Origin of the sequence: Algoriphagus confluentis (assembly GCF_036245625.1) — a bacterium.
Classification (GTDB): Bacteria; Bacteroidota; Bacteroidia; order Cytophagales; family Cyclobacteriaceae; genus Algoriphagus; species Algoriphagus confluentis.
In genome coordinates this window covers 172605-287947 of the sequence record NZ_BTPD01000004.1, presented here as the reverse complement: position 1 = coordinate 287947, position 115343 = coordinate 172605, and the positions used below count along the sequence as shown (strand labels likewise).

Annotated in this window: 109 protein-coding genes and 1 tRNA gene (2 of these 110 cut by a window edge); 59 read left to right on the top strand and 51 right to left on the bottom strand. The window is 45.3% G+C overall.

What is annotated here, in order from left to right:
* Positions 1-579 carry the final stretch of an amylosucrase gene (locus AAA943_RS07770; RefSeq protein WP_338223663.1) on the top strand. Its footprint begins 1377 nt before the window's first position, so only the last 579 of its 1956 coding nucleotides appear in the window; the start codon falls outside the window, past its left edge; the stop codon is at positions 577-579.
* A gap of 293 nt (positions 580-872) precedes the next feature.
* On the opposite strand, the gene AAA943_RS07765 is transcribed toward AAA943_RS07770, so the two are convergent.
* The gene (locus AAA943_RS07765) at positions 873-1898 is read right to left on the bottom strand and encodes a LacI family DNA-binding transcriptional regulator (protein ID WP_338223662.1); all 1026 of its coding nucleotides are present in this window, start codon (positions 1896-1898) and stop codon (positions 873-875) included.
* A gap of 145 nt (positions 1899-2043) precedes the next feature.
* On the opposite strand from AAA943_RS07765, the gene AAA943_RS07760 reads away from it, so the two are divergent.
* The 7 genes from AAA943_RS07760 (at position 2044) to AAA943_RS07730 (ending at position 7266) form a co-directional block, all read left to right on the top strand.
* Positions 2044-2751: an orotidine 5'-phosphate decarboxylase / HUMPS family protein gene (locus AAA943_RS07760; protein WP_338223661.1), complete on the top strand. Its 708-nt coding sequence runs from the start codon at positions 2044-2046 to the stop codon at positions 2749-2751.
* 3 nt (positions 2752-2754) lie between these two features.
* Complete coding sequence (locus AAA943_RS07755) at positions 2755-3798, top strand: zinc-binding dehydrogenase (RefSeq protein ID WP_338223660.1); 1044 nt, start codon at positions 2755-2757, stop codon at positions 3796-3798.
* Position 3799: 1 nt separating this feature from the next.
* Positions 3800-4591 carry an SDR family NAD(P)-dependent oxidoreductase gene (locus AAA943_RS07750; RefSeq protein WP_338223659.1) on the top strand — a complete coding sequence of 264 codons (792 nt, stop codon included), beginning with the start codon at positions 3800-3802 and terminating at the stop codon, positions 4589-4591.
* A gap of 158 nt (positions 4592-4749) precedes the next feature.
* A complete protein-coding gene (locus AAA943_RS07745) occupies positions 4750-5637 on the top strand; it encodes a sugar phosphate isomerase/epimerase family protein (protein WP_338223658.1) in 888 nt (295 codons plus the stop codon).
* 149 nt (positions 5638-5786) lie between these two features.
* Positions 5787-6650 carry an SMP-30/gluconolactonase/LRE family protein gene (locus AAA943_RS07740; RefSeq protein WP_338223657.1) on the top strand — a complete coding sequence of 288 codons (864 nt, stop codon included), beginning with the start codon at positions 5787-5789 and terminating at the stop codon, positions 6648-6650.
* A gap of 182 nt (positions 6651-6832) precedes the next feature.
* Complete coding sequence (locus tag AAA943_RS07735) at positions 6833-6958, top strand: hypothetical protein (RefSeq protein ID WP_338223656.1); 126 nt, start codon at positions 6833-6835, stop codon at positions 6956-6958.
* A 182-nt stretch (positions 6959-7140) separates the two neighbouring features.
* Positions 7141-7266, top strand: a complete 126-nt coding sequence (locus AAA943_RS07730) for a hypothetical protein (RefSeq protein WP_338223656.1) — start codon at positions 7141-7143, stop codon at positions 7264-7266.
* 121 nt (positions 7267-7387) lie between these two features.
* On the opposite strand, the gene AAA943_RS07725 is transcribed toward AAA943_RS07730, so the two are convergent.
* Positions 7388-8416, bottom strand: a complete 1029-nt coding sequence (locus tag AAA943_RS07725) for a phenylalanine--tRNA ligase subunit alpha (protein WP_338223655.1) — start codon at positions 8414-8416, stop codon at positions 7388-7390.
* Between the two features lie 177 nt (positions 8417-8593).
* Here AAA943_RS07725 and AAA943_RS07720 point away from each other — a divergent pair, with 177 nt between their 5' ends.
* Positions 8594-9154, top strand: a complete 561-nt coding sequence (locus AAA943_RS07720) for a fasciclin domain-containing protein (RefSeq protein ID WP_338223654.1) — start codon at positions 8594-8596, stop codon at positions 9152-9154.
* An 82-nt stretch (positions 9155-9236) separates the two neighbouring features.
* On the opposite strand, the gene AAA943_RS07715 is transcribed toward AAA943_RS07720, so the two are convergent.
* Positions 9237-12113 (bottom strand): outer membrane beta-barrel protein, encoded by a 2877-nt coding sequence (locus AAA943_RS07715; RefSeq protein ID WP_338223653.1) that lies wholly within the window; start codon positions 12111-12113, stop codon positions 9237-9239.
* A 122-nt stretch (positions 12114-12235) separates the two neighbouring features.
* Positions 12236-12580, bottom strand: a complete 345-nt coding sequence (ytxJ, locus tag AAA943_RS07710; RefSeq protein WP_338223652.1) for a bacillithiol system redox-active protein YtxJ — start codon at positions 12578-12580, stop codon at positions 12236-12238.
* Positions 12581-12638: 58 nt separating this feature from the next.
* On the opposite strand from ytxJ, the gene AAA943_RS07705 reads away from it, so the two are divergent.
* Positions 12639-14042, top strand: a complete 1404-nt coding sequence (locus AAA943_RS07705) for a DUF4403 family protein (protein WP_338223651.1) — start codon at positions 12639-12641, stop codon at positions 14040-14042.
* Here AAA943_RS07705 and AAA943_RS07700 read toward each other — a convergent pair whose 3' ends face one another.
* The 7 genes from AAA943_RS07700 to AAA943_RS07670 all read right to left on the bottom strand — a co-directional run bounded on the left by AAA943_RS07700 (position 14043) and on the right by AAA943_RS07670 (position 22860).
* On the bottom strand, positions 14043-14606 hold the full coding sequence (locus tag AAA943_RS07700) for a 3'-5' exonuclease (protein WP_338223650.1): 564 nt from the start codon (positions 14604-14606) through the stop codon (positions 14043-14045). It abuts the gene before it with no gap.
* A 104-nt stretch (positions 14607-14710) separates the two neighbouring features.
* The gene (locus AAA943_RS07695) at positions 14711-16654 is read right to left on the bottom strand and encodes a DUF294 nucleotidyltransferase-like domain-containing protein (protein WP_338223649.1); all 1944 of its coding nucleotides are present in this window, start codon (positions 16652-16654) and stop codon (positions 14711-14713) included.
* 243 nt (positions 16655-16897) lie between these two features.
* A complete protein-coding gene (acs, locus tag AAA943_RS07690) occupies positions 16898-18790 on the bottom strand; it encodes an acetate--CoA ligase (RefSeq protein WP_338223648.1) in 1893 nt (630 codons plus the stop codon).
* Between the two features lie 30 nt (positions 18791-18820).
* Positions 18821-20506, bottom strand: a complete 1686-nt coding sequence (locus AAA943_RS07685; RefSeq protein ID WP_338223647.1) for a sodium:solute symporter family protein — start codon at positions 20504-20506, stop codon at positions 18821-18823.
* Between the two features lies 1 nt (position 20507).
* On the bottom strand, positions 20508-20771 hold the full coding sequence (locus AAA943_RS07680; RefSeq protein WP_338223646.1) for a DUF4212 domain-containing protein: 264 nt from the start codon (positions 20769-20771) through the stop codon (positions 20508-20510).
* A gap of 181 nt (positions 20772-20952) precedes the next feature.
* Positions 20953-21708 carry a ZIP family metal transporter gene (locus AAA943_RS07675; protein ID WP_338223645.1) on the bottom strand — a complete coding sequence of 252 codons (756 nt, stop codon included), beginning with the start codon at positions 21706-21708 and terminating at the stop codon, positions 20953-20955.
* 90 nt (positions 21709-21798) lie between these two features.
* Positions 21799-22860, bottom strand: a complete 1062-nt coding sequence (locus tag AAA943_RS07670) for an FAD:protein FMN transferase (protein WP_338223644.1) — start codon at positions 22858-22860, stop codon at positions 21799-21801.
* A 108-nt stretch (positions 22861-22968) separates the two neighbouring features.
* Here AAA943_RS07670 and ruvB point away from each other — a divergent pair, with 108 nt between their 5' ends.
* Positions 22969-24000: a Holliday junction branch migration DNA helicase RuvB gene (ruvB, locus tag AAA943_RS07665; protein WP_338223643.1), complete on the top strand. Its 1032-nt coding sequence runs from the start codon at positions 22969-22971 to the stop codon at positions 23998-24000.
* 15 nt (positions 24001-24015) lie between these two features.
* On the opposite strand, the gene AAA943_RS07660 is transcribed toward ruvB, so the two are convergent.
* From AAA943_RS07660 to AAA943_RS07650, 3 genes are all read right to left on the bottom strand, one after another.
* Entirely contained in the window at positions 24016-25368 is a 1353-nt protein-coding gene (locus AAA943_RS07660) for an FAD-dependent oxidoreductase (RefSeq protein ID WP_338223642.1), read from the bottom strand.
* Positions 25369-25392: 24 nt separating this feature from the next.
* Entirely contained in the window at positions 25393-26679 is a 1287-nt protein-coding gene (gene kynU / locus AAA943_RS07655) for a kynureninase (RefSeq protein ID WP_338223641.1), read from the bottom strand.
* 112 nt (positions 26680-26791) lie between these two features.
* On the bottom strand, positions 26792-27304 hold the full coding sequence (locus tag AAA943_RS07650) for a 3-hydroxyanthranilate 3,4-dioxygenase (protein ID WP_338223640.1): 513 nt from the start codon (positions 27302-27304) through the stop codon (positions 26792-26794).
* Between the two features lie 174 nt (positions 27305-27478).
* Here AAA943_RS07650 and AAA943_RS07645 point away from each other — a divergent pair, with 174 nt between their 5' ends.
* The 4 genes from AAA943_RS07645 to AAA943_RS07630 are packed head-to-tail and all read left to right on the top strand — an operon-like array spanning position 27479 to position 29523.
* Positions 27479-28465 carry a dipeptidase gene (locus AAA943_RS07645; RefSeq protein ID WP_338223639.1) on the top strand — a complete coding sequence of 329 codons (987 nt, stop codon included), beginning with the start codon at positions 27479-27481 and terminating at the stop codon, positions 28463-28465.
* A complete protein-coding gene (locus AAA943_RS07640; RefSeq protein WP_338223638.1) occupies positions 28465-29085 on the top strand; it encodes a thiamine pyrophosphokinase in 621 nt (206 codons plus the stop codon). The genes AAA943_RS07645 and AAA943_RS07640 overlap by 1 nt, the downstream gene beginning before the upstream one ends.
* Before the next feature lie 57 nt (positions 29086-29142).
* A complete protein-coding gene (locus AAA943_RS07635) occupies positions 29143-29298 on the top strand; it encodes a hypothetical protein (RefSeq protein WP_338223637.1) in 156 nt (51 codons plus the stop codon).
* A 12-nt stretch (positions 29299-29310) separates the two neighbouring features.
* Positions 29311-29523, top strand: coding sequence for a hypothetical protein (locus AAA943_RS07630; protein WP_338223636.1), 213 nt, complete (start codon positions 29311-29313; stop codon positions 29521-29523).
* 71 nt (positions 29524-29594) lie between these two features.
* Here AAA943_RS07630 and AAA943_RS07625 read toward each other — a convergent pair whose 3' ends face one another.
* From AAA943_RS07625 to AAA943_RS07605, 5 genes are all read right to left on the bottom strand, one after another.
* Positions 29595-30203 (bottom strand): nitroreductase family protein, encoded by a 609-nt coding sequence (locus AAA943_RS07625; protein WP_338223635.1) that lies wholly within the window; start codon positions 30201-30203, stop codon positions 29595-29597.
* Positions 30204-30238: 35 nt separating this feature from the next.
* A complete protein-coding gene (locus AAA943_RS07620) occupies positions 30239-30562 on the bottom strand; it encodes a type II toxin-antitoxin system PemK/MazF family toxin (protein ID WP_338223634.1) in 324 nt (107 codons plus the stop codon).
* Complete coding sequence (locus AAA943_RS07615; protein WP_338223633.1) at positions 30553-30798, bottom strand: AbrB/MazE/SpoVT family DNA-binding domain-containing protein; 246 nt, start codon at positions 30796-30798, stop codon at positions 30553-30555. The genes AAA943_RS07620 and AAA943_RS07615 overlap by 10 nt, the downstream gene beginning before the upstream one ends.
* A gap of 192 nt (positions 30799-30990) precedes the next feature.
* Entirely contained in the window at positions 30991-32505 is a 1515-nt protein-coding gene (locus AAA943_RS07610) for a S10 family peptidase (RefSeq protein WP_338223632.1), read from the bottom strand.
* Between the two features lie 211 nt (positions 32506-32716).
* Positions 32717-34948 (bottom strand): TonB-dependent receptor family protein, encoded by a 2232-nt coding sequence (locus AAA943_RS07605; protein WP_338223631.1) that lies wholly within the window; start codon positions 34946-34948, stop codon positions 32717-32719.
* 133 nt (positions 34949-35081) lie between these two features.
* Between AAA943_RS07605 and AAA943_RS07600 the strand changes: the two genes are divergently transcribed.
* From AAA943_RS07600 to AAA943_RS07580, 5 genes are all read left to right on the top strand, one after another.
* Positions 35082-37133, top strand: coding sequence for an alpha-L-fucosidase (locus AAA943_RS07600; protein WP_338223630.1), 2052 nt, complete (start codon positions 35082-35084; stop codon positions 37131-37133).
* Positions 37134-37225: 92 nt separating this feature from the next.
* A complete protein-coding gene (locus tag AAA943_RS07595; protein ID WP_338223629.1) occupies positions 37226-37798 on the top strand; it encodes a gluconate 2-dehydrogenase subunit 3 family protein in 573 nt (190 codons plus the stop codon).
* On the top strand, positions 37791-39500 hold the full coding sequence (locus AAA943_RS07590; protein ID WP_338223628.1) for a GMC oxidoreductase: 1710 nt from the start codon (positions 37791-37793) through the stop codon (positions 39498-39500). Before AAA943_RS07595 ends, AAA943_RS07590 begins: the two co-directional genes overlap by 8 nt.
* A 230-nt stretch (positions 39501-39730) precedes the next feature.
* Complete coding sequence (locus AAA943_RS07585; RefSeq protein WP_338223627.1) at positions 39731-41260, top strand: hypothetical protein; 1530 nt, start codon at positions 39731-39733, stop codon at positions 41258-41260.
* Positions 41238-41771, top strand: a complete 534-nt coding sequence (locus AAA943_RS07580) for a hypothetical protein (RefSeq protein ID WP_338223626.1) — start codon at positions 41238-41240, stop codon at positions 41769-41771. The genes AAA943_RS07585 and AAA943_RS07580 overlap by 23 nt, the downstream gene beginning before the upstream one ends.
* A 136-nt stretch (positions 41772-41907) precedes the next feature.
* On the opposite strand, the gene AAA943_RS07575 is transcribed toward AAA943_RS07580, so the two are convergent.
* On the bottom strand, positions 41908-42858 hold the full coding sequence (locus tag AAA943_RS07575; RefSeq protein ID WP_338223625.1) for a pyridoxal-phosphate dependent enzyme: 951 nt from the start codon (positions 42856-42858) through the stop codon (positions 41908-41910).
* A 177-nt stretch (positions 42859-43035) separates the two neighbouring features.
* Here AAA943_RS07575 and AAA943_RS07570 point away from each other — a divergent pair, with 177 nt between their 5' ends.
* A complete protein-coding gene (locus AAA943_RS07570; protein ID WP_338223624.1) occupies positions 43036-44070 on the top strand; it encodes a Fic family protein in 1035 nt (344 codons plus the stop codon).
* A gap of 157 nt (positions 44071-44227) precedes the next feature.
* Here AAA943_RS07570 and AAA943_RS07565 read toward each other — a convergent pair whose 3' ends face one another.
* Complete coding sequence (locus AAA943_RS07565) at positions 44228-44710, bottom strand: peptide deformylase (RefSeq protein WP_338223623.1); 483 nt, start codon at positions 44708-44710, stop codon at positions 44228-44230.
* 273 nt (positions 44711-44983) lie between these two features.
* Here AAA943_RS07565 and AAA943_RS07560 point away from each other — a divergent pair, with 273 nt between their 5' ends.
* Positions 44984-46897, top strand: coding sequence for an ABC-F family ATP-binding cassette domain-containing protein (locus tag AAA943_RS07560; protein WP_338223622.1), 1914 nt, complete (start codon positions 44984-44986; stop codon positions 46895-46897).
* A gap of 67 nt (positions 46898-46964) precedes the next feature.
* Here AAA943_RS07560 and AAA943_RS07555 read toward each other — a convergent pair whose 3' ends face one another.
* Positions 46965-47687, bottom strand: a complete 723-nt coding sequence (locus tag AAA943_RS07555) for a DNA alkylation repair protein (RefSeq protein ID WP_338223621.1) — start codon at positions 47685-47687, stop codon at positions 46965-46967.
* Between the two features lie 131 nt (positions 47688-47818).
* Between AAA943_RS07555 and AAA943_RS07550 the strand changes: the two genes are divergently transcribed.
* The 3 genes from AAA943_RS07550 (at position 47819) to AAA943_RS07540 (ending at position 50844) form a co-directional block, all read left to right on the top strand.
* Positions 47819-49837, top strand: a complete 2019-nt coding sequence (locus tag AAA943_RS07550) for a tetratricopeptide repeat-containing sensor histidine kinase (protein ID WP_338223620.1) — start codon at positions 47819-47821, stop codon at positions 49835-49837.
* A complete protein-coding gene (locus AAA943_RS07545) occupies positions 49830-50465 on the top strand; it encodes a response regulator (protein WP_338223619.1) in 636 nt (211 codons plus the stop codon). The genes AAA943_RS07550 and AAA943_RS07545 overlap by 8 nt, the downstream gene beginning before the upstream one ends.
* 103 nt (positions 50466-50568) lie before the next feature.
* Positions 50569-50844, top strand: a complete 276-nt coding sequence (locus AAA943_RS07540) for a hypothetical protein (protein WP_338223618.1) — start codon at positions 50569-50571, stop codon at positions 50842-50844.
* A 12-nt stretch (positions 50845-50856) separates the two neighbouring features.
* Here AAA943_RS07540 and AAA943_RS07535 read toward each other — a convergent pair whose 3' ends face one another.
* From AAA943_RS07535 to AAA943_RS07520, 4 genes are all read right to left on the bottom strand, one after another.
* Complete coding sequence (locus AAA943_RS07535) at positions 50857-51717, bottom strand: nucleoside phosphorylase (RefSeq protein ID WP_338223617.1); 861 nt, start codon at positions 51715-51717, stop codon at positions 50857-50859.
* Positions 51689-52699, bottom strand: a complete 1011-nt coding sequence (gene trhO, locus AAA943_RS07530; protein WP_338223616.1) for an oxygen-dependent tRNA uridine(34) hydroxylase TrhO — start codon at positions 52697-52699, stop codon at positions 51689-51691. The genes AAA943_RS07535 and trhO overlap by 29 nt, the downstream gene beginning before the upstream one ends.
* A 135-nt stretch (positions 52700-52834) precedes the next feature.
* Complete coding sequence (locus tag AAA943_RS07525; protein WP_338223615.1) at positions 52835-53470, bottom strand: acetyltransferase; 636 nt, start codon at positions 53468-53470, stop codon at positions 52835-52837.
* Positions 53471-53527: 57 nt separating this feature from the next.
* Positions 53528-54823 (bottom strand): DUF2851 family protein, encoded by a 1296-nt coding sequence (locus AAA943_RS07520; protein WP_338223614.1) that lies wholly within the window; start codon positions 54821-54823, stop codon positions 53528-53530.
* 179 nt (positions 54824-55002) lie between these two features.
* On the opposite strand from AAA943_RS07520, the gene AAA943_RS07515 reads away from it, so the two are divergent.
* Together AAA943_RS07515 and AAA943_RS07510 are read left to right on the top strand one after the other, a co-directional pair.
* Positions 55003-55254 carry a type II toxin-antitoxin system Phd/YefM family antitoxin gene (locus AAA943_RS07515; RefSeq protein ID WP_338223613.1) on the top strand — a complete coding sequence of 84 codons (252 nt, stop codon included), beginning with the start codon at positions 55003-55005 and terminating at the stop codon, positions 55252-55254.
* Complete coding sequence (locus AAA943_RS07510) at positions 55251-55523, top strand: Txe/YoeB family addiction module toxin (RefSeq protein ID WP_338223612.1); 273 nt, start codon at positions 55251-55253, stop codon at positions 55521-55523. Before AAA943_RS07515 ends, AAA943_RS07510 begins: the two co-directional genes overlap by 4 nt.
* Here the strand turns inward: AAA943_RS07510 and pyrF are convergent, their stop codons facing one another.
* The 7 genes from pyrF to rpsU all read right to left on the bottom strand — a co-directional run bounded on the left by pyrF (position 55524) and on the right by rpsU (position 61565).
* The gene (pyrF, locus tag AAA943_RS07505; RefSeq protein ID WP_338223611.1) at positions 55524-56339 is read right to left on the bottom strand and encodes an orotidine-5'-phosphate decarboxylase; all 816 of its coding nucleotides are present in this window, start codon (positions 56337-56339) and stop codon (positions 55524-55526) included.
* Between the two features lie 122 nt (positions 56340-56461).
* Positions 56462-57325, bottom strand: coding sequence for a lysylphosphatidylglycerol synthase transmembrane domain-containing protein (locus AAA943_RS07500; RefSeq protein ID WP_338223610.1), 864 nt, complete (start codon positions 57323-57325; stop codon positions 56462-56464).
* A 31-nt stretch (positions 57326-57356) separates the two neighbouring features.
* On the bottom strand, positions 57357-58349 hold the full coding sequence (locus AAA943_RS07495; protein WP_338223609.1) for a glycosyltransferase family 2 protein: 993 nt from the start codon (positions 58347-58349) through the stop codon (positions 57357-57359).
* A 97-nt stretch (positions 58350-58446) separates the two neighbouring features.
* Positions 58447-59964, bottom strand: a complete 1518-nt coding sequence (locus AAA943_RS07490; protein ID WP_338223608.1) for an ArnT family glycosyltransferase — start codon at positions 59962-59964, stop codon at positions 58447-58449.
* 61 nt (positions 59965-60025) lie between these two features.
* Positions 60026-60331: a ribosome hibernation-promoting factor, HPF/YfiA family gene (gene hpf / locus AAA943_RS07485; RefSeq protein WP_338220682.1), complete on the bottom strand. Its 306-nt coding sequence runs from the start codon at positions 60329-60331 to the stop codon at positions 60026-60028.
* Positions 60332-60367: 36 nt separating this feature from the next.
* Positions 60368-61252 carry a tyrosine-type recombinase/integrase gene (locus AAA943_RS07480; protein WP_338223606.1) on the bottom strand — a complete coding sequence of 295 codons (885 nt, stop codon included), beginning with the start codon at positions 61250-61252 and terminating at the stop codon, positions 60368-60370.
* Positions 61253-61370: 118 nt separating this feature from the next.
* Entirely contained in the window at positions 61371-61565 is a 195-nt protein-coding gene (gene rpsU / locus AAA943_RS07475; protein ID WP_338220684.1) for a 30S ribosomal protein S21, read from the bottom strand.
* 598 nt (positions 61566-62163) lie between these two features.
* On the opposite strand from rpsU, the gene AAA943_RS07470 reads away from it, so the two are divergent.
* Positions 62164-63276: a hypothetical protein gene (locus AAA943_RS07470; RefSeq protein WP_338223605.1), complete on the top strand. Its 1113-nt coding sequence runs from the start codon at positions 62164-62166 to the stop codon at positions 63274-63276.
* 100 nt (positions 63277-63376) lie between these two features.
* On the opposite strand, the gene atpC is transcribed toward AAA943_RS07470, so the two are convergent.
* On the bottom strand, positions 63377-63625 hold the full coding sequence (gene atpC, locus AAA943_RS07465; RefSeq protein ID WP_338223604.1) for an ATP synthase F1 subunit epsilon: 249 nt from the start codon (positions 63623-63625) through the stop codon (positions 63377-63379).
* Between the two features lie 84 nt (positions 63626-63709).
* Complete coding sequence (atpD, locus tag AAA943_RS07460) at positions 63710-65212, bottom strand: F0F1 ATP synthase subunit beta (RefSeq protein WP_338220686.1); 1503 nt, start codon at positions 65210-65212, stop codon at positions 63710-63712.
* A gap of 274 nt (positions 65213-65486) precedes the next feature.
* Between atpD and AAA943_RS07455 the strand changes: the two genes are divergently transcribed.
* Genes AAA943_RS07455 through AAA943_RS07430 form a run of 6 tightly spaced genes read left to right on the top strand, consistent with a single transcriptional unit; the run spans position 65487 to position 72230 of the window.
* Entirely contained in the window at positions 65487-66350 is an 864-nt protein-coding gene (locus AAA943_RS07455; protein ID WP_338223603.1) for a heme/hemin ABC transporter substrate-binding protein, read from the top strand.
* 3 nt (positions 66351-66353) lie between these two features.
* Positions 66354-67406 (top strand): FecCD family ABC transporter permease, encoded by a 1053-nt coding sequence (locus tag AAA943_RS07450; protein ID WP_338223602.1) that lies wholly within the window; start codon positions 66354-66356, stop codon positions 67404-67406.
* A complete protein-coding gene (locus AAA943_RS07445; protein ID WP_420915597.1) occupies positions 67394-68209 on the top strand; it encodes a heme ABC transporter ATP-binding protein in 816 nt (271 codons plus the stop codon). The genes AAA943_RS07450 and AAA943_RS07445 overlap by 13 nt, the downstream gene beginning before the upstream one ends.
* 2 nt (positions 68210-68211) lie before the next feature.
* The gene (locus tag AAA943_RS07440; RefSeq protein WP_338223600.1) at positions 68212-69261 is read left to right on the top strand and encodes a hemin-degrading factor; all 1050 of its coding nucleotides are present in this window, start codon (positions 68212-68214) and stop codon (positions 69259-69261) included.
* A 41-nt stretch (positions 69262-69302) separates the two neighbouring features.
* Positions 69303-71606 (top strand): TonB-dependent receptor, encoded by a 2304-nt coding sequence (locus AAA943_RS07435; RefSeq protein WP_338223599.1) that lies wholly within the window; start codon positions 69303-69305, stop codon positions 71604-71606.
* An 18-nt stretch (positions 71607-71624) separates the two neighbouring features.
* On the top strand, positions 71625-72230 hold the full coding sequence (locus AAA943_RS07430; protein WP_338223598.1) for an HmuY family protein: 606 nt from the start codon (positions 71625-71627) through the stop codon (positions 72228-72230).
* 53 nt (positions 72231-72283) lie between these two features.
* Here the strand turns inward: AAA943_RS07430 and AAA943_RS07425 are convergent, their stop codons facing one another.
* Positions 72284-72772 (bottom strand): C40 family peptidase, encoded by a 489-nt coding sequence (locus AAA943_RS07425; RefSeq protein ID WP_338223597.1) that lies wholly within the window; start codon positions 72770-72772, stop codon positions 72284-72286.
* A gap of 158 nt (positions 72773-72930) precedes the next feature.
* Between AAA943_RS07425 and AAA943_RS07420 the strand changes: the two genes are divergently transcribed.
* Together AAA943_RS07420 and AAA943_RS07415 are read left to right on the top strand one after the other, a co-directional pair.
* A complete protein-coding gene (locus AAA943_RS07420) occupies positions 72931-74280 on the top strand; it encodes an MBL fold metallo-hydrolase (protein ID WP_338223596.1) in 1350 nt (449 codons plus the stop codon).
* A gap of 271 nt (positions 74281-74551) precedes the next feature.
* Positions 74552-74791 carry a hypothetical protein gene (locus tag AAA943_RS07415; RefSeq protein WP_338220695.1) on the top strand — a complete coding sequence of 80 codons (240 nt, stop codon included), beginning with the start codon at positions 74552-74554 and terminating at the stop codon, positions 74789-74791.
* Here AAA943_RS07415 and AAA943_RS07410 read toward each other — a convergent pair.
* Positions 74788-75492, bottom strand: coding sequence for a hypothetical protein (locus AAA943_RS07410; protein WP_338223595.1), 705 nt, complete (start codon positions 75490-75492; stop codon positions 74788-74790). The genes AAA943_RS07415 and AAA943_RS07410 overlap by 4 nt on opposite strands.
* Before the next feature lie 120 nt (positions 75493-75612).
* Positions 75613-77748, bottom strand: coding sequence for a S9 family peptidase (locus AAA943_RS07405; protein ID WP_338223759.1), 2136 nt, complete (start codon positions 77746-77748; stop codon positions 75613-75615).
* Between the two features lie 177 nt (positions 77749-77925).
* Between AAA943_RS07405 and AAA943_RS07400 the strand changes: the two genes are divergently transcribed.
* Positions 77926-78915: a D-alanine--D-alanine ligase gene (locus tag AAA943_RS07400; RefSeq protein WP_338223594.1), complete on the top strand. Its 990-nt coding sequence runs from the start codon at positions 77926-77928 to the stop codon at positions 78913-78915.
* Between the two features lie 130 nt (positions 78916-79045).
* Here AAA943_RS07400 and AAA943_RS07395 read toward each other — a convergent pair whose 3' ends face one another.
* The 4 genes from AAA943_RS07395 to AAA943_RS07380 are packed head-to-tail and all read right to left on the bottom strand — an operon-like array spanning position 79046 to position 83018.
* Positions 79046-79984 carry a rhomboid family intramembrane serine protease gene (locus AAA943_RS07395; protein ID WP_338220698.1) on the bottom strand — a complete coding sequence of 313 codons (939 nt, stop codon included), beginning with the start codon at positions 79982-79984 and terminating at the stop codon, positions 79046-79048.
* A 1-nt stretch (position 79985) separates the two neighbouring features.
* Positions 79986-80777: a rhomboid family intramembrane serine protease gene (locus AAA943_RS07390; RefSeq protein WP_338223593.1), complete on the bottom strand. Its 792-nt coding sequence runs from the start codon at positions 80775-80777 to the stop codon at positions 79986-79988.
* Between the two features lies 1 nt (position 80778).
* On the bottom strand, positions 80779-82623 hold the full coding sequence (gene mutL, locus AAA943_RS07385) for a DNA mismatch repair endonuclease MutL (RefSeq protein WP_338223592.1): 1845 nt from the start codon (positions 82621-82623) through the stop codon (positions 80779-80781).
* Positions 82620-83018, bottom strand: coding sequence for a hypothetical protein (locus tag AAA943_RS07380; RefSeq protein WP_338223591.1), 399 nt, complete (start codon positions 83016-83018; stop codon positions 82620-82622). The genes mutL and AAA943_RS07380 overlap by 4 nt, the downstream gene beginning before the upstream one ends.
* 346 nt (positions 83019-83364) lie before the next feature.
* On the opposite strand from AAA943_RS07380, the gene AAA943_RS07375 reads away from it, so the two are divergent.
* A complete protein-coding gene (locus AAA943_RS07375; RefSeq protein ID WP_338223590.1) occupies positions 83365-86307 on the top strand; it encodes a serine hydrolase domain-containing protein in 2943 nt (980 codons plus the stop codon).
* 40 nt (positions 86308-86347) lie between these two features.
* Here the strand turns inward: AAA943_RS07375 and AAA943_RS07370 are convergent, their stop codons facing one another.
* From AAA943_RS07370 to AAA943_RS07350, 5 genes are all read right to left on the bottom strand, one after another.
* Positions 86348-86818: a hypothetical protein gene (locus AAA943_RS07370; protein WP_338223589.1), complete on the bottom strand. Its 471-nt coding sequence runs from the start codon at positions 86816-86818 to the stop codon at positions 86348-86350.
* A gap of 208 nt (positions 86819-87026) precedes the next feature.
* Positions 87027-88958 carry a CHU_0125 family OmpA-like outer membrane integrity protein gene (locus AAA943_RS07365; protein ID WP_338223588.1) on the bottom strand — a complete coding sequence of 644 codons (1932 nt, stop codon included), beginning with the start codon at positions 88956-88958 and terminating at the stop codon, positions 87027-87029.
* 39 nt (positions 88959-88997) lie between these two features.
* Entirely contained in the window at positions 88998-89486 is a 489-nt protein-coding gene (locus AAA943_RS07360; RefSeq protein WP_338223587.1) for a hypothetical protein, read from the bottom strand.
* Positions 89487-89562: 76 nt separating this feature from the next.
* Positions 89563-90354 (bottom strand): (Fe-S)-binding protein, encoded by a 792-nt coding sequence (locus AAA943_RS07355; protein WP_338223586.1) that lies wholly within the window; start codon positions 90352-90354, stop codon positions 89563-89565.
* Between the two features lie 93 nt (positions 90355-90447).
* Positions 90448-91782, bottom strand: a complete 1335-nt coding sequence (locus AAA943_RS07350; RefSeq protein WP_338223585.1) for a 4Fe-4S dicluster domain-containing protein — start codon at positions 91780-91782, stop codon at positions 90448-90450.
* A gap of 103 nt (positions 91783-91885) precedes the next feature.
* Between AAA943_RS07350 and AAA943_RS07345 the strand changes: the two genes are divergently transcribed.
* The 7 genes from AAA943_RS07345 to AAA943_RS07315 all read left to right on the top strand — a co-directional run bounded on the left by AAA943_RS07345 (position 91886) and on the right by AAA943_RS07315 (position 95773).
* A tRNA-Phe gene (locus AAA943_RS07345) sits at positions 91886-91958 on the top strand.
* 261 nt (positions 91959-92219) lie between these two features.
* A complete protein-coding gene (locus AAA943_RS07340; RefSeq protein WP_338223584.1) occupies positions 92220-92711 on the top strand; it encodes an RNA polymerase sigma factor in 492 nt (163 codons plus the stop codon).
* Entirely contained in the window at positions 92708-93136 is a 429-nt protein-coding gene (locus AAA943_RS07335; RefSeq protein WP_338223583.1) for a hypothetical protein, read from the top strand. The genes AAA943_RS07340 and AAA943_RS07335 overlap by 4 nt, the downstream gene beginning before the upstream one ends.
* A 2-nt stretch (positions 93137-93138) precedes the next feature.
* Positions 93139-93684: a DUF4252 domain-containing protein gene (locus AAA943_RS07330; protein WP_338223582.1), complete on the top strand. Its 546-nt coding sequence runs from the start codon at positions 93139-93141 to the stop codon at positions 93682-93684.
* Positions 93685-93701: 17 nt separating this feature from the next.
* On the top strand, positions 93702-94211 hold the full coding sequence (locus AAA943_RS07325; RefSeq protein WP_338223581.1) for a hypothetical protein: 510 nt from the start codon (positions 93702-93704) through the stop codon (positions 94209-94211).
* Between the two features lie 6 nt (positions 94212-94217).
* On the top strand, positions 94218-94697 hold the full coding sequence (locus AAA943_RS07320) for a DUF4252 domain-containing protein (RefSeq protein WP_338223580.1): 480 nt from the start codon (positions 94218-94220) through the stop codon (positions 94695-94697).
* Between the two features lie 506 nt (positions 94698-95203).
* Entirely contained in the window at positions 95204-95773 is a 570-nt protein-coding gene (locus tag AAA943_RS07315; RefSeq protein ID WP_338223579.1) for a NanQ anomerase/TabA/YiaL family protein, read from the top strand.
* 59 nt (positions 95774-95832) lie between these two features.
* On the opposite strand, the gene AAA943_RS07310 is transcribed toward AAA943_RS07315, so the two are convergent.
* The 3 genes from AAA943_RS07310 to AAA943_RS07300 all read right to left on the bottom strand — a co-directional run bounded on the left by AAA943_RS07310 (position 95833) and on the right by AAA943_RS07300 (position 99829).
* Positions 95833-96402 carry a flavodoxin family protein gene (locus AAA943_RS07310; protein WP_338223578.1) on the bottom strand — a complete coding sequence of 190 codons (570 nt, stop codon included), beginning with the start codon at positions 96400-96402 and terminating at the stop codon, positions 95833-95835.
* Positions 96403-96493: 91 nt separating this feature from the next.
* A complete protein-coding gene (locus AAA943_RS07305) occupies positions 96494-98230 on the bottom strand; it encodes a M14 family metallopeptidase (RefSeq protein ID WP_338223758.1) in 1737 nt (578 codons plus the stop codon).
* A 12-nt stretch (positions 98231-98242) separates the two neighbouring features.
* Entirely contained in the window at positions 98243-99829 is a 1587-nt protein-coding gene (locus AAA943_RS07300; protein WP_338223577.1) for a M14 family metallopeptidase, read from the bottom strand.
* A 203-nt stretch (positions 99830-100032) separates the two neighbouring features.
* On the opposite strand from AAA943_RS07300, the gene AAA943_RS07295 reads away from it, so the two are divergent.
* The 10 genes from AAA943_RS07295 to AAA943_RS07250 all read left to right on the top strand — a co-directional run bounded on the left by AAA943_RS07295 (position 100033) and on the right by AAA943_RS07250 (position 112126).
* On the top strand, positions 100033-100863 hold the full coding sequence (locus AAA943_RS07295; RefSeq protein WP_338223576.1) for a universal stress protein: 831 nt from the start codon (positions 100033-100035) through the stop codon (positions 100861-100863).
* An 8-nt stretch (positions 100864-100871) separates the two neighbouring features.
* Positions 100872-102122 (top strand): cation:proton antiporter, encoded by a 1251-nt coding sequence (locus AAA943_RS07290; RefSeq protein WP_338223575.1) that lies wholly within the window; start codon positions 100872-100874, stop codon positions 102120-102122.
* 80 nt (positions 102123-102202) lie between these two features.
* Positions 102203-103234 carry a ferrochelatase gene (gene hemH / locus AAA943_RS07285; RefSeq protein ID WP_338223574.1) on the top strand — a complete coding sequence of 344 codons (1032 nt, stop codon included), beginning with the start codon at positions 102203-102205 and terminating at the stop codon, positions 103232-103234.
* A 233-nt stretch (positions 103235-103467) separates the two neighbouring features.
* A complete protein-coding gene (locus tag AAA943_RS07280) occupies positions 103468-104631 on the top strand; it encodes a CynX/NimT family MFS transporter (protein ID WP_338223573.1) in 1164 nt (387 codons plus the stop codon).
* A 76-nt stretch (positions 104632-104707) separates the two neighbouring features.
* Positions 104708-105310: a DUF2179 domain-containing protein gene (locus tag AAA943_RS07275; protein WP_338223572.1), complete on the top strand. Its 603-nt coding sequence runs from the start codon at positions 104708-104710 to the stop codon at positions 105308-105310.
* A complete protein-coding gene (locus AAA943_RS07270; RefSeq protein ID WP_338223571.1) occupies positions 105310-106017 on the top strand; it encodes a tRNA1(Val) (adenine(37)-N6)-methyltransferase in 708 nt (235 codons plus the stop codon). The genes AAA943_RS07275 and AAA943_RS07270 overlap by 1 nt, the downstream gene beginning before the upstream one ends.
* Before the next feature lie 114 nt (positions 106018-106131).
* The gene (locus AAA943_RS07265; protein ID WP_338223570.1) at positions 106132-107592 is read left to right on the top strand and encodes an IPT/TIG domain-containing protein; all 1461 of its coding nucleotides are present in this window, start codon (positions 106132-106134) and stop codon (positions 107590-107592) included.
* An 11-nt stretch (positions 107593-107603) separates the two neighbouring features.
* Entirely contained in the window at positions 107604-110006 is a 2403-nt protein-coding gene (locus AAA943_RS07260; RefSeq protein ID WP_338223569.1) for a TonB-dependent receptor, read from the top strand.
* A 4-nt stretch (positions 110007-110010) separates the two neighbouring features.
* Complete coding sequence (locus tag AAA943_RS07255) at positions 110011-111066, top strand: DUF4249 domain-containing protein (protein ID WP_338223568.1); 1056 nt, start codon at positions 110011-110013, stop codon at positions 111064-111066.
* The gene (locus AAA943_RS07250) at positions 111059-112126 is read left to right on the top strand and encodes a DUF4249 domain-containing protein (RefSeq protein WP_338223567.1); all 1068 of its coding nucleotides are present in this window, start codon (positions 111059-111061) and stop codon (positions 112124-112126) included. The genes AAA943_RS07255 and AAA943_RS07250 overlap by 8 nt, the downstream gene beginning before the upstream one ends.
* A 26-nt stretch (positions 112127-112152) precedes the next feature.
* Here AAA943_RS07250 and AAA943_RS07245 read toward each other — a convergent pair whose 3' ends face one another.
* A complete protein-coding gene (locus tag AAA943_RS07245) occupies positions 112153-113487 on the bottom strand; it encodes a saccharopine dehydrogenase family protein (protein WP_338223566.1) in 1335 nt (444 codons plus the stop codon).
* Between the two features lie 121 nt (positions 113488-113608).
* Between AAA943_RS07245 and AAA943_RS07240 the strand changes: the two genes are divergently transcribed.
* The 4 genes from AAA943_RS07240 to AAA943_RS07225 all read left to right on the top strand — a co-directional run.
* Entirely contained in the window at positions 113609-114088 is a 480-nt protein-coding gene (locus AAA943_RS07240) for a cytidine deaminase (protein ID WP_338223565.1), read from the top strand.
* Position 114089: 1 nt separating this feature from the next.
* A complete protein-coding gene (locus AAA943_RS07235; protein WP_338223564.1) occupies positions 114090-114740 on the top strand; it encodes an alpha/beta hydrolase in 651 nt (216 codons plus the stop codon).
* Between the two features lie 88 nt (positions 114741-114828).
* Positions 114829-115266, top strand: coding sequence for a UPF0158 family protein (locus AAA943_RS07230; RefSeq protein WP_338220730.1), 438 nt, complete (start codon positions 114829-114831; stop codon positions 115264-115266).
* A 46-nt stretch (positions 115267-115312) separates the two neighbouring features.
* Positions 115313-115343 carry the 5' portion of a GNAT family N-acetyltransferase gene (locus tag AAA943_RS07225; protein ID WP_338223563.1) on the top strand. The gene runs 461 nt beyond the window's last position, so 31 of the gene's 492 nt are visible here — the first part of the coding sequence; it begins with the start codon at positions 115313-115315; its stop codon lies beyond the right edge, outside the window.

Below are 115343 nucleotides of genomic sequence, written 5' to 3'. Positions count from 1 at the left end.
GGATTGGAAAAAGCCCTGATCGAAGGCAATGAACCTGCCATAGACCAAAGCATCCAAAAAATTCTGATGATGCAGGCGCATTCCATTTTCCTGGGAGGCTTACCTATGCTTTTCTATGGGGACGAAGTCGGCTACACCAATGACTACAGCTACCAAAATGATCCAGGGAAAAGCTACGACAACCGCTGGATGCACCGTCCGGTAATTGACTGGGAAAAAGTCAGCCGAAAAAACGAAAATGGAACGGTGGAGAATCGGATTTTTTCCGGAACCAAAAGATTGCTTCAAATCCGAAAAAGCCATGAACTATTCAGCGATCTGAGCAATATCTCCTGGATGAGCCCGCACAATATTCATGTAGCGGGCTTTGTCCGGCGAATGGGGAATGCGCGGATGTATTGTCTGTTCAACTTTTCCGACAAGGCTGCCTATTTGACTTGGTATGCTTTCCGTGAGCTGGGAGAGGGGTCGGCTAGACTTTGGGATCATTGGACTGAATCCGAGGTGGAGGTGGGGCCTGATCACGAATACTTGATCTTAGAGCCGTATGGGTTTAGGGTTTTGGAACCGAAAGCCTAAAAAGAGGATGACATTCCCCCATTTAGCATTTTGCGGTTCTCTTTCTCTTCGTTCTTTTGGCTTGACCCAAAAGAACCAAAAGGTCAAGACGCAGCAAAGCTCCCACCGCACAAGGCCGAACGCTGGCCCGCTGCTGCGTCAGCCCCCGCGCCCATCTAAACTGAGTCTTGTACTCAAAAAAGTCATCAAATACCAAATGCAAAAACAATGTTGTGATATTAGAAAAAACTCTGTGGGGTCCTTTTTGAATGTTTATTACTCGAGCTGACACTGATATGAATCATTCTTAATTTTCAGCTTTTCATCGAAGAACCACGGATGACCAATTCAGTTTTCACTTCCATGGTTTCATTGGTGCCCAATTCTTGCTTTTTCAGGAGATCAATAAGGATTTCTGCAGCTTTACTGCCCATTTGGGTTCCAAACTGATCTACTGAGCTCAGTGAAGGACTGGTATACTCAGAAAGCATCCAATTGCTGAAGCCCATCAAGCCGATTTGCTGAGGGATTTGATAGTCGGAGGATTTTAGGTAATTCATCGCTCCCAATGCGACCAAGTCCGTAATGCAAAAAATGGCATCTGGCTTTTCTTCCGATTCCATCAACTCTTGGGTAAAATCAAAACCTTCCTTTTCGGAAATATCAAAGCAGTTTTTCACCCAAGCTTCATTGAATTCCAGTCCATGGTCTTTGAGGGCTTTTTTATAGCCTAGAAATCGCTCATGGGCATTTTTTACTTCCATCCGTCCGCTCAGATGGGCAATTTTGCGATAGCCCTGCCGGATCAGATGGCTGACTGCCTGATAGGCTCCCTGAAAATCATCTACCTCAATTTTCGGCCCTTCCAGTTGGTCAGTGATTTTGTCAAACTGAACCACAGGTTTGCCCTCATCCAAAAAGGCCTGAAGATGCTCTGCTTCTTTGGTTTCATTGGAAACCGAGATCAACAATCCGTCCACGCCCATACCCAAAAGGTGCTGACTCGCCAAAATTTCGTCCTTCAATAGATCATATGACTGAGCCAATAAAATACTGTAGCCATTTTTTTTGGCAGTTTCCATGGCCCCGCTGATCGTGGTGGAGAAAAAATGATGGACAATATGAGGGACAATCATACCGATGATGGAGGTCCGGTTTTTCCGAAAGTTGACAGCGATGGGATTAGGGACATAATTGTGCCTTTCCGCGTAGTCTTTCACCAGCTGTATGGTTTCTTCGGAAAGAGAAGGATATCCGTTCAATGCTCTGGAAACTGTAGACGGGGAAAGATTCAATGCTTTGGCAATGTCTTTCAGGGTAGTTCGGCGTTTGTCGGACATGGGGAGGTTAGTTTGGGTTAGGGAATTTATCAGAATCTGCGATTAAATCGATAAACTTTATGGAAATGGTCTTCTGACCGGCTTATCGGGATGCTTCTGGGGGCAAAAAATTTTATATTGAGATTCAACTCCAAACCCAAAACCTATGCGACCCATTGTCCAGATCTCTTTGGACTTAACCAATATCGATGAAGCACTAGAAACGGCAGAAATGGCGCTCCGAGCTGGGGTGGACTGGCTGGAAGCTGGCACTCCACTCATTCTCGCCGAAGGCCTTCACGGTGTCCGAAAACTCAGAGAAGCCTTTCCTAGGATTCCCATCGTTGCTGATTTGAAAACTATGGATGGGGGCTATCTCGAGGCCGAAATGATGGCCAAAGCCGGTGCTACCCATGTGGTAGTCATGGCTCGAGCCCATGCGGAAACGATAAAATGTGTGGTCAAAGCAGGAAAAGACTTTGGCGTACAAGTCATGGGCGACAATATGGTCTGTCCGGATATGGTGGAGGGAGCCAAATTTTTGGAAGATCTGGGTTGTGATTATGTGATTCACCATATCGGCTACGATGAGCGGCGGGGAATTGCTGCCGCAGGACACCGCATGCCAAGTCCACTCGATCAACTTCGCGAAGTGGTAGCTGCAGTCAATATCCCTGTGCAGGCGGTGGGAGGACTTTCCCTTGAGCAGGCGATCCAATGCCCGCAATATGGAGCACCACTGGTAGTATTAGGCGCTCCGCTGACCATCGATGCCGATTCTTTCAAGACTGCAGACGGAGACCTTGAAGCTTCCCTTCGAATGATCTGCGAAGCTATCCATGCCCAAACCCCTGTTTTCCCCTCTAAATCCTAAACCATGTCCAGCACCAAAATACCCGCAGTAGTCAACTATTCCGAGCAAAAGCATTCGGTAGAAATCCGTGAAATCCCGGTGCCTGAAATCGGGGAGGAAGATATCCTTTTGGAAGTCGAAAATGTCGGTGTCTGTGGATCTGACCTTCATCAGTGGACATCCGACCACAGTTGGCCGGTGAATTATCCCGTCGTTTTGGGCCATGAATTTGGCGGAAAAATCGCCAAGTTGGGGTCTAGGGTTTCTGGTTGGAAACTCGGTGATCGGGTCGTGTCGGAGACTGCAGCCGTGATCGATTCACTCAATCCCATGAGCAAAGTCGGACTCTACAATTTAGACCCAACCCGAAAAGGCTTCGGCTATGGAGTCAACGGGGCCATGACCCGATTTGTACGGGTGCCGTCAAGATGCTTACATAGCGTTCCCGAGAATCTATCCTTTGAAGAAGCCTGCCTGACCGAACCCTGTTGTGTCGCTTTCAATGCCTTGGTGGGTAATTCCCACATCAAACCCGGAGATCGGGTAGTCGTAATCGGTCCCGGGACGATCGGGATTCTATGTGCCGCAGTGGCCAGACTTTGCGGAGCGGAAGTAGCTGTTTTGGGATTGGAAGCGGACCGTGGGAGACTGGAAATTGCAAAAAATGCCTACGGTTGTGATCCTCTTATCGGAGATGATGCTGCTGAGGCTTGGGCACGAAAGCGTGATGGATTGGGTGCCGACCTGATCGTGGATGCGGCAGGACATAGTATTACTCTCAAGACAGCAATGAAGCTGGTGAGACCAAACGGGCAGATCACCAAAGTAGGTTGGGGGCCACAGCCTTTGAATTTTTCCATTGATCCTATTGTGCAGAAAAATGTGCGTCTGCAGGGCAGCTTCAGTCATAACTGGCCGATTTGGGAGCGGGTGATTGCTTTGCTGGCAAGCGGGGCCTTGAATGTCAAACCGATCATTGGAGGCGTTTGGTCAATCACCGAATGGCATGAAGCTTTTGAAAAAATGCATACCGGACAAATTGTAAAAGCGGTTTTAAAACCTGTTTAATATGCGACTCAAAGACAAAGTCATTATCGTCACTGGAAGTACCACGGGAATAGGAAAAGCCATCGCCAAACGTTGTGCGGCCGAGGGAGCAAAAGTCGTCCTTCATGGATTGGAACAGTACTTAGGAGAAGAAGTAGAAGAAGAGATTGGATCCGACCAAGCGGTATTCCACTGTGAAGACATCACCACCGAAACTTGCCCAGAAAATCTTGTGAATCTCGCTGTGAAAAGGTTTGGAAAACTCGATGCCGTCGTCAATAATGCAGCTTGGGTCATCGCTTCAGATATCCACAATACAGATCGGGCCTTTTTCCAAAAAGTATTGGATATCAATACTATTTCGCCTTTTCTGCTGATCCAAAAGGCACTGCCCGAACTGATCAAAACCCGTGGATCCGTACTCAATATCGGCTCAATCAACGCCTGGAGCGGAGAACCCAATCTGCTTGCCTATTCTGTTTCCAAAGGTGCCATCATGACCTTGACCGGAAATCTGGGAGATTCCCTGATGCGGGAATACGGGATACGGGTCAACCAAATCAATCCGGGTTGGGTGCTGACGGAGCGTGAAAAAGAACGCAAAAAGGAGCATGGACTTTCTGAAACTTGGTACGAGGATTTGCCTGCCATCATTGCTCCATCGGGGAGGATTCTTTCGCCAGAAGAGATTGCAGCGGCTTGTATTTTCTTCCTTTCGGACGAAAGCGGCCCCGTATCAGGACAAGTGCTCACCTTGGAGCAGCATCCGATGATCGGACGAAACCTACCCAAAGACAACAAGACCTTTAAATAAAAATGCAAATTCCTTTCTTTTCAAGCGGGAGAACTCAAGAGGTGAATTTAGTCCTGAAATCTAATTTGATCCCCTCTTCCGTCTCCGGTCTTCCATCGGGTTTAGAAAGAAAATCCAACTTCTGAAAGAATAGCTAAAATTCAAACAAATAACCCACCATGCCCAAATTAGCCGCCTTTCCCAAGGCCTTTATGCAGCAGCTCTGCAAGGATGGGAGTATGAAAATCGCCGATTGGGTGAAATTGGCTGCCCCACTTCAGCTCGATGGGCTGGAGTGGTATGCCGGATTTTTGGAAATGGCCGATGAAAAAAACTGGCCCAAATTCCGCCGGATGGTTGAAAACGAGGGTATGGTCATCCCCATGATGTGCTGCTCGCCGGATTTTACCCATCGGGATAAAGCTTTTCGTGATAAGGAAATCCAAAAACAGCGACGCTGGATCGATATGACTGATGAACTTGGCGGGAAATATTGCCGAGTGCTTTCCGGTCAGTATCGACCGGAGCTTTCCGTGGAGGAAGGGATCCAACTGGCAAAGGAATGTATCGAAGCCTGTCTTCCTTATGCCCAAAGTCTTGGAATCACCCTGATTATCGAAAATCACTACAAAGACGATTTCTGGGAATATCAGGAATTTGCGCAGAAGCGTTCCATTTTCACCCGATTGGTCAAGTCGATTCACCATCCCAATTTTGGAGTGAATTACGATCCGAGCAATGCGTTTCTGGCGGGGGAAGATCCTTTGGATTTGCTCTACGATGTATCTGAAAGAGTGCTAACCATGCATGCCAGTGATCGATTTTTAAAATACGGCACAATTGAAGATTTGCGAAAAGTAGAAGGTGGTGCCGTTGGGTATGCGAAAATGCTCAGCCATGGAGAAATCGGCAAGGGAATGAATGATTACGATGCGATCTTCACTGAGCTCAAGCGAGTCGGCTTTGACAACTGGATCAGCATCGAAGATGGCGTGGACGGAATGGATCAACTGGAGCGCAGCGTGGCGTTTTTGAAGAAGAAGATTGGGCAGTACTGGCATAAATGATTTACGAGGAACGATGCTTCGACTTCGCTCAGCACAAGTTTACGATTTACGATATCTTTTCTTCAAGTTGACCTTGTCTTAAGCTGGAATCCTTAGTGTTCTATAAATTTTCAAATCTTTCAATTTTCCAATATTTCAATCCAAACACCATGAAATCCATCACGAGTCAATGTTTTTTGGGCGAAGGCCCGCTTTGGATTGCCAATCTCGGCTGTTTCTTTTGGGTAGATATCGAAATGGGCAACCTGCATTGCTATCATTTAGCCTCTGAAAAGCTGGAAATCCGGCATTTTCCAAACCGCCTGGCGGTGGTCTTGGAAGGACAAAATGGAAAGCTGATTTTGGGTTTGGATCGGAGGCTGGTTCGGTACGATTGGGATAAGGAGGTGATCGAAGAGCTTTGTGAAGTTGAATCAGACCTGGCTTTGAATCGCTTCAATGATGGCAAAGTCGATCCTCAAGGTAGAATCTGGATCGGGACGCTGAGTAGGCTTTTTACCGAAGGTGCGGGTTCCTTGTATCGAATTGGAACGGATCTAAAACCTCAAATCCAATTGCAAAACCTGACCATTTCCAATGGAATGGCCTGGACCGTTGATCAAAGGACGTATTACTTTATCGACACCCCAACCAAGAATATCCATGAGTTTGCCTTTGATCCGGAGTCGGGAGCCATTGAATTTCGACGAATTGCCGTCGAGATTCCGGAGGGATTGGGCTTCCCGGATGGGATGTGCATTGATCGGGAAGGAATGCTTTGGGTGGCGCATTATGCGGGTTCGGGCGTGTACCGATGGAATCCAAAAACAGGGAAACTTTTGGACAAAATCGAACTTCCAGCTCCCCATGTCACCTCCTGCTGCTTTGGGGGAGAAAATCTGGATCTGATGCTGATTACCACTGCTCAGGAAAATCTGACAGGGGATGATTTGGAAAAGTATCCGCAGAGCGGAGATGTGTTTTTGGTAAACGTAGAGGTCGGGGGATTGGAGTCAAATCGGGCAGAGATTTAATTTTTCTCACGGATAGCACAGATTTTCACAGATGAAAAATTTGAAATAAATCATCTGTGTTCATCCGTGTAATCTGTGAGCAATAAAAAAAGCCAATCTTTCGACTGGCTTCTCGTTTGGTCCAAATCAGGAGACTTGAACCAATTCGGTCCTGCTGCTTTGGGGGAGAAAATCTGGATCTGATGCTGATCACCACTGCTCAGGAAAACCTGTCAGGGGATGATTTGGAAAAGTATCCGCAGAGCGGAGATGTGTTTTTGGTAAACGTAGAGGTCGGGGGATTGGAGTCAAATCGGGCAGAGATTTAATTTTTCTCACGGATAGCACAGATTTTCACAGATGAAAAATTTGAAATAAATCATCTGTGTTCATCCGTGTAATCTGTGAGCAATAAAAAAAGCCAATCTTTCAACTGGCTTCTCGTTTGGTCCAAATCAGGAGACTTGAACCAATTCGGTCCTGCTGCTTTGGGGGAGAAAATCTGGATCTGATGCTGATCACCACTGCTCAGGAAAACCTGTCAGGGGATGATTTGGAAAAGTATCCGCAGAGCGGAGATGTGTTTTTGGTAAACGTAGAGGTCGGGGGATTGGAGTCAAATCGGGCAGAGATTTAATTTTTCTCACGGATAGCACAGATTTTCACAGATGAAAAATTTGAAATAAATCATCTGTGTTCATCCGTGTAATCTGTGAGCAATAAAAAAAGCCAATCTTTCGACTGGCTTCTCAACTTTTCTATAACAATGGCCTAAACTGCCTCAGGAATCGTACATCATTTTCCGTGAAGAGCCGCAAGTCCTTGATCTGATACTTCAGCATCGCAATCCGTTCGATTCCCATCCCAAAGGCAAAGCCGGTGTATTTCTTGGAGTCAATTCCGCAGTTTTCCAATACGTTGGGATCCACCATTCCCGATCCTCCGATCTCTACCCAACCGCTTCCTTTGCAGACATTGCAGCCTTTTCCTCCGCAGATCAGGCAGGAAATATCGATCTCTGCGCTTGGTTCTGTAAAAGGGAAGAAAGAAGGACGGAATCGCACTTTGGTCTCCTTGCCAAACATCTCCTTGGCAAAGTGGTACAAGGTATTTTTCAAATCGGCGAAACCCACATTTTCATCCACATAGAGTCCTTCTACCTGATGGAAGATGCAGTGCGCACGTGCAGAAATCGCTTCGTTTCGGTAAACTCTCCCTGGTGAAAGTGTGCGGATTGGCGGTTTTTGGTTTTCCATCACGCGAACCTGTACCGAAGAAGTATGCGTTCTCAGCGCGATGTCAGGATTCTTTTCTATAAAAAAGGTATCCTGCATTTCCCGAGCCGGATGGTTTTCAGGAAAATTCAACGCGGTGAAGTTGTGCCAGTCATCCTCGATCTCCGGTCCTTCGGATAGGTTGAACCCGATGCGCTCAAAGATATCGATGATGCGCTGACGTGTCGCTGTAAGCGGATGAATACCTCCCAAAGACTGATTGGACGGGGGCAAAGTCAAGTCCAAATCCGCACTTTTCGCCTTTTTGTTTGCAGAATTGACTTTTTCAATCAACTCTTGAAACTTAGCTTCAGCAAGCTGCTTGACACCATTGATCAGCTGTCCATAGGCTCGCTTTTCCTCATTGGGGATTTGTCCCATGGCAGCAAAGAGCTCTCCCACCACACTTTTCTTGGAAATATATTCCATTCGGTAGGCTTCCAGTTCATCCGGGGTAGTAGCATCCGCAGCAGCAATGGCGGCTTTGATCGCGTCGATTCTTTCCTGACTCATGCGTTGATAATCTTGAAGGCACAAAGCTACCATTTTTGAGCTTTTTTGGGCAAAGGTCCCTGTGGGATGTCCAAGCTATCCCGGCAATTCTTTCAATTTTTTTTATAAAGCGTAAAATCCAAGTTCGTTTTCGGCTGCGTAAGTGCTTCCAAATTCGAAACCAAAACAAATCAAATCATGAACAAACTATTTAAAATGGCTTTTGCAGCCTTCGTTTTTCTTTCAGCAAATGTGGCTTTTGCCCAAATGGAAAAAACCGTGGAAGTAGGCGGTGCTCCGATGTATCCTTCCAAAAACATTGTGGAGAACGCAGTGAACTCTGCTGACCACACCACTTTGGTTGCGGCTGTAAAAGCAGCAGGATTGGTGGAAACGCTTCAGGGAAAAGGTCCTTTCACTGTTTTTGCTCCTGAAAACTCTGCCTTTGCCAAGCTTCCTGCGGGGACGGTGGAAACCCTTCTAAAGCCTGAAAACAAAGGTCAATTGACTGCAGTGCTGACTTACCATGTAGTAGCGGGAAAAATGGGTTCTAAGGACATCGCTGACGCGATCAAAAAAGGAAACGGAAAAGCTGTCCTGACCACGGTACAGGGCGGAAAACTGACTGCTTGGATGAAGGGCAAAGATCTTTATATCACCGATGAAAACGGTGGTCAGTCCAAAGTAACCATCGCAGATGTATGGCAGTCTAATGGGGTGATCCATTCGGTGGACACGGTGGTGCTTCCTAAGATGTAAACTAAATATTAAGGAGTAAAAAAGCCGCTTGATATTTCTTTCAGGCGGCTTTTAAGCTTTCTCACTTTTGCTTTCTAAATTTTTACCAAGTCCTTCCTCCTGAGGGTCTGCTCATCTGCCAAGGCTGCTGAGGAGTCTCGGGTTCCTTGAAATTGCCGATAATGTAGGTGAAAGTCAGCATCCCGTATCGGGTCAGTACGTTGGTGAAGACATCGGTTACTGCCACGTCGGAGACCGTTCGGCTGATGCTGTTGTTCTGATTGAGCAAGTCAAAGATGACCACTTTCAGCTCGGCTTTGTTGTTTTTGGCAAAGCGGTATCCCCCTTCGATATTCCATAGCCAAAAGCTTTGATTGAATCCATCAGAAAGCCCTCGGAAAAAGGTGTGACCGATGTTGTTACCGACAAAAAGCTTTCCGTTGTTAGGCGAATAGTAGAGTCGGAGGCTGGATTCCTGCTGATAGAAGTTGTTGTCCAAGTCCTGCTGCAGGCTTGAATTCACGATGTTGTAGGTACCGGTGACCTGCAGGGTAAAGTCAAAATTCTTGCTGATGTTTGAGCTGAAAGTCACCCCTTCGCTCAGGGAAAGGTTGTCATTCAAGTTGAGTTCCCCATTGATAATCCCCGGAATCCTGTTGAAAGTCACTCGGGTGTTGGTGTTGAAATTGGTTTTGACCTTTTTGATTGGAGCCCCATAGGTCAGGAAGAAGGTAGTTCTCCAGTTGCCGTCCAGATTGACCGGCTGGGAAATCTGTCCTCCCGGTCTTAGCAAAACTTCCCCGTTGATCAGCGTGTCCTGAGCGGTGATAAAGGTGTTGTTGCCGATGAAATCACTCGTAGCGGAGTAATTCAAGAACATAAACAAGGTTTGGGATTTTTCCAGATTGATCTTGCTGATGTTGGCGAAGATGTTGTGATTGAAGCTTTGTCCGAGTTCAGGATTACCTACTCTCAGGTTGAGCGGATTTTGGTTATTGACCACATTCTGAAGCTCAGTTACACTGGGTTCATCGGTATCGGTCCGGTAACGGACTCTCCAGGAAAATCCGGTCTCCCGGTTTCTGAAATTAATGTTTGCGCTGGGCAGGAAGTTGTTGAAATCCCGCTTGAATACCCCGGATTCAGGGAAAAAGGCCTGATTGTCCAAGCGTGCATTTTGGTAGTCCAGATTCAGATTGACACTGTATCCGCCTTTGTTGTAGGCATAGCCGGATCTCAGTCTTTGGGTGATGAATTTGTTGTCAAATTCATTGGAAAGGGCTGTATCCAGCACCGGTCTTCGCTCATCATCCAGGACGAAAGTCTTTTGGTCGGCCCGGGTTTTGTTGTTGCCAATTTGGTAGCCGAAGGTTCCGATGGAGTTTTCTCCCAGTTTTTCCGTAAAGGTCAGATTGATACGATAGTTGAAACCGTCGTTGAGCGCAAATGTCTCCTGTAGTGTGGTATCCAGCCTGTTTCTCTGGAAGTCCCTACTTGCTGCCAAGAGATCGGAAGTTTGGTCCCGATCGTTCCAGGCAGTGAAAATTTCCGTCGAAAGGGTTCTTCCCGGCTTGTCAAACTTGTATCGATAGGTCAGGTTATTGGAAATATTCAAGGCCTGGGTTTCCGCATTGCTGATCGACCGCAGTGCAGACAGGGAATCTCCCGTGCTAGCTGTAGTCAAGGCATCCCGGTCGCTGAAGGTTTGGTTGTTTTGGAAAGAAATGCTGGGAGTCAGGATGATTGAATTTTTCTCATTGATATCTGCTTCAATCCGTGCATTGGCCCGATGGTTGAAATTATCCACGGTATTGATCAGACTTTCCTGATAAAACTGCCGAATATCCTCATTCACTACCGTTTCCCGGTTGGTGATTTGCTGTAGGGCATTGGTGGTATTGTTGAAGAAATAGCTTCCGGTGAAGTTGACTTTTTTGCCCCATTTGTCGGAGTAGTTGAGTCCCAGAGAATTGGTGGATACAATTCCATTCTCATTCCCCACAAAGAAGTTATTGTTTCCTCCTCCGCCCCAACGGCCACCACCTCCACCACCACCTCCGGGTCTCCTTCCTCCACCTCCGGAGGCATTGGCATTGACTCCCGCCAGGTCTTGACTGGAGAAGTTTTGCTGGTTGATGTTGTTAAACAAGCCCAAGATAGATAGGCGCTGATCTCCTTTGAACAGGTTGATGCTTCCTCCTGCAGAGTACCGATCATCTGTACCATAGCCTCCATAGACTCGGCCGAAGGATCCGTTTTTCCGGTCTTCTCTCAGAATGATATTGATTGTTTTGGTGTAGTTCCCGTCATCAAATCCCGTCAGTCGGCTTTGGTCGGATCGTTGATCAAGCACTTCCACCCGGTCGATGGCGTCTGCGGGTAGGTTTCTGAGGGCAATACTGGGATCATTCCCGAAAAACTCCCGTCCGTCTACCAGAATCCGCTGCACATTTTCGCCTTGAGCCTGCAGTTGTCCTCCCTGCATGGTGATGCCTGGCATTTTGCGGATCAGATCTTCGGCTTGGGCGTTTTCCTGGGTTTTGAATGCATTGGCATTGAAAGAGGTCGTGTCCCCTCTTTGTTCTCCCACTACACTTACTCCCTCAATGACCACCTCGCCAAGCACCTTGGCGTCTTCCAGAAGGACGAGTTCTCCCAAATCCATCGGATCTCTGAAGGTATTGACTTGGGAAATGGTTTTGTATCCCAAAAAGGAGATCTCGACCTTTACCTGGGGTACTCTTGGTCTTTCGATCTCGAAGCCCCCATCTGCTCCGGACACTGTCCCGCGAAGCAAGGAGTCAGTCATTGTTTTGATCAGGACATTGGCCCCGATCATCGGGGTTTTGGCCACACCGTCAATGACTTTTCCGGTCAGTTTCCGTACTTGCTGAGGCTGATCCGCAGGCCGTTGCGCGTTGGCTGAAAAATTCAGCAAAAAGCTTAGAATCAGGACACTAAATAAGTATTGTTTTTTCATAGATATGCAAAGTTCCTACTTTGACCTATCTGATGAATGAAAGGTTTAACCCCTTTTTTGACAAAAAATTGGAACGGAAAATCTAGGGGATAAATGGTTGAATACGGCTATTGAACTGCTGATTAGGACCTGGAGATTTCAGCCATAATTTCCGGATAGGAGATTCCAAAATGGCTGTTGTCATACACCGCCTCTCCTTTTCGGATTAGAACTACCTGCGGGCTTTGGTGGGGAACACCAAAAACAACTTCGATCTGATCTGATAGGTCCCGATATGCGATCAAGTCCAAATAGAAAGGCTCTACCTTTTCTTTGTCCTCCTCTTTCCAATTGCGTAGCAAACGATCCAAAGACATACTGCTAATCGAGCAGCGGGTGCTGTGCTTGAAAATCAACACCGGCTTTTCATAGCTCAGCGCTTTGATTTGCTCAATTTGCGAAGGGTGGGTAAGTTTATTCCAATTCATTTTCTCTCAATCCTTACTTTTGGGGCAATTCTTGTAGGGTGAAATTAGTTCCATTTGGATGAAACAGATGATTAGATTGAGCAAAACGCGTGAATTTTTGGGATTTTTTCTGGGGATACTATGGGTAATTTCCGGCTGCAAAAGTTTGGACCCCACTGCTACCCCTCCATCTCCGGCAGTACCCAATGCGTATTCCCGGGTCAATGTCCCCTTGGAGATTCCTTTTGAGACGCTGAGTCAGTTGGTCAATCAACGGATTCCTCCGGTTTTGTTTGCCGAAGAAGGCTTGGATTTGGGTAGCGGTGTTCGGGGAGATTTGAGTTTTTCCCGGGATGGGTGGATTCAGGTCAGAGGGGTGGATTCTTCCCAATTGGAGTTGACCGTGCCGCTAAATGTCACCGGAGAGGTGGGCCTTAAGCCGGGAGGACTTAGGAACCTTTTTCAGAATAAAATACCGATCAATCAATCTCTGAGTCCTGTTTTTCTGGTTGATCCCCAAGTCTATCCCAATTGGGCTTTGGGCGTATCTGATTTTCACTTGCTTGATTTGGGTGGGAAAATGGGACTCAGTATCATGGGTTTGGAAGTGGATTTGAGTCCCCTCATCCAAAAGGAAGTCAGTGCTTTTGCTACTGAGAAGCTGGTGGGGAAGAAGGATCTTTTGCAGCTTAAACCGATCGTGGATCAAGCGTGGACTGAGGCTGGGAAGCCCGTCTTTGTGGATTTGCTGGGAAAGGAAATGGCCTTTTCAATTCAACCCGATTCTGTCAAAATCCACGAGAAAGTCGATGTAGAGCGGGGTTATCAGCTATTCCTTGGGCTAAGCGGGAAGGTCAATCCTCATCCGGCCGCAGCAGCGCCTTCCAGGGCATTTCCTCTGCCTCCTCTTTCGGAAAATTCGAGGCAGGACAATTTCCTTGAAATTAGGGTTCCTTTCTTCTTAAGCTATCCTGAACTCAATGAGTTACTGGACAGTAATTTTGAAAATCAGCGCATCCGGATCAGCAAGTCAGCCTACTTTATCCCAAGTGATTTCCAGACTCAAGCCTTTGGTGAGAAGTTGGGGATTTGGATGGATTTTGTGGCGGTGGGAAAAGGGGATAAAGAAATCACAGGTAGCCTCTTTTTGGTAGGGAAGCCGGATTTTGACCCAGGGGAAAAGGCGTTGATCTTCCGGGATGTGGACTTCTATCTGGAAAGTGACAGCGGCAAGGCAAAGCTGGGAGCGAAGCTAAAAAGAGGAAAAATAATCCGTCAGCTTAATTCCAAAATGAGATTCCCCTTGGAAGAAACCTTTGCCATGGGTCTCGCAGGAATCGAGAATCGACTGGGATTGCAAACTCCGATAGCGGACTTGAAAGTGGTGGGCTTGGAAATGGCTCCTGAGGGATTTTATCCCGGAAAGCTTGGGTTGAGCATTCACCTCACTGCCAAGGGAGAGGTAGACGTCCGCTGGAAGTAGCTAGCGGATGAGTTTGGAAAAGGTGTCAATCCCCTTTTTTTCTGCCAAAATCAATAATTTCTGAAGTAATTGAGCGGTCAAAAATGCATCTCCCGAAGCCGTATGTCTATCGTCGGTCTCAATTCCAAACCGTTGACAAAGGCTGTCCAGGCTGTAATCTTCAGCTTTGATCCGCGAATAGTCTGCCAAGGGACCATGGTCGAGGCGCATGCATAGGCTCAGCGTATCCAGCACAGGATTGGGGACATGGCCAAGTCCAAAAGGGCGATACACCTGCAGAAGTATTTCCAAGTCAAATTGGATGTGGTGGCCGACCAAAATGGAATTCCCCAGAATGGAGAGGGTTTTTTCTGCAAATTCCTCCTGGCTTAGTGCTTGTCCGGCGCTCAGGATCCCGTGAATCCTTATCGCCGGGCCTATGGGAAAGTCTTGTTTAAGGCGGAGTTCTAAGCTTTCCGATACCTGTATTTTCCTGTTTTTGATTCTTATTGCCCCAAAAGAAATCAGTTGATCCTTTTTTGGGTCTAAGCCGGTCGTTTCGGTATCCAGGACCAGGAACTCCATTTGGTCCAAAGAACGTATTCCTGGGATCTTTTGGGTATTTTTCTCCAGGAACTCTTGAACGAAATGGGGTTTTTTCGGTTCACTTTTCCAAAATTTCCACCAGCTCATCTTCTGAAATAGTCTAGCTGAAAACGGATTTCTACGATCTGTTGAAGTTCAGCAATGGGAGAAAAGGTGTTTTTCAGCAATTGCCGCTGTAGTTTGCCAAGAGATTTAGGGTTCAAAAACCGTCCACTGTTGCCTTGCTGCAGTCCTTCCAGAGCGCGCATGCGCATTAGGATTTCGTAGGCGGTTCCTGCCTGAGTGAAGAGATCGGTGTAGTTGGGCTCTAACTCAGCTAGCTTTTCGAATCGATGAAAAGTATTGTTGATCCCGACTACTTCATGACTGAGGATGAGTAGTCTGGCCAGATCAGTCAGGGGCATCATGGCGCGCGCTTTGATGTCAAATCGATCCCGATGTTCGCCAGATTTTTCCACTACAAAATCCTTGAAGAATCCTAGTGGCGGAGGGGTGTTGAGTGCATTTTGACCCAGGAAACCCAGGAAAGATTTGTGCTTTCGGATTTCTTGGAAGATATGCTGAGAAAGCTCTTCTGCCAGCGATGGATTCCCTGTGACAGCGCGGAAATCAAAGAAAATGGAGGATTTGAGCAGGGCTTCCGGGGTAGGGGTCACGATCCACTGACTGAAGTAGGACTTCCAAACCGAAAGGGGCTGAACCCAATCAGGATTGTTGGCCATGATTTTGGCAGGGCAGGATTCAAATCCACAGGCCAGCAAGGCTTCGATCACCGATTCGCCCAATCGAAAGAAGTAAGATTTTGCTTTTTCCTGAAGCTCTTTTGGGACGTCCTCGAAGACGATGGCATTGTCCAAGTCTGTTCTGAGGAGCTGCTCTTCTCTTCCTTCGCTTCCCAGAGAAAGGAAGGTGAATTTGATTTCTGGCAAATCCGGAAACTCAATTTTCAGCTGTAGTTGAGACCATTTCACCGCCTTTTTGATGATCACATCGTTGATCTCGGTCATCACAGAAGCCACGAAGTCCATCGCCACTTCATTTTCCAGATAATACTTCAGCATGGCTTCAGCCCTATCACGAATCCCACGCATCTCTGAAACTTCCTTGGCATTGATCAGTGCGTGGATGAGGATAGCGGGGCTGTTGCCCATGGACAGGAAGATATCATGGTCAGAAATCAATCCTTTCACCTCAGATTGGTCCGTCCCATCTTCGGTGAGGACGAGATGGTGGAGTTGATTTCGGATCATGGTCAGGTAGAGGTTGGAGAAATGCTCTCTCCTTTTCCGAGTAATTACCGGGCTGGTCATTATTTTTTGGACTGGGCTTGATGGGTCTAAATTTTTGGCCAAAACCCGGGTTCTCAAGTCCTTGTCTGTTACTATTCCCAATGGAAAGTGGTTTGAATCACAGACTACAATACTGCTCACCTGGACCTCTGTCATCAGACCGGCCGCTTGCTGTATAGACCATTCAGGCGAACAAGTCAAAACCTTTTCGGTGATTTTAAGGGAAGATTCATCGGTAAAGATCAGTAAGGAATGGTCATTGGAAGGAGAGCGAAGTTCATTTCTGGCCTTTTGACCCTGAGAGAGATCTTGCCTTACTACAACCTGACCTGCTGCAAATCCAGCAGCAAAGAAAAGAGCAACTCTGCTGTTCTTTTCGAGAATTTTTTCAAAAATGGCTACAGGAATGGCATAGATTAGGCTGTTTTCGATGATCTTGGCAGTGAGCAGATACGGCCTTTTTCCCAAAAGAGCCAAAACTCCAAACACATCCCCTTCATCGCAAACTTCCCTGATTTCCTCACCTTTTGGAGAAGTCTCCACCAAGTGTACCGTTCCCTCTTTTAAAACATAAAAATTGGGTCGGGCAGGTTCTCCTTGATGGAAGAAAATCCGATCCTTTTCCAGGTAATGAATTTCAACCTGTCCAGCCACAAGAAAAAGCTCCTCCTTTTCCAAAAATGAAAAAGGAGGGAATCTTTTGAGAAATTCGGCGACTCGGTTGACAATGACATTCATAGTAGAGGCAAGAGGCTAGATGCGAGAATCACGAGGTAAGATGCTAGACAAAAGACATTATATTGAAGATTAAAGTATTAGGTTCAGCTTTTACTTGGCACTTTTTGTCTTTTTCATTTAATCCTTTTGAGCACAACCGAAATCTGCTGTTTGAGCTTTTCCAAAGTTCGAAACTTTGGAAAAGCTTCGGCAGTCAGTTCTTCCAAGGTCTAGCGTCTTGTGTCTTGAGTCTAAAATCTATTTTTACTTTCTTCCTTCAATGATTTTCTCAACCACCTCTGGATCAAGCAGCGTAGAGGTATCTCCCATGGAATCAAGCGCGCCTTCGGCTACTTTTCTCAGGATTCGACGCATGATTTTTCCGGATCGGGTTTTTGGTAGTCCAGGCACAATCTGAATTTTGTCCGGCTTGGCAATAGGCCCGATGATTTTGGATACCGTGTCTTTGATTTCATTGATCAGGTTATCCTCCGTCCTGTTGCTCATATCGCAGATCACATAGGCATAGATGCCTTGGCCTTTGACTTCGTGAGGAAAACCCACCACTGCTGATTCGATGACTTTTGGGTGCTCGTTGATTGCGTTTTCCACTTCGGCAGTACCCATGCGATGTCCTGAGACGTTGATTACGTCGTCGACTCGGCCCAGAATACGGTAATATCCATCGTGGTCCCTTTTGACTCCGTCTCCGGTGAAGTACATGTTTTTGTAGGTAGAAAAATAGGTCTGTCGGCATCGCTCATGATCCCCATAGGTGGTTCTGATCATGGATGGCCAGGGGAATTTGATGCAAAGATTGCCCTCCACGCCGTTGCCAGTAAGTTCATTTCCTTCGCTGTCTACGATACAGAGCTGAATCCCGGGCAGAGGAAGTGTGGCGTAAGCAGGCTTGGTCGGAGTGATTCCCGCCAGGGGAGAGACCATAATCCCGCCCGTTTCAGTCTGCCACCAAGTATCTACAATCGGGCATTTTCCCTTCCCGATATGGGTATGATACCAGTGCCAAGCCTCCTCGTTGATTGGCTCCCCTACGGAGCCTAAGACTTTCAGTGAGCTCAGATCATAACCTTCAATCGGTTCGGTACCAAAGGCCTGCAGCGCCCGGATGGCAGTCGGGGCAGTGTAAAACTGATTCACCTTATGCTTTTCCACAATAGCCCAGAAGCGTCCCGCATCCGGATAGGTAGGCACTCCCTCAAACATTACCGTGGTAGCCCCAGCCAAAAGCGGTCCATAGACGATGTAGGAGTGTCCTGTAATCCAGCCGATATCAGCCGTGCACCAATACACATCTCCAGGAGAGTATTGGAAGACATTTTCGAAAGAGTATTTGGTATAGACCATATAGCCTGCAGTAGTGTGGACCACGCCTTTAGGCTTACCGGTGGATCCTGAGGTATAAAGGATAAAGAGCATGTCCTCGGCATCCATTACTTCGGCTTTGTTGGTAGAAGAAACTCCCTCGATGACCTCGTGCCACCAGAAGTCTCTTTTTGGAGTTATGAAGACTTCCTGTCCTGTGCGTTTGTATACAATGACTGTTTCCACGGGTGCTTTTTCCAAAGCCTCATCCACGACAGCTTTGACTCCGATCTTTTTATTCCCGCGGAAATTTCCATCGGAGGTTAAGATCACTTTTGCCTTACAGTCCAAGATTCGATCAGCCAGAGAAGTGCTGGAAAATCCTGCAAAAACCACAGAATGGACTGCTCCAATTCGTGCGCAGGCGAGCATGGCAATAGCAGCCTCAGGGATCATGGGCATATAGATAATTACCCGGTCGCCCTTTTGAACTCCTTTGGCCTTGAGAGCATTGGCAAATCTTCCCACTTCCTCAAAAAGCTCGCGATAGGTAATCGTCCGGCTGGCTTCATGGGGATCATTGGGTTCCCAGATGATTGCAGGCGTTTCTCCTAAGGTAAATAGCTGTTTTTCGAAGATATTTTCGGTGATATTCAGTTTGCCCCCTTCAAACCACCGGACATCGGGTTCCTGAAAGTTCCATTTCAGCGTTTTGGTCCAGCGTTTTCTCCAGAAAAATGAGTCAGCAATCCGAGACCAGAATTCTTCCGGCTGGGCAATGCTTTTTTGGTATTCGTATAGATACCCGCTCAGGGTGTGCAGTCTGTCGCTCATGGCAAATTGGGTTTTGGAATAGGGATAAAGTTAATGATCATGGGCCTGTCCGGCACCTTTTGGGATTCTTATTTCCTGAATCAAGTCCTGTACATGGCCTGGAGGTGGAGGGGTAAGCTTGGAAATCAAATAGCAACAGCTAAAGTTGATCAGCATACCAATCGTTCCGATACCCTCGGGTGAAATTCCCCACCACCAATAGCTAGGATTGTTTTGATCGGGAGATATAAACTTAAAATAACTGATATAAATCAAGGTGAAAACCAGCCCTGCAATCATACCTGTAATGGCACCTTCTTTATTGGTTCGAGTGGAAAAAATCCCCAAAATGATCACCGGAAAAAAAGAAGCAGCGGCTAGGCCAAAGGCAAAGGCGACCACTTCAGCCACAAAGCCAGGAGGATTTACCCCAAAATACCCAGCCAAAATCACCGCCCCGGCTGCTGCCAATCTTGCTATTCTCAATTCTTTTTTTTCTGAAATCTCAGGTTTGAAGGTCTTCACCAAATCCCTGGAAACAGAGGTAGAAATCACCAAAAGCAATCCTGCGGCCGTGGAAAGCGCAGCTGCCATTGCTCCTGCTGCTACCAATCCTACTACCCAATTGGGCAATTCGGCTATTTCCGGACTAGCCAATACCATGATGTCTTTATCTATGCTGAGTTCGTTGGATTCTTGGTTGGCGCTGTATTGAACCCGTCCGTCTTTGTTTTTGTCTTCGATCGTGATCAGATTGGTTTTTTGCCAAGTTTGAACCCAGGCTGGCAGATCCTCAATCTTTTTTTCCGAGGTGGACTGTATGGTATTGAAAATTCCGAATGCGGCTACAGCAGGAGCAGTAGTGTAAAGAATGGCAATAAAGGCCAAGGCATAGCCCGCCGAAAGTCGGGCATCCTTTACTTTGGGGACGGTGAAAAATCGAACGATCACGTGAGGCAGTCCGGCAGTTCCTACCATCAGGGCCAAGGTGATCATGAAAATATCAGTTATACTTTTTCTCCCGGAAGTGTATTCAGCAAAACCCAAATCAGCTAGAATTCCGTCTAATTTTTGCAAAAGAGGAACCCCGTCTTCTAAAGTTCCTCCCAATCCGAGCTGTGGGATTGGATTGCCGGTCAGTTGAATGGAAATAAAAATTGCAGGGACCATGTAGGCAAAAATCAAAACACAATACTGGGCGACTTGGGTATAAGTAATCCCTTTCATCCCTCCCAAAACAGCATAAAAAAAGACGATACACATGCCGATCACTACCCCCCATTCGATCGGCACCTCCAAATATCGGGAGAATACAATGCCCACCCCGCGCATCTGTCCGGCTACATAAGTGAAGGAGATAAAAAGAGCACAGATCACAGCCACTACCCGAGCTTTGTGGGAATAATAGCGGTCTCCAACGAAGTCGGGAACGGTAAACTTTCCGAATTTTCGGAGATAGGGAGCCAAAAGGAGAGCAAGAAGCACATAGCCTCCTGTCCATCCCATCAGGTATACCGATCCATCATAGCCGGCAAAGGAAATCAACCCTGCCATCGATATGAAAGAGGCAGCGGACATCCAGTCTGCGGCCGTGGCCATGCCGTTGGCTAAGGGTGATACTCCTCCTCCTGCTATGTAAAATTCTTTGGTAGACCCTGCTCGGGTCCAAATCGCAATTCCTATATACAAGGCAAAACTTAGCCCCACAAGAAGATAGGTCCAGGTCAATATCTCCATGTCAATCTTCGTTTACGCCAAATTCCCGATCTAGTTTATTCATTCGGATCACGTAGAGGAAAATCAGAAGAATGAAGGTGAATAAGGAACCTTGCTGCGCAAACCAAAAGCCTAGGGGATAACCTCCCAACTTAAATTGGTTTAGGAAGTCTGTAAGGAATATTCCGCACCCGAATGAGACAGCGAACCAGACGGAGAGTAGCAGCACTAAGGTTTGCAGGTTTTTTTTCCAATAGGCTGAATTTTTTGATTGAATTTTGTTCATTTTTTCAAGCATTTAGGATAAAAAATGCCGTTGGACCTGAGTTTCGCCGGATTTTCTATCAAGGCATTTCAAAAATGAAATACTTCATTCTCTCGACGGAATCCAAACTCTTTTACAGGAAAAACCCAAAAAATTTAAAAAAGGCAGGCTTTGATCTCCTAAATAATCAAAAAAGAACACCTTACATCAGGTATTCCGAAATTAATGCCAATCCCGCTGCGAGGAAAGTCACTAAAAGCTTATTCAATTGAAATTTGTGATGAGGACTGCTTTCAAAAAAGATGGTAGTGGATATATGTAAAAATCCGCCGGTTACCAGTCCATAAAGGATGGAGATGCCTTCCTTGGATAGCAGGCCATTGTGGATAAACCAAGAGCTGAAAAACATGCCTAGGGGGGATGCCAAAGCAAATAGGGTAAGCAGAATAATCGTCCAACGCTTGCTCAAAGAAGCAGAAAGAACCGCTGCCAAAGCAAATGCAGCCGGCCCTTTGTGCATGATGATTCCGAGGAGCACGGATTGATTGCTGTGATTATGTCCCACCATATCCTGACTCTCGGCACCTACCACCGCTCCATGGGATAGAAGAGTACCTTCCAAAAACGCATGGATAAACAAGCCGAGCATCAGGGTAAGTACTCCTTTGGACGTCTCAGAGGAATGTTTGTGAATATGGCCATGCTCAACTCCCGAAGACCAAAACTCCAACACTTGCTGCAACAAAAACCCGATCAGGATGAATAGGCCCATTCTGGCATGGGAAAAGCCTTCGGAAAAGAGCTCAGGAAGGATATGCAATACAGTGATCGAAAAAAGATAAGAACCGGCAAACACTAAAACCAGCTTGAAATATCGCTCTCTGAAAACTGGAGAAAAGAACACCACCAAGCCGGAAGCCATGGCAGTAAGGAAGAGAAGCAGAAAATTTAAAATCATGCAGTGGTCTTATATGCCCTTTTTTCAGAGTGTCTTGCCGGTCTTAACGAGCACAAAGGTAAAAAAATTCAATAATGTTGCATTTATTGTTTATTGGATTGGGAAGGAGAGGAAAGGTTGGATTTCAGGACTTGCATAGATTTTTAGAGAACTTCCTTTTTCGTTATGGATCAAAATCATTTCCAATTCAGTATCCAAAGAGTCCATTTTAATCGCTTCCCGTGTTCCTAAGATCAGAAGTACTTCTGCCAGGGCATCCGCTTTTTTGCTATCCGCAGTAATGGCCCAGGCCGCTAAGAGACCATGTCGTACGGGCATGCCTGTCCTTGGATCCAGGGTAAAACTGATTCGGGTGGAATCTCTGACATAAAAATCCTCCCAATTACCCGCAGGTGAGATGGTTTTGTTTTCCAAAGCCAAGACTCCTTCTTTAGCTTCTCCTGTAGACAGGTCAGGATATCGGATTCCTGCCTTCCACAATTCTCCACGTTCATTCTGTCCATTGGCGCGGATTTGCCCCCCGATTTGAATCCAATAATCTGCAATCCCAAGTTTTTCCAAGTAGGTGGCGACTTCATCTATTGCCCAACCTAGGGCTGAGGGATTAAAGTCAAGAAGGGTTCCCGGGTTTGACTTTTGGATTATACTATCGGAAACCATCAGTTTTTGTATACCTACCGAAGGCATTACATACATTAGTTCAATGCTGTCTTTCTGGTAAGGTCCAGTTCTGCTGAATCCCCAAAGGTTTTCCAAGGGTTTTTGGGTGGGTTCGAATGCCCCTAGGGTTTGGGTGTTGAGGTCTTTTGCAAAGGCCAACATATCTTTGAAATCAGGTGAAGGACTTGCCAAAGAATCATCAAGATTAAACCGATTGACTTCAGAATTTACCTCATAGGATGAAAAAGCATTGGTAACTCTGCTAAAAATAGAATCTACCCCGGATTGGAAGTCTTCATTTCGATTAGTCTTGAATTTGATTTGGTAGGAGGTGCCCATAGTCTGCCCGGACAAGTTGACCCAACCTGCAAGAGGGGAGTTATTTTGGCCATCGATCTGGCTGACTTCCCTGTTTCGATAGAGATATACCGCTCCTATCAAAACTAAAAGGACCAAGGAGTAGATTAGATTTTTTCTGGAATTGGATACCATAGCTGGCCATGTTTGGCTCAAATTTAGCCCAATTTTTAGCAATGGCCTGATTTCTTTGGCCATTTGAGCGGGTCCTTTTGTCTATATTTGCTGAGGATCCACCACACCATGAGAGAAGATTACCTGAGAGGAGACGAAGAGAATTTGAGTCCCAAGGACCGGGAGTTTGAGCGTGCTTTGCGGCCGCTGAGCTTCGAGGATTTTACCGGGCAGGCCAAAATAGTGGAGAATCTCCGGGTCTTTGTCCATGCTGCCAAAAAGCGGAATGAGCCTTTGGATCATGTGCTTTTGCATGGCCCTCCCGGCTTGGGCAAAACTACCTTGAGTAACATCATTGCCAATGAGTTGCAGGCAGGAATCAAGATTACCTCGGGACCGGTATTGGACAAGCCTTCCGACTTGGCGGGTTTGCTGACCAATCTGGAAGAGGGTGATGTACTTTTTATCGATGAGATTCACCGGCTCAATCCCGTGGTGGAGGAATACCTCTATTCGGCCATGGAGGATTTCCGGATCGACATCATGCTGGATAGCGGGCCCAATGCCCGGTCTGTGCAGATTTCCCTCAGTCCATTTACATTGATCGGTGCTACTACCCGCTCCGGATTACTTACTTCGCCTCTTCGGGCAAGATTTGGGATCAATTCCAGGCTTGAGTACTACGATGCCAAGCTGCTTACGGATATTGTGACTCGTTCGGCCAGTATTCTGCAAACACCTATTGATGAGGTGGCGGCCTTTGAAATTGCCCGCAGAAGTAGAGGTACTCCAAGAATCGCCAATATGTTGCTACGACGTACGCGTGACTTTGCAGAAGTCAAAGGCAATGGGACGATCACTCTGGATATTGCCAAGTTTGCCTTGAATGCCTTGGACGTGGATGAAAACGGGCTTGACGAAATGGACAACCGGATCCTTTTGACCATCATCGAAAAGTTTAAAGGAGGTCCTGTAGGCTTGAGTACCATCGCTACAGCATGCGGAGAGGAAGCCGAGACCATTGAGGAAGTGTATGAGCCGTTTCTGATTCAGGAAGGATATATGAAGCGAACCTCCCGGGGAAGGATGGCTACGGAATTGGCTTATAAACATTTGAAAATCAAGCCGAATGGTGCCAGCGGGACTTTGTTTGATCTATAAAGAAAAAGGCGGTGATTACACCGCCTTTGCTGTTTCCATCTGATTGATGATGTCTTCGTAGTCGAGTTTATTCCAGTTTTCGGTGATCAGCGGGTCTGCCATCACCTTGTCCATGATAGCTTCCTGCAGCTTCCCCTGTGCATACGCTTCTGAATAACTCATGTCGGAGAAAGTCACCATAGTGTAAAGAGGGATCCACTCTTTCGGATACAGTTCGTGAAGCTTGGCTTCTATTTTTTTGCGAAGCAAAAACTTAGGATCGGCCACGCTATCCCGCATTTCGATAAAGTTCTCCATTGCCAGCTGGCAAATGGCATCGGTATCCGGCTTGCGCTTTTTCTGGAATTTTTCAAAAACCAGGTTCCAGGCACTGTCTCCGTACTTTTCGATCAGTTCATTGAGAATAAAACAGTCTTCAAATCCACAATTCATACCTTGTCCATAGAATGGCACCATCGCATGGGAAGCATCTCCGATAAGCAGGGAATTGCCCTGTACCCAAGGATAGCATTCAATATTGATCAAAGCCGAGGTTGGATTGCGGAAAAACTCCTGCTTCAGATCCGGCATCAGGTGGTAGGCATCGTCAAAATAGTTTCGGAAGATGCTTTCCAAATCCCGATCGTCCTGAATTTTGTCGAAACAGACCTTAGTCCCCTCAAAAGGAAGGAAAAGTGTGCAGGTAAAAGACTTGTCCGGATTGGGTAGGGCAATCAGCATGAATTTGCCTCGTGGCCAGATATGCAAGGCATTGGGATCCATGGCAAATTCTCCATCAGCAGTCGCCGGTATGGTCAATTCCTTGTAGCCATGGGAAATATACTCCTGCTTGTAATTGAATCGAATCTGACGAATCATAGACATCCTCAGGGCGGAATAGGCTCCATCAGCACCAAAAATTACCTGCGGCTCCAGTTTCTTTTCTCCCTCCGGAGATTCGAAAGTAATCTGACCGCTTCGGAAATCGACATGCTGGCAGAGATGCTCAAAGTGCAGATTGGCTCCGAGGCGCTCAGCTTCTTCGACTAAAAGTTGATTGAATTTTCCTCTGGAAATGGAATAAATGGCCTGATCTGCTTTTCCGTAGGGGATAAAGGTCGTGCCTCCGTGTTCGTCATGGATTTTCCGTCCATACATGGGGATGGCCAAAGGAAGAACCTGGTCTTTAAGTCCTACTTTTTCAAGACTTTTCCAGCCTCGGTAGCTCAGCGCCATATTGATACTCCGTCCGCCTTCAAAGTACTTGGTCTTGCGGGTATCCGGCCTTTTATCGTATACAGACACATCCAGGCCTTGACGCTTCAGGTATATCGCCAAAAGGCTACCGATCAGTCCGGCGCCCAGAATGGTCACATTGTTGTTTTTCATGAATTTGGTATTGAACCGCTTCTATTAAGCGAATTTCTCCAAGGATTGTTCCAAAATCTTTGCGAAGCGGTACACATCCAAGAAGCTGTTATACAGAGGGGTAGGTGCCAGTCGGATTACATTTGGGTTTCTCCAGTCTCCTACCACACCGTGTTTGTAAAACTCATCGAAGACGGCTTTTCCACCCCGATGAATCAGCAAAGATAGCTGGCAACCTCTTTCTGCAGGATTTTTGGGAGTAATTATTTCCAAAACTCCTGATTTTCCGCTGATTTGCTCGATCAGGAATTCCAGATAGCCCGTGAGCTTTTCACTCTTTTTACGGAGATTTTCTATGCCTGCTTCCTGGAAAATATCCAAGGAAGCCTGATGAGCTGCCATAGCCAAGACATTTGAATTCGCGAGCTGCCAGCCATCTGCCCCATACATGGGGACGAAGCCTTTTTCCATTTTGAAGCGTTCACCCTCATTGTGTCCCCACCAGCCGGCAAATCGGGGCAAGTCAGGCCGTTCGGCATATTTTTCATGGACAAAAATTCCGGAGACATTACCCGGGCCGGAGTTGAGATACTTGTAGCTACACCAGGTCGCAAAGTCCACTTCCCATTCGTGCAGCTTCAAGACCGCATTTCCAGCCGCATGGGCCAAGTCAAACCCCGCTACCGCTCCTACTTCATGAGCCGCTTGGGTGATGGCCTTCATGTCAAAAAGCTGTCCGGTGTAGTATTGAATTCCGGCCATATTGACCATGGCTAGAGAGTTTCCCAGCTTTCGGATTTCTTCTAAAATATCAGCTGTCCTCAGTGTATGCTCTCCCGGTCTAGGGTTGATTTCTACCAACGTGTCAGCAGGATCCAATCCATGAAATTTGATCTGGGTTTCCAGCATGTATTGGTCAGAAGGGAAGGCTCCAGCTTCGACGATGATTTTGAACCGCTCTTTTGTCGGACGATAAAAAGAAACCATGAGGAGATGAAGATTCACCGATAGGTTGTTCATCGCCACGACCTCATGCTCCTGGGCGCCGAGGATTTCAGCTAAAGCCGGTTTTGACTTTTTTCGAACGTGATACCAAGCGTCCTCCCCGTGAAAATGCCCATCCACGGCCAAATCTGCCCAGTTGCTCAATTCTTTTCCCAAATAATCCTGAACCGATTTGGGTTGAAGGCCAAGAGAGTTGCCACAGAAATAGATGGCCTCTTTTCCGTTTACTTTCGGAAAGTGGAATCGAGACCTAAAAGGCGCCAACGGGTCCTTGGCGTCTTGTTCACGGGCAAAGGTTTCGGTGTATTGGTATGGAGTGTCAGTCATAGTCGGTTGATTAAGTTGCAAGGTGGGAAGGTTGTAAAGTGGCGAAGTGGAGGATTCCAAAAAGGCAAACTTTACCACCTTCCTACTTTACCACTTTTCAACTTTTCAACTTTTATTTTTCCATCACAGTCCCGCAGCTTTTACAGGTCCTCAGATCTTGGTTGGACCAAAAGCGTTCCATAATCGGAGGCAGTTGGGTGACGATGTCGGTCAGCTCGACGTATTCTTCGTGGAGGAGATTGCCGCAGTTTTCGCAGTGCCAGATAAATCCGTCTTTCTCCCCGGGTCTTCGGTATCGCTCCATCACCAAACCTATCGTATTGGCCGGTCTGCGGGGAGAATGAGGCACTTTAGGAGGCAAAAGGAAGATTTCTCCTTCTTTGATCTCAATGTCTTTAGGCTTCCCGTCTTCAATGATTTTGAGCACGATATCTCCCTCCAACTGGTAGAAAAACTCCTCTCCTTCGTCGTAGTGGTAGTCTTTTCTGGAGTTGGGCCCCCCAACCACCATGACAATAAAGTCATCGTTGCCTTTGTACACTTGCTGATTGCCTACCGGAGGCTTGAGCAAATGCCGGTTTTCGTCGATCCACTTTTTGAAATTAAAGGGTTTTGCTACAGCCATTTTTTGATGGATTTGGATTAGGATAAACTCAAAGATAGGTATTGAATACAAATGCAGCGGCGAGATAGTTTTGGAAAAGCGCTTCCATTGGAAAAAGTTTAACTTTGGATTCCTGTTTGAGGAGCAGCAACTTCTCGTAAATCGACATTCGCAAATCGTAAATTAATCCTTCCCATGCCTTTTCCCATCGCTGATATGCACTGCGATCTTTTGTCTTTTCTGGCTAAAGTGCCCGGAGCAGATCCTTTTGACCAAAGGCAAATTGCCTGTGCTTTTCCTTGGTTAAAAGAAGGAGGAGTCAAAATGCAAGTTATGGCGATCTACACCGATGTCAATCCGGGAAGCATGGACTTGGCTGGCAGGCAAGCGGATATTTTTGCAGACTTGCTTCGCAAAGAACCGAAAACAGTAAGCCATTTTGACATGGGATTTTTACAAAATCAGGCCAATGAAAAGTCAATCGGAATCATCGCCTCGGTGGAAAACGCCGCAGGTTTTGGAAATGAATTGGCCTCTTGGCAGGAGATTTACCGGCAGTTTGACTCTATAGTGAATAAAGTCGGGCAGTTGGCCTACATCAGCCTGACCCACCATACCGAGAATCGCTTTGGCGGTGGAAACTATACGGAGGGCATCGGCCTGAAAGAGGATGGAAAGCGACTATTGGACTACATGGCCGGGAAAAAGATTCCTATCGATCTTTCCCATACCTCTGACCTTTTGGCTGAGGGGATTTTAAAACACATCGACCGACATCACCTTCCCATTCCGGTGATTGCGTCTCATTCCAATTTCCGGGCAATTTGGGATCATAAACGGAATTTGAATGATGAATTTGCCCAAGAGATCATTCATCGGGGAGGAATTATCGGAGTGAATTTCCTCAGGGAATTTTTAGACCGAGTAGTACCGGAGCGATTGTTTGAACACCTAGAATACGGAGCAAAAATGGGCGAAAATGCCATTTGCTTTGGAGCGGATTTCTTTTACACCAAGGATTTTCCCGATCCCAGGCGACATCCTTTTTATTTTCCTTTGGCAGAAAACTCAGGCAAATACCCGGATATTCTGGAGCATTTGAGTTCTAGCCTGTCAGAAGTACAGCTTCGCAAACTAGCTTTTGAAAACGTGTTTAACTTCTACCAAAAACTCTGGAACTGATGTCGAGCCATCATTTTGTCAAAGAGCAGCAGGAGCCGGCTGTGTTTGTTTTGAACACAGAAGGTCTAAGTTTTGATATCGTCTCCCCACTGTTGGAGTGGGTGCCCACCGTCTTGGTCTGGCAGGAATGCCTGGATCAGGTGCTCAGCTGGGGGATCAAAGTGGATGTGATATTGGCAGAGGAAGCTTTCCAGAGAGCTAATCTTTATCTCTTGGAAGAGCAGTATCCGGTGAAGTTTCTCACGGCTGAAAAGGCCAATTTCCTAAAGGAAGGACTTCACTATTTGCAAGCTACCCAACACAAAGGAGCGCATTTAGTGGGTTTTTCGCATCAGAATTGGGAAGATCTGGGTCCGGAAACCGAGTTTTTGGATTTGACGATTCTGGACGGTGGGTGGAAGTATTATCCGGTAAAAAATGGGGAGTTCAAAAAATGGTTTGTGGCCTCTACGATCCGGATTTTGGGAACAGAAGGGATGCCTTTGGAGCTTTCTAATGAAGAGGGAAAACTTTTATTGCCCTTGGCCTATTTGACGCAGGTGGAGGTTCCAGAGGGGATTTCTGAGATCAAAGGGAATGGCATTTTTTGGGTGGGGGAGGAAGTGAATTCTGAAAGCTGAAGTGAGAAAGCTGAAAATTGAAAAATTAATTAAGACTCACTCGATAAAACTCTATAAATGGATCTCAAAGATTTTGTTTCCAAGACATTAATTGAAATTAATGAAGGAGTAGTTTCGGCACAAGATCAATTAAAACCCAAAGGAGCAATCGTTATACCACCCGTTTTAGGAGTTTTTGGAGGTGCATCTACCCAACCTGGAGGTTGGTCATGAAGAAGTGTCCAAATGGTGCAATTTAATGTGGCTTTAACAATACAAGAAAATTCAGAAGGGAAAGGGGGAATTGGAGTAGCAGGTGGATTTTTTAAAGTTGGTGGAGAAGCAGGGACTAGTTCAAAAAATGAAAGTTTTACTCATATTGAGTTTTCCGTACCAACAACATTGCCTGAAGGTGAAAAGCCCAAAAATAAATTGACCCCAAAAGTAGGAATATACTAAAAACAACGAAACACAAAAAGGAAAGCCCTTGCCTTCCTTTTTTAGTATTTGGTCAATAACCAATAACTGATCTACTCCCTCACCCAATTCACTTTTTCCGCAATCGGCTCGCGTTTTCCGGCGGGCCAGTTGTCAGTGGCGGGCTTGGCAACATAGAAAAAGCCCATCAGCATATCTTCGCCTTCCAGTCCAAAGTCTTCTCTCGCTTCGGGCCAAAAAGTGGGTCCTCCGGTTCCCCAGTAGCAAGCCAACCCATGGGCACAGGCAGTGAGATACATATTTTGTACTGCCATAGCCGTGGCGGCAATTTCCTCCATTACCGGAATGCCAGAACCTTCGGTCCGCTTCATCAGGATGGCGATCACATGAGAAGCTTTGGTTGGGTTTTCTTTAAACTTTTGGTAGGTGGCTTCGATAAATGGAGTGCCGTTTTTCTCCGTACGCATTTTGTACATCTCGGCCTGATAGTCACCAAACTTCTTTAGCCCTTCTCCGGTGTAAACAATAAATCTCCAAGGTTGGGTGAGTTTATGTGTTGGTGCCCAATTGGCGTTTTCGAGCATTTCCTCGATGATGGAGTCGGCTACAGGATCATTTTCTTTGAATTGGGCGACAAACATGGACCGACGGCCACGGATGATTTTGGTAACCTCTTCAGTATTGAATTCGGGTTTTTGCATGGTTTGGTTGATTGATTTTTTTTTGAGAAGTTTTTTTAGTCTACAAAAGTTTCCTTGATCAAGCTTTTGAGTGACTCAATTTCAGAAGTTGACAATCGACCTAATAATTTTTGAACTCTTAATTTGTCTACAGATCTAATTTGATCTAAGGCGATCATTCCTTTTTTTCCATTGTACAATACAGGAACTCTACTCGGGTAAGATCTTTCGGGGGTGGTCATTGGAGCAATGACAATCGTCTTCAAATACTGGTTCATTTCATTAGGAGAAATCACAACACAGGGTCGAGTTTTTTTGATTTCGTGTTCTAAAGTTGGATCAAGATTAACTAAGACAATTTGATATTGAGTTATTTCCATTCTTCAAAATCTTCGTCTTCAAAAACATCTGGAATCAAAAGTTCATCATCTCCATTTTCGTGCATCTTTTTGAATGCATCTGCCCAACCTTGTCTGGGTTGTTTTATTGGTCTTAGGACGATTTGATCCTTTTCGAGTATCACCTCAACCTTCTCACCGATTTCATATTTTTCAAGGATTGTTTTGCTTAACCTTACTCCCTTTGAATTTCCGATTTTTATAATGTTTGCTTCCATAACCCTTTCAAAATGTGATCACAATGTAATAACAAATTCGAAATATTTACTTTCATTCCTCCAAGTAATCTAACGGCTATTAAAAAATTTTGGGTTCCGACTTAAGGATTCTTCGGTCTTCTGTCATCTGTCTTCCGACCATTTCTGTAAATGAGATTCTATTTGAGGTGAAATTAGGAGTAATTGGAAAAATTAATTCTTCAACATCCCCTCCAAAAACTTCCTTACATCTTTTGCCAAGGCATCGAAATCCTCTTGTCGGTTGTACATCATGTGACCTGCCTCGTAGTAGGTCATTTCGATCCTTTCCTGAGGAAAATTATGGCGTGCAAAGGTGTATTCCGCATCAAAAAACGGGGTGATCAAGTCATAATACCCATTAGCAACCATCACTTTCATCTGAGTATTTCTGTGCATTGCTTCACTTAGCGCTCTTGCGGTACTCACATAGCTGGGTTCCCAATAGGCCCCATCAGGCACCGGCTTCCAGTTCCAACTGCCACCCATTCCTTCTGCAGAAGTAAAATAGGGTCGGTCTACCGTCACCTTCAAATCCCGCAACAAGTAATCGTTGAAAACAGCGGTGTAAGCAGCGCCCGTCATGTAGCCGGCCGGGTCTCCCAAAACCGGGCCTTCGGCTACTTTGTCTGTCTCGGTGGCCAAATACCTTCCGTCCAAGGTTCCGATGGCTTTTCCTTCAGCACGAAGGAGTTCCTTTTTGAAGCGATGCATCAGAATCTGATTATCCGAGCGGAGAATGTATGCCTTGTCTAAACCGGTGAAGTAGGCCAATTTTTCTGCAATGGCTTCTTTCTGTGCTTGCGTTTGTTTTTCTCCGAGGAAAAGAGAAGTCAAATAATCGCCGTAGGCAAATTCTCTCGCCTCTTGGGCAAATTCTTCAATCGTTTTTCCCTTTCCGGCTTTGCCATGGTACCAAGCTGTCACCGCCTGAGAAGGGAGGTAGGTGAAAAAGGAGGTCAGATTATCTGCCCAGCTTGAGGAGCCTGCATAGTCCAAAGCCTGAGAAATCAAGATGATTCCATTCAAAGCCATGGTCTGTCCACCTTCCTCGAGGACCTCAGCCACTTTTGCGGCACGGGTGGTGCCAAAGCTTTCTCCAGCCATGAATTTCGGGGCTTGCCATCGGCCATGCTGAGTGACCCAAATTCGCATAAACTGGGCAACGGATGCCGCATCCTCATTCAATCCCCAGAAATCGGAGGTCTTGCCTACGGCTTCTACTTGGCTAAATCCAGTTCCGATCGGATCGATAAATACCAAATCCGTGAGGTCCAAAAGTGCCTGTGTATTTTCCACAAATCGGTAGGGAGCGGCACCGTCATCTACTTTGGCTTCCGAGTCGGTTTTCACCACTTTGGGGCCGAAAAATCCTACATGAAGCCAAATTGATGCAGATCCAGGACCTCCATTGAATATGAAAAGTACCGGTCTTTTGGAAGTGTCCACACCCTCGCGGATATAGGAAGTAGACCAAAGTGCTCCGGTGACTTCTCCTTTGGAGTTTTTCAAAAATGTCTCCCCGACGATGGCTTTGTAGGTGATTTTTTGACCATTGAAAGTGCCCGAGTGGGTGGATTCAAACTTCTGAGGATCTCTCGGGACCCACTTGGATTCAGTTTTCTCTTCTTGGGAAAAGGAAATTCTCGATAGTAAAAGAAATAAAAGTAGAATGGAGATTTTTTTCATAGTTGACTATTTAAAGATAGCTGCGCAGATAATTCAAAGATATGCCTAAAGCCAAGATAGCGATATCGGGAAGCATATCTCAATTTATCCCACGGAGCATTTCTTGTTTATGAAAAGATATTATAAAAGATATTTTTTAAGATATGGCCTAGGCCGAGATAGATATCTCGCGAAGCATATCTTAAAAATCTATCTCACGAAGTATATATTCTTAATATCTCCATCCTACCTTCACTCCCCCATACCAATTCCTTGTCGGTGCCGGCTGATAAAACCGTCCACCGAAAGCATTCAAGTCATTGCCCAAGGAATAGGCCTCGTCCAGCAAATTGTCTACCCCAGCAAATACCTCCAAGTCAAAATTCCCCAGACTTTTCACCCAACCCATCCTAAGATTGACAAGTTGGAAAGCATCCTGATAGACTGTGTTCGCATCGTTAAGCGGAATTTCGTCGGTAAACTGATGGGTAAAATTCAGGTAAATTCCAGGACGGGTTCTTAGGTCGATTCTGCTGACCAAATTGTGTGGAGGAACTCCCGTCAGGTCATTTCCGGAGAAGTCATTCGCTCCTTTGCTATAGTCTGCAAAAGTGAAAAATTGGCCCGTGTAGGCTGTTCCGATCAGGAAGTCTTTGATGAATCCATCGGCATTTCTCAGGATGGCATAGTCCAAAGAAGCTTCGATGCCCTTTTGATCCGTGGAACCGGCATTTCGGAAAAGAACCACTCCATTTTCATTGGTGAAGGTGGTGATTGTTTCGTCCAGCTTGAGGTAATACGCAATGAGCTCCAAGTTGAATTTTTCTTTTCCCAGACGATAACCGATCTCGTAATTCACGCCTTTTTCTGCCTCCAGATCCAGATTTAAGCTTCCCTCGTTGGTTCGGACTTCATCGATGGTGGGTGGGGAAAAGCCACTGCTGATCGAGCCATAGACCGAGCTAAATGGATTCAGTCGATAATTCAGTGCGACTCTGGGTACCACGATCGGGTCGAAAGTTCGGGTTTGAAGTCCTGTCGGCCCGCCCGTAGCATCGATTTGTCGGTCGATTTCGTAGCCGGAGAAGTTTTCACTTAGGCCAAGGGTGAACAATAGCTTTTCGGTGAGATTCAACTCAGCCTGCTGGAAAAGGAATCCTTGATAAGCCCGAAGCTTGTCCGCAAAGCGAACTGTATCAGCCACCCCGTTTCGGTTGCCGAAGTTCTGTGCATCTGTGATTCCGTTTTGGTATTCTGCACCAGCAATCAGGCGAAGCGCTTTTCCTCCCAATCTGCCCTCATGGGTAAATTTGGTTCGGAGTCCATAGCCAAAGCCTAATTCCTTTTTATAATCCAGAATGAATGGGTTTTCGAAATTATTCGTGTTGAGGTAGATCGTGGTGTTATTGCTGGTTTTCTCTGAAAAGCGATACAAGTGTCCCAAAGAAAGCAAGACCGATTGTTGGGAAATGGAGCTGTTTTGGTTGACCGAACCCGGACGGGCTTGGGTCGGGTCCTCTGCCAATTGGTCTGCATTGAGTGCACCGGGGATTTGATAATCTAAATCTGAAATCAGCAATTGGGTTCGGATTTCCTGCTTTTCTGAGACTGGAAAGAATCCTCCCAACTGAAACACTTGTCTATCCACTGCCGAATGCTCCCGATAGCCGTCAGATTTTTGGCTGACAAAAGAAGCCTCGATCCCACCTTCTCCCACTTGCTGGGAAATTCCAAGTCGAAATCGCGAAAGTCCAAAATCTCCAGTCAAAAAGTCGGTAGAAATGCGGTTTTCTGCCACATTCGGCTGAGAGTACAGCGAAATCGCCCCACCGTTTCCTGCTCCATAAATGCTTCCAGAAGGGCCTTTTACCACTTCCGAAGTGCGGATATTGGACAAATCCAGCAGATTTAAAGCCGTAGTCCCATCGGGTGAAGTGAAAGGAACCTCATTCCAATACACTTTTACATTTCGAACTCCAAAAGGTGACCGAAGGGAACTCCCGCGTATGGAAACCCGATAGCTTGCGGGTGCTCGTTCCTCAATGCGAACCCCCGCTTTTTGATTGAAGGCATTGACAGGAGAAATCTCATTGAATCGGCTAAAGTCCCGCTCAGAAACGGTCACAACCGCAGCTGATTGCTCCAAAAGAGGGCGCTCGGATTCAAAAGCAGTCACTGTCACGGAGGAAAGATTCAGTACGTTTGGGATCAGCTGCACTTCAAATTCACCACTGGAAAAGGTTTTTTCCAAGGTCTCATAACCTTCGAGAGCAAAGGAGATTTTTAGATTTTCTCCTGCAAAAGCAACCATTCCAGAAGCGTTGGTCCGCTGTATGGTTTTGTCAGCTTTAACGCGGACATTTTCCAGAGGAAGACCGGTGATCTGATCGGAGATTTTAAGTTGGATTTGTGCTTTTAGACCAAGAGAAATCAGGAAAAAGAGAAGGGTGATTGCTTTTTTCATGTGGGGAAATTACTAGGAAAGACATTGACAAAAGCCGTTTTTCTGCGCAAAGGTTTCCAAACTCAGTCATCGGTCAATTTTTGTTTCCGATTCCCGGGCAAAATCGGTAGGTTTTGAGCCAAATTCCCTCTTTATGAAGAAGTATGTTTGGCCGCTTTTAGCCCTTGGATTGAGTTTTTGTGCAGAAAAGACCGCTCCACCGGAACCCATTTTACCCATACCAAGCGAGCGTCAGATTGCCTGGCAGGAGCTTCAGTTTTACGGCTTTGTCCATTTCAATATGAATACCTTCTCCGACCGGGAATGGGGATTTGGGGATGAAAAGCCGGAGCAGTTCAATCCTACCGCTCTCGATGCCAGACAATGGGCAAGAATCGCCAAGGAAGCGGGGATGAAAGGCTTGATCATCACGGCCAAGCATCACGATGGATTTGTCCTTTGGCCGTCAAAGTACACCGAGCATTCGGTGAAAAATAGCCCTTGGCGAGATGGAAAAGGGGATTTGATCCAAGAGTTTGTGGATGCCTGTCGGGAATATGGATTGAAAGTTGGCATTTACTATTCTCCTTGGGACCGAAATCATCCCGATTATGGCAAGCCAGAATACATCACCTACATGCGCAATCAGCTGAGGGAGTTGCTGACCAATTACGGAGAAATCTACGAGGTCTGGTTTGACGGAGCCAATGGCGGAACAGGTTGGTATGGGGGAGCCAATGAGGAGCGTAAGGTCGACAAATTCAGCTATTACGACTGGCCAATTACCCATGAATTGGTCAGAACACTTCAGCCCAATGCCATGATGTTTTCCGATGCGGGGCCTGATGTACGCTGGGTGGGGAATGAACATGGTTTTGCTTACGAGACTACTTGGTCCAATCTGATGCGGGATTCGGTCTATGCAGGCATGCCGGATTTTGACCGATGGGCGTCGGGTCAGGAAAATGGAACCCATTGGGTGCCCGCCGAATCTGATGTGAGCATCCGTCCGGGATGGTACTACCATACCTATGAGGATCATAAAGTCAAGACTTTACCCGAATTGATGGAGATCTATTACAACAGCATCGGGCAAAACAGCTCCCTGTTGATCAATTTCCCCGTAGATACCCGAGGCTTAATCCATGAAAAAGACGAAGAAGCCATTTTGAAAATGGCGGCCAAAGTCAAAGAAGATTTTGCTGTCAACCTCGCCAAAGATGCTTCCTTCGAAGCAAGCGAAGATCGAGGCAAAGGATATACGGCAGATTTGCTAAACGATGGGAATTTCAATACCTATTGGACGACTCCCGATGGACAATTTCAGGCTTCCGTGGTAGTGGACTTTGGAAAAAAAGTTTCCTTCAACCGTCTCCTGATTCAGGAATTTGTCAACCTTGGGCAACGTGTGAAAGCCTTTTCCCTAGAAAAAGAAGTAAACGGCAGCTGGGAAAAAATCGCAGAAGGGACCACGGTCGGGTACAAGCGGATTCTGAGATTTGCGGATACCGAAGCCCAGAAAATCCGAATCAACTTCCTGGATGGAAAAGGCATTCCAGTGATTTCTGAAATTGGGGTCTATTCCGCGCCTGCCTTGCTTTTTCCTCCTAAAATCACCCGAACTCCCCAAGGAAAAGTAACCATCCAAGCCGCAGAGTCTGAGTTGGATGTCTTCTTCACCACGGATGGAGCTGCTCCACAAGTTGGGCAAAATGCCTATTCCGATGCCTTTGATCTTCTTCAGCCCGCTACTGTTCAGGCTATCACGGTAGATTCCAAAACCGGAAAAACCTCCGATCCTGCCCGAGTGGATTTTGACCTAGCCAAAGGCAGCTGGAAAGTCATTTCATCTGATACGCTTGCCATTCGCGCCGTAGATGAGCAGGCTAATTCTTATTGGACTTCAAAAACCAATGATTTGACAATCGATTTGGGACAGGAAGTTGAGTTGAAAGGCTTTACCTATTTACCCATGCAGGCCCGATACCCGAGTGGCTATATCGCTGAATATGCCCTAGAAGTCAGCGGAGATGGGAAAAGCTGGAAGCGAGTCGCCCAAGGCGAATTTTCCAATATCCAAAACAGCCCGATCGAACAAATGATCCGACTGGACGCAGTCCCAGCCCGCTATGTAAGATTAAGAGCACTACGCACAGTGGACGGGAATCCAGCCACATTTGGAGAGTTTGGGGTGATTACCCGATAAGCTGCCATATGTAAAATTCAGGTAGGGATTTTTCGATAAAATCCCTACTTTCTACCCTCAATTGCTTTAAACCCAATCTATCGCCTATACTTATGAACAGACGACATGCTTTGCGGCATATTGCGCTGATATCCGGAGGACTTGCCCTGATTCCTTCCTGCGACTTCAGCAAAGAAGACATCCTCGCCGCCTATCAAAACCTAAAGATCACCCAGTCCCAAAAGGACCTGCTCGGGGCAGTATCCGATACCATTATTCCCGCTGGCGAGATCAAAGGGGCACTCAATCTGGAAGTCCACGATTTCATCCTGGTGATGGTCAATGATTGCTTTACCAAAGAAAATCAAGAGAAATTCACCGCAGGACTTTCTGCATTCCCGGATTATGTCAAGGAATCAAAAGGCAAGAAATACACCGAGCTTTCGACCAAGGAAAAAGAGCAACTTATTCTCGACGCGGCTAAGCTGGAAGGAGATGATTCCGAAGAAGGTAAACGAAAAGCAGCGATCGCCTATTTCGTCAATTCCACCAAGCGATTCACCATCCAAGGCTACATGGCTTCCGAATACATCCAAACTGAAATCATTCCTTACTCTCTGATCCCTGGCGAATACAATGGCGCCGTATTGATCACTGACCTTCAAAAACCACGCATCAATGGCTAATCTGAATATCCGCAGCAAACAGGAACGAACCTATCAAGCCATCGTCATCGGTTCGGGTATCAGTGGAGCTTGGGCTGCTAAAGAACTTTGTGACTTGGGTGTAAAAACCCTGATGCTGGAGCGTGGCCGCAATGTGGAACACGTCAAGGACTACCCGACAACCAATATGCTACCCTATGAATTTCCTCATCGGAACCAGATTCCTCAGGACATTCAGGAGGCCAATCCGGTCATCAGCCGATGCTATGCTTTCCGTGAAGATGCGATGCACTTTTTCGTCAAAGACACCGACCATCCTTATGTGCAGGAAAAGCCTTTTGACTGGATTCGTGGGTATCAGGTAGGCGGTAAATCCCTGCTTTGGGCTAGACAGGTGCAGCGTTGGTCTGACTTTGATTTTGAAGGACCCGCCCGGGATGGATTTGCGGTCGACTGGCCTATTCGATACAAAGACATCGAAAAATGGTACAGCCATGTGGAGAAATTTGCTGGAGTTTCCGGATTCAAAGACGGCATTCCACATCTTCCCGACGGGGAGTTTTTGCCTGGGTATGAGTTGAATGTGGTGGAGAAATACTTTGCGGAGCAACTTAAAAAACATTACGGTAATGACCGACACATGATCTCGGCCCGCTGTGCGCACATCCATGGCAATGCAGAATACTATGCGCAGCAAGGTCGGGCCATGTGTCAAAACCGAAATCTCTGTCAGCGAGGATGTCCGTTTGGAGGCTACTTCAGTTCCAACTCATCGACCATTCCTTGGGCTTTGAAAACAGGCAACCTGACACTCAGACCTGATGCGGTGGTTCACTCCATTATTTATGATGAGGAAAAAGGAAAAGCGACCGGAGTACGCATCATCGACCGCCTGACTAAAGAAACTGAGGAATTTTATGCTGACGTAATCTTTGTGAATGCCGCGGCGCTAAATACCAATGCGATATTACTCAACTCGACTTCCAACCGATTCCCACATGGCTTGGGTAATGACAATGGACTGCTTGGCAAATACGTGGCTTTCCATAATTACAGAGCCCGAGTATCCGGGGAGTACGAAGGTCATTCCGAATTCACCACATCAGGAGGTCGACCGACGAGCGGCTATTTCCCAAGATTTCGAAACGTGTACAAGCAGGAAACCGACTTCCTTCGAGGCTATGCAGCAGGATTCTCTGCCAGCCGCGGCGTAGGACCGGATACCAGCGGTATTGGCATGGACTTGAAAAACAGTCTCCTCAATCCGGACAAATATGGACCATGGCGAGTGGGTTCGCACATGATGGGAGAGACAATTCCTAAAGAAAGCAATTACGTTGCTTTGGACCCGAACATGAAAGATGAATGGGGCATGCCTCAGCTCAAAATCTCTGTAGACTACGACGATAATGATGAGAAAATGGTCAAAGACTACATCGAGCAGATGACGGAGATGTTTACCAAAGCAGGATTTACCAATATCCAATCCAGCGACAGCAAGCAAGCTCCGGGCTTGGACATTCACGAGATGGGAGGGGTACGCATGGGCAAAGATCCTAAAACCTCCCTTCTCAATGCCAACCATCAGTTGCATGCCGTGCCGAATGTCTATGTGACTGACGGCGCTTCGATGACTTCTACTTCTACCCAAAATCCGTCCCTGACTTATATGGCATTTGCGGCAAGAGCGGCACATCATGCAGTGGCGGAAAGCAAAAAGTAAAGTTTGAATTCAGAAGTTAGAAATCAGAAAGCTGAAAAATGGCCCAAGTCGAGAGATTTGGGTCTAAATTTTTTTAGTTTGAATTTGTGAGTTAGTGGATTAGTTAGTACATTTTTAAATATTTTAATAAACAGCCTAACTTAATTTTATGAAAAACACTTTTGCCCCCCCCCAAGTACAAAAAAATAAGTAGAACCGGATTTTTAGGTTTTCTAATTCTCTTTTTTACTTTGAACCTTTTTCTTAGTTCTTGCATTCCAGAGCCAGAAGCTCCTCAAATTGAGTTGAAAGAAAGCAATCAGCTTGCTAAGATTAGGTCTTGGTTTGAAGAAAATAAGTCCAAGCTTCGATTACAAGAAAGAGGTAGAAACTTTCGTACAGATTCCCAGGAACTCATTCTCCCCTTTTTCGAAAAGGAACCTGATTGGGAAAGATTTCACCATTACTTTTTTCCAGATGGAAGAGAGGTTTTTGAGGTAAGTCTGGAGAACGCCAAAAAATATTTTCCTGCAAGTCTGCTTGATAGCTTTCCTAACCAAAATCCAGCAAATTTTATAGTTCAAAATATAATTTTTATCAAGCATCCAACTGAAAACAGATTTGACCCATTGATTGCAAGGTATTTTCCAAGTGATGAGTATTCTATTGGAAAAATGAAAAATATCGCATTCAATAGATTAAATCAATATTGGTCTGGTCAAATTGATATTTTTACTTACGATGAACATCATTTTATAGGATTCCAAATAAATGAAGGGCAAATAGCCCAAACAAATAGGTTTGGGACTCCGGGTAATTTAAATTCTCGTGTTCTAAGTGATTGCCGACAAATCACTAGAGAAGTTGTTTGGACAAGTAGTTCCCCAGGTCCGGCTGATGATGATCCTCTAGGGCTTGGAGTAACTCTTCATTCAATCACAATTGTAGAAGTAATTTGTTCTGGTTCAATGGATAATAATCCTCCTCCTGGAGCAATAAATATTGATGGAGAATTCTATTATGAGTTTGCGAATGGAAATGAAGGCTGCACTGATTGTGATTATAATGTACCGATAATTAATAACCCAACAACCACTATTTTAAACCAACTTTCAAATCCCTGCGCAAGTTCGATCCTAAAAAATGTATTAAAAACTTCAAAATTAAGATCTAGCATTGGTCAATTAAATCAAATGAATGAAATTATTGATTTATTAGACAATGCTAATGGTTTTGAGTTTATAATTAAAAACTCAAGTATAAGTAATTCTACTGATCGAGATATTAAATACAATATTTATACAGGGAAAAATGAAGTAACAATTTATCTAAATAATAATTATTTAGAGACTGCAACAAAATTATCTATAGCTAGAACCATTCTTCATGAAATTGTTCATGCATATTTATTGTATGTAGGATGTGCTCCATTGGAGGAAGGAGTAATACAAAACGGGTTAATGAATTATGCTTTAACAGTAGGATTAGATCTTGGAGATATTCACCATAATTTTATGGCTCAGTATGTGGATGCAATTGGGTACTCACTCGAACAATGGCACCTTGCAAATGGGGGGGCAAGCAATATCCCTTCCAGTTACTTTAAGGAAATAGCATGGGGAGGGTTATCTGCAAAAAGTTTCAATTCAAGCAATAACCAATATGTATGGTTTGAGTCCTATAAAGTTTTAGTGCCTTCTGAAAGTGAGCGGATTAGAATTCATAATAATATAATAAATGAATATGTTAATAATAGTGATGCTAAAACTGATCCTTGTTAACTCGATCCTACTTGGATTTGGAGTAATGCAATGCAAAAATTCTAGCGAATATGATTTAATCAACTATCTCTCCTGCGGGGTAAATAATAATATATTAATAGACGAAGAGTTACTTATATGGAAAGACTGGGGTTTTGATTCTTATTCAGATTTACCTACAAAAAATATAAATTCTAGAGGAGGTTTTCAAACCTTTGATTTAGATAGCTCTTTGACTCAAAAAGACAAAGAAAAAATTGAACATATTTTAGCATCCAAAGCCACCTTAATAATCGAATTTGATAAACTTTCTTGTAAGGAAAAGTTATATAAAGCCCAAGGTTTTATACCTAAAAAGACCATTTATTCCTACTCGTTTCCCATTTTATTAAAGGGGAAAAATCAAGAGTTTTATGGGATTGTTTTGGAACAAAAAACTTTTGAGCTAAACAGTGAAATTAAGCTGAAAGTATTTGTGAGACAATCAGATTCTTGGGAGTGTGTTTACGAGGAATTACTTGGTTTTTCCTGAGATTGGTAACTGATTGGCCCAATTTGAGAGATTTGGGCCTTTCCTATTTCTATATTTTGGTTTTCCTTTGTTTAAAAAAGATGGCGGCAAAATGCTGTTGAATTGATATTTTTGACCATTAGATCTTAAGAAAAATCTACCAGTAAATAGGCAACTTCCCTAAATCCACATTGCCACCGGAGAGGATGATTCCGACTTTTTTACCTGCAAAGCGATCCTTGTTTGCCAATAAGGCCGCCAATGGAACTGCACAGGAAGGCTCGATCACGATCTTCATCCGCTCATAGACCAGCCGCATGGCTTCGATGATTTGTGGGTCCGTGGCAAGCAGGATGTCATCCACATAGGCTTGGATCAACTCAAAGTTCAACTTACCTAGCGAAGTTAAGAGCCCGTCGGCAATGGTAGTCGGGCCGGTTTGTGGGATGATTTGTCCGGCATGGAAAGATCGGAAAGCATCATCTGCTCCGGCAGGTTCGCCTGCGATGACTTCGATTTCAGGATTAAGGTAGTGGGCTGTCAAAGCTGTGCCTCCTAGCAATCCGCCTCCACCCACCGGGGCCATAACAATATCGAGATCGGGTTGGTCTTCCAAAAGTTCGAGCGTGCAAGTCGCCTGACCTTCGATCACATCCATGAAATCATAAGGGGGGATAAAGGTCGCTCCCGTGCGCTCTACGACCGCTTCAAGCGTAGTTTCACGGGCTTTGAGATTGGGTTCGCACTCGATGATCTCTCCTCCGTAGCCTTTGACTGCTTTCTTTTTGATCTCGGGGGCATTGGATGGCATCACGATGTAGGAAGGAATTCCTGCCACACTTGCGGCTCGGGCGAGGGCTGCTGCATGATTTCCGGAGGAGTGTGTTGCGACTCCTTTGGCTCTTTCCTCTGGAGTCAGTTTCATCACGGCATTGGCAGCTCCTCGGGCTTTGAAGGCACCGACTTTCTGAAAGTTTTCGCACTTAAAATAGATCTCGCAACCTGCGATTTCATTGATCGCGGTGGAGGTCATGATTGGGGTGCGATGGATAAACGACTGAATGCGGGCATGTGCCTCACGGATATCGGAAAGAGACGGGAAATTCATGGGTTAAAGATAGGGGAAGGGAAATACTGTTGAAATACACTTCGCTGCGCTCCGAGAAATAAGTTGACTTTTTGTATTCAATCGGCTCAAAAACTTCAAAAAATTGGGCAAATACGGCTCAATTTTAGTAGGATTTGAGCCGTATTTTTGACAATTTTGAGCTGATTCAATTTGAAGATGAAAGCCAATTCATTAGAAATTCTGTCTTTAATCCAACTCAGAAAGAGACTTTCAAGGCAAGAAATTGCGGAGAGTATTTCTTTTTTGGCAAGTCCTGCTACGCTCAAAAGACTTCTTCAGACTCTTCAGGATGAAGGCTGGATTACAGTTGAGGGAAAAGGGAAAGCTACCACTTATGTCTCCTCAGCGAAATTGGAAGTATGTTTTCCGATTGATCTGGAGACCTACTTTAGCAAAGAACAGGATGATCGGATTGTAAAAAGAAACTTTGATTTTGAGGTCTTTGAAAAACTGAAACAAGTTCAAGTTTTCAACAAAGACGAAACTTTTTCTTTGAATGAAATCCGAGAAAAGTTTCAGAGACGATCTTCCGAATTAGCTCCTGATGAATACCACAAGGAAATGGAGCGCTTGGCGATAGACCTGAGTTGGAAATCTTCTCAAATTGAGGGCAACACGTATTCGCTTTTGGAAACCGAACTTCTTTTGAAAGAAAAAAGAACTGCATCAGGAAAGACAAAAGATGAAGCTACCATGCTTCTGAACCATAAAGAGGCAATTGATTTTCTAGTCTCGAATTCAGATTATGCCGAGGAGATTTCTGTGAGAGCTATAGAGGAACTGCATGCTATTCTGATCCGAGAATTGGGAATAAATAAAAATATCAGGAGAAGAAGAGTGGGGATCACAGGTACCAACTACCAACCCTTGGATAATGAATTTCAGATTCAGGAGGCATTGGAAAAAACCTGTGATCTGGTCAACTCTGCTCAAAATGGCTATGAAAAAGCATTTTTAGCGCTTCTGTTAGTCAGTTACATTCAGCCATTTTCGGACGGAAACAAGCGAACTGCACGGATTCTATCCAATGCCCTACTCTTGGCAAATGGACTTTGTCCGATTTCGTTCAGGACTGTCGATCCCTTGGATTACAAAAAAGCCATGCTGGTTTTTTACGAGCAAACTAACCTGAGTCCGATGAAAAATATATTTATTGAACAGGCAGAGTTTGCTGTCGAAACCTATTTTTAAGTTTGATTCGGATCATAAATGTTCAAAAATCCAGTAAATACGGCTCAAAATCAAGTGAGTTTGAGCCGTATTCCTTGCGAAAATGAGCCGATCAAAACTATTTCATCCCGATTTATTGGGGCTTATTTCCATAGTATTTCAACTGTGTTTCAATTTATTATTTCCACTTAAAGCTTTTCTCATCAATCGCCCGCATGGTACAGAGCACCCCATCGAGGTGGTCGTATTCGTGCTGGATGAGTTCAGAGATCGCCCCCTCCACAGTCCAGCTTTGTTTTTCCCAGTTTTCGTCTAAATATTCCAAAGTCAGACTTTGGTGGCGCTTTACTTTCACGAGCAGATTGGGAAAGCTCATGCAGTCGTCCCACAACTCAAAAAGCTCCTCACTGAGTCCCTTCAGTTCGGGATTGAGGATAATGTAGGACCGATCCAGATTGAGGTAAAACATCCGCTTCATAATGCCCAACTGCGGAGCAGCGATTCCTCTTCCAAATCCATACACCCGACGAATATCTTCCATGGCCTCGTGCAGCTGCTGAGTCCACTCGGGAACCATGGGAAGGTCAGATTTAAGGACGGGTTCGCAGACTTCATAGAGCCGGGGATCGCCTAGTTTGAGGATATCGTGGATGGTTTTCATAGGGTTAAATCAAGATATGCTTCGCAAGATAAATGAGATATGCTTCGCGAGATAAATTGAAATACACTTCCTGAGATTGCTATCTCGGCTTTGGCCATATCTTGAAACTATCTCCAACACTATTTTTTCATAATGAAGATATGCTTCGTGAGATAAATTGAGATACACTTCGTGAGATTTCTATCTTGGCCTTAGCCATATCTTAAAATATCTGCGTAGCTATCTTTTTATATCCAGAAATCTTATCTCCTCTATTTCCCTTACTTTTGCCCCATGAATTACCTTTCAGTTGAGAATCTCAGTAAGGCTTTCGGGGAACGGAAGCTTTTTTCAAATATCTCTTTCGGCATTTCCCAGGGACAAAAGATTGCCCTTGTCGGCATCAACGGGGCGGGCAAGTCTACCCTGATGAAAATCATCATGGGTCAAGAAATCGCAGACACAGGCCAAGTGGCCATAAACAACTCGGTGAAGATTGCCTATGTGCATCAGAACCCGGTGTTTGACTCCAACCTGACGATCTATCAGACCATCTTTGACCAAAGTAATTCTGAGGTTCTTCGGGTGATCGAGGATTACCACAAAGCCATGCTAGATTCAGAGCGGGGCATTGACAACTCGGCCCAAATGAGCAAGTTGTTCGAAAAAATGGACGCGCTGCAGGCCTGGGATTTTGAGTATCAGGTGAAGGAAGTTTTGGGAAAATTGGGCCTTCATGATACCGAACTTTCCGTTGGGAATCTCTCCGGGGGTCAGCGGAAGCGGGTGGCTTTGGCCAAAGCCATTTTGGAGAAGCCAGACTTGCTTCTGCTGGACGAACCTACCAACCACCTCGACTTGGAGACCATCGAGTGGCTGGAAGATTACCTGGCTAAGGCCAATCTGTCCATTTTCATGGTGACCCACGACCGTTACTTTTTGGATAAGGTGACCAATGAAATCCTCGAACTCGATCAGGGAAAAATCCATCGCTACCAAGGCAACTACGGCTACTTTTTGGATAAAAAAGCCGAGCGACTTCAGATCGAAGACATTGAAATCGAAAAGGCCAAAAGTCTCTATAAAAAGGAGTTGGACTGGATTCGCCGTCAACCAAAGGCACGGGGCACCAAGGCAAAGTACCGAGTGGATGCCTTCGAAGAAACCAAAGAAAAAGCCTTCACCAAGCGGGAGGAACGGGATATTGAACTTTCAGTATCCACCCAACGCCTAGGAAATAAGATCCTCGAAATCGAAAAAATCAGCAAATCCTTTGATGATAAGACCTTGATCAAAGACTTTTCCTACATCTTCAAAAAGAAAGACCGAATTGGTATCGTCGGACCCAATGGTGCAGGAAAGACGACTTTTCTGAAAATGATCACGGGCTTGCTGGATCCCGATGCAGGTAAAATCTCCGTAGGCCAGACTACAGCTTTTGGCTACTATCGTCAGGAAGAAGACCGATTTGATGAGGAAAAACGACTGATCGATGTGGTAAAGGAAGTGGCCGAAGTTGTGGTGCTGGACAAAGGGCAAACTATCACGGTGAGCCAATTTTTGACCCAGTTTGGCTTTCCTCCCAAGCAACAATTCACTCCGATCGGTAAGATGAGTGGTGGTGAAAGACGACGCCTTCAATTACTGATGGTTCTGATCAAGAACCCCAACTTCTTGATCCTGGACGAACCGACCAATGATCTGGACTTGATGACGCTGAATATTCTGGAGGAGTTTCTGGATACGTTTCCAGGTTGCTTGATCATTGTTTCTCACGATCGATACTTTATGGATCGACTGGTGGAGCACTTGTTTGTATTTGAAGGCGAGGGTGTAATACGGGATTTCCCTGGGAATTATACCGATTTTAGGGAGTGGGAGAAAGAAAACAGTATCAAGTATCAAGACACAAGTATCAAGACTGAAGAGGCAAGAAGCGAGAAGCAAGAACCAATAGTCGAGAAGTCTGAGGCTGCACCAAAAATCAAGGCAAGCTATAAGCAGAAGCAAGAATTCAAAAAAATCAATGAGACCATCGCCAAGCTGGAAGGAGAAAAGGCCAAGATCACGGATCAAATCGCTGTCGGCACCACAGATATAGATCAATTGATGACTTGGACCAATCGCCTGCAGGCCATTGAAAGGGAATTGGAAGAATTGGAGCTGGCATGGCTGGAATTGAGTGAATTGGATGGGATAGAGGATTGAAATTAGCCACGAAGACCCAAAGGCATAAAGCTAGTTTAGTGTCTTCGTGCCTCAGTAGCAAAACAACTTAAAGCCTTCCCTTCAAAAAATCCTGCCTCAAGTCTTCCGGGAATTTCTCAATCGCATACCGCAAGGCTGTTCTGGGCATGGTTTGGTAGTGCATTTTTAAGAATTCAAGTTCTGTTTCAAAATCCCGCTTGCCGATCTCCCGAAGCATCCAGCCAACCGCCTTGTGCATGAGGTCGTGGGGATGGTTTTTGAGCTTCTCCGCCAAAGCCAAAGCATCGGTAAAATCTCCCTTTTTGATCCAAAAATAGCTACTGATTATCGCAATCCTCTGCCGCCAAAGATGTCCGGAATCTGCTAATTTGTGGAACAGCTCTTTTTCTTTTTTCCAATAAAAATGCCCCAAAATCTGATGACAGGAGCTGTCCACCAAGTCCCAATTATTCACAAAGTCCAAATGGGAAAGGTAAAAGTCCACCAGTACATTTTGATCAGCATCTGATTTGGTCTTTTCGTAGCGATAAACCAAAGCCATCAAGCCAGTCAGTCGGACTTCATGATAAGGATTTTGGATGAGTTTGGAGAGTTCATCCAGACTGATTTCCTTGAAAATTTTTTTTGCGATGGCCCGTTGGTCCGGAACTTTTACCCCGAGAAATAAATCTCCCTCCCCATATCCACCGGGGATTGCTTTAAAAAATCCCGGAAAAAAAGCTTTTTTCTTAGGGTCTGATTTTGCTTTGAGAGCCTTTACAGCAACCTGATTTAGAGCCGATGAAGTCAAGATAGTTTTGAGGAATACACCTAGGAGATTGCTAGGATGAGTTTGGAATAAAAATCATCTAAAATTAACTTTTTTTATGCCTATAGACACAATTCCTCTGTTTTCCTTTTTTTGAATTGATATCTTTAAAGATGCAACGAACCGGAGGGATACTTTTTGCACTTTTCCTTTTTTTGATTGGTTTTTCTACTGGTTTTGGCCAAAAGAAAGACAGTTTGGAGCAAGTATGGAATGGGGGAGGCCTAAGTCATGAGGCGGAGTTGTCTACTTTAGAGCTTCTTTATGGAGAGACTCTGGAGGCAGATTCTCTTTCCGGAATTTACCTTCGCAGGTTATTGGAATTGACACAAAGTCTGGAGAATCCCACCAAATATGCGAAATGGGCTATTGCATTTTTTCAGTCTCAATCTCCTGGAACCCAATCAAACGAGGAAAAAATTGCCATACTGAAGGATGCGATAAAGAGGGAAGATAGGATACCAGATACAAGGGTGAAGGGCAATTTGTTTCTCAAACTGGGAGGGGCCTTTTTTAATCTTTTCCAATTTGATTCTGCAATTACCTATTATCAACTGGCCATCTCTCGATTCGGAGAAAAGGATTCGTTGTATGTGGCTGATGCGCTGTTTTTTTCCGGACAGGCTTCCGACTACCAGGGAGATTTGCTCAATGCGATGGAAAAGTACCAGCAGGCTAGAGATATTTATGAATTGCTGGGTGATGAGGAGTATGTCAATTACGTCCTTGGGGGAATGGCTATTCTTTTCAGCAGGTATGGAATCTATGAGGAAGCTGACCAAATCCGGGAGAGATTAATTCAGGCTCATAAAGCTTCGGGGAAAACCAGCGAGGTTGGGATTCAGCTCTACAATCGAGCGGAAGATTTGCGAAAACAGGGAAAATATGCTGAGCAGCTTGCCACTCTCCGACAAATAGAGAAAATGATGCCCCTGAAGCCAGAGAGCCAATATTTTTTGGTGATGTTCCACCTATCCTATGCCAATTTTTTTGGGCGATTGGGTGACTTGGGTCAGCAAATGAACTACTTCACCAAGGCGAAGGAGATGATTCCCTTGTTTCCTGAATTTCAGCAGAATAATTCTTCCTTACTCTTTGCGGAGGCCCTGTTAAAAAAGAACCAAAGGAAGCCCGAAGAAGCCAATCGATTGGCCCTCGCCTACCTTGAGAAAGTAAAGCAATCCAAGGATATGGACCACTTGATCAGGGCTAGAGAAATAGTAGCGGAGACCTACGAGGACTTGGGTATGCAAAAAGAAGCGGCAGCCACTTGGAAAGCCTTGACCCAATTCAAAGATTCCCTCAACTCGGTCAACCAAACGACTACTTTTGCCTACTATCAGACCCTCTATGAGACGGAGAAAAAAGAATTGGAAATTCTCAATAAAACCAAGGAACTCGAGGATGCCAATTTGAAATCGGAAGCGAGAACGAGCTTGTTTTTGATCATTATCGGCGGACTGGTGATTGTGGGAGGGGGAGGCTTTCTTACAAAGAGTCTTCAGCAGGCCAAGAAGGAAAAAAAGCTTCAGGAGCGTTTTTCCCATGAATTACTCAACAGTCAGGAAGAGGAGAGAAAGCGAATTTCAAAGGATCTTCATGACGGGTTGGGTCAAAGCCTTCTTTTGATCAAAAATAGAGTAGCTCTTAGCCAAGATGAAAATGCCGGAGAATTATTGGATACCGCCATTTCCGAACTTAGGGCAATTGCGCGTTCTCTGCATCCCATGCAGTTGGAAAAACTGGGCTTATCCAAAGCTGCAGAGCAGCTATTAGACCAACTAGATAGAGAAACGGAGCTTTTTGTAAGTGCTGAAATCGAGCAGTTGGATAAATTGCTCACCAAGGTGCAAGAACTACATCTTTATAGGATTCTTCAGGAATGTCTCAATAACATACTCAAGCATGCAGAAGCATCCTCGATTCGGGTCAGTTTGGCTCAGAAAGAAAAGGAAGTGCAGCTGAAAATCGAAGACAATGGCAGGGGCTTTGATTTTTCTGAACGTTATCAGGATTTTCAGAGTTTGGGATTGAAGACTCTCAAGGAGCGAACTGCGGCAATTCAGGGGACCATGAAGGTAAGCAGTGAAAAGGGAAAAGGAAGTCAATTTACTTTTACTGTCTATGTCTGAAGCTGTCACTACCATCATTATTGCAGACGATCATCCTATACTTTTAAAAGGGTTGAAGGATTTTCTTCAGGACTTGGGGCTTCATGTGCTAGCTACGGCCAGTGATGGCAAGCAATTGTTGGATTTGGTGGTCAAAATGAAACCGGATTTCGTTTTGATGGATTTGGAAATGCCTGAAATGACCGGACTGGAAGTGGGAGAAAAGATGAATGAACTAGGGCTACCTACCAAAAAGATCCTTCTCACGCTTCACAAAGAACTTTTCATTCTACAGAAAGCCAAAGAGCTTCAATTTTCAGGATACATCTTAAAGGAGTTTGCCTTGGAAGAGCTGACAGCTGCCATTGGGATGATAAAGAGGGGGGAGCAGTTTTTTAGTGATAAAATTTGGGAAAACGATCGAAAAAAACCGCTCAAAGAACTTTCTGAGCCGTTGACTCCTTCAGAGACCAAAATTCTAAGACTGATTGCAGATGGGCTTTCGTCCAAGGAAATAGCCGATAAACTTTTTATCTCCGAAAGGACTGTAGATAAGCACAGAAGTAATGTGATTTCGAAGCTGAATCTGGAAAAAAAGCATAATTCCCTACTTCTGTGGGCTCAAAGAAACCGGGATATTATTGGATGAAATCCAAAAAAAATGGTTTGAAGGAGAAAAATACGTGATTATACGTATTGAGCGCTGAGGTGTCAGTCTTTACTTTTACCAAAGCAATAATTAATTTTTAGCTATGAACATCTCTTCTCTAAACGGGTCATTCAAAATTATTCAGACCGTAAAGAACCAAGACGAATTATTAGTTTTAGGCTCTTGGGCCGATTTGATTAAGATTTTTGACAGCAAACGTACTTTTTGTGTAGATAAGCAAAAAGGCCTTTTCGGTATTTACCTATGCAAACAGGAGTGTGCGGATCTGTTGGCCTATTTGGTTCAGAACATTGATTACCACGAATGGGAAGATTTTAATCTGGAAAAAGTCAATCCAGCGAGCCGATATTTGGCCTAAAGTCAAAGCTGCTTAATCAAGGATTTGGAGTGCCGACCTGATCAGTCGATCAATTGATTTTTCCGCCTCTTTGTCAAATTTTTTTAGCGGACGATTGGCGACTATCGCATTCATGCTGAGCACCTCATGTCCCAACAATTTGCCCATGGCGTAGTAGCCGGCTGTCTCCATTTCAAAGTTGGTCAGCTTTTTTCCCTGGATTCGTAATGCTGCCAATCGCTCGATCATCTGGTCAAATCGGGGTTTTAGCCGGACTTCCCTTCCCTGTGGAGCATAGAATCCCGGGCAGGTCAGCGTGATACCTCTGACTATTTTCTCGTCGATTTTATTGAGAAGGGAAGGAGAGGCAAAAGCCTGATAAGGCAAAAAAGACAACTTTAATTCCCTCTGTATCCCTTTTGCAAAGGATTGATCTTCCTTAAGCTCGGGATAATAAGTCATTAGGGTATCCATTCCTATCCCAACCTCGGATGCAAGCATGGTCCCTACCGGCAAATCTGCCTGCATGCTGCCGGAGGTGCCGATTCGGATGATCTGCAGACTGGTTTTTTCGGATTTGATGAGTCGGGTTTCCAGATCCACATTGACCAAAGCATCCAGCTCGGTCATCAGGATCTCAATATTGTCGGTTCCCATTCCGGTACTCATCACAGTTACCCTTTTCCCATTTTTCCAACCGGTATGGGTCACAAATTCCCGCTTTTGTGTTTGGAAGTCGATCTGATCGAAATACTGGGAAACCAACGGTACTCTATCCGGATCACCCACGGTAAAAACAGTAGAAGCCAGGTTTTCTGGCTTCAAATGCAAATGGTAAATACTCCCGTCCGGATTGAGGATCAGTTCAGACGCAGGAATCGGTTGGTTCTCCATGGAGTTTTTGGATTAGGTCTTTATTGGGCTTACGGTGGAGTCCCTTGTAAGGATTATATCCGTTGGTATTTTTTTGGTAATAGCCTGTACCGTCATAGGGCCGCTTCTCCGGGTGTTCTCTGCATTCTACAGAGCAGGCTCCGTCCAGTTCCCAGCCGCACTCTTCGCAGATGGCCAGGTGCTCATTGCAGCTTGGATTGGCGCAGTTGACCATGCGGTCGGATGGAGTGCCACAGACATGGCATTTTGAGACGATAGTAGGGTTGACCTTATTGACATCCAACGCGATACGGTTGTCAAACACATAGCATTTTCCTTCGAAGTCTTCTCCACCTGCTTCCATGCCGTATTTGATGATACCGCCATGGAGCTGATAGACGTCCTCGAAGCCTTGCTCAAGCAAGAAGGCAGAAGCTTTCTCACACTTAATTCCTCCTGTGCAGTAGGTGAGGACCTTTTTGTTTTTGAGGTGCTCGAGATCTTTCACTTTCTCAGGAAAATCCCGGAAGTTGTCGATATCGAGTGTGATGGCATTTTTGAATCGGCCGAGTGCATGCTCGTAATTGGAGCGAACATCCAAAATCACTACATCCTCCTGATCTTTCATTTTTTTGAATTCCTCAGGTTCCAGATGCTTGCCTGTCTTTACATTCGGATCCAAATGACGGAGGGAAGAGTGTACAATCTCCGGCTTGTACCGCACGTGAATTTTTGCAAAAGTGTGCGTGTCATGGTAGTCGATCTTAAACTCCGTCTTGGCAAACCGGGGATCGGACTTGACATAGGCCATGTATTTTTCGCAGTCTTCGATCTGACCAGAAACGGTACCATTCAAGCCTTCGTCTGAAATGATGATTCGACCTCGGATGTTGTTTTCTACACAGAAGAGGTGGTGTTTTTCCCGATACTCTTCGGGATTTTCAATCTGCGCATAGCAGTAGTACAGCAATACGCTATAGAGTTTGTTTTGTGTGTTTTCCATAACTAGAGCCCTGTTTCGGCAGGGTGTTTTGGGGTTTGTTTGATGTCCGATGCTGGATGTCCGATGATTGACTTCATCATTCGGCGTTTAGCATTCAATATTCGTTATTCCTTTTTTTAAATATCAAGTCTCAAATCATTTCACTTTAGCTGCGGGATTACCGAAGACGGTTTCATTTTTTCCAACAGAGGAAATCACCACGGAACCTGCACCCACTCTGGCACCTTTTCCGATGGTCACTCCTGCTACGATAGTCACGCCTGAACCGATGAATGCGCCTTCCTCGATCGTCACTTCAGCATTGATAATCGAGCCTGCTCCGATTTGGACAAAGTCCTCAATCTTTGCCTTATGATCAATAATCGCACCTGTGTGAAAGATACAATGACTACCGACTTGAGAACCTGCTCCGATAGTCACATTCGCATTGATAAAATTACCATGTCCGATCTCCGCATCTGTGGAAATATATGCTCGCTGATGGATGGCGTTGACTGGCTGGACTTTTCTTCTCTCATGAAGCATCTCCACTAGGAATTTTCTGTACTTGGAATCGTCCACAGCGACAAAGGCCTCGGTTTTTTTACCGATCAGCTTCAGGAAGCCATCATCTTCGGGATGTCCCAAAACCGGGACATTGTTGATTTCTGTGCTATGAAGCGACTCGTCTTCATCCAGCAAGCCATAAACAATGACCTGATTGCTGTTGAAAATTTCCAACGCAGGGTGGGCGATTCCTTTTGCTCCCAGAATGATCACTGGATTTTCCATGAATTGATTGAAGTTTGGCCTGCAAAAGTACGGCAAATCACCCGCTTCCGCAATTGATCATTTGGATTGGCCTTTGAGCAGACTTTGGCCGATCTTGCAGCTGAGGCATTTTTGAGGCTGACAATAGCTTCTGTAAAGCCCGATCATTCCTTGGGAATCGAAGGCATTTTGGGCTTTCCAAGCCTTCTCGGCAAACTTCCGGATGATAAAATTATTCTCCGCCGGGATGGTCTGCATCAGATCAAAGCATCGCTCCTGCCATTCCGGTTGCTCAAAATATCGTCCGTAGGCAAACCAGAGAGGAATCACAAAATTGATGATCAACAGCTCCAAAGTCTGCCCAGAAATCCCTCTGGAGGCTGTTTTTTCCGAGGGTTTACCAAAATTATAGTGATACTGCCAATAGTCAGAAGGCTTGACTTTAAGGAGTTTTTTGAAAGCAGAAAACTCCCTGCTGTCTTCCATTACGGCCTGAAGCAGGTTGGGTGCCTGAGCCAGGATGGAGGCCAACTGGGCGATTCGGACTGTTGGGAAGTTGGTGGGGCGGGCTCCCATGAAGGACCACTGCTGTCGGTTGAGTCGATGTTGCCAATTGAACTTTTTCTGATAAAAATCATACTCGAGGATCAGGTGTTGGGTATAGGGTTCGTCTGTTTTTTCAGGCAAAAGGCCTGCCTGACCCAAGAGCATGGCCTCCAAAGCAGAAACCTGAGTTCGGTGTTTTTGCAGGGTTTTGTAAGGGACCAAAGCAGCAAGCTCACCCATGGGGATTGAATTGATTTTGAAGCCAAAGCAGGTAAAAAGCCAGCGATAGGCCGTTTCCTCCCAGTCTCCTTTGGTCTGATCGAGAACAGAAAGGATGAGCTTTGATTTTTCTATCAGGCGCTCCACCAAAGCCTTTTCTAGAGCCGAAAATCGAATGATTTCCGGTACGGATTGGAGGGCATGGGCACAGGGGAGATCGGACTTGAAGTCCAGGAGGTTCTCGTAGTTTCTCCAGATTTCCAGGAAAATCTTCCCTTTCAATTCCAAAGTCGGCATAGGGGTGCCATCATTTCTGTGGACTTCCCGGTCATTTTCCCAAACCACATGGAGAATGACCGAATTATAGGCAGGGTCGCCACCATGGGCATGTTGCTTCCACTCAGAAGCCAAACGATGGACTTCTACATGACCATGGAATGTCACACCATCAAGAACAAGCGAAGCATCCCGGAAATCCGGCCCTTCTCCTTGGTTATGAAATCCGACATTGAGGATTTGCAAATGCTGCCCATCTACAGTTTGTAGATCTTTTCGGTCGAAGTATTGGTACTTCCAGACCAGTTGTAAAAAGTCTTCTCTAAAATTCATAAGCTTGAATACTAAAAGTTTATGGAATTTAGAAAAATGGCAAGGAGAATCAAACTGAGTAAAGTTAGAATTGCCTGATTTTGACCGGATTTTATCAAATACACAGATTATAAGAACCTTAGGATCTGAACTTTTTATTTAAATTTGGTGTACCAAAAAGGTACAAAAAATTCAAAATTATGTTAGTGATCAGCTCAAAGGAATTCAGGGATAATCAGAAAAAATACTTCGACCTTGTGGATCAAAATCAACAAGTCATTGTCCAAAGAGGGAAAGATAAGTCCTATGTATTGGTCCCTATAAGTGAGGAGGATCGCTTTTTTCTTGATCCAAAAGTAATACAGGAGGTAAAGGAAGGAATCGAGGATTACAAATCGGGAAAAATTACTAAAGTCAAAAAAAATGAGTTGGACCAACTTCTAGGCTTATGAGCTATGAGTTAGTTTTTACTCAAAAAGCATTGGATGGAATAGAAAAACTGAAGGAGACGGGGAACAAGGCTTTGCTTAAGAAACTAAAAAGCCTCCTGGTTGAATTAGCTGATCACCCTTTTACCGGCACAGGGCAACCGGAACAATTGAAACATGATCTTACTGGATTTTGGTCGAGAAGATTAAATAGGGAACACCGATTGGTCTATGCTGTGGATCAGAAAATCATAACTGTAACTGTGATTTCGGTGGTTGGCCACTACAAATAATCAAAGATACTTCTCCAAGAGCACCTTCATTTCTACCTGCAGCTTTTCAGCTTCTTTTCTGGCTGCTTTTGCAAAGTCCTTTTCACCTGAAGCATAAATAATCCCCCGACTTGAATTGACCAAAAGTCCACAGGTCGAATTCATCCCAAACCGGGCCACATCAGACAGGCTTCCACCCTGTGCACCCACTCCCGGAACCAAAAAGAAATGCTCTGGGGCTACTTTCCGCACTTCACCGATCAGTTCCCCACGAGTCGCACCAACTACATACATGAGATTTTCTGGACTGCCCCATTCTTGACTTTTTTCCAACACAGACTGATAAAGCGGCTTTCCGGATTGGTCTTCAATCAGCTGAAAATCCAAAGAGCCCGCATTGGAAGTCAAGGCCAAAAGAATGACCCACTTATTTTCAAACTCCAAAAATGGAGTCACCGAGTCCTTTCCCATATAAGGAGCCACAGTCACCGAATCAAAGTTCATGGTTTCAAAAAAGGCCTTTGCGTAGAGTTTGGAGGTATTTCCGATGTCTCCCCGCTTGGCATCGGCAATGGTAAAGACGTCATTAGGCATGATCTCAGCGACCTTTGCCAAGGTATCCCATCCTTTAGCACCCAAGGCCTCGAAAAAGGCGATGTTTGGCTTATAGGCCACCGCATAATCCGCAGTTTCTTCAATGATGGCTTTGCAAAAACTGAAGATCGGATCAGGCTCTGATCGCAAATGAGCCGGAATTTTCCCCAAATCAGGATCCAGACCTACGCACAGAAAGGATGATTTTTGTTGGATTTGGGCGAAAAGCTCTGTTCGTGTCATGGGTTGGAGATTTTGGGCAAAGGTATGGATTTAAAAAATTTAGACTAGCCTTGATCCTGGCAGATTTAAAGTACCATTTTAAATTTGTAAGGATGATTTGAATAAAAACAATTGAAATACAGCTAGTTGTGGTTTTCTGTTAAATCAACTTTGATAAAGGCTCCAGCCAACGATATTCCCGCTGAAATCAGGAAAAAGATCAAGCTGAAAGCCACGGCTGCCGTCTCTTCGATTCCTGCATACGTGTGGGCATAGACGAATACCAATTCCCGGGCACCCACTCCTCCGATGGTCAAAGGAAGTACAGCCACGATGGAAGAAAGCAAAAAGACTAGCTGATAGGCCAAGATTTTTTCCTCAATTCCCAAAGCCAAAAGAATAAACCAAGCACAAATGAGCTGAGCGAGCTGACCAGCAAATGACCAAACATTGGCCGGCCAGAAGGAGGGAAGGAAGTCCCGGAAAAGGAACTTTTGAAGTAACCAAAAGGCAGGGACCGTCAAAATCAAACCGGAAACCATCAGCCCGTTCCAAAAACCGCTTTCCAAAAAATCAATTTGGATATCCACTACTAAGAAAAGCGCAAACAAAAGAAAAAAGATAGCCACCAATCCACCCAATCGATCCAAAAGAGCAGCCTGAATCAGTTTTTTGACAGGAGTTTTGAAATGCTTGTTGAGTAGGTACACTTTGTAGCCGTCTCCGCCTATTCCTCCGGGAAGAAAAAGATTGTAAAACATCCCGATCAGGTAAAGCCTCCAGTTTTGCTGTTCGGAAAGACGGATTCTGATGTTTTTAAAATATAGATTGAGCCGGATAGCTGTGGCAACTTTGCTCAGGATAAAAAGAACGATGGCCGGAAGGATCCAAATCAGCTGGATTTTCTGCGCTAAACCCCAAAGTTGAGCCGTATCTATTTTGCGGAAAACCAGAAAAAGAGCCAACCCGGTCAGCAGGAGTTTTCCTGCTGTTTTTGTCTTTTTCAAAAGAGAGTTTTTCGCTTCCAAAGGATTGATTTTACTTCTCTTCTGTGGTGGAAATCACCACCTGGGCGACTTCCGCTGAAGATTGCTGACCTTGATAAATGGAGCGAATGGTATAAGTCTTCTTGTTTTGAGACTCAAAATAGGTCCGCACAATAATCTCCGCGATGATTCCGGTGGTAATCAACTGAATTCCTCCCAAAATCAGGATAAATCCCAGAATCATGATCGGTCTGCCCCAGATGTCCTCGCCCATGATTTTAAGAATGAGTAAATACATGCTGATCAATGAGCCCAGAAAAAAGGAAATCAGACCCAAGCCCCCGAAAAGGTGGATCGGACGCTGAAAATATTTCTGGAAGAAGAGCATTAGGATCAAATCCGCCAGAACCTTAAATGTCCGACTCAATCCGTATTTGGAGGTTCCGTGAATCCTAGGATGGTGCTTCACATCCACTTCGGTCATTTTGGCTCCCTGCTGCTTGGCCAAAACCGGGATAAAGCGGTGGAGTTCTCCATACAAGCCCATGTTTTGGGCGATTTCTGCTTTGTACACCCGCAGGGTACAGCCGTAATCATTGAGGTAGACTTTGGTTGTATTTCGAATGACCCAATTGGCGATTTTGGAGGGGATTTTCCTCAGGACAAATCCGTCCTTTCGTTTCGCCCGACGCCCAGCCACTACATCCCACTCTTCATCGATAGCCTTTTGAAGCATGGTTGGGATGTCGGTGGGGTCGTTTTGTAGATCTCCATCCATGGTAGCGATATAGGTGCCGGTTGCCGAGTCGATTCCTGCTGCCAGAGCTGTGGTTTGTCCGTAGTTTCTGTTGAAAATGATCAGGCGAGTGCGGTCATTCGCGTATTTCTTTACTTCCTTCACGGTTCCATCTGTGGACCCATCTTCGATCAAAATCACCTCGTAGTCGATTTCCGAAAGAGCGGCGTAGGTAGCCTCCAAAAGTGGTTTGATGTTATCTTCTTCGTTGTAGACGGTGATGACTACGGACAAAAGTGGCTGCTTCATGGGATAAAATTTGGTCAAAAATACCCAGAAATCCTTGGGTGGGCAAAATCAAAGCCTCAAATAGGCAATCACCAAAGATTATTTTGATTTTTTCCTCTCAGAATTTGCCGGTATCTACTGGGTTATAATCAAGAAGATTCTCCCAAACCTGAATTTTCGTAAATCCCAAAGTATCCTTGCCAAACTGATAGGACAATTTTTCCTCATGAATCAATCGGGAAAACTCCGTGACTGACTCGGGAGATTCTTGATTTCTGCTTACAAAAATGAAAGTGCTCTCTTGATTGATAAATTGATCCATCCCCGGCCAAAGGTCCCATTGATTTTTTCGTGAACCCATATTTACAGTGTAGGTTTGGGGATGTCCTTCTACATAAAAGGCCAACTCTGAGGCCACATGGTAGCTTTCGCTGAAAAGAACCGGTGAGGTCAGACTAAGACTGTCCTGAAGGAAATCAATCCGCTTGCCCAGATCTTCATATCCGACCATCCGCTTAAATATTGCTTTTTCAGCTTTGAAAATCGGGCCTTGACTTTTCCATTGGAACAGATCTGGAAAAAGCAGGATTATCTGTAGAGCCAAACTAATTCCCAAAGCCCATGAAGTGTACTTTTTCCATCCGGATTCCAGATTGGCTACAATTGGGGCTAGGAAGACCGGAAAGGTGCTGTAGGCAAACCCAGGCCAATTGACTTCGATCCAGGTAAACAGACTAAGTCCCCCAAATCCTAAGAAGGTAAGGATGCCCGGCAGTACGGGGTAGAGATCAGAAAGTGTTCTTTCCCGGATTAATCTTTTGAATGCAAAAAAGAAAAAGGGAAGGAAGAATAGGGATACCATGGCCAATTGGCCGCCAAGGTATTCGGAGGTCCTGCTGAGCAAAAGCCCCAAATCAAAAGGCCTAGATTCTCCCCCGGAAGCTCCTCCCAATGCAGCTAGGTGCTTGAAGGTATAAAAGTCATTCTGCAGATTCCAGATCAAACTTGGGAGAAATCCCAATAAAGAAACGGCAAGTAGGATCAACCAGTATTTTCCAAACTTTTTCAGCTTGCTGGAAAGGAAAAGAAAAATCAAAGAGGCCGGGAAGATCAAAATCATGGTCGCCTTGGACATGATTCCCAAAGCGGTGATGAGCCCTGCAGCAATCCAAAGTGAGGTTTTGTTTTCCTGAATGGCCCGATAGAGTAGAAACCAAGCCCAAGTCCAGAAGAAAGTCATGGACGTGTCTGTGGTGTGAAAGGTGAATTCCAGGAGGTGAATTGGCATCCCCAAAAAGAGTAGCCCTGCCAGACAAGCTGTTTTTTTGGATGAATATAGGTAGTCAGTGAGGCGAAACACCATCCAAGCCGTTCCCAATCCGGCAAAAATGGGAATCAGCCGGACAGCTGCCTCAGTGTGGCCAAAGACTCCCGTGCTGATGAAATTGAGCAAAGCCACCATGGGAGGCTTGGAATAATAATGCCAGTCCAGGTTTCGGGACCAAAGCCAATATTGAGCTTCTTCCGTAAACAAATCCAATTCCGGCCGGAAAGCAAAAAGCAACTTGACTCCTGCAAGTGCAAGGTTTACGGACCAAAAAATCAAAAGGTAATTTCGGGAAGCGGGATTTTTCATGAGTTGCCTGAAAAACAAAACCCTCAGTTTCCTGAGGGTTTGATGCAAATTTGGCTAAAACTTATTGCTTGGCCAAGACTACTTTTTCTTTATACTTTTTGATTTGTCGTCTGAGGCCTTCGACTGCTTCGTCTGCAGCGGCCTCGAAGGAATCATCCTGATGCTTGGCAAAGAACTGCTTGCCGGGGACATTCAGCTTGATTTCCACAATTTTATTTTCGTTTTTCTCATTTTTATCCAGTCTCATAAAAACCTCTCCATCAATGATCCGGTCGTAAAAGGTGTCCAGTTTGTCTGCCTTTTTCTGAATAAAGTCGATCAGCTTTCTGTCAGCGTCGAAGTGGATGGAGTGCATTTGCAGTTTCATAACGATTTGCATTTAGTGGTTGAACAATTGATTTATTTACGCTTTAGGATGTGCCTGTTCAAACACAGCCTTCAGTTTTTCCAGGGTATTGTGGGTGTAGACTTGGGTTGCGGCGAGATTTGCATGGCCAAGTAGGTCCTTGACCGCATTCAGATCCGCACCCTTGTTGAGCAGGTGGGTAGCGAAGGTATGACGCAGGATATGGGGACTTCGTCGCGTATTCTGCGCAAAAAGATCCAAATAGTGCCTGACTGTTCTGTAGATCATCATCGGATAGCTTTGCTCTCCCTTATTACTCACAATAAAGTAGTCATTCCCGTCAAGTTTTGAAAACCTTTCCTCAAATTCTTTTCGGTACAGAATTATATTTTGAACCAATCCATTGGTGATGGGAATGATTCGTTCTTTTTGCCTTTTGCCTAGCACCTTCACTTGCTTTTCGATGAGGTTGAGGTTTTTCCACTTCAGATGTATCAATTCAGAGAGCCGGATGCCGGTGAGGTACAAAAACTCAAGGACCATTCGATCTCTTTGACCTTCGAAAGAAGGTTCATAGACTTCTTCCTTCAAAACGTCCTCCAGTGTGGATTCTTGCACGAAATCCGGGAGTTTTTTGGGCGTTTTAAGAGATTTTAACTTATAGGTGGGGTCTTTTGTGATGACTTTGGATCTGAGCAAAAATTTGAAATAGGACCGGAGGGTGGCCAGTTTTCGATTGACCGTGGTGGCACTCATTCCCTGCTCGACCAGATCGATGATCCATGCTCTCAATTCGGCATGTGTGCAGGATTCCAGATTGGCAAGCTCAAAGGACAAATGGACGAATTCTGCTGCCTGCTCCAGGTCTTTTCTGTAGGCTAGCACGGTGTGTGCGCTGCTGCGTTTTTCGAACTCCAGGTAATTGATGAAAGAATCGATCATAGGGTAATCTTACTTCAATTAAGGTAAGAGAAAAATCCCCGGTATCCAGTGACAAAAATCATTTATACAAAAAAACCTGCTCGCGGGAGCAGGTTTCTATGGTTCATCTCAAATGTGATTACTTGTTAGCTTCGTTTTGAAGTCTTTGCTTGTAAGCCGCTTTGATGACTTGATCTCTTCTTTTGACGGAAGGTTTGGTGAAAGCCTGACGGGCTCTAAGTTCGCGAACCGCACCGGTCTTGTCAAACTTCTTTTTGAAGCGCTTCAGCGCTTTTTCGATGGATTCGTTTTCTTTTACGTTTACTATGATCATAAGTGTACACCCCCTTTCGTGGGGGCAAAGGTAAGGGAATTTTTCAATAATTTGAAGATGGAAAGATTTTAAAAATATTTGATTATCAGCAATCCTACCGGTAGAGGAAATACTAATGGTAAATGTTGCGAATAATCGTCCATCGAGGACAGACAAAGCTTACTGCCCCCAGTTGAGACTCTATCCAAAACTTATTTTTTCACTGATAGGAAAGCGGATATTCATAGAATTACTTCCCTGGGATGAAAAAAATTGCCGTTCAAACAAGAATTTTGCCCCCCCCCCCCCTACAATTTTAACCGAAAATCAAATTGAATAAATTTCAATTAGGTATCCGTTTGTTCCTTAACTATTGATTTTCTAGTTTTAGGTAAGCTAGCTTTTAAATCTATCTTTTCACTAAAACAAAAAACAGAATGAAAAAAACGATGATTTTGGTCTTGGCCTTTTTCACCTTATTTTGCCTTACCTCTTTTGCTGAAGATTGCAATTTTGTTGGGACTGACCAATATAATTGTGCCACCTATCTTTGTGAAGGCGGGTGTATAATTGTGATATGTCCTGGTGACCCAGCTTCGCTGGAATGTGATTAAGGTATATGAGAACTTTAAAAGTTATTCTTTTACCTCTCTTATTATCTTCCTGTGGAGGTGAAAAACCAAATTCTGGGCCTCCACAGGCTCTAGATTTGATTTTGATAGATTCATTGGAGATTCTTGAAGAAAATGGATTCCTTCAAAGGCCTTCTTCAGTAGCATTGATAAATGATACGCTTGTAGGAATAGAAAGTATTCCAAGCAAAGGAATTTGGGTTTTCGATAGAAGATCGGGTTTGGAATCTTATTCAATTTTGTCTAATGAGGAAATGGGAATATCATTTAGACCTTCTAAAGTAATTTGGACCGATTTCCCTAAGATTTCAATTTTAGATGGGGTTAGTAAGAGGGTTCATCAATATAACTTTGAAAAAAGTAAAGGGAATAGGCATCTGATATCTACTGCTTTAAGAACACCTGAAAATGTCTGGATTAAGCCGATTCTTTTGGGTGTTTTTGAAAATTTTGGAGACAAATTTATTGTTGAGAACTCCACAAACGAAGTCGCCTTTACTTCAAATAAATACTATGAACTGACAGATAATTTTTTGAGTTTTTATGATCGAGAAGGAAAGCATTTGAATGATTACATTCCTTTTCCCGACCAATTAAGAAACCTCAATAAATTTATCGGTCCAGGGAAAATTGTTACTTCGGGTAAAAAGGACGGACAAAAACTTTACATTTCATTCCCTTTTACTAAATCCATTTCAGTTTTTGACTTAAAGAACATGAAATTTGATGAGAATATTATCGAGTTTCCTAATAGTAGGTTTTTCGATTTTTCCATTCCTTTCCTAGATAAAGAGGTTGATAACTCAATCGGTGCGGTAGAATATTACCCAGTACCTCATTATTTCAATGATATCAAATTTGATTCTAAGGGGATTTTTCTCCAGTCAATTATGAAAAATGAAATATCGGTTGAGACACATTTAATGAAATATGATGAAAGGATGAAGAAGTGGTATGAAACTTCAAAAAAGTTTAATTTAGTGGATTTAGGAGAATTGGCAGGAGTAATTAATGATACCTTAGTTTTTGTTGATGCTTCAATGGTCAAAAAAGAGAAGAAGTACATCAAACGAGCAGTATTAAGGCCTATTGAAGATTGATTGTTCAACTTTTCCAAAGTTGAAGCTTTGGAATACTCCCTAAATACCAAAAAAGTCCAACCCTTTCGAGTTGGACTTTTCCATTTATTTTGACTTTGAATTAGCCAAGGATTTTTTCAGCCAAGACTACAATTACATTGTTTTTTACTTCTACGACACCGCCTTCGACAATCAATGACTGCTTGCCTCCTTCTTTGGCAGTAAAGGATACTGCACCCTTAGCCAAAGCAGACACAATCGGCGCGTGGTTGTTCAGCACCTGAAAAGACCCTGATGCACCGGGGAAGCTTGCCTCGGATACCTCGCCTTCGAAGACTTTCTTGTCAGGAGTGATGATTTCTAATTGCATGTTTGAATAGTTATTGAGTTAGTAAGTTGAGAAGTTATTGGTTCCATTTGGAAACCAATAACTAATAACCAGTAACTAATTGTATTATTTCACTTCAGCCAACATCTTCTCTCCCTTAGCGATTGCATCTTCTATGCTACCTACCAAGTTGAAAGCTGCTTCAGGAAGGTGATCCAATTCACCGTCCATGATCATGTTGAAGCCCTTGATGGTGTCTTTGATATCAACCAATACCCCTTTCAAACCGGTAAACTGCTCCGCTACGTGGAAAGGCTGAGAAAGGAATCGTTGAACTCGTCGAGCTCTGTGTACGACCATCTTATCCTCTTCAGAAAGTTCTTCCATACCGAGGATGGCAATGATATCCTGCAATTCTTTGTATCGCTGAAGGATTTCCTTCACTCGCTGAGCACAGTTGTAGTGATCATCGCCCAAGATATCCGGAGAAAGAATTCTGGAAGTGGAATCCAAAGGATCCACCGCAGGGTAAATACCCAACTCGGCAATCTTACGGGACAATACTGTGGTGGCATCCAAGTGCGCGAAAGTCGTCGCAGGAGCCGGGTCAGTCAAGTCATCCGCAGGTACGTAAACGGCCTGTACGGAAGTAATGGAGCCATTTTTGGTTGAAGTGATTCGCTCCTGCATGGCACCCATCTCTGTGGCCAAAGTAGGCTGATAACCTACCGCTGATGGCATACGTCCCAACAAAGCGGATACTTCAGAACCTGCCTGAGTGAATCGGAAGATGTTGTCGATAAAGAATAGGATATCACGTCCCTGACCTGTACCATCACCATCTCTGTAGTATTCTGCCAAAGTCAATCCGGTCAAGGCTACTCGTGCACGCGCCCCAGGAGGCTCGTTCATCTGACCGAATACGAAGGTCGCCTTAGAATCTTCCAGTTTCTTCAAGTCTACTTTGGATAGATCCCAACCGCCTTCTTCTTCTAAGCTATGGATAAAATCCTCACCATAAGTTACGATGCCAGACTCGATCATTTCTCTCAAAAGGTCGTTTCCTTCACGGGTTCTTTCACCTACACCTGCAAATACGGACAAACCGGAGTATGCCTTGGCAATGTTGTTGATCAATTCTTGAATCAATACGGTCTTACCCACACCGGCACCACCGAACAAACCGATTTTACCCCCTTTTGCATAAGGTTCGATCAAGTCGATTACCTTGATACCGGTATAAAGTACTTCGGTAGAAGTGGAAAGGTCTTCAAATTTTGGTGCGGAACGGTGGATTGGCAGACGCTTTCCAGCCGGAACCTGAGGCAATCCGTCGATTGCTTCACCTACCACATTGAAAAGACGGCCTTTGATTGCTTCACCGGTAGGAACGGAGATGGGCTGTCCCATGTCTCTTACTTCCATACCTCTTACCATTCCTTCGGATGAGTCCATCGCGATGGTTCTCACTCGGTCTTCTCCCAGATGCTGCTGAACCTCCAAAACGACGCTTTGGCCGTTTTCTTTGGTTACTTCCAATGCATCCAGGATGTTGGGTAACTTGCCGTCCTCAAAGGAAACGTCCACTACGGGCCCGATTACCTGAGTTATCTTTCCAATATTTGCCATTTGATTAGATGAAATGTAAAAAGGATACGCTTTTTTAATTCGTGCGCAAAATTAGTCATAAACGGCTAATCCCAAAGGATATTTGGAAAATTAATCCCGAATGTCTCTCTTTTCCTCAGCAGACCTACACCCAGCCTTTTCAGCAGAAGATTTTTCCTTTTTTAATATTCTATAAATCAAGTCTGGGAGATTGATAAAATTATTTCATTTAAATTTATTTGGACTGAATCTAATTAAGTATAATTTTGCCATTGTTTTGATTCAGTCTAAATAAATGAAAACCAACTATTCCTTATTCTTAGCCTTACTACTCCTTATGGGTTCATGCTCAGCACCTAAGCAGACCGATGAGGAATCCGATGAAGTTCCTGAAAGAATTATTACCGCTGGGGGAACCCTAACAGAGGTGGTTTATTCTTTGGGATTTGGAGATCGGATCATTGCTACCGATATCACCTCGACCTACCCGGCCTCCATGCAGGATTTGCCCAGCATTGGCTATAGGAATCAGATCAAATCAGAGGGAATCCTGTCCTTGGGTCCTGAGTTGGTTCTGGTCGAGGAAGGTTATCTCAATGAAGAGGTAGTGGCTCAGCTGGAAAGTTCAGGAATTCGGGTTCAACTTTTCCCAAAGCCCAAAAATCTGGAGGAGACCAGATATTTTATCAGCAATCTGGCCAAGTTTTTTGAAGCTGAGGAGGCAGGAAATGAACTCATTTCGGCCATTGAAGAGGATCAAAAGGCATTGAGCGCCTTCTTGAGTGAGCAAAATACTTCTCCTTCTGCAGCCTTTATCATGGCGAGAGGTCCTCAGACCGTCTTTTTGGCTGGTGATGAGACTTTTTCGGCTGAGATGTTCAAAATGGCTGGTATCCAGTCCGTTTCCACGGGTTTCAAAGATTTTATTCCTTTGACCCCCGAGGCTCTTGTAGCAATCAATCCAGACTATCTAGTGCTTTTTGAATCGGGTATCGAAAGTCTGGGCGGGAAAGAAGGTCTTGCCGGAGTTCAGGGAATCAAAGAGACCGAAGCCTTCAAAAATGATCGGATTCTTGTCTTTGACGGACATTATTTATCTGCTTTCGGGCCACGAGCAGGGAAAGCTGCTTTGGAACTGGCAAAAGCAACAAGACCTTAAGCCATGAATAATCTTACCCTAAGCTATACCAAGTCCAGAGTCAACTCCCTTTTGCTAGGGGGAATGCTGGTATTTCTTGTGGTGTTAGGGTTGTTTTCCTTATCCCAAGGGGCATTTTCGATTTCTTTTGCTCAGGTGGTGTCTATCCTCTTCCCATTTGACTGGGTGGAATACGAGTCCCGGCAAGTCAATGTCTTGTATTCTATTCGACTTCCCCGAATCCTGATGGCGACTTTGATCGGTGGTGGGTTGGGTATCGCCGGTGCTTCCTTGCAGGGCTTGTTTAGGAATCCTTTGGTAGAGCCAGGCTTAATTGGGGTAAGTAGCGGAAGCGCCTTGTTTGCCGTGATTTTCTTGGTATTTATTCCGGGGATTGCCCAATCTTTTGCTTGGATTACTCTGGTCGGTCTTCCTTTATTTGCCTTTTTGGGCGGTTTGATTCATGTATTGGCCGTTTACTTCTTGGGAGGTAGGGGAAAAACCGATACCGCCACCTTGATCCTTGCGGGAGTAGCAATCAATGCGCTCGCCGGAGCCCTGATCGGGTTGACTTTATTCTATGCTGACGATGCGGCTTTGAGAAGCTTCACTTTTTGGAGTTTGGGAGATTTGGGAGGGGCCTCCTGGGCCAAAGTCCCACTTGCAGCTGGATTAATCCTTCTTCCCTCTCTGCTCTTAATTGGAGAAAGCAAAAATCTCAACGCCCTCTCTCTGGGAGAGCAGGAGGCCTTCCACATGGGGGTGAATGTCAAACAAACCAAAATCAAACTGCTCCTGCTTACTGCATTGATTGTCGGTGTGGGAGTTGCCTTCACTGGGATGATCGGCTTTGTAGGCCTGATCGTTCCCCACTTGATCCGAATCAGCTTTGGAGCGGATCATCGGCTGGTTTTGCCCGCCTCTTTCCTCTTGGGAGCGATCCTTCTCAATGTCGCCGACTTGATCGGAAGGACTTGGGTGGCTCCTGCCGAACTGCCTATCGGAGTCATTACCGCCCTTCTAGGTGCCCCATTCTTCATTGCTTTGATATTTCAACTTCATAAATCCAGAAGCTAATGCTAAGTGCCCAAGCCATTCATTTTTGCATCCGAAAAAAGCCCATTGTAGATCAGGCCAATCTGGTGATTCAGCCGGGGGAAATTCTGGCCGTGCTTGGACCCAACGGAGCCGGAAAATCCACTTTGTTCAAGATTCTTTCGGGAGAAATCCCCTGCAGCCATGGTCAAGTGGAATACAATGGGCTCCATATTGGCTCCCTCAAGCCCCGTCAATTGGCCGAAGTTCGAGCAGTAATGCCTCAGCATTCCTCGGTGAATTTCCCTTTTTCTGCCCGAGAAGTCATTGAATTGGGGCTGATTGCAATAAAAGCTAAGAATCCACGGAAAATCCTGGATGAAGTAATGGATCTGACCGGAACTACGCCCCTCCAAAACAAGCTCTACCAGCACCTGTCCGGAGGAGAAAAGCAACGGGTACAGCTGGCCAGGGTATTGGTGCAGATCTGGGAGACCAAGCCCTTCCCAAGATATCTTCTCTTGGATGAGCCAACTTCAAGCTTGGACATTGCTCAACAGCATGCCGTACTGGGAATACTTGAAAAACTCAAAGCAAAAAACATCGGGATTTTAGTCATCCTTCATGAGCTCAATCTTGCCGCTCAATACGCTGACCGAATCGCCTTACTGAAAAATGGTCTGGTCGCCAAAGTCGGTGCGGTCAATGAAATCATGGAGGAAAAGCTTCTTTCCCAAGTATTCGATTATCCGGTCCAATTAATGAAAAATCCCCTCAATGGCCACTGGACCGTGGGTACCTCTGCCCATTCCTTTTCCAATCTTTCAAAATCTAAACAAGCCTAATTATGGAAACAGCATTCATCACCACCTCCAGCCTAAAAAATGCCTGGGAAGAGCTGAAAGCAAAAGAACCTCAGCTGAGAATCAGAGACGCAGCCCAAAAGCTAGGCGTATCCGAAGCGGAACTCTTGGCTACCGGAATGGGCGATAATGTCATCCGTCTGAAAGAAGACTTTGTAGATCAGGTGCAGAAGTTTCCCAAGTTGGGAAAAGTCATGTCCCTGACCCGGAATGAGGGATGCGTGCTGGAGCACAAAGGCACTTTTCAAAAAATAGACATCATGCAGGCTGGGCCACAGCAGATTGGGACTGTAATTGGGCCGATAGAGCAGCGGGTATTTTTTGGGGCGTGGAAGTTTGGCTTTGCCGTATCCAACGACACCCCAAGAGGACCTCAAAATAGCCTTCAGTATTTTGACAAAGAGGGCAATGCCGTAATGAAGGTTTTCTTCCAGGAAGAAACCAATCTGGAATTTGCAGAGCTTTTCCTCAAAGATCATCAGGCGGAGGAACAGAGCCCCGTACTGGTTTTGGAGTCTTTTCCAGCCAAAGAATACATCAGCAGAGAAGAATTGGATGAAGCCTCATTTACATCGGATTGGGAAAACATGAAGGATACCCATGATTTCTTTGGCATGCTTCGCAAATACAAGCTCAACCGACTGAATGCGGTAGAATGGATCGACGACAAGTGGGCATACGAAGTGGATAGGCTTTCCACTCGTAAAATCTTGGAATCAGCTTCAGAGACTCAGCTTCCCATCATGATTTTTGCCGGAAATATGGGGAATATTCAAATCCATCAGGGCAAAGTCAACTCCATCCGAATGATGGGAGACTGGCTGAATGTGATGGATCCTGAGTTTAATATGCATCTGAATGAAAGAGAAATCGCCAGAGCTTTTGTGGTCCATAAGAATACCACGGAAGGATTGGTTTCAGCTTTGGAGCTTTTCGATAAAGATGGGGAAATGGTGGCCCAATTCTTCGGCCTGAGAAAACCGGGAATTCCCCAAAAGCCCGAGTGGAAAGCCATCCTTGACCGTTTGAATTGATCAAACAAGCGGAGATTGATCTCCGCTTAAATTTTGACTTTATGTTTAGAATTAATCCAAATAAAATTAAACTGTTGCTTTTTCTTCTTTCCTTATTCGTCGGCTATGCTTGGGCTGGAGATGGGGCAAAGAAAATTTTGGATCCTCAAGGAAATCCCATTCCGCATGCCTTGGTAAAGGTAAGTGGCTCGGCTCCCATTTCTGTAAATGAAAGTGGGGAGATTGATGCTCTTCCCGTCATCGAGGGTGAAATTGTAGTCTTTGCCTTGGGCTTTGAGACTAAAAAACTCAGCACGGAAGAATGGAGGCAGGCAGACGCGGTAGTTTTGAAAGAAAAAACCGGATCCTTGCAGGAGGTAGTTGTGGCTGCCACCCGGACTGACCGCACAGTGGAAGACCTTCCAATGCCCGTCACTGTCCTCAATTCGGAGAAAATCCAGCAAACAGGAGGGTTAAGGCTTTCTGAAGTTTTGCGCGAGCAGACCGGCCTTCAGATCACCTCAGACCATGGGGCAGGCTTGCAAATGCAAGGATTGGATTCGGATTATATTTTGATTCTGCTTGACGGCGAACCATTGATCGGCCGGACTGCAGGTACCTTTGACTTGGACAGAATCTCCGTTTCCTCAATCGAGCGGATAGAAATTCTACGTGGCCCTTCCAGCGCTATTTATGGAAGCGAGGCAATGGCCGGAGTAATCAATATCATTACCAAGCCTGTCGATGAGCAAACTCAGCTGGACTTGGGCTTGAGATTCCGCTCCTTCAATACCTGGAATCCTTATGCGGAAGTGGGTATCGGAAACGAAAAATGGTCTGCCAAAATCCTCTATGATTATTTCTCTACCGATGGATTTGATCTCACTCCAGAGACTGTAGGACAGACCCAAAACCCCTACCAAGCCCAAACGGCCCAAGTGAAACTAGGAGGAAAAATCAGTGAAAAATTTGATCTGAATTTGTTTCTCAGAGGCTATTCTGAAAGTTCCTCCGGTGAAATGCAGACTTCCGGACCGACCCCTGAATTGTTGGAAATGGATAATTCCCGAAAGGATTTCAATTTCAACCCAACATTCAGGTATAGACCAAATGAAAACCTTCTTTTTACCCTCAGAGGGATGACTTCATGGTTTTCCACCCTTTCTGATACCCGATTCCAGAGGGACGGTAGCGCCTTTGATTTTCAGGAATTCAATCAATTCTATCACCGCACAGAACTGCAAACTGACTGGCAGGCCAATTCAAGGAATCTGTTCACACTGGGGATGGGGCATTTGGTAGAAACCGTAGAAGCTACCCGATACGATGGTCTCAATCGTTTTGACGCAGGCTACTTTTTCCTACAGCATCAATGGGATCCTCATGTCAAAGTCAATTTGGTGACCGGTTTGAGGGCTGATTTTCACAGTCAGTATGGCAACAGACTTAGTCCCAAGATTTCCGGACAGTATAAGTTTTCTGAAAAATTCAGCTGGCAGGCTTCTTTTGGAGCAGGCTTTAAGGCTCCGGATTTCCGCCAGCTGCTCTTGAACTTCAACAATGCTGCCTCTGGCTATTATGTCTTTGGAGCATTGCTGGCTGAGGAGGGAATTCAGCGACTTCAGGACCAGGGATTGGTGGCTAGAGTCCTGATTCAGCCGGAGACCTTGGGGAATTTGACCGCGGAGACGTCCTTGGCTTTGAATACAGGATTTCGATTGAAACCGGATGCAAAGTGGCTGATCCAAGTCAATGCCTACAGAAATGCCATTGACAACCTCATCGAAACAGCTCCGATTGCTCAGTTGGTCTCCGGTCAGAACGCTTTTTCCTACTTCAATATCCGACAAGTGGTCACCCAAGGTGTGGAGACCGATATCAGCTACCAGGTTTCACCGCATCTTAGTCTGAGCTTGGGCTATGCTTTTCTGGACTCCTATGACAAAGATGCCCTGGACCGGATTGATGCTGGGGAGGTCTTCAAACGAGACAGCCAAAACCGAACCACCCGAGTGGAAAGAGCAGATTATGGAGGCTTATTCAACCGAAGCCGACATAGTGGAAATTTCAAGATCAATTACCGGGAAAACTGGACCGGGACAGACTGGGCGCTTCGTGCTATTTACAGGGGGCGATTTGGTTTTGCCGACCTAAACGGTAATCTCATTCTGGACGATGACCGAGAATATGCCGACGGCTGGGTTAGCCTTAACCTCACGGTGACCAAAACCCTTTCCTCAGGGATTTTCCTGGAGGTGGGAGCAACAAATATCCTGGGCACTCTGACTCCACAACAACCCAACAATCCCGGAAGAGTGCTTTTCGCCGGGCTTAGAATTCCTTTTGCAAACCTTATTCAAAAATAAATCAAACCTAAATTATAAATGAAAACGCTAGTAAAACCGCTATTTCTACTCCTATCCCTTGGATTCTTTTCTGCTTGTAATGAAGATACCCCAGAGCCAGTAGTCCCCTTGGAAGCTGTACTGGTTGAAGATCTTGCAGCACCTAATGATGTGATCGACCGTGTGACAGGTCAGGTGACCGAGGAGAGACCTTTTCAGTATTTCAGCCTCGAGACCAATTCTCTTGTCAGTGAATCCGAAGACTGGGATTTGGCATTTAAGGGGACCACAATTCGTGTCAACGCATCAAAAGACGTAAAAGCCTCCATCGTAACAGGCATCTTCGAGGAGATCAACATTGTGCCTTCTTCCGCTGTGTTTACAACAGATACGGAAAGCACCTTTGCCATTCCTACCGGCAGTGGAAGTGGATGGTACAATTACAACCCAGCCACCTTTACCGTGACTCCTATTCCAGGACGCGTGATTTTAGTGCAGACTGCGGCCGGCAATTATTCCAAAATTGAGATTTTGAGTTACTATAAAGGAAATCCTCCTGTTGCGGAAATCAACCCCATGACTACTCCAAGTGCACATTACACCTTCAGATATGTGCTTCAAGCCAATGGATCCATGAATTTCTGAGTTTGGATAGATTTTTTCAACTGGGTAAAAGAGAGCACTTCGGTGCTCTTTTTTTACTCCAAAATCCTTGTAGCAAACAGGAATGCCTTTTTCCAATAAGAATTACTCAGGTAATCCTCGGTGACTCCCAAGGAGGTGGAAGCATGAATAAAGCGGATGTCATTTTTATCTGCTTCTGTGACGATCCCTGAGTGTGATACCTGATTTTTCCTCTTTCCGGTGGCGAAAAAAAGCAAATCTCCCGGCTGCACTTCCTGAATTTTGATCTTTTGGCCGACTTTGCTTTGATCGGCAGACATCCGAGGGAGATTGATGCCGACCGAGTAGTAGGCATGAAATACCAAGGCTGAACAATCCATTCCTGCCCGGGTAGTCCCTCCGAACTTGTAAGGAGTACCCCGGTAGGATTTGGCGGTTTGGATCACGGTGAATGCAGGACTTTCCTCGGCAATCCTCTTTTTTGATTTGCAGGAAAAGGCCAACACCGCGACCAAGAATAGAAAAAGGGAAGTTCGGGAGGGAGAAAAATTCTTGGATTTCAAGGGAATTAGTTTTAATTGATTCAAGTTTACCTCACCAAGGATTAATTTTCAAGAGATTCTCGGGGGAACATGGATTTTTCTTAAGTGATATCCATCACCGAATCCGATTTTTGTCATGATTTACCTTTGTACTATCAAAACAGAAAATGTACAAGACTATGAATATCAAACAGTTTTATGATGAAGGCCTAGCGCACGCTAGCTATGCTATCCTATCTGAAGGAAAAGTAGCGCTGGTAGACCCAGGAAGAAATCCCCAGCAGTATTATGACTTTGCAGAGGAAAGCGATGCCCAGATCGTGGCAGTCATCGAGACTCATCCGCATGCGGATTTTGTAAGTTCACATTTGGAATTCCACAAGAATGAAGGAGCTACCATCTACGTCTCCAAAATGGTTGGGGCTGAGTATCCTCATACAGGATTTGATGAAGGAGATTCCTTCCAAATGGGAAAAGTGACTTTCCACGCTCTTCACACCCCAGGTCACTCACCGGATTCGATCAGCATCTTGTTGAAGGATGAAATTGGAAAAGATCACGCCTTGTTTTCCGGTGATACTTTATTTATCGGTGACGTCGGACGTCCCGATTTGAGAGAAAAAGCCGGGAATATGACCGCTCAGCGCGAGGAATTGGCTCGGATGATGTACCACACGGTTCAGAATAAGCTGAAGCCGCTTGCAGATGATATCCTAGTATTCCCTGCACATGGTGCCGGATCGCTTTGTGGGAAAAACCTCAGCGATGCCCGTCAGTCTACCATCGGTGAGCAGCGTGCTACCAACTGGGCTTTCTCTGATTTGGACGAAAAGACCTTTATGGATTCCCTGCTTCAGGGACAGCCATACATCCCCAAGTACTTTGGCTATGATGTGGATATGAACAAAAAAGGGGCTCCTGCATATCAGCGTTCCCTTTCTCAGGTAAGTATTTGGCCGGAAGGATCTACCCTTCCTGAGGGGGCTTTGGTCATCGATGCCAGAAAGAATGAGCAATTTGTAAAAGGGCATATCCCAGGAGCGATCCATATCATGAATGGCGGCAAATTTGAAACTTGGTTAGGATCCATTGTTGGTCCTGAAGAAAAGTTTTTCCTAGTGGCTGATTCCGCTGCAGAATTGGAAATTTTGATCACCAAATCTGCTAAAATCGGCTATGAGCAATTGATCAAAGGTGCAGTAGTCAATCCTGATGGCATGACCGAAAAAGGAACCTCCTTTGATGTAGAAGCTTTCAAGGCAAATCCTGAGGCTTACACCGTTGTGGATATCCGTAGCCGGGATGAGCATGCAAACTCACCCATTTTCGAAGGATCCTTGAATATTCCACTTCAGGAATTGAGAGAAAGAGCAAAAGAAATTCCTACCCAAAAGCCAGTATTGATTCATTGTGCTGGTGGATATCGTTCGGCGGCAGGTTCAAGCATCGTTGCTGGAGCATTGGATAGTGCAGAAGTTTTGGATTTCAGTGAAGCGATCAAGGACTTTCAAGTGCCTGTGGCTCACTAAGGAGAAAAGTTGGAAATCACCTCAAAGAGGCTGTCTCAAAAGTGAAATTTGTTACATTGAGCGAAGTCGAAATGTCGTCCGGAAAGCTGGAAATGGCCTTTGACTCCTGTCACCCTGAGCACTTGAGAGACGAGAGTCTCGAAATCGAAGGGTCAGGCTGACAACGAAACGATTTTTGAGACAGCCTCTTTTTTGATGCTTGGCCATAGATTTTTTGAAAAAAAGCCAACCAAAATGGGTATTTTCAAGTCTTTCTCTGAAATGCCAATCCATGAGCCGGGAAGAATTCAGTCAGTTGCCTCTCTTTCAAAAGATCAAAACCCTCTATATGGAGGGTACTTTTGTGGTGGGCATCCGCTACTACCGGCACAAAGTCAATCTGTATCTGCTGGAAGATGAATACGTGGAAGTTTTTTACAATCACAAGGAAGATAAAATCGACAAGATCGACTTTTTGCCGAGAGATCACAGTCGGATGAAATTCTATCTGGATCAGATTAAGATTGGCTAATCAAATTTTTCCAATTCTCCCTGATAAAAATCCTCCCGGTATCTAAATCTACCCACGCCTTTCAAATTGCCTTCTTGAATCTCTACTGTTGGGTCAGTGGATTTCATGGGAAGATCAAATTCCAGAACGACCTCGATTTTTCTTACATCTTGTCCAGAAAGATTCTTCACCAGACCTTCCTCCACCGCTAAAATCCGGATTTTCCCACCTTTTTTTGGAAAAAAGTTATCCGTTAAGTAGGCATAATACTTTTCCTGATTTGCTACATCTATTCTAAATTGATCGAAACTGGTATAATTGGGGTCAGAATCAGCTTTTGATTTTTCAGCCAGAAAAACCTCTACTAAATCCTCATAGGGATAATAGGTATTGAATAAGTTCACTATATCCTGAAATGGGACATTTTCACCTCTAGGGATATCATCTGGGAGGGGTTGAGATGGGGTTTCCAGCCCAATAGACCATTTATGATCAAATGTTCTGATATCAAAAAAATGGTAGCCCTGAAATTTCCCATTGATTCCCAAACTCCCACTTCCATTCCCAGATCGAATATTCGTAGTTCCAAAAATACTTCCATCAGGCAAAGTCCCCTCAAAACCCACTTCTTCAAGAAGGTTTTCAGGCTCTTCATTGTCTTGGCAAGAGAAAAAAAGTAAGCATAAAAGGAGAGCTGGCAAAATTTTCAAAGCGTTTTTCATAAAGGTTGATTTTGGTTAGTAAAAGTGTTTTTAGTCCAGACGAATGATTTTCAACTTTTGCTACAACAAAAAACCGCAGAACTTTCATCCTGCGGTTTTTTATTCTGAATTGGGAAGTTTTTACAATTTTCTCTTCAGGAAATCTGTCATTTGGGTATACAGATGCCAAGTGGTATTTCCCCCATAAATCCCATGGTTTCTGTTTGGATAGTAAAAGGTTTCAAACTGCTTGTCTGCTTTGATCAAGGCATCGACTAGATCCACGGAGTTCTGGAAATGGACATTGTCATCCCCTGTGCCATGAATCAGCAGGAAGTTTCCTTTTAGTTTGTTCACATGAGTGATCGGGCTGTTATCATCGTAACCCGCCGGATTGAGCTGGGGAGTCTGCAGGTATCGCTCGGTATAGATTGTGTCGTAGTATCTCCAAGTGGTGACCGGAGCCACGGCGATAGCGGTTTTGAACACGTCATTTCCGATCATCAGGGAAAGCGAGGACATGTAACCTCCGTATGACCAACCCCAGATTCCGATTCGGGAAGGATCTACAAAAGGCATTTTTGCAAAATACTTGGCCCCTTCAATCTGATCGATAGTTTCAAGCTTCCCTAGGTTGGCATAAGTAGAATGCTTGAAATCACGACCACGGGCTCCGGTGCCTCGATTGTCTACACAGGCCACGATAATTCCCTCTGCTGCCAAGGCCTGATGCCAGAAGTCGCGGGTTCCTCCCCAGGAATTCAGGACATTCTGAGAACCAGGACCTCCATAGACATACATCAGCACAGGATATTTCTTGTTCGGATCAAAGTCTGCCGGCTTGATGATATAGCCATTCAGCTCAGTGCCATCTACAGTTGGGAAGGTGAAAAATTCTTTTTTACCCAAAGCAAAACCAGCCAAACGATCCTTCAAGGCCTGATTGTCTTCCAAAACTTTCAGTTCTTTTCCAGCGGCATCATTTAAAGTCACCTTGACGGGAGTATCCAAAGTCGAATAATAATCAATGAAAAACTTGTGGTCCGGACTCATGTTGATGGTGTGGCTACCCTTGGCAGGAGTCAGGATTTTCTTGCCTTTACCGTCCAGATTGATCACATAGAAATTTCGCTCCAGTGGGGATGCTTCCGTGGAGATGAAGTAAAGTTTTTTCGCTTTTTCATCGATTCCCACCATAGAAGTCACTTCCCAGTTGCCGGAAGTGATCTGACGAATAAGAGATCCATCCAGATTGTGATGGTAAATATGCTTGAAGCCGTCCTGCTCGGAAGTACGGATAAAGGTCTTTCCATCGCTGAGGTATTGAAGATCGTCGTTGTAGTCCAAGTCCACATAGGTTTTGGCGGTCTCAGAGACGATGAGCTTGCTTTCTCCAGTGCTCGCATTGGCATGAAACAGGTCCAGCTGATTTTGCAGGCGATTCATTCGGATAAAGGCCAAGGTGTTGGCATCCTGTGTCCAGTAGATTCTTGGCAGGTAGATATCCGTTTCAGTTCCAGCATCGACTTTCTGGGTTTGGGCAGTTGCCAAATCATAGACATGAATGCTGACGATGGAATTTTTTTCTCCTGCTTTAGGGTATTTGAATTTGTAATCCTGAGGATAGAGTGGCCCCCAAAGCTGCATATTGAATTCGGGTACTTGGGTCTCGTCAAATCGGATAAAGGCGATCTTTTTGCCGTCTGGAGACCATTTGAAAGCCTGAGCCATGGAAAATTCCTCTTCATACACCCAGTCTGCCGCTCCGTTGATGATTTTGTTCCATTCCCCGTCGGAGGTGATTTGAGTGAGTTTGTTGCTGGCCAATTCGACCATAAACAGGTTGTTGTTTTGGACAAAAGCTACCTTGTCATTATCTGGAGAAAGAGTGGCGTAGGAGATTTTCTCTCCGTTCATCAGTTGTTGCTTTTCTCCTGTGGCCAAATCCACCACATAGAAAACCCCCTTGGAGGATCGGCGGTAGATGGATTCCACGTCTGTGGCGATCAGAGCCTTGGATTCATCCGCATTGAAGGAGTAGCTGGAAAAATTCACACCCAACTTCGCGCCATCCAAAAGAACTCCGGCTTCCTCACCGGTGGCCAGATTGATTTTAACTACCGCAGGAGCTCCGCTACGCTGTACGAGCGAACTGTAAAATTGCCCGTCTTTCATCCAGTTGATTCCATTGACGGACTTTTGGCTGAAGGTTCCTTTTTTGAAGACGTCTTCGAGCGTTACTTTTTTCAGGCTTTGCGCCTGAGTACTCAGAGCCATTCCGATCATCGCTATCCAAGCCAGGCTGAGCACTTTCCAACTTCTAATCATATTTTCTTGATTTGGGTAAAATTCTTTTCTGAAACGTGGGCGAATATATAAAACGCTCCGAGTCATTGGAAACCCTTGGAGGGTAAACGGAAAATTAGCTATTTCGTACTTAGATTTTTCCCCGCTATGAAGAAGAAAATTGCCTTGGTTACCGGAGGCTTCACCGGTGAATCCGTCATTTCGCTTAAAAGTGCCGCTGTCGTCGAAAAGACCATCGATCGTGATCGGTATGATGTCTACAAGATTCTGATTTACCCCGGAGATTGGCATTTTATCTGTGCCTCTGGGGAGAAGATTCCAGTGGACTTGAATGACTTCAGTATCTCTATCGGGGATGAAAAGGTCAAGTTTGACGGAGTGTTCAATATTCTTCACGGCTCTCCCGGAGAAGATGGGAAGTTGGCCGGCTACTTTGATATGTTGGGCATCCCATACACCACTTGCGATCAGCTGACCTCGGCTATCACGATGAACAAGGGCTATACCAAAGCCATTGTGCAGGATATTCCTGAGCTGAACGTGGCCAAATCCATTCAGCTTTTTGAAAATACTCCTGGAAATTCAGCAAAGATTGAGGCTGAGCTTACCCTGCCACTCTTTATCAAACCCAACAACGGAGGAAGCTCCATAGGGATGAGTAAGGTAAAAACGTGGGAAGAGCTGCCTGAGGCCTTGGAAAAGGCTTTCGCAGAGGACAAGCAGGTGCTCGTGGAGGAGTTTGTAAGCGGAAGAGAGTTTTCAATTGGGGTTTTCAAAGGAAAAGGGGAGATCACCGTTTTGCCGGCTACGGAGATCGTAAGCAGCAAGGAATTCTTCGATTACGAGGCCAAGTACATTCCCGGAGTGACGGAGGAAATCACCCCCGGTCGGATGAGTGAAGAGGAAGTGGAGCGAGTCGGCCGGATCGTATCCCAAGTCTATGAGAAGCTGAACTGCAAAGGAGCAGTGCGTATTGATTATTTTCTACAGCACGAGACGGGGAAGTTTTATTTCATCGAAATCAATACGGTACCTGGACAAACCGAAACCAGCTTAATTTCCCAGCAGGTTCGGGCAATTGGGATGGAAGTGCGGGAGTTTTACAACCAGTTGATTGAGGAGATGTTTGAAAAATAATACAGTAGAAATACAATAGAAATACAATAGAAATACAGTAAAAATACCTCCTTGCTAAATGTAGCAGACCAATACTATTTCTACTGTATTTCCCGGAGCAAAGCGGAGTGTATTTCTATCTGTTTCTGATTTACTTTTTACTAAACTCAAAAAGCTTCCTTTTTTCTTCTTTGCTCAGCGCATCGTAGCCTTTCTCGGCGATTTTGTCCAGGATTCGGTCGATTTCTTCCTGAGTGGTTTCTGTCGACTTGCTTACCGGACTTGATTTTTGGGAACTTCCAAACCCGGCAAATCCTCCGGAATTGGTAGTTGTTTTGGCTTTGCGGTAGCTTACTTTGACTTTGCTTCTTCTTCCGGAGAGGAGGTTTTCAAAGAAAATACCCACTTTCTGCACGGGTTTGCCCCAATCATTTCCTTTGCGAAGCTGCACTACATAGAGGTAGCCCAAAAGCGCACCGCCCAAGTGAGCAATTTCCCCTCCGGCATTGGCTCCGATGGAGTTGGCAAAGGAAAGGATCACGTAAAAAGCGGCGATGTAAACGATTTTAACCGGCCCGATCAGAATCAGGAAAAATGTGGTATTCGGAGCCAATGTAGCGGCCCCCACCACCACTCCAAATACTCCGGCACTAGCCCCCAGCATCATGGAAGAACTCACCGAGTCATTGAAATAGGGAGAAAGATTATAGATCAACACGTAGAAAATCGCCCCAAACAAACCGCCCAGGATGTATAGATTGGCCAGCTTTCGGCTTCCCAAATACTGATGGACCACCATTCCAAACCAATACAGAAATAGCATATTGAAAAGGATGTGGAATACCCCTTCGTGTAAGAACATGTAGGTAAGTGGTGTCCAAGGCTGGAAAGCCAATTTCTCCAAAGAGGCAGGCATCATCAGCCAGCTTAAGCCAGCTCGATAGAGTTCGCCCAAGCCTCCGATGGTGAGAATCACCCGGCTGATCAGCAAAGCAAAAAACACAATCAAATTGATGGCAATCAGCTTATAAAGGCTGTTGTCGCTGTGCCGGAAGGCATTTCTCAGATTTTCCCAAAAGCTACCGTACATATCAATAGAAGCTGTTTCTGTCTTTTTTCCAATTGTAAACCAAGGCCGCCCCAATGATCAGACCGCTCAGGTGTGCGAAATGGGCCACATTATCCGTGGGATTATTGATCATAACGCTGTATATCGTATATACGGCATAAGCCCCCACCAGATACTTGGCCTTGATGGGCATCGGTGGAAAGAGCAAAAAGAGCTGAGTATTGGGGAAAAGCATCCCAAAAGCAATCAAAATTCCAAACAATGCTCCAGAAGCTCCGACCATGGGCTGATTCACATTTAAGCGCAAAATGGCCTGAAGGGTTTTTTCTGCCCGCTCAATGTAGATTGGATCCTCTGGATTACGGCTAAAGGCATCGACGAATTCAAATACCTCCGGGGAGAAGTATCCTCGGTTTTGCACAACAAGTTTATTGAAGTATTCCGGATCGGGGTTGGCTTCAAAGGTCAAAACTTTGCTTTCCAGTGACTTGTATTGATACACACTGTATCCCGTGTAAAGGACACCGGCACCCACTCCACAGACCATCCAGAGGGTAAACAGTTTTTTGGGACCCAGAAACTGTTCTAAAAGGGGGCCAAATATCAGAAGGCCAAACATGTTGCTGAACAAATGCCAGAAATCAGCATGCATAAACATGTAAGTCAAAAACTGAAAGGGTTTGAAATATTCACTTTGGATATTGAACAGGGCAAACCATTGGTTAAGGACTGGTAAAACAAAACTCGCCACCAAGAAGACAACCACGTTGATCAGGAGGAGATTTTGGACTACCGGTGTGATGTTTCTGAACATGTTATTTTCCGAAAAAAGAATGTATGCTATTTAAATCCAATTTGACAAAAGTTTTGTTCCCTGCCGGCGAATAGTTTGGATTTTGGCAGGCAAAAAGCTGCCCAACCAGATTTTCCATTTCCTGGGGATTGAGTTTTTGTCCTTTCTTGATCGATGATCTACGGGAAAGTGAGCGCGCAAGGTTTTCTCTTTTGTCCAGAGAGAGCTCATTTTTGAAATTTTTAAACTGCTCGAGAAGTCCTTCGAAAAGGTCCTTTTCATTTTTTACCGTCACATCTGCAGGCACACCTTGGATCAAAAAGGTGTCTTTTCCAAAAGGCTCCACCATAAATCCCAAACTGTGCAATTCTTCCACCATGTCCATCACCAAGGCATAATCCGAAGGATTTAGCTGGATTGTGGCAGGAAAAAGACACTGCTGAGAGGCTCCTTTGGCTGTTTGGATATTTTTCAGATATCGCTCATAGAGTATCCGCTCATGCGCTGACTGCTGATCGAGGATCATCAATCCGGTCGACATCTGGGCCACGATGTAGCTCTGCTCCACCTGAAAGGTAGTGCCGGTGGATTCAGTTTCCTCTGGTACGATCATAAATCGAGGCTCATCCATGGAGGCCCGGCTGGGGAAAGTCAGGATTTCTGTTTCCTCTTCGCCTTTGGGTTGGCTGGGGATGTTTTGGGAAGGTAAGTTTCCTTCAAAAAGACGCTCCCAGCCAGAAACTGATGATTTTTTGAATTCAGGAGTATTGAAGGTCTTGTAGCTGTATTCCCGGTCTACCTGCACTTTCTTCTCAGGATCTTTGGTCCAGTTTTCCTGGAAGTTCACATCCAAACTGAAATCCAGGGAAGGGGCCACGTGATGAGCACCCAAGGCCTGTTTGACCGCGGAGCGAATCACTGCATACACAGTCCGCTCATCGTCAAATTTGATTTCCGTCTTGGTGGGATGCACATTGATATCGATATGTGCCGGGTCAATGTCCAAAAAGAGCACATAGAACGGATGCTGATCGGCTTGAATCAACCCCTCAAAAGCTGAACTGACCGCATGGCTCAGATAGGAGCTTTTGATGTAGCGGTTGTTGACAAAGAAAAACTGCTCTCCCCGGGTTTTTTTGGCGCTTTCAGGTTTGCCAATATACCCTTTGACATTGAGATGGGGGGTGAGTTCTTCACAAGGAACAAGCTGACCCTGATAGGATTTGCCAAAAAGGCCCACAATCCGCTGACTGAGTTTGCCACTCGGAAGGTTGTACGTTTCCAAATCCTGCTGATACAGGGTAAAAGCTACCTCTGGATAAGATAAAGCCACTCTTTGGAACTCTTCCACCAGGTGCCTCATCTCCACTGGATTGGATTTGAGGAAATTTCTTCGGGCAGGAACATTGAAAAACAGGTTTCGCATCGAGATCGATGTACCAACAGGGACTGCAACGGGTTCCTGTTTTTTGACCTCCGAGCCGTCGATCTGGATCAGGGTACCCAGTTCGGAATCTGCCTGCCGTGTTTTCATTTCCACTTGGGCCACAGCAGCTATGGAGGCCAAAGCCTCTCCACGGAAGCCAAAGGTTCGAATGGCAAAGAGATCTTGAGAAGTTCGGATTTTGGAGGTAGCATGCCGCTCAAAACTCATGCGGGCATCTGTCGGGGACATGCCTTTCCCATTGTCAATGACTTGGACTAGCTGCTTACCCGCATCCTTGATGATGACCTGAACGTGTGTTGCCCCGGCGTCAATCGCATTTTCCAAAAGCTCTTTGAGTGCTGAGGAGGGTCGTTGGACTACTTCTCCTGCAGCAATCTGGTTGGCAATGGCATCCGGAAGCAGCTGGATGACATTGTTCATCTTTTGCCTTGCTTTTTGATTCTGAAGAAAAAGTAAACTGCACCTACTATCACTGCTCCATAAGTGAGGTAGGTGAATATTTCTGGGCCGATGTAAATGTATCCAAAAGAAGCTGCAATCAACCCAAAAAAGATGATTGTGCGGATCATAGCAGTAGAGCTGAAAAGATTGGTGTCTCTCTGCTTGATACCTCTATAGTTGGAGAATGACCCGCGAATGCCAGCGCCATAACCCATTGGGTTTTCGTCATCACCACTAATCAGCCCTTCTTCTTTAAGTTCTTGTTTGATTCTGGAAGTTCTTTCCTCTATTTCTTCCTTTACGGGATCGTAGTATCTGGGCTTGATATCAAATCTCTGTGGAGAGGAGGTTCTGAATATGGAAGGAAATTTCATCGGGGTCTTATTTAATTCGGCAAAAGGCAATTTCATCTGTGCCTTTTTACCTTGGATTTGAAGTTAAGTCCGTTCTTTCAAAACTGGGCAAAATTTGGAAGGCCGCATTCCTTTACACGTATCTTTTTCTCCAATACCTTAAATTTTGTTTATCCCATCCGTCCATGGGTCAGATTTTACTGGACATTAGCAGGGATTTCTCAGCTTTCTTACCCAAACTTTATTAACTTGAAATTTGCGTAGGCAGTCTGCGTTGTTGATTCAAAGGTTGAGAAGGATTTCTCCCTTTTCTTTAGTATCAACACAAATTTACTTCAAAAGTTAAGGAATTAAAATCATGTATGGGATGAGAAAGAAGCCTTGGATGCTTCTCAGCTTTTTGTTGATTATGGGCCTGTTTTCTTCCGCAAGGATTGATCTTTTTGTGGCCAATGAAGATCCTCTTCTCAGTACAGACCGCTCTCTTCAGCTTTCTTGGGTAGATAGCGTGTTCAATGCGCTGACTTTTGACGAACGTCTGGGACAGCTGTTCATGGTCGCTGCCTATTCCAATAAGGATCAAAAGCATGTGGATGAGATCAGCAATCTAATCAAATCAGAAAACCTGGGAGGTTTGATTTTTTTTCAGGGAGGTCCCAATAGGCAAGCCCGATTGACCAATTACTATCAAGCTCAGGCAAAAACCCCACTTTTTATTGCCATGGATGCGGAGTGGGGTGTGGGGATGCGACTGGATTCGGTGCTGAATTTTCCCAAAGCAATGACTTTGGGGGCCGTGCAGGATGATCAGCTGATTTATGAGATGGGAAAGCAGATTGCCCTGCAATTCAAGGAACTGGGCATGCACATCAACTTTGCCCCGGTGGTGGATGTAAATTCCAATCCAAATAATCCGGTCATAGGCTATCGGGCTTTTGGTGAAAACAAAGACTTGGTGACCCGACAGGCTTTAGCCTACATGAAGGGCCTTCAGGACCACGGGGTCATCGCCAATGCCAAGCACTTTCCGGGTCACGGAGATACGGAAACTGACAGTCACCACACCCTTCCGGTCATTAAGCATGCAGAAAATCGAATCTGGAATGTGGACCTTTATCCTTATCAGGAGCTATTCAGGGAAAATCTGATGTCTGTCATGGTCGCCCATCTTGATGTGCCAAGTCTGAATCAAGGCACCAGCGTGCCCACTAGCCTTTCCAAGCCTGTGGTCACTGACTTGCTCCAAAAGCGGATGAATTTTCAGGGATTGGTCTTCACGGATGCCTTGAACATGAGAGGAGTAGCCGTGTCCAACAGACCCGGAGAAGTGGATGTCAAGGCCCTTTTGGCGGGAAACGATGTACTTTTATATTCTCAGGATGTACCCAAAGCCAAAATCCTGATCAAGGAAGCGGTCAGTCAAGGACTGATTTCAGAAGCAGAAATCAACAGAAGAGTAAAGAAAATTCTCAAGGCAAAATATTGGGCAGGTCTGCACAAAAGAAAACCTATTGATACCCACAAAATCGCCGAGCGCTTAAATCCAACTGATTCAAAGGTAGTCTTGGAGAAGTTGTATGCAGATGCCTTCACGGTGACTTCCAACAAAGGGGATCTTTTGCCTTTCAAGCAGCTGGATATGAAGACCTTTGCCAGTCTGACCATTGGCGATCCCGGTGAAAAATTCTCCCAATACCTGAATAAATACACCAAAGTAGAGCACTTTTCGGTGGGGAAAGCCGCTACTCAATCCGAGCACTATGCCCTGATGAAAAAGCTGGAGGATTTTGATGTGGTCATCGTGGGACTCATGGGCGTCACCAACAGTCCCAATCGGGCATTCGGCATCGCTCCCATGGACATTCAGCTAATCAAAGCCTTGGAAAAAAGGCAAAAGGTAGTCACCGTACTATTTGGGAATGCCTATGCTGCTACAGCTGTCCAGGGAATGGGAAATGTGGTTCTTGCCTACGAAAACAATGACATGACGCAAATGCTGGCACCTCAGCTTCTCTTTGGAGGTCGTCCCGGCAAAGGAATTCTTCCGGTAAGTGTCAGTGGAGGGTATTCCCAAGGAGTGGGAGGCTTTCTTCCGGGTTTGGAGAAGTTGTCTTACGGGTTGCCTGAAAGTGTGGGGCTCAGTAGTGAAAAACTTGACCGGATAGATGAAGTTGCCCAAAGAATGATCAAAATCCAAGCCGCACCAGGAGCCAATGTGCTGGTAGTAAAGGATGGAAAAGTGGTCTTCGAAAGATCTTACGGATACTTGGATTACAAAAGAACAGCCCGTGTAACCTCGAATACGGTGTATGATTTGGCATCCATCACCAAGGTACTCGCTACCACTCAGGCGGCCATGTTTTTGGAAAGCAGGGGAGAGCTGGATATGGATAAAACCTTGGGCTATTACCTTCCTGAGCTGAGAGGGACTAACAAGGCCAATCTGGTGCTGAAAAATGTGATGGCTCATGAAGCAGGACTGAAGGCATTTATTCCTCACTATGTGAAAACGGTAGAGGGAGGCCAATGGAGGTCTGAGTACTACAAACCTGCATCCGAACCGGGATTTTCGCGCCCAGTGTCCAATGATATGTTTGCAAGGGATGGATTGAGGGACAGTATTTGGAACTGGACCGTCAAGTCAGACTTGCTTCCCAAGCCGGTGAAATATGTTTATTCAGACCTCACCATGTACTTCATGCAGGCAGTCATCGAGCGGATAGTGAATCAGCCATTGGATGAATTTTTAGTTCAAAACTTCTACGAACCTTTGGGCCTGCATACGCTTACCTTTAATCCAGCCAACAAAATGCCCATCACGTCTATTGCTCCGACGGAGAATGATGTGGCTTTCAGAAAAAGACAGGTGCAAGGCTTTGTCCACGATCCAGGAGCAGCCATGTTTGGTGGAGTAGCCGGGCATGCAGGATTATTCGGTACGGCCAATGATCTGGCAGTGATGATGCAGCTGATGCTCAATCAGGGTAAATATGGGGATGTCACACTGATTCGCCCGCAGACTGTAAAAGAGTTTACCAAAAGGCAATCCAATATGAGCCGAAGAGGATGGGGATGGGATAAGCCCGAACCGGAGGCTGGAAAGGGAGGTTCTGCGGGGAAATTAGCTCCCAAATCCACCTTTGGTCATACCGGATTTACCGGAACTTGTGTTTGGGCAGATCCTGAAAATGACCTGATTTATGTTTTCCTCTCCAATCGCGTCTATCCAGATGCCAATAACAATAAGCTTCTTTCAGAAGGAATCCGGACTGAGATTCATGATTTGATCTACGAGGCGATGGAGAATTAATCTGAATTTGTCTCTTTTTGAAAATATTAATTTGAGAAGATCAATGTTGTTCGATCCAAAATTCGTACGAAATGCTGTCGGGACTGAATTTAATGACAAGAGAATTGGGGTCAATTGTTGACCACCCCACTGGATAAAACATTAGAGTGTCAGGCTGCCCATTTCTCAAAAACCATTCATTGTAATTCTTTTGTGCTTTTTCTCGGTTTTCCGGTTTGAAGTTTTCCGGATTGGAAAGAGAAAGAGAATCAGGAAATTCAATTCCTTTAGGAATTCTAATTTCAATTTTTTCTCTACTTGGAGGGCCTAACAAGCCTAGGATTGAATCTCTATTAATCCCAGGCTTTAAATAATTTTCCAATAAATCCTGTGTCATTCTTGAACGAGGATTGTGTCGCTCTGTCTCGCTATTGTTTGACATCCATACCGATTTTTCAAATTTTTCAGGGGTAAAATTACCCGAGCAGCTAAATAGGATCAGAAATAAAGCAAAACCTGCAAATAATCTCATGAGTATTCTTGTTGTTAAAAAAACCGGGGTTTGGATTAATTAAAATAGTTCAGGACTTAAAGGCGGACTTTCAATTAAGATTTACAGCGTAATAAATAATAAGTTTGAAAATTGCTTATTTTTTGTCCAAAAAATCGTAGAGATCTTTTTAAAAGGAACTTTTAAAAAAATCAAAAGCACCTCTTTCGAAGTGCTTTTGAATCTAATTTTATTCCTTGATTTCAATCACCTTAAACTCGGTCCTTCGGTTGACTTGATGTTCTTCCTCAGTTTGGGCGTCTTTGATGATCAACTGGCTTTCTCCATAGCCTTTGGCCACCAATCGATCCGCCGCTATCCCTTTGGAGACTATGTAATCAACGGCGCTTTGAGCTCTTCTCTGAGAAAGATCCAAATTGTAGGCATCGCTGGAGCGGGCATCAGTATGTGAACTAAGTTCGATTCGGATGCTTGGATTGTCAGCAAGGATTTTGACCAGTTTATCCAATTCGATGGCGGCATCAGGTCGGATATCAGCTTTATCCAGATCGTAGTAGATATTTTCCAAGACAATGGACTTCTCCAGAATTAACTGATCCAGATAAATGGTCGTGTCCAAAGTCACGTTGGTCACATCCTGAATCAGCGTAGTCGGATCAGGAGTTTTTCCCTTTGTCGTATAGGGGATTGATTTGGAGAAATATCCACTTTTGGAAGCAATGATGGTATAGTCCGATTCGGGTGCCATGGTAAACCTTACTCGCCCGTTCGCATTGGAGAAGTCTCCTCCTTGCTGTTTGTTGTCTGAGCCATACAGAACTATTCGGGTCTGAGGGATTGGGCTGTCCGAACCATCTCCTTTGGTTTCTTTAGCAAATACATTTAGGAGGACATTGACAATTTTTGGTTTGGGCGTCTTGTCCTCAAAGAAGTAAATATCATCATCTCCCACACCGCCTTCTCTATTGGATGAGATGAACCCAGCTTTGGGATATTCGGTGAAGAAAATGCCAAAATCATCGTCTTTGGTATTGAAGTTTTCACCCAGGTTTTTGATGACCTGAGATCCGTTTTCGTCTTTTTCAGCCACAAAAAGATCCAGTTTTCCATATCCGGGATGGCCATCGGAAGAAAAGAAAAATTTTCCGTCAGGAGCCAGTCTTGGGAAAAGTTCATTTCCTGGAGTATTGATGGTAGGGCCGAGGTTGACAGCATTTCCAAAATCTCCATTGGCCAATTTGGTGGCTTTATAAAGATCAATGCCTCCATATCCTCCCGGTCTGTTTGAAGCAAAGTATAATTCGGAACCATCCGGACTGAAAGCCGGAGTGGAATTCCACCAGAATTCATCTTCATTTACCGGCATCCAAATCGGCTGAGTAAAGCCCGAACCTCTGAAATAAGACACAAAAAGGGCGTTTTCGGGAAGGTCTTTTGGGGAGGTAGAATTGCCCCGGCTGTAGATAATGGTATTGCCATCGGGACTGATTGCGATGGCTCCTTGGTTCAGGCCTTCCTCATTTCTGAATTCTGGAAGAGCTTGAATTGATCCTACATCTACTCTGAGTCCTTCTGCGCGGGTTCGAAACAGCTTGGTGTATGGAGTCCCTGTGGCGGGATAAATTCCTGAGGCCTGTCTGCCTGCAGTAAAGTAAAGGAAGTTTTCGCTCACGACGGGGCTGTAATCCGGTCCAGGGGTATTCAGTTCTTGATAGTTGACCAAGACATGGTTAGGCCAATAGTCTTCAATGCCTTCGGCTAGTTTGATGGATTCGATTTCCCGTTGGGTTCTTGCCAAAAGTGCTTCATCAGCGGTGTATTGCTTGGCTGATTCAAAGGCTTGTTTGGCTTCTTCGTTTTTCTGTTGGGCTTTCAAGCTTTGGGCTAGGAAAAAGTAATGATTGAAAGAAGGTTCTTGCTCTACCAGTTGCCGATAATAGGGCTCTGATTTTTCGATCCGGTTGGAGAGGCGATAGCTCTCTGCTACCACTTGGTTAGCTCGGAAATCCGTGAAATCCTGCTCCAATATTCCCCCAAAGGTATTGATGGCATATTGATATTGTCCTGAGAGAAACTGATCGTTGCCTTTTTCCAACAAACTTTTACAACCTCCCAACAGGAGGGTGAAAAGAAGAGAAATTGATAAAAAATTATATTTCATGGATTTCAAATGCATGTTCGGGCTCTGAATAATACAAATTTAATTCGGAAAATATTTGTTCAGCCAGCTATTTCGGACAGGCAGCCAGAGTTGGTGAAGATCGGCTTTGGTTTGGACCAGTGGATTGATCACTTCCTGTTCAAGGGTGACTTGTCCTTCTTGTACTTTGCCCTTCAGTCCCAAAGCCGGAAAAACATACCTCCCACCCTCCGGACCTTTCAGCGTAACTTTGCCCTGATCGGTCAGGTTGATTCCCAAAATAGATTCCAATTCCCGAAGCACCCTCACCGAGCTGTCAATGGAGCATCCGCTGGTACCCAATTGGCTTTCATCTACTGCCAAAATCAAGATTTGCCGGTCTAGGATTTGAAAGGAGGTCGGCATAGGGTTTCCGTGCGTGTTCCAGCCTTCGCAAAATTGTGTCATTTTTTGCTTCAGGATTTCATTTTCCTGGGGATTCAATGTTCTATCGGACTGATAAACCCATACTCGTGAGTGTCCTGGCAGCTGATCAAATGGAATGTACATGGTGTTTTGTTTGGTCAAAGAAAAACCCTTTCTGCATAACGGCAAAAAGGGTCGAATTGATTCAATACGATCAATCTTATATGCCCATGTCCTTGGCAATCATCTCGGCAAGATCATAGACTTTCACATCATTTTCCTTTTCCTTGTTTTTGACCCCATCGGTCATCATGGTCAGGCAAAAAGGACATCCTACGGCTATGGCCTGGGCTCCGGTAGCCAAAGCCTCTTCGGTTCGCTCGATGTTGATGTCTTTTTTTCCCGGCTCAGGTTCCTTAAACATTTGTGCTCCTCCGGCACCGCAGCAGAGTCCTTTGGTACGGCAGCGCTTCATTTCTACCAGTTCTACATCGAGGGCTTTGATTACCTCTCTGGGAGCTTCGTAGACGTCATTGGCTCTTCCCAAATAGCAGGAATCATGGAAGGTGATTTTCTTTCCTTTGAACTCCCCTCCTCCTTGCAGCCTTACTTTTCCTTCATTGATCAGCTGCTGGAGAAACTGGGAATGGTGGATCACCTCATAGTTTCCGCCCAAAGCGGGGTATTCATTTTTGATGGTGTTAAAGCAATGCGGGCAGGCAGTAACGACTTTTTTCACTTCATAGCCATTCATTACCTGAATATTTGCAACTGCTTGCATCTGGAAAAGAAATTCATTTCCGGCACGTCGCGCAGGATCTCCGGTGCAGGTTTCTTCCGGACCCAAGACAGCAAAGCTGACTCCCACTCTGTTGAGAATTTTGACGAAAGCCTGAGTGACAGCCTTATATCTCTCATCAAACGAGCCTGCGCAGCCCACCCAAAACAAAACCTCGGGAGATTGGCCACTGGCGGCCATTTCGGCCATGGTTGGAACTTTGTATGTTGACATTTTTCAGATTTTATACATTAGACACAAGAAGCTAGAAACCAATGGCGAGAGACAAAGTCATCATCGGACATCGGGCATTCAGCATCGGACTTTTTATTTCATTTCCTCATCTTTGACTTTATCCGCCCAATTGAAGCGGTCGGATGGGCTGAATTTCCAAGGGGAGAAGCTGGTTTCCATGTTTTGGAACATGGCATTCCATTGGGCGGGTGTGCCGGACTCTTCCATGGCCACGTAGCGACGAAGCTGGAGTATGATCGATAGCGGGTCGATATTGACCGGACAGGCTTCCACGCAGGCATTGCAGCTGGTGCAGGCGTTGATTTCCTCTTTGGTGATGTAATCCCCCAAAAGTGCCTTGCCATCTTCTAACCCTGGCCCACCGCTATCGATGCTTTTCCCTACCTCTTCTGCACGATCCCTCACGTCCATCATGATCTTTCGGGGAGAAAGTTTCTTCCCGGTCAGGTTAGCGGGGCATTCTGATGTACATCTTCCGCATTCAGTGCAGGAGTAGGCATTCATTACATTGACCCATGTGAGGTCACTGATATCTTTTGCGCCAAAACGTCCTATCTCAGCCGGAGGCTCGGGGGCAGCTTCACTCTGAATCCCCAGCATCATATTGACCTCATTGGTCACTTCGGGCATGTTTTTGATCTCTCCTTTTGGCTTCAAGTTGGAATACCAGGTATTCGGAAATGCCAAAAAGATATGCAGGTGCTTGGAATAGGTCACGTAGACTGCAAAGGCGAGGATACCCACGATATGAAACCACCATGCAAAACGCTCAATGGCCACCAAAGCCCCATCGGAAAACCCATCAAATAAAGGCTGCAGCATACTGCTGAAAAACAGCGTTCCCAAGGCCAGGTAGTGTTCATCTCCACGGGAAGCCAAGATCTGATCAGTCGCATTCATGGTAAGGATTGCAAACATCAGGATGACCTCAATCACCAAAATTAAATTTCCGTCAAGCGCAGGCCAGCCTTTCATTTCCGGCTTGGTAAAGCGATCCACTTTCATCACATTTCTGCGAATCAAGAAAGCCACACAGGAAATGAGGACCGCTACGGCGAGAAATTCAAAAATATTGATAGCAACCGTGTAGGCTCCTCCCAATACGGGTGCGAACAGGCGGTGAGTGCCCAATATCCCGTCAAGAATGAACTCCAATACTTCAAGATTGATCACCAAAAAGCCGACATAAATCAGCAAGTGAAGAAATGCCGGAATCAGTCGGGCAAACATTTTCTGCTGTCCAAAAGCCACGAGCAGCATCGTCTGCCAGCGTTTTTCTGGTTGGTCATTTCTGGTTTCGCCCTTGCCCAAAAGGATATTTCTTCTCAGAAATTTGATCCTATTACTCAAAATATACCCCGCAACCCCCAAAATCAGGAGAAATGCGAGCTGAGGTAAGATGCTCATAGTGTTTTAATTAGCAGTTTATTCAAGAATTTGGGTTTATTTTTTTCTGAAAACCATTTGTATCAATTCGGCATATTTCTACCTTTGCATCACTTTACGAAAAGGTGATGTAGCTCAGCTGGTAGAGCATCGGACTGAAAATCCGTGAGTCGGTGGTTCGAGTCCACTCATCACCACCCTCCCGATCCCTCAAAGGATCGGGATTTTTTTTGCCATGTTTTTTTTCGTTTGCCACTGAAATGCTCCTGTTTTTCATCTGTGCAAAATATAAAATAGTCTGCATGCATACTATTTTTTCAACTGAATTTAAAATGAATCTAATCTTGGAGAGATGCTTTAGGCTTAGAATCCTTGTTTTTAGGGTAAGGTTTTCGAGAAAATTCATTTTTTTCTTCCAAGCCTGTAACTTTTCCCGCCTATATGCATCATCCTACAGAATGAATTCATTTTTCGAGACACACATCTGGCCTTTGAAGGGCAGGCTATACCGAATGGTGTACCTCTGGACCAAGGACCGGGACCTGGCTGAGGATGTGCTCCAGAATGTCTTCGAAAAATCGGTGATCCGACAACATGAATTACGGTCCCATCCCAATCTGGGAGGTTGGCTGGTCAAAAGTCTGAAGAATGAAATGCTGATGCATTACCGCAAAATCAAACCTTTGGACAGCTTGGAAAAAGCCGGGGAGATTTCTCAGCCTGAGTCCAACAAACTGGAAACTGAGCAGGAGCATCAGCTGGTTTTGGGTCTAGTGGAGGAGCTTTCTCCCAAACAGCGGGATGTGTTTTTGCTCCGTGAAGTGGAAGAAATGAGTTATGAGGAGATTTCAACGCATTTGGAAATCCCTCTGGAGCAAGTGAAAGTAAACCTGCATCGTGCCCGGACGAAAATCCGGGAGAAATTAATCAACCAAGGAATTACCCCATGAGAGATAAAATAGAAAGTCTGCTGAAAAAGTACTGGCAGGCAGAATCCACACTCGAAGAGGAAAAAGAATTAAAGGCTCTTCTCAAAATGGCTGAAGGGTTTGAGCAGGAAAAACGGCTTTTCGGAATCCTGAAGGATTATCAGTCCGCAAAACCCAAGCAGGTCAGGATGCCAAGATTGACCCAATCCCGCACGCTTAGGTATCAGTGGCTGGGCTGGGCAGCTTCTTTGATCATTTTGATCAGCTCCGTTTGGGTTTGGAGGGATTACGAGCAAAGACAAGAGGAAAAAGAGGCTTATGAGCAAGTGGCTGAAGCTTTGGCTTTGATCCAGTCCAATCTATCCAAAGGAAAAGAGCAAATGGCACCGCTTCAAGATTTAAAGTATCTCAATACAACCAATCAACTATTCAATCCAGCACCCTGACTATGAAAAAGATATTTCTACTAGCTGTACTTCTCCTAGGATTTGGGTTTAAATCAATAGCCCAAGAGGACGCAATTCAGCGGTTTTTCTCCAAATACATGGAGGATGATCGATTTTCCAGAGTGTACATCTCGCCTAAAATGATGCAGATGGCCGGAGGATTTCTAAAAAATAATGCTCAGGGAGACAAAGATGCGGAGGAGCTGGGCTCCCTAATCGCAAAAATAAAAGGGATCAGGATTCTGTCCTCGGAGGAAGTCAACGGAAAGGCGCTCTACACGGAGGCAATGAGTACTCTGACCAAAAATAAGTACGAGGAGCTGATGGATGTGCAGGACAAAAGCACCAGTCTGAAATTCATGATTCGGGAGGAAGCAGGTCTCATCCGGGAGCTGACGATGATCTCCGGGGATGCCAAAAGCTTTTCGCTTATTTCAATGCTGGGGACTTTCACCTATGAAGACCTGAATATGCTGGCAGAGAAAACCAATATCCCGGGTATGGAACAATACGGAAAAGGATCCAAAGGTCCAAAAGGCCCAAAATAGACACTAAATCAAGGAATATGAAGACCACAACCATTTTGATTTTACTTATCTCTTGCTGTCTTTCTTTGGGCTATGCCCAGGAGGGTCCACTTGAAGCAATAAAGTCCTCTTTAGGAGAAGAGCAGGTGAGTACCGCTGTGCTTTATCCTTTGGATATCGAAGGAGTCAAAGTCACAGACATTAAGGTGGATTACCGATTTCCATTCGAGGAGGGTAAGTCGGACTTGATTATTTCCATGGATGAATTCAAGTCTCTCGAAAGCGCAGTTTTTGACCTGGAAGAAATAGATCGGTCAAAGCTCTTGAAAGCTTTTGATCAGTTTAGTTCGAAGGGATTTACCGTCGCTTTTCAAAAAGACAGCCCATCTAATTTTTGCCGTCTGATTACAAATAATCAGAATCCTGAGGAGGCATATCTTCTTGTGGGTAATCAAAAGAAGGCGGAACTGCTCGGTATTTCCTATCCCAAAGACTCAAAAAAACTCACAGAATCTCTAAAAATCAAACTGGAAACTATCTTAAACTAAACCACTATGAAAAAGCTAATTCTCACTTTATCCCTTTTTGCCCTTGTTTTTGGGGTTCAAGCCCAAAGCAAAAGCATTGCATCGCTCAAAGACAAGTATAAAAACAATGACGACTTCTTCCACATGGAGCTGGGTGGCAACTTCATGAATTTTGCCGAAGGGTTCAAAATCGATTTGGACAAAAATGACATGGCCACGGTAGCCAAATCCGTGGAGCGGCTAAATTTCTTCACCCTTCCGGAAGGTGCCCAAGCGATGGCTGAATATAAAAGCCTGCAAAAAGGACTGGCCAAAGAAAACTACGATCTCCTAATGGAAGCCGCTGAAGGGAAAAGTGGAGTGATGATCTATGGAAAAGGATCCAGAAACTTCTCGGATTTGGTCATTTTGGTAGGGGACGAAAAGGAAGGCGACCTTATCGTGGTAGAACTAAAGGGGAGTTTTACTCAAGAAATGCTGGCCAAAGCCCAAAAGCAAATCCGCTGAAATTCAGCCGAAATCATCAGGAAAAAGAGCCCGTTTTCGGGCTTTTTTGTTTGAAAAGTAAAAAAGATGAAAATTTTTTCAGATTTTTTTTTGCCATACAATCGATTGCAAATTGCAAAAAAATCAAACTAATGTAGTGACATGATTTTTATTATCGACCTATTTACAGAATAAAATTTTAATTTTTTCTGTTTTGACAGAATTTCAGAGACTCCGCAATCGATAGCGCAAGTATTTTGTATTATTTTTAAAAAATAATCTTTTTTGTTAATGAATTGAAAAAAAATCGACTAGAATATTGAAACTATTGCAATTAAAGCTCCGTTTTGTATCTTTGTATAGTAATTCGAATTAGCCAATTGGCCCGGTAACCCAAAATCACTCCCCGATGGAAGCTGTCCATCCGAGGTTACGCATCAAATCAAACACGTATTAAACCAAGTGCCGTGACTCCTGTCAAAGGAGCAGTAATTGAAATTTAAAACCTATTTAAACCAACTAGTAAAATGAAAAAAATTATGACTATGCTTTTTGTTGCGGGGATCGTAACAGGAGCGTTTGCTTACAACGAGGAAAAACCGGTAGAAATCCGTCAAACAGAGCCTTCCAAAGTATTGGTGGCTTTCAAAGAAGCACCTCAGGGACCCATTGTGGTAAAAATCATGGACGAGCAAAATCAGCTTGTTTTGAGAGACCGAATCACCAAAACTGAGGCTTTTGCCAAAAGATATGACTTGAACGCACTTCCAGAAGGTAAATATCAGATTCAGGTAGCTGATGCTTTTGGGAACTTGAGCTCTTCTACTGTAAATACTACTGTGGTTTCCAAGCCGGAAGTGTATTCCAGAGTGACAGCTATGGGACCAAATCAATTCAGACTATTGGTTTCTTCTTTGGAAGCTAAAGAGGTGACCGTCCAAATTTTTGACGGTAATGAGTTGATCCACAGTGAGGTGGTAGAGAATCCTCAGGGATTGCACAAGGTGTATACGATCTCCAAACCTGCTTATCCGGAAGCCATCAGCTTCAAGGTGTCTACAGCGGGTGGATTTACCGCTTACGTAGCAAGCAAGTAATCTGGCTAAACCAACTTTATCCTGACCCCTGCCGATAAATCGGCGGGGGTTTTTGTTTTTTATGGCAAGCGAAGTGCAAGCAAGGCCACTCTTTTGCCCAACCCTCTGGCTTTTTCATAAAAGAGTTCCTGATTTTTTGAAGAATTGAATGGACCTTCTCCTGTAATGGATGAAGCTCCAAAAGCTGCCTCGACTTCTTCTCCTCCGACAATAATCATTCCGTGGATCAGCATGGCTCGAAGGATATCGATCATGACTCCTTCCTCTCCGATAGAAATTCCTCCTCCCGTAGCGAAAGCTGCGCCGATTTTATCCTTCAAGGGCCTGCCTTCAAAAGGCCATGAATTGATGAATTCCAAAACTTGAGGGGCTGGATTGCCATTGTAGACCGGAGAACCGAGAATAATCGCGGAGGCCTTGAATAGGTCTTGAGTCTCTACTTGATCGATCGGAAGCAGCTTTATCTCGACTCCTCCGACGGATTCTGCTCCATCAGCAATAGCTTCTGCCAGTACTTGGGTATTTCCGAATTGGGAAAAATAGGCGACCAAGACCATCGGCTGATCCTGCCCATGGGCGTTTTGGGAAAATATCCCCAGGAATAACAGGGTGATAATGAGAAAACGCATGATTTTTATTTTCAGAAAAGTACAAAAGGATTGAAAAGAAAAAATCCTCATTCATGGAAAGAAATGAGGATTTCAAGATTCAGAGCTTGAATTACTTTTTCCAGCTGGCTTTTCCTCCTTTGGCAGAATCCACCGTAATGCTGTAGTCGGAAGCAGAAGAAACGATCCAGCGAACTTTAACCGCACCCATCCCTGGGATATTTTCCACGGCGATTTTCTCTGGAGAGGACTTTTGCTCCTTGAATTTCTTCATGTCTTCGTCCTCTACCACAAATCCGGCCAGTACCTTGGCACCGGAAATGGTCACGTAATCCGGCCGCTCAATAGCGTATTTTAGATCTTGGCTGGCATGGGTTGGGATCATTCGTTCATTGAAAATAGTGGCTGTAACTGCCTTTACCCCTCCTCCCAAGTCCTCTTCTCTGACGTTCATCACTGATAATTTTGGGGTGTGGTATCCATGGAAAATGGTGAAAGCAGCGTTTCTGTGGGCATCCTGCTCCAATAAGAAGCCGGGGTGAGCCCGTCCGAAAGTCTTTTTGAACCCACCAATTTCCACGGTGCCAAATTGAGGATGCTCGTATTCTTTCCAATTGACAAACGCATCCCCAAAGGTCAGCAATTGATCTACTTTGAGTTGTTCGTCCTGATTCCCTCTTCCTTCATTTTTGTGAAAGTAGAGGTAAGAGACCATCAATTCGTTGGAGTAGGTAAAGATCCCTCGGTTTCCATAAAACCAATCCAATTCCCCTCCGAATACTGAATAGAGATCTTTGTATACGACGATGTACCGATAGCCGGGAATGATTTCTTCGCCCACATTTCCGATAGCATCATAGATTCGGATATCCTCTCTGTTGTATGTGTTGACATCTTCCTCTGCACCGGGACCTCTCAGGATCATCCCTCCTGAATTATGGAAGCTTTGTGCTGCGGCGATATTGGGATGCTTCATCACAAACTCCATCACGGAGCGGTTTTCCGGTAGGGTAAATGGATACCTCAAGGCGCCTCTCTGGATGTAATCAGGCTGCCAGTTCCAGCCCCAGTCTCTGTTGGGATCATAGTAGCCAATTCCATCGTCGTTGACTACTCCATCTCCGTCGTTATCGATTCCTTCCTGACCGATCATTTCGTATACTCCTACTTGGTCAGGTCCCACTTGGATCAGTTTTCTGGGATCCAATGGATCCTTGATATATCGACCGGTTGGAGATTTTCGGATCATCAGGGTAATGTGTCCGTCTCCATCCAAATCATCCATTCGGTCTTCTCCGGCTTCTCCGTCCCCGTCATTGTCCAAAACCAGCATACCTGACCTTGGGGAGCTTGCCGTGTTGGGTTCCCTGAAGAAGTTGTTTCTTGCGTCAGGATTGATGGTAGGAGTGATGTAGAAGGTTTTGTCTTTCAGAAGCTGTTTGATAAACTCATTATCGGCATGCATTTCGGTAAGATACCAGGCCAGATAGAGGGAAAATTCTCCTCCCTGGACTTCATTGGAGTGAATGTTTCCGTCGATCCACATGGCCGGCTTATCGGTGTCTTTTCCTGCGGAAAAATCCGTGATGGTGATCGTCAGGATGTCTCTGCCTTCTACAGATTTGCCAATAGATTCGACCTTGGCTAAGCCCGGATGGGCAGCTGCGATTTTTTTCATCCAGTCCCAAAGTCCTTCTGCACTGTAGTAGCGGTTCCAGGCGATTTCGACTTTTGGTTTATGGGGAGTTCCAATGGCCCGGAAGAAATTTTCCTGCTGGGCATTGACTTTCATTGCTCCCAGACTCAATGCTCCCAAAGCCAGGGTAGCTAATATTTTCTTGGTATTCATCATCTTCATGGCTTAGAGTTTGACTGTTTGGGTTACAAATCCGGTATGAGCAGCCCCAGCTTTGATGGTTACATTGCCCGTGCCCCTGACAATCCAGGAAAGGGTGACTTTTTCAAATGCAGCCATGGAGTTTATCAATTTGATTCTGTCACCGGAGATCAGCTTTTCCCCAGCTGCATCGATATCGATTCGTATTTTTCTTAGCCATCTTGACCTGGCTCCCATTTCAGAATGGGTAGGTAGAGGGGCGTTGTTGAAAAGATCGACCGTAATTCTAGTCAGGCCATTGCCGAGAGACTCGGTCTTCAGGTGGTGAAGCTCAAGCTTGGGCTGCATGGCGGCCAGCTTCAGAATGAAATCCGTATGCTCCTCGGCTAATTCAGCTACTTTTTCAAATGGAGGATTGACCATGACAAAAGGCTTGATTCCTCCCACTTCCACTTTCTGATTGGGGAAGTCCGGGTGCTTTACTTCTGTCCAAGGAACGAAGGAATCCCAACCCAAGGAATCTGCCCAAGCCAGGTAGTTGGCCTCAGCGTTGGTTTTTCCCTTGAATTCAGGTGTCCAGTATCCCGGGGTCGAAAAGCTGAGTCGCGCAAAATGGAAATAAGCCCATTGGAAGAAATCCCCGTCGGTACCTTGATTCGTCTGTTGAAATGCCTTTTGGCTTACCGTTTGGGCATACATCTCTGAGACCATGGCATTGATCGCCTGATCTTTTTCCAAAATGGAAGTCACCACCCTCTTTTTGGCATCGGGGGCTTGGTATTTCAAAGGTAAGCTCAGATTATTGGCAGGGGAAAATGTCACAAAGGCGAAAATATTCCATTGCTCAAATAGGTAGTCCAAGAGCGCTCTGGTTTCCTTTTCAGAGGCAGCGATATCCCCTGCCAAAGGTTCAAAAACCGGAAACTTGTAGGTGAGATTTTTATTGAAAGCAATGCCTTCTTTTAAATCTTCGGCAAATCTCCCGTCTTTATCCTCGTCTTTTGACTCTTTGAACACCCTATATTTTCCCGCCTCTCCTTTAGACCGGTCGGCTTTGACCAGGACTCTTTCATCTTCTTTGGAAACGGTCCATTCCCCCATCGGGTCTTCCACCCGCATCCAGGTGATCATTCCGTCCCCATTGAGATCCGTATAGCCGTTATCGTTGGGAGTGCCGTCCCGATCATGATCTGCCGTATTTGCATTTCCCCGCCGTTCATATTTTAGGGAGGCATGGTATTGCTCATAGGCATCCGGTGACATATTGGGAAAGATGTAAAAAGTAGTAGCCTCCAAGACATCGGAGTGCTCAGCGATCAGTTTTTCGGCAAACTGCAATGCCAATTCCACACTGAGCACATGGAAGCCTTCTACTCCACCGACTATGGCGATAGCTGGTTTCAGATCCAGATTTCCATTTCCGATTTTTAGGACTTGGATATCCTTGCCTCCCAGGGTTTGGGTGAGGGTTTTCAGCTCCACAGATGGATTACTCCCCAGTTTTTGGAGTCTTTGGTTGACCTGACTGAGTGTGGGATAGTCACTTTGGGCCCGAACATGGGTCCCTAGTAATGCCCCAAAGATCAGCCCGGTGAGCAAGAGTTTTCTCATAGAAATAAGGTTGGGTCGATTCTGAAATCGGGTTAAGATTAGGAAGGGAAGTTGATGAAAAAATGCGATTTAAATAATAGGTCCTCCTTGAAGTGGGGGAATATTGCCTCCATCGGATTTGGGTCGGGATAAGTGGCATGCGCCATGGTGAGATTGGTCAATTCATGGAATTTTCCTTATTTGAGGGTTCGAAGAATCAAATCATGTATCAAAAAATTGGATTGGCTTTGGCTTTTTCTCCAAGAATGGAGGCATTGATAGCAGAAGCAAAAAGACTGGTGGAGCTCTTTGATGGGGAATTGCTACTGATTCACGTAGGAGTAAAAACACCGGAATTGGAGTTCAGGCTAAATGAAATTTTTGAAAGGCACTGTTCTTCGCTACAGAAAGTCAAGATTCTCTGGAAAGAGGGAAAGCCTGCCCGTCAAATTTTGGACACTTGTGCGGAGGAAAAGGTGGATTTACTCATACTGGGGGCCTTGAAGAAAGAAGGGCTATTGACCTACTACCTGGGTTCTGTGGCCAGGAAAATTATTCGAAAAGCCAACTGTTCCCTACTTACGCTGATTGAACCAAGGCTGGAAACGACAGCTTTTTCCCAAGTAGTAATCAACGGGACTCAGCTTGAAATCACACCTAAAGTGATCCAGCGCGGGATCGATTTTTCCAAAAAAGTAAAGGTGAAAAATGTCCATATTCTCAATGAAATCAAGATGTATGGATTGGTGATGGGTACTGCGAGTGAGGATTCGGAGGACGAAGTTTCAGTGACTCGCCGTAAACTTGTGCAGGATGAAATTGATTATGTGGAGGAGAATCTAAAAGGACTGGAATTGGGGGACTTGAAAATAAACATCAAAGTGACCGGTGGAAGGTGGGCTACGGAGCTGGCCAGGTATTGTGAAAAGATAGAGGCAGATCTTCTCATCGTAGGAGATGACCGAAAGCTTAATTTTTTTGACAGGTTGTTTCCTCATGATTTGGAAGATTTACTGGGCAATCTACCCTGCAACCTATTGATGATAAAAAGTTAACAGCCTCAATGGAAACATTAAACCATAAGGAGGTCATTAACCTTCTGCTTCAACTCGCATCCATGCTGATTATGGCCAGGGTGTTTTCCGAAATTGCCCGAAAGCTCAAACAGCCAGCAGTCGTAGGAGAGATTCTTGCAGGGATTATCTTGGGCCCCACCCTATTGGGAATGCTGATGCCGGATTTCTACACCAGTCTTTTCAGCTCTCACACCATGACCAATATCGCTTTGGATGGGTTTGTCCAGATTGCAGTCGTGCTGCTCCTATTTATCGCTGGTATTGAAGTAGAGCTCCAGGTGGTTTGGAGCCAGGGGAAAAATGCGCTAAAAATCGCCCTGACATCCATGGCGCTTCCCATCATCGCCGGGTTTGTAGTGGCCTACGCTTTTCCGGAGTTTTTGGGGGTCAACATCAATGATCGGATCGTAGCGTCGACTTTTTTTGGGCTTGCCATTTCCATCACTGCCCTGGCCGTGGTAGCAAGAGTGCTTATGGATTTGAATCTGTTCAAAACCAAAACAGGCTTGCTGATAATTGCCGGGGCTATGGTAGTAGACGTGGTTGGCTGGATTGTATTTTCGGTTATCCTGTCACTTTCTGAATCTGGAAAAGAAGGACTTGGCGTATTGCCTACCATCGGTCTTACCTTATTTTTCACGGTATTTATGCTGACCGGAGGCAAAGGGCTGATCAACCGGGTTCTCCCTTGGACCAACAAGAATCTGGCCTGGCCAGGAGGATTGCTTTCACTTTCCTTGGCCATTTGTTTTCTGGCAGCTTCGTTCACGGAGTTTATCGGGATCCATGCCATTTTTGGAGCATTCATTATCGGTGTGGCTTTGGGAGATTCAGAACATTTGACGGAAAAAGCCAAGGAGATCCTGCATCAATTCATCAACAATATATTCGCGCCGATTTTCTTTGTGAGTATTGGATTGAAGGTCAATTTCATCGAGGCCTTTGATTTGGGTGTGGTTGGTGTTGTCGTTGGGGTAGGTCTGCTTACCAAGTATTTTGGGGCTTACTTAGGGGCTCGTTTTGCCGGATTGAAGCGAAATAAGTCCATGGTGGTGGGTTTTGGATTGAGTACCAGAGGAAGCATGGATATTATTCTTGGGCTGATTGCTTTGGAATATGGAATGGTATCCGAATCGCTGTTTATCGGTTTGGTAATCCTGGCACTTCTGTCCAGTATTCTGTCCGGTCCACTCATGGGCTGGGCTGAAAATCTGAAGCTGTCTCCCTCTTCCAAATAAGCGATTGAAAGATTCCCTAGTTTTTTTTTCGAACAAAGGGGCTATTTTTGGACTTTTCCTAGGGAATTTGAAAATCACCCATGAGTAAAAACAATGCTAAGATCGGAGTTCTTTTAGTCAATTTGGGGACTCCTGACAGTACTAAGACAGGAGACGTGCGCAAATATCTGCGGGAGTTTTTGATGGATGGACGTGTGATCGACTTTCCATTGATCCCTCGATGGATGTTGGTCAATCTGATTATTGCCCCTTTTCGAGCCCCAAAATCTGCCGGAGAATACCGCAAACTCTGGACGGAAAGAGGTTCACCTTTGCTTTTTCATACTGAAGACCTTCGGGACAAACTGATCCAAAAGCTTGACCCGGAGAAATACCTGGTCTCCATAGCAATGCGGTATCAGAATCCGAGCATTGAGAAAGGGCTTGAGGTATTGATGAAGGCTAAGGTGAAAAAAATCATTGTTCTTCCTCTTTTCCCTCAGTATGCCTCAGCCACCAATGGTTCCGTAATAGACAAAGTGATGGAGATTGTCCGCAAATGGCAGATAATTCCTGAAATCTCCTTCATTAGCAACTATGTGGATCATCCACTTTTTCTGGAAGCTTGGGCCGAACTCGGACGGGAGGCTATGGCCAAGGGGGATTATGACCGATATCTTTTTTCTTACCATGGTCTGCCTGAGAGACAGATCAGAAAAGGCAGTGTAGAGGGATACTGTCAGCTCGGAGCCTGCTGCAATAAGTATGGGCTCAAAAACCAATTTTGCTACCGGGCACAATGTTTTCAAACGACCCGTCTGGTTGCCAAAAAGCTCGGACTTCCCGAAGATAAAGTCCTGACCTGTTTCCAATCCCGACTAGGTAAAGATCCTTGGATCAAGCCTTACACCGAGGATATGATTAAGGATTTGGCAAAAGAAGGAGTGAAAAAAGTATTGGTATTCTCTCCAGCCTTTGTGGCAGACTGCCTGGAAACGACTGTAGAGGTGGGTGAAGAATACAAAGAGCAGTTTGAGGAGCTGGGAGGGGAGCATTGGGAGCTGGTACCCAGCCTTAATTCTAATGATACTTGGGTGGATTGCGTGAAGGATTTGGTGGAATCGAGGGCTTAATTTTACTTCACCTTTAAGTAATCCGAAAAATTTACGATTTCAGATTTACGACATTCATGTGGGCTCAGCGACCCCCTTTTTAATCTACATTTTCAAAAGCTTGGTAAAACTATGTACAATATGTATAGGGTCTTCAAGGCTTCATGTTAGGAATCAAAGCTTTAGAAATTAGGGTTGAGGTTCCTTAAAATATCGTAAATCGTACTTCGTAAATCGTACTTTGTACTACCCTAATGTCTAATCCTACCAGCAAAGCCCTCCTAATTCTCGGCATCATTTTGATCTCGATCAATCTCAGGACTTCGATCGCCTCGGTGGGGCCTTTGATCCCCTTTATTCGGGAAGATTTGGGGATTTCCAATGGTTTGGCGGGATTTCTTACCACCCTTTCCCTGATTACTTTTGCCCTGTTTTCTCTTTTTGCACCGGCCATCGGAAAGCAGTTGGGATTAGGACGCGCTATTTTTGCAGGAATATCCTTATTGGCAGTGGGTGTGGTAATCCGGGTTTTGGGGGGAATAGAGGTTCTTTATTTTGGAACAGCCCTGACCGGAATCGGAATCGTGATTGCCAATGTATTGATGATTCCCTTTTTCAAGGCTCGGTTACCGGAGAAAATAGGGCTTTTTACTGCTATCCTTTCCACAGGGATGTCTCTCTTTGCGGCCCTAGCTTCCGGGGTGAGTGTTCCCTTGGCCCAGGAGCTAGGTTTGGGTTGGAGAGGATCTTTGGCCTCTTGGGTTGGGCTGATGATTTTGGCTTTGCTGGTGTGGATACCTCAGCTGAGTTCCCAATCCAATCCCCGAAAGGTTGATTCCTCAGTCGGCAAAAATGTCTGGAAAAGTAAGCTTGCCTGGCAGGTGACACTCTTTATGGGGGCACAATCGGTGATGTATTTTACCATGATTACCTGGCTTCCGGATATGTTTATCGCCAGGGGAATGTCCCCTTCCAATGCCGGTCTTGCCTTGTCCTATTTGCAATTGATCTCCCTGATCGGAACGTTTTTTATTCCCGGGATTCTGATGAGGCTCAGGGAGCAGTCCAAGGTGATTTTGATCGTTGGTCTGGGCTATCTTTTGGGCTATTCTGCGCTTTTCCTTGAGCAAGGCTGGATCACTTTTTTGGCTTTGACCGTCATCGGTGTAGGGAGTGGGGCAAGCCTGAGCATTGCTTACACCCTGATTTCACTCCGGACATCAGATGACCTGACTACCTCCCGGCTTTCGGGAATGGTACAGTCTGCCGGATATGTGCTTGCCGCCTTGGGTCCTTTGGTGTTTGGTATTTCTCTTGATTTTTTTTCTAACTGGGATTTGCTCATCGGATTTCTATTGCTGATGACGATTCAGTTTATCTACTTCGGGCTTCCTGCAGGGCGAGACCGGAAGATATAGCGGAGATTCTTTCTTCCTTTTGCCATCCTTGCCGTCGAAAGACCTAATTTTGTGTCTTCCACTTCTTATCTCTGCCATGCAAGATTTTCTCTATTCTTTGGGCATTTCCGAGCAATTGCTGAATTACGTTCTGATGCCCTTGCTGATATTTGTTGCAAGGATCGGCGATGTATCGATCAATACCCTCCGGATCATGTTTATGATGAACGGGAAGAAATCGATAGTCCCTGTATTGGGCTTTTTTGAAGCGATGATTTGGCTTTTGGCGATTGGGCAGATCTTTCAGAATGTAAACAATCCCTTTTCCTACATTGCCTATGCAGGGGGATTTGCCATGGGTACTTTTGTAGGAATGACCTTGGATGAAAAGTTGGCTTTGGGCCGAGTTCTGGTTCGGGTCATCACTCCTCATCCCCTTCCCAAACTTCTTGAATTCATGAAGGAAAAAAACTACCGCTTCACCAGTGTAGGGGCAGAGGGAAGGTATGGCAAAGTCAATCTTCTCTTTACCGTGATGAAGCGGGACCAGCTACAGACCTTCATCGGAAAGGTCAAAGAGTGTGACGAACGCGCATTTTATACCATAGAAAGTGTGAAGCGGGTTTCGGAAGAAGATCTGAATATCATGGAAGACAAACCCAGGTTTCGATCCCGCCTATTTAGTCGTGCCAGAACCTGATGGGCAATTCTTGGTTTCAGTTTCAGCAGTTTCGTATTGAGCAGGATCGGTGTGCGATGAAGGTCAGTACAGATTCTGTATTGTTGGGTACTTTGGTGAGGGAAAAGTCTCCGAAAAAAATCCTGGATGTCGGGACAGGCACTGGGGTAGTTGCACTGATTTTGGCTCAGCGCTTTCCCAAGGCCCAAGTTCAAGCGGTAGAGTTGGATGAGGAAGCGGCAAATCAGGCTGCTGAGAATTTTGCCAACAGTCCATTTTCTAACAGACTAAAACTAGTCGAAGGCCGTTTTCAGGAGTTCCCCGAAAAGGAACAGGTTGACCTTTTGGTCAGCAATCCTCCGTATTTTCCCAATCATCTCAAGGCCCGTGATCCGAGAAGAAATCAGGCATTGCATACCGATGAGCTGTCTTTTTGGGAATTGCTTGAAAAAGCAGGCAAGCTTTTGAGCGAAGAAGGGAGCCTTTGGGTGATATTGCCTCCAGCCCAGATGAAAGAGTTTGAGGTTTTGGCAGCAAGACAGTCCCTTTTTCCCAAAAAATTGGTTTCGGTAAAAGATTCTGCAGGTTCCAGAGTGATCAGGCAGGTGCTGCAGTTCCAAAGGAAAATTGAGTTGAAAGTCCAAGAAGAGTTGATCCTTAAGGAAGGTGACGGGAGTTTTTCCAGGTCTTATTCCCGACTTATTTCAGGATTTCTTTTGGGATTTTGAACCAAAAACAATCAGATTTTTTGATTTATGCTAAAATGTCCTTCTATTTAAGTCTAAAAAGACCCAAGAATAATCTTTTTTCTATTTTTGCTACCAATTTAATTACCACAATCCATGCGAAAATTACTGTCCCTGAGCCTTTTATTAGTGCTCATTGGAGGATGGGCTTGTACCGAAGAGGTGGATACCCCGATTATTGTAGCCACAGAAGATGTGCTGTTTGTAGGGGGGACCAACGTCAGACTCTCGGGCAGATTAATCACCAATAGAGAAGTCACTGCCACGGATCACGGATTTCTGATTTCAGAATCAGAGGCATTCAGCTCACCGATTACCATTTCCTTGGGTACCAAAGACGGGCCGGGCCGATTTATTGGAGAAACATCCGGTCTACGAATCGCTCAACAATATTGGGTAAAAGCCTTCTCGGAGGTGGATGGAGAGCAGCTTTTTGGAGCAGCTGTTCCCATCCGCACCTTAACTCCTCAGTTGGACGGCTATTTCCCCAATTTTTCCAGGGCAGGTGAACTCCTGACCATAGAAGGCAGAAACCTCTCAGAAGATACCCAAGTGTTTTTTGGTACTCAGGAAGCACAGATTGTCAGCAACGTTTTTGAATCCAGACTCACCGTGAGAATCCCTCCTGCCACAGAAAACAGTTTGGTTCCCTTGCGATTGCAGATTCAAGGAGAAATTTTCGAATTTCCTCAGCCTTTTGAATATCAGGCAGGCCGATTTACTCTAGTTGGCTTATTTCCGGAATCGTTCAGGATTTACAATACGGTGTCATTTACCAACCAGGCTGGGTTCCATGTGGGATTGGGAAATGTTCGTCTGTCGTCTTCCTATTCCAAAATTCAGCGATTTGATCCCAGTACCCTATCTTGGAGCGAAGTCAACTTCCCTGGAAATCCACGATCCTTTGCTTTTGCCACTTCCGGGTATCTGGGTGGAGGAGCAGTGGAGCTTGGCTTCAATTCTTTTGAGTTTGATCGGTCTTTTTGGCAAATCAACGGAAGCACTTTTGAGCAATTGGCAGACCTGCCTTTCCAAGGGCGGGAGCAGTTGGCTATGGAAATCAACGGGGAGCTTTTTGTCATGGGTGGAATCGACCCTGGGGCGAATGACATCTGGAAATATTCCCCAAATACGAAATCCTGGGCAAAAGTAGCAACAGCTCCTTTTGTACTCCATGCCGGAACTCCTCACTTTGTCTATCAAAACAAGGGGTATGTAGTCAATACCAGTGGACAGCTTTTCGAGTTTGATTCTCAATTGCTAAGTTGGAATTTCAAGACGGTCTATCCGGGAAGTTTGGGAGAAGGCTATGGAATGGCGGCTATAGATGGAAACAAAGCTTGGGTAGGCTTATACCGAAGAAGCCAGGAAATTTTCGAATTGGATCTGAATACCTTCTCATGGAAGGCGAAAAATCCCTTCGAAGGCTTCCCTAGAAGCATCAACCTGGGGTCTTTTGTCTATCAGGGTGAAATCTATATCCTAAGGGGCCCTGAGATTTCCGTCACCGGAGAATTACCACTGGAACTATTCAAATTTGATCCCAACGGTCTTTAAGCTCAGCCATGATGAAAAAATTATTACTTCTGATTTTCCTTTTCTCGGGCTTTGCTACTCTAGCCCAACAGACCACAGCACCGCCTAAGCGGCAGGTTGTAGGCCGGGATATCGGTCAGCTCAAAGGCATCCGTATCACGGGAAGAATAATCGATGAGATTACCGGTGAAGCTTTGGTGGGTGCCACCATCACCGTCCCGGAGTTGGACTTGACGCGAATCACCGATACCAATGGGTTCTTTGAATTGGTTCTTGATCGGGCGGAGTACAATCTCACTTTCCGCTATGTAGGCTACGAGACCGTGGACTATCCGATCACAGCCGTGGGTGATGGACGGATTTCCATCCGAATGATCCAGGAAGATTTCCAATTGGATGACGTGGTCATTTATGGAAGAGATCCGGAAAAAAATATTCGTTCTACGGATATGGGGGCAGTGACCCTGAGCATGAATACGATGCGGGAGCTTCCTCCTTTCTTCGGAGAGGTGGATATCGTCCGGTCCTTGGCAACTCTTCCGGGAGTAAGCCAAGTGGGAGAGGCCTCATCCGGGCTCAATGTCCGCGGAGGTGGCGTTGACCAAAACTTGATCCAGTTTGGGGGAGCACCGATTTACAATCCTTCTCACATGTTTGGATTATTTACAGCCTTCAATCCGGACGTAGTCAATGACGTGACCCTGTATAAGGCGGTGGTTCCGGCGCGATTTGGAGGAAGGAGTTCTGCAATCTTGGATATCTTACCCAAAGCAGGGAGTGTGGACAAATGGGGAGTCGACTTGATGGCAGGAACCTACACAGGAAAAATCTCCGTGAATGGGCCTCTGATTAAGGACAAAGTTTCCATCTTGGGTGGCTTTAGAGTCTCTTACATCAACTGGCTCCTTCAGACACTTACTGATCCGGTCTTGAACAATTCCAATGCAAACTTCTACGACGGAAACCTCGTGATCAGTGCTCCGATATCAGACAAGAACGAATTCATGTATAGCTATTACACAAGCTATGACGATTTTGCTTTTGCCTCGGATACGACGATTTCCTGGAAAAATACTGCCCATTCTCTTCAATGGAAAAGCAAGTTCAGCGAAAAGTTGGGTATGGAGGCTTTGGGCTTCTATTCGGGGTATAATTTTGGGGTATTCAACCGATCCGGAATCAATGATTTTCAGATCAATTCCGACATTCTGGACATGGGAGGAAAGCTGTTTCTTTCCTATAATTTTTCCCCAACCAATAAAATTACCTTTGGAGGTGAATACAAGCAAGTGGAGATTCAGCCAGGAGAGCTGATTCCGGGAGAGCAAGGGGAGGTTTTGCCCAGAAAAGTCCAGAATGAATTGGGCCGCGAGATGGCGGGACATTTTCAGCATGAATTTGAGCTAGGAGAAAAGTTGGGCTTCTCCTACGGGCTCAGGTATGATTTCTACCAATACCTGGGTGCCAGGACTGTCCGGCAGTATGCCGAAAATCAACCCATATCCGATGGAAGTGCCATTGGAGAAATCAGCTATTCAGATGGTGAAGTCATCCAAAGCTACGATGGATTTGGCCCGAGAGCCTCTATCCGCTATTCCTTTAACAAGTCTACTTCGATCAAAGCGGGATACAATAAAATGTATCAGTTTATCCATCTGATCTCCAACACAGCGACTATTGCTCCATTTGATCTATGGAAGCTAAGCGATAATTTCCTCAAGCCTCAGATTGCAGACCAGTATTCCTTGGGATTCTATAAAAACTTCAAAGGAAACATTTTCGAAACCTCAATTGAGGTTTACTACAAAGACCTGCAAAATGTGGTAGAGTACAAAGACGGGGCAAATCTTATTGTCAGAAATCACATTGAAACCGAATTGGTCCCTGCACAGGGACAGGCTTATGGGGCTGAGCTCTATATCAAAAAAAACTTGGGAAGACTGACCGGGTGGATCTCCTATACCTACTCCAGAGCATTGAGAAGGGTGATTACTCCCTATGAGGAGGAAAACATCAACAACGGGGAATGGTACGCCTCCAACTTTGACAAGCCCAATGACCTGACCGTAATCGGAAATTATAAAGTAAGTACAAATACTTCCATTTCAGCGACCGTAGCCTATAGCACGGGCAGGCCTGTCACTTTTCCTGAGGCTAAGTTTGACTTTTCGGGAAACAGTCTAGCCTACTTTGACAACAGAAACCAAGACCGGATGCCAGACTTCTTCCGGATTGATTTTGCTGCGAATTTCAAACTGAAGGGAAGCGGAAAGTTTTTTGAAGGAGATTGGACGTTCTCTGTCCTCAATGTCCTGGGAAGAAAGAATCCTTATTCCATATTCTTTGGAGATGCACCCGGTTTACCTCCCCAATCGCTTCGGCTCGCCCTTTTGGGTGTGCCACTGCCTAGTTTGAGTTATGCGATTAAATTCTGAGAAGATGTTTAGAAATTGGATTTACCTGGTTTTTTTCCTGCTTTTCGGATGTATTGATCCTTTTCCGGTGGATGTACCTGAGGGGGAGCAATTACTTACGGTGGAGGGACTGATTCATTCTGGACCCGGACCGCATACTATCGTATTGTCCAGAAGTGCCACCTATGGAAGTGATTTGCAAAGTTTGATCAGACCTGTAGTGGGTGCTACCGTTATAGTGCGAAGCGAGGATGGTGAGGTTACTTTCTTAAGTGAACGAGAAGGCGTAAGAGGAGCCTATTTCACACCTGTGGGCTGGAGAGCTCAGGTAGGAAAATCCTACACGTTATTCATTGACACCCCTGAAGGAAAACTGTATTCTTCTTTCCCAGAACGGGTAGAATCCGTACCTGAAATTCAATCTTTGGGAATCCGGACGGTCACCATTCCCCAACCTGGGGGAGGACCTGAGCGCTCAGGGGTGCAAATCATCGCGGATATCATTGACCCCGCGGATCAGAATAATTTCTATTTCTGGCGATTAGGGGCTGCCAATTACATCCTCGAGACCCGTCCGGAACTCTATACTACTCCAGCCCCAGACAGGACTCCAGCTCCTAAGGATTGCTGTGCGGTATGCTACCGAGCAGATATTCCCAATAATCGAGGCGTCTTCATTGCGGTAGATGATGATTTTAACGGTTTGAGCACCCGCATTCCGGTAGGTTTTGTGGAGGATGACGGCTTGAGGTTTGTGAACAAGTATAGAGTGGATGTCAAGCAATATTCTATTTCTCAGAATGCCTACCGCTTTCTGAGGCTGGTGAAGCAGCAAGCTGAAATCAGCGGGTCCATTTTCGATCCTCCGCCTGCAAACATCCGAGGCAATATAATTGCTTTGGAAAATCCAGACGAAGTGGTCTTAGGTTATTTCATCGCAGCGGGTGAGGCCTCCAAAAGAATCTATGTGGATCAGGCGGACTTGACTTTCAAACAAAACCGGACCGTCATCCCTGACGATTGCCGTGTCGTCCCGGGGGCCGCGCTGGATCCTCCTTTTGATTGGAATCCAAATGAATAAATTAGTAAAACTTTATTTCTTGTTCCTTTTTCTCTTGGGAGGATGCATTGATCCATTCCAGGTAGAGGTACCAGAAGGAGAGCAATTGCTTACCGTGGATGCCTTGATTCATTCCGGTCCAGGCCCTCATCGGGTCACCTTGACCCGAAGCACCACCTATGGAAGTAGCTTTCAAGCATTGATAAGGCCAGTTACTGGAGCGACAGTTCTGGTCAGAGATGAGGAAGGGAAAGTAGTGTTTCTGGCAGAGAGCACTGAATCCAGGGGTTCCTATTTTACTCCTTCTGATTTTTCGGCTGAAATCGGTAAGTCCTACACACTGTTCATCGAGACTACGGAAGGCAGGTTGTATTCTTCATTTCCCGAGCGGGTGGAGGGCGTACCAGCGATCAGGAACTTGGAAGCCCGGACCTTGGTCATCAATCAGCCGGGGGGAAGCCCTGCCCGGTCTGGAGTCCAATTGATCGCAGAAATCAATGATCCAGCGGATCAAAACAACTTTTATTTCTGGAGGACAGGTCCTGCAGTCTATGTTCTTCAAACTCGCCCAGACCTGTTTACTCCGAGGCCTACAGAATCTAACCCCTCTCGTGACCCCCAGCCGAAAGATTGTTGCGCTATCTGTTACCGGACCGAAATCTCCAACAACCAAAGTCTGTTCATCGCCGTGGATGATGATTTCAACGGGCTTACTACTCGGGTTCCTGTCGCTTTTGTTGAGGACGACGGGTTGCGATTTGTGGACACCTATCGGGTAGATGTAAGTCAGTATGGTATCTCTCAGGAAGCCTATCGATTTTTGAGACTAGTCAAGCAGCAGGCAGAGATCAGCGGGTCTATTTTCGATCCTCCACCAGCTACTATTCGAGGCAATATGATCAGTCTGGATGATCCCGATGAGGTGGTTTTGGGATACTTTATGGCTGCTTCCGAGCAGACTTCCCGAATATACATTCGAAAAGATGAGTTGACTTTCAGGCAAAATCAGTCGATCGTCCCGGATGATTGTAGAGAGGTGCCAGGAGCGGTATTGGAGCCTCCCTTGGACTGGAGGCCCTAAAGTCCTTTGGTGTCAAAATTTGGGGACTAAGAAGGGATCAATTCTGTCTTCTCTTCAAATCGAATTCCAAAGTTTTCCAATTCTGAAAGAATGGGCTCATAGAGCTCTGCAAGCACAGGAATGTGGAGTCCTGATTCCCTGATTTCTCCATTTAGAAAAAGATCCACAGCGATGGCCAATGGCAATCCCACCGTTTTGGCCATGGCAGTATGGTTGGAATCCTCACCAAAACTTACCAGGCTTGAGGTGACTTTTTTTATCCCCTGCTCGGTTTGGATTTCAAAAAGATGCTGCATGACAATCATGTCTTTGTCCTCCGGTCTCAATGCCCATTCTTTTTCCAGAATTGCTTGAAGAATTTTGGCAGGGCTTCCTTCCGCAAGTGGTAAGGCTCGATCATCGAATAGACCCAGCCATTGGAGCTTTTCGAAGGTGGGAAAATCCAAATCCGGAATCAAATCGGCCAGTTTCTCTTCCACAGTAAGGGTCTCATGCCAAGGAAGAAAGGCATTAAGATATTGCCGAAATGTACAATTCTCCGGAAGTTCCATCTGGTAGCTGTCCTCAGTCATCCCGAGTTGGACGAAGACATCCCAAGCTTTGCAAAACCCCTCTCTCCTCAAGGTACCTCTGAGCAGAGTAGGGATGTTTTCCAAGTCGTATATTGTTCGATAACTAAGCGAATCCCTGTTGGGATACCCATCAAAGTTTCCTAAACCAGGAAAACTTAATGTCTCGTGCCGTCCGAAAAGACGGTGGTAGGGGACATATTTATAGTCTCCCTTCTCGATGTAGCGGGAAGTACCTTGACCTGCCAAAACCACATTTCTGGGGTTCCAGGTGAATTTGTATTTCCAGGGATTGTCTTCTGATTCTGGAGCTAAAAGTCCGCCGCAATAGGACTTGAAGGAGAGGATTTTCTCACCCCGGTTTTTTGCCTCCTGAATTATTTTCATCGCGGACATATGGTCGATGCCTGGATCTAAGCCACATTCGTTGAGAAAAAGGAGACCTTTCTTGTCGATCTCCGGCTTCATTTTTCTCAATTCCTCGCTTTCGTAGGAGGCTGTGAAAAAATGCTTCCCTAGCTCCAGGCAGTCTCTGGCAATGGTGGGATGCATAAAAGCCGGCAGCATGGATATCACCACATCAGCTTGGGCAATCAGTGACTTTCTTTCACTTTCCTCAGAAGTATTGATAGCTACTGCGCTGGTGAATGGTTTATTCTGGATTTTAGTCTGAGCATTGCTAAGGTCAAGGTCAGCCAGGATCAGTTGCCTTTCCGAGCTACAAGTGCCAGCGAGGTAATCAATCAGGTAAGTCGAGGACTTTCCGGCCCCGAGGATCAATATCGTCTTCATCAATTCTGGATTTCTCCTGAAAATTCGCATAATTTTTCTGACCGAAAAGGGGATCAGCTCAGATTTATTGAACATTTCCTTACCTTGATCGTTAGGATTTCCCTCAATCAAAAGTGTACTTGTGAAAAAAATCACCTTGAGTTCAGAACTGGAGGAACTGCTACCGGAGGAATTAAACTCTACTGAGAGAGAACTTCTGGAAAGTGCAAAATCAGTTTCCAAGCGGGCCTATGCTCCCTATTCAGGCTTTCATGTGGGTTCTGCGGTTCTTCTGGAAAATGGACAAATCCTTCAGTCTTCCAATCAAGAAAACGTCAGTTTTCCCGCAGGAGTATGCGCAGAGCGCTTGGTTTTGGGGTATGCCGGAGCAAATTTTCCCGAATCTGCTCCTGTCATGCTTGCGGTGGTCGCCCAGCGAAGAGGAGAAGAGGAATGGGCGGGTGTTTCTCCCTGTGGCATTTGCCGACAGACGATCAACGAAGTGGAAAATCGCTTTGGGAAGCCGATTACGCTCTTGATCCTGAAGTCGGATGGTAATGTCCTTCGAATCCCCGGAATATCCCATCTATTGCCCCTCAAATTTGACGACCTCAATCAGTAAGATGGAAAAGAAAAAGTTGATTTTTCCTCACGAAGCTTTTTATTCCATTTCTCATCAACCAACAGGAAAAGAACAGGAAATCTGGCTTGTTTTTCATGGATATGGGCAGCTGTCGGAGTTTTTTATCCGAAAGTTTCTGCCGTTTTCCGGTGAAGACCGCCTGATTTTGGCTCCTGAGGGGACCAATTATGGGTATTTGAAAGATTTTCAGGGAAGGGTAGGAGCCAATTGGATGACCCGGTATGAAAGGGAAACAGCTATAGCCAACAACCATCGGTTTTTGGACTTGTTGATGAAAGAGATTCTTCAAAAATACCCTCAAAATCCGTCCATCCATCTGTTGGGGTTTTCTCAGGGAGCGGCCACTGCCACCCGATGGGCAGCAAGATGGGACCACCGGGTAAAGCAGATGATTATTTGGGCAGGAGGATTTGCCCATGATTTGATTTTGGAAAAAGCCAAAGATCAATTTCGAACTACCGAAATCCTGATGGTCTTTGGGGAAAAGGATGAATTGATCACCTCGGAGAGCATAGCTTCCCAAAGGGCTTTTTTCGGGCTTTTGGAAAAAGAAGTGCGCGAGCTTACCTTTGACGGCGGACACGAACTGAATATCCCTTTGCTTCAAAAAATCATTAAAAAAGAGGGATGATCTTTTTTGGCCCGCTGATTGTAATGAGTCAAACAATTTGATGAAATTTCGACTTTCATTATTTTTCAACAACCATTGAAAACCATACATGCTTTCCCTTTCTAATCAGGAGGTCGACTACATAGCCTCCCAACTTCTCAAAGGAATGGTCTGCTTCTATCAGATCGATAGAAAAAAGGTCCATCAAATGCCTGACGACGAGGATTATTTCAATTACGATCTGACAGAAGATGAGGAAGATATCCTGGATGAGATCGAAGAAAACCCGGACAATTTTGCGGAATTTACCAAAATGGAGCCTGCACAGGAGCATCAGATGATGCAAGACTTTATCGATCGCAAAGTCAAAGAAAGAAATCTGGCAGAGGATCTGGTAGATGCCTTGAGCAAACCCAAAGCTGCCACAGGGTTTAAGTTTCTGATCGATGGATCAAAATACAAGGATGAATGGGTCACCTACCGAAAGAGCAAATACCACGACTGGGTGAAGGAGCAAGTGGACTCCTTTAATTATGCCGAAGACTAAACACAAACCGTCTGAGCAATTCAGGCGGTTTTTTTATTGAACGGAAATGACCAACAAGCCGACGTATTCTATCAGAA

What these genes read in the sequence shown, in the direction of transcription:
- AAA943_RS07715 (WP_338223653.1), bottom strand. Translation starts at nt 12,113, where the DNA reads ATGAAAAAACAATACTTATTTAGTGTCCTGATTCTAAGCTTTTTGCTG.
- AAA943_RS07540 (WP_338223618.1), top strand. Translation starts at nt 50,569, where the DNA reads ATGAACATCTCTTCTCTAAACGGGTCATTCAAAATTATTCAGACCGTA.
- AAA943_RS07290 (WP_338223575.1), top strand. Translation starts at nt 100,872, where the DNA reads ATGGAAACATTAAACCATAAGGAGGTCATTAACCTTCTGCTTCAACTC.
- AAA943_RS07275 (WP_338223572.1), top strand. Translation starts at nt 104,708, where the DNA reads ATGCAAGATTTTCTCTATTCTTTGGGCATTTCCGAGCAATTGCTGAAT.
- AAA943_RS07370 (WP_338223589.1), bottom strand. Translation starts at nt 86,818, where the DNA reads ATGAGATTATTTGCAGGTTTTGCTTTATTTCTGATCCTATTTAGCTGC.
- AAA943_RS07600 (WP_338223630.1), top strand. Translation starts at nt 35,082, where the DNA reads ATGAAGAAGTATGTTTGGCCGCTTTTAGCCCTTGGATTGAGTTTTTGT.
- AAA943_RS07580 (WP_338223626.1), top strand. Translation starts at nt 41,238, where the DNA reads ATGCTAAAACTGATCCTTGTTAACTCGATCCTACTTGGATTTGGAGTA.
- AAA943_RS07250 (WP_338223567.1), top strand. Translation starts at nt 111,059, where the DNA reads ATGAATAAATTAGTAAAACTTTATTTCTTGTTCCTTTTTCTCTTGGGA.
- ruvB (WP_338223643.1), top strand. Translation starts at nt 22,969, where the DNA reads ATGAGAGAAGATTACCTGAGAGGAGACGAAGAGAATTTGAGTCCCAAG.
- trhO (WP_338223616.1), bottom strand. Translation starts at nt 52,699, where the DNA reads ATGGAAAACACACAAAACAAACTCTATAGCGTATTGCTGTACTACTGC.
- AAA943_RS07490 (WP_338223608.1), bottom strand. Translation starts at nt 59,964, where the DNA reads ATGAAAAATCCCGCTTCCCGAAATTACCTTTTGATTTTTTGGTCCGTA.
- AAA943_RS07255 (WP_338223568.1), top strand. Translation starts at nt 110,011, where the DNA reads ATGTTTAGAAATTGGATTTACCTGGTTTTTTTCCTGCTTTTCGGATGT.
- AAA943_RS07650 (WP_338223640.1), bottom strand. Translation starts at nt 27,304, where the DNA reads ATGGCTGTAGCAAAACCCTTTAATTTCAAAAAGTGGATCGACGAAAAC.
- AAA943_RS07330 (WP_338223582.1), top strand. Translation starts at nt 93,139, where the DNA reads ATGAAAAAGATATTTCTACTAGCTGTACTTCTCCTAGGATTTGGGTTT.
- AAA943_RS07725 (WP_338223655.1), bottom strand. Translation starts at nt 8,416, where the DNA reads ATGAGTCAGGAAAGAATCGACGCGATCAAAGCCGCCATTGCTGCTGCG.
- AAA943_RS07450 (WP_338223602.1), top strand. Translation starts at nt 66,354, where the DNA reads ATGAATAATCTTACCCTAAGCTATACCAAGTCCAGAGTCAACTCCCTT.
- AAA943_RS07745 (WP_338223658.1), top strand. Translation starts at nt 4,750, where the DNA reads ATGCCCAAATTAGCCGCCTTTCCCAAGGCCTTTATGCAGCAGCTCTGC.
- AAA943_RS07395 (WP_338220698.1), bottom strand. Translation starts at nt 79,984, where the DNA reads ATGTACGGTAGCTTTTGGGAAAATCTGAGAAATGCCTTCCGGCACAGC.
- AAA943_RS07295 (WP_338223576.1), top strand. Translation starts at nt 100,033, where the DNA reads ATGTATCAAAAAATTGGATTGGCTTTGGCTTTTTCTCCAAGAATGGAG.
- AAA943_RS07440 (WP_338223600.1), top strand. Translation starts at nt 68,212, where the DNA reads ATGGAAACAGCATTCATCACCACCTCCAGCCTAAAAAATGCCTGGGAA.
- AAA943_RS07700 (WP_338223650.1), bottom strand. Translation starts at nt 14,606, where the DNA reads ATGGAGTTCCTGGTCCTGGATACCGAAACGACCGGCTTAGACCCAAAA.
- AAA943_RS07380 (WP_338223591.1), bottom strand. Translation starts at nt 83,018, where the DNA reads ATGAAATTTCCTTCCATATTCAGAACCTCCTCTCCACAGAGATTTGAT.
- AAA943_RS07550 (WP_338223620.1), top strand. Translation starts at nt 47,819, where the DNA reads ATGCAACGAACCGGAGGGATACTTTTTGCACTTTTCCTTTTTTTGATT.
- AAA943_RS07620 (WP_338223634.1), bottom strand. Translation starts at nt 30,562, where the DNA reads ATGGAAATAACTCAATATCAAATTGTCTTAGTTAATCTTGATCCAACT.
- AAA943_RS07545 (WP_338223619.1), top strand. Translation starts at nt 49,830, where the DNA reads ATGTCTGAAGCTGTCACTACCATCATTATTGCAGACGATCATCCTATA.
- AAA943_RS07525 (WP_338223615.1), bottom strand. Translation starts at nt 53,470, where the DNA reads ATGGAAAATCCAGTGATCATTCTGGGAGCAAAAGGAATCGCCCACCCT.
- AAA943_RS07625 (WP_338223635.1), bottom strand. Translation starts at nt 30,203, where the DNA reads ATGCAAAAACCCGAATTCAATACTGAAGAGGTTACCAAAATCATCCGT.
- AAA943_RS07390 (WP_338223593.1), bottom strand. Translation starts at nt 80,777, where the DNA reads ATGTTCAGAAACATCACACCGGTAGTCCAAAATCTCCTCCTGATCAAC.
- AAA943_RS07510 (WP_338223612.1), top strand. Translation starts at nt 55,251, where the DNA reads ATGAGCTATGAGTTAGTTTTTACTCAAAAAGCATTGGATGGAATAGAA.
- AAA943_RS07315 (WP_338223579.1), top strand. Translation starts at nt 95,204, where the DNA reads ATGAAAAAAATTATGACTATGCTTTTTGTTGCGGGGATCGTAACAGGA.
- AAA943_RS07675 (WP_338223645.1), bottom strand. Translation starts at nt 21,708, where the DNA reads ATGATTTTAAATTTTCTGCTTCTCTTCCTTACTGCCATGGCTTCCGGC.
- AAA943_RS07630 (WP_338223636.1), top strand. Translation starts at nt 29,311, where the DNA reads ATGGTGCAATTTAATGTGGCTTTAACAATACAAGAAAATTCAGAAGGG.
- AAA943_RS07760 (WP_338223661.1), top strand. Translation starts at nt 2,044, where the DNA reads ATGCGACCCATTGTCCAGATCTCTTTGGACTTAACCAATATCGATGAA.
- AAA943_RS07260 (WP_338223569.1), top strand. Translation starts at nt 107,604, where the DNA reads ATGAAAAAATTATTACTTCTGATTTTCCTTTTCTCGGGCTTTGCTACT.
- ytxJ (WP_338223652.1), bottom strand. Translation starts at nt 12,580, where the DNA reads ATGAATTGGAATAAACTTACCCACCCTTCGCAAATTGAGCAAATCAAA.
- AAA943_RS07615 (WP_338223633.1), bottom strand. Translation starts at nt 30,798, where the DNA reads ATGGAAGCAAACATTATAAAAATCGGAAATTCAAAGGGAGTAAGGTTA.
- AAA943_RS07415 (WP_338220695.1), top strand. Translation starts at nt 74,552, where the DNA reads ATGAGCCGGGAAGAATTCAGTCAGTTGCCTCTCTTTCAAAAGATCAAA.
- pyrF (WP_338223611.1), bottom strand. Translation starts at nt 56,339, where the DNA reads ATGACACGAACAGAGCTTTTCGCCCAAATCCAACAAAAATCATCCTTT.
- AAA943_RS07495 (WP_338223609.1), bottom strand. Translation starts at nt 58,349, where the DNA reads ATGAAGCAGCCACTTTTGTCCGTAGTCATCACCGTCTACAACGAAGAA.
- AAA943_RS07590 (WP_338223628.1), top strand. Translation starts at nt 37,791, where the DNA reads ATGGCTAATCTGAATATCCGCAGCAAACAGGAACGAACCTATCAAGCC.
- AAA943_RS07305 (WP_338223758.1), bottom strand. Translation starts at nt 98,230, where the DNA reads ATGAATACCAAGAAAATATTAGCTACCCTGGCTTTGGGAGCATTGAGT.
- kynU (WP_338223641.1), bottom strand. Translation starts at nt 26,679, where the DNA reads ATGACTGACACTCCATACCAATACACCGAAACCTTTGCCCGTGAACAA.
- AAA943_RS07605 (WP_338223631.1), bottom strand. Translation starts at nt 34,948, where the DNA reads ATGAAAAAAGCAATCACCCTTCTCTTTTTCCTGATTTCTCTTGGTCTA.
- AAA943_RS07705 (WP_338223651.1), top strand. Translation starts at nt 12,639, where the DNA reads ATGAAACAGATGATTAGATTGAGCAAAACGCGTGAATTTTTGGGATTT.
- AAA943_RS07230 (WP_338220730.1), top strand. Translation starts at nt 114,829, where the DNA reads ATGCTTTCCCTTTCTAATCAGGAGGTCGACTACATAGCCTCCCAACTT.
- AAA943_RS07420 (WP_338223596.1), top strand. Translation starts at nt 72,931, where the DNA reads ATGAATATCAAACAGTTTTATGATGAAGGCCTAGCGCACGCTAGCTAT.
- AAA943_RS07340 (WP_338223584.1), top strand. Translation starts at nt 92,220, where the DNA reads ATGAATTCATTTTTCGAGACACACATCTGGCCTTTGAAGGGCAGGCTA.
- AAA943_RS07480 (WP_338223606.1), bottom strand. Translation starts at nt 61,252, where the DNA reads ATGATCGATTCTTTCATCAATTACCTGGAGTTCGAAAAACGCAGCAGC.
- AAA943_RS07680 (WP_338223646.1), bottom strand. Translation starts at nt 20,771, where the DNA reads ATGAACAAAATTCAATCAAAAAATTCAGCCTATTGGAAAAAAAACCTG.
- AAA943_RS07685 (WP_338223647.1), bottom strand. Translation starts at nt 20,506, where the DNA reads ATGGAGATATTGACCTGGACCTATCTTCTTGTGGGGCTAAGTTTTGCC.
- AAA943_RS07400 (WP_338223594.1), top strand. Translation starts at nt 77,926, where the DNA reads ATGAAGAAGAAAATTGCCTTGGTTACCGGAGGCTTCACCGGTGAATCC.
- AAA943_RS07455 (WP_338223603.1), top strand. Translation starts at nt 65,487, where the DNA reads ATGAAAACCAACTATTCCTTATTCTTAGCCTTACTACTCCTTATGGGT.
- hpf (WP_338220682.1), bottom strand. Translation starts at nt 60,331, where the DNA reads ATGAAACTGCAAATGCACTCCATCCACTTCGACGCTGACAGAAAGCTG.
- AAA943_RS07735 (WP_338223656.1), top strand. Translation starts at nt 6,833, where the DNA reads ATGCTGATCACCACTGCTCAGGAAAACCTGTCAGGGGATGATTTGGAA.
- AAA943_RS07765 (WP_338223662.1), bottom strand. Translation starts at nt 1,898, where the DNA reads ATGTCCGACAAACGCCGAACTACCCTGAAAGACATTGCCAAAGCATTG.
- AAA943_RS07270 (WP_338223571.1), top strand. Translation starts at nt 105,310, where the DNA reads ATGGGCAATTCTTGGTTTCAGTTTCAGCAGTTTCGTATTGAGCAGGAT.
- AAA943_RS07435 (WP_338223599.1), top strand. Translation starts at nt 69,303, where the DNA reads ATGTTTAGAATTAATCCAAATAAAATTAAACTGTTGCTTTTTCTTCTT.
- AAA943_RS07350 (WP_338223585.1), bottom strand. Translation starts at nt 91,782, where the DNA reads ATGAGCATCTTACCTCAGCTCGCATTTCTCCTGATTTTGGGGGTTGCG.
- AAA943_RS07410 (WP_338223595.1), bottom strand. Translation starts at nt 75,492, where the DNA reads ATGAAAAACGCTTTGAAAATTTTGCCAGCTCTCCTTTTATGCTTACTT.
- AAA943_RS07325 (WP_338223581.1), top strand. Translation starts at nt 93,702, where the DNA reads ATGAAGACCACAACCATTTTGATTTTACTTATCTCTTGCTGTCTTTCT.
- acs (WP_338223648.1), bottom strand. Translation starts at nt 18,790, where the DNA reads ATGAGCGACAGACTGCACACCCTGAGCGGGTATCTATACGAATACCAA.
- AAA943_RS07750 (WP_338223659.1), top strand. Translation starts at nt 3,800, where the DNA reads ATGCGACTCAAAGACAAAGTCATTATCGTCACTGGAAGTACCACGGGA.
- AAA943_RS07570 (WP_338223624.1), top strand. Translation starts at nt 43,036, where the DNA reads ATGAAAGCCAATTCATTAGAAATTCTGTCTTTAATCCAACTCAGAAAG.
- AAA943_RS07695 (WP_338223649.1), bottom strand. Translation starts at nt 16,654, where the DNA reads ATGAATGTCATTGTCAACCGAGTCGCCGAATTTCTCAAAAGATTCCCT.
- AAA943_RS07645 (WP_338223639.1), top strand. Translation starts at nt 27,479, where the DNA reads ATGCCTTTTCCCATCGCTGATATGCACTGCGATCTTTTGTCTTTTCTG.
- AAA943_RS07575 (WP_338223625.1), bottom strand. Translation starts at nt 42,858, where the DNA reads ATGAATTTCCCGTCTCTTTCCGATATCCGTGAGGCACATGCCCGCATT.
- AAA943_RS07320 (WP_338223580.1), top strand. Translation starts at nt 94,218, where the DNA reads ATGAAAAAGCTAATTCTCACTTTATCCCTTTTTGCCCTTGTTTTTGGG.
- AAA943_RS07720 (WP_338223654.1), top strand. Translation starts at nt 8,594, where the DNA reads ATGAACAAACTATTTAAAATGGCTTTTGCAGCCTTCGTTTTTCTTTCA.
- AAA943_RS07365 (WP_338223588.1), bottom strand. Translation starts at nt 88,958, where the DNA reads ATGAAATATAATTTTTTATCAATTTCTCTTCTTTTCACCCTCCTGTTG.
- AAA943_RS07565 (WP_338223623.1), bottom strand. Translation starts at nt 44,710, where the DNA reads ATGAAAACCATCCACGATATCCTCAAACTAGGCGATCCCCGGCTCTAT.
- AAA943_RS07515 (WP_338223613.1), top strand. Translation starts at nt 55,003, where the DNA reads ATGTTAGTGATCAGCTCAAAGGAATTCAGGGATAATCAGAAAAAATAC.
- AAA943_RS07660 (WP_338223642.1), bottom strand. Translation starts at nt 25,368, where the DNA reads ATGAAAAACAACAATGTGACCATTCTGGGCGCCGGACTGATCGGTAGC.
- AAA943_RS07610 (WP_338223632.1), bottom strand. Translation starts at nt 32,505, where the DNA reads ATGAAAAAAATCTCCATTCTACTTTTATTTCTTTTACTATCGAGAATT.
- AAA943_RS07740 (WP_338223657.1), top strand. Translation starts at nt 5,787, where the DNA reads ATGAAATCCATCACGAGTCAATGTTTTTTGGGCGAAGGCCCGCTTTGG.
- AAA943_RS07535 (WP_338223617.1), bottom strand. Translation starts at nt 51,717, where the DNA reads ATGGAGAACCAACCGATTCCTGCGTCTGAACTGATCCTCAATCCGGAC.
- AAA943_RS07245 (WP_338223566.1), bottom strand. Translation starts at nt 113,487, where the DNA reads ATGAAGACGATATTGATCCTCGGGGCCGGAAAGTCCTCGACTTACCTG.
- AAA943_RS07755 (WP_338223660.1), top strand. Translation starts at nt 2,755, where the DNA reads ATGTCCAGCACCAAAATACCCGCAGTAGTCAACTATTCCGAGCAAAAG.
- AAA943_RS07520 (WP_338223614.1), bottom strand. Translation starts at nt 54,823, where the DNA reads ATGAATTTTAGAGAAGACTTTTTACAACTGGTCTGGAAGTACCAATAC.
- hemH (WP_338223574.1), top strand. Translation starts at nt 102,203, where the DNA reads ATGAGTAAAAACAATGCTAAGATCGGAGTTCTTTTAGTCAATTTGGGG.
- AAA943_RS07430 (WP_338223598.1), top strand. Translation starts at nt 71,625, where the DNA reads ATGAAAACGCTAGTAAAACCGCTATTTCTACTCCTATCCCTTGGATTC.
- AAA943_RS07670 (WP_338223644.1), bottom strand. Translation starts at nt 22,860, where the DNA reads ATGGTATCCAATTCCAGAAAAAATCTAATCTACTCCTTGGTCCTTTTA.
- AAA943_RS07405 (WP_338223759.1), bottom strand. Translation starts at nt 77,748, where the DNA reads ATGGCTCTGAGTACTCAGGCGCAAAGCCTGAAAAAAGTAACGCTCGAA.
- mutL (WP_338223592.1), bottom strand. Translation starts at nt 82,623, where the DNA reads ATGAACAATGTCATCCAGCTGCTTCCGGATGCCATTGCCAACCAGATT.
- AAA943_RS07635 (WP_338223637.1), top strand. Translation starts at nt 29,143, where the DNA reads ATGGATCTCAAAGATTTTGTTTCCAAGACATTAATTGAAATTAATGAA.
- AAA943_RS07470 (WP_338223605.1), top strand. Translation starts at nt 62,164, where the DNA reads ATGAGAACTTTAAAAGTTATTCTTTTACCTCTCTTATTATCTTCCTGT.
- atpD (WP_338220686.1), bottom strand. Translation starts at nt 65,212, where the DNA reads ATGGCAAATATTGGAAAGATAACTCAGGTAATCGGGCCCGTAGTGGAC.
- AAA943_RS07310 (WP_338223578.1), bottom strand. Translation starts at nt 96,402, where the DNA reads ATGCGTTTTCTCATTATCACCCTGTTATTCCTGGGGATATTTTCCCAA.
- AAA943_RS07360 (WP_338223587.1), bottom strand. Translation starts at nt 89,486, where the DNA reads ATGTACATTCCATTTGATCAGCTGCCAGGACACTCACGAGTATGGGTT.
- AAA943_RS07280 (WP_338223573.1), top strand. Translation starts at nt 103,468, where the DNA reads ATGTCTAATCCTACCAGCAAAGCCCTCCTAATTCTCGGCATCATTTTG.
- rpsU (WP_338220684.1), bottom strand. Translation starts at nt 61,565, where the DNA reads ATGATCATAGTAAACGTAAAAGAAAACGAATCCATCGAAAAAGCGCTG.
- AAA943_RS07640 (WP_338223638.1), top strand. Translation starts at nt 28,465, where the DNA reads ATGTCGAGCCATCATTTTGTCAAAGAGCAGCAGGAGCCGGCTGTGTTT.
- atpC (WP_338223604.1), bottom strand. Translation starts at nt 63,625, where the DNA reads ATGCAATTAGAAATCATCACTCCTGACAAGAAAGTCTTCGAAGGCGAG.
- AAA943_RS07265 (WP_338223570.1), top strand. Translation starts at nt 106,132, where the DNA reads ATGCGAAAATTACTGTCCCTGAGCCTTTTATTAGTGCTCATTGGAGGA.
- AAA943_RS07300 (WP_338223577.1), bottom strand. Translation starts at nt 99,829, where the DNA reads ATGAGAAAACTCTTGCTCACCGGGCTGATCTTTGGGGCATTACTAGGG.
- AAA943_RS07335 (WP_338223583.1), top strand. Translation starts at nt 92,708, where the DNA reads ATGAGAGATAAAATAGAAAGTCTGCTGAAAAAGTACTGGCAGGCAGAA.
- AAA943_RS07730 (WP_338223656.1), top strand. Translation starts at nt 7,141, where the DNA reads ATGCTGATCACCACTGCTCAGGAAAACCTGTCAGGGGATGATTTGGAA.
- AAA943_RS07375 (WP_338223590.1), top strand. Translation starts at nt 83,365, where the DNA reads ATGAGAAAGAAGCCTTGGATGCTTCTCAGCTTTTTGTTGATTATGGGC.
- AAA943_RS07560 (WP_338223622.1), top strand. Translation starts at nt 44,984, where the DNA reads ATGAATTACCTTTCAGTTGAGAATCTCAGTAAGGCTTTCGGGGAACGG.
- AAA943_RS07235 (WP_338223564.1), top strand. Translation starts at nt 114,090, where the DNA reads ATGGAAAAGAAAAAGTTGATTTTTCCTCACGAAGCTTTTTATTCCATT.
- AAA943_RS07355 (WP_338223586.1), bottom strand. Translation starts at nt 90,354, where the DNA reads ATGTCAACATACAAAGTTCCAACCATGGCCGAAATGGCCGCCAGTGGC.
- AAA943_RS07595 (WP_338223629.1), top strand. Translation starts at nt 37,226, where the DNA reads ATGAACAGACGACATGCTTTGCGGCATATTGCGCTGATATCCGGAGGA.